Annotated in this window: 97 protein-coding genes, 2 tRNA genes and 1 pseudogene (1 of these 100 running past the window's edge); 65 read left to right on the top strand and 35 right to left on the bottom strand. The window is 69.7% G+C overall.

The genetic code is table 11. The features are described from left to right. A protein-coding gene (locus FHR72_RS19040; protein WP_183470973.1) for an aldo/keto reductase crosses the window boundary here: on the bottom strand, positions 1 to 67 show its start. Its footprint begins 938 nt before the window's first position; 67 of the gene's 1,005 nt are visible here — the first part of the coding sequence; its start codon is at positions 65 to 67; the stop codon falls past the left edge of the window. 123 nt (positions 68 to 190) lie between these two features. Here FHR72_RS19040 and FHR72_RS19035 point away from each other — a divergent pair, with 123 nt between their 5' ends. Beyond that, a complete protein-coding gene (locus FHR72_RS19035; RefSeq protein ID WP_183470972.1) occupies positions 191 to 619 on the top strand; it encodes a CBS domain-containing protein in 429 nt (142 codons plus the stop codon). A 7-nt stretch (positions 620 to 626) separates the two neighbouring features. Continuing rightward, positions 627 to 1,235, top strand: coding sequence for a GNAT family N-acetyltransferase (locus FHR72_RS19030; protein WP_183470971.1), 609 nt, complete (start codon positions 627 to 629; stop codon positions 1,233 to 1,235). Between the two features lie 38 nt (positions 1,236 to 1,273). On the opposite strand, the gene FHR72_RS19025 is transcribed toward FHR72_RS19030, so the two are convergent. After that, the gene (locus FHR72_RS19025) at positions 1,274 to 1,885 is read right to left on the bottom strand and encodes a type II toxin-antitoxin system PemK/MazF family toxin (RefSeq protein ID WP_183470970.1); all 612 of its coding nucleotides are present in this window, start codon (positions 1,883 to 1,885) and stop codon (positions 1,274 to 1,276) included. Here FHR72_RS19025 and lepA point away from each other — a divergent pair. The 8 genes from lepA (at position 1,870) to FHR72_RS18990 (ending at position 10,307) form a co-directional block, all read left to right on the top strand. Continuing rightward, positions 1,870 to 3,855, top strand: a complete 1,986-nt coding sequence (gene lepA / locus FHR72_RS19020) for a translation elongation factor 4 (protein WP_396888483.1) — start codon at positions 1,870 to 1,872, stop codon at positions 3,853 to 3,855. The genes FHR72_RS19025 and lepA overlap by 16 nt on opposite strands. Before the next feature lie 20 nt (positions 3,856 to 3,875). After that, a complete protein-coding gene (locus tag FHR72_RS19015) occupies positions 3,876 to 4,568 on the top strand; it encodes a sensor domain-containing protein (RefSeq protein ID WP_183470969.1) in 693 nt (230 codons plus the stop codon). Between the two features lie 118 nt (positions 4,569 to 4,686). After that, positions 4,687 to 4,821 (top strand): hypothetical protein, encoded by a 135-nt coding sequence (locus FHR72_RS26590; protein ID WP_260156108.1) that lies wholly within the window; start codon positions 4,687 to 4,689, stop codon positions 4,819 to 4,821. A 91-nt stretch (positions 4,822 to 4,912) separates the two neighbouring features. Then, positions 4,913 to 5,209: a WhiB family transcriptional regulator gene (locus tag FHR72_RS19010; RefSeq protein WP_183470968.1), complete on the top strand. Its 297-nt coding sequence runs from the start codon at positions 4,913 to 4,915 to the stop codon at positions 5,207 to 5,209. Between the two features lie 91 nt (positions 5,210 to 5,300). Beyond that, entirely contained in the window at positions 5,301 to 6,743 is a 1,443-nt protein-coding gene (locus tag FHR72_RS19005; protein WP_183470967.1) for an APC family permease, read from the top strand. Continuing rightward, positions 6,740 to 8,077 (top strand): glutamine synthetase family protein, encoded by a 1,338-nt coding sequence (locus FHR72_RS19000; protein WP_183470966.1) that lies wholly within the window; start codon positions 6,740 to 6,742, stop codon positions 8,075 to 8,077. The genes FHR72_RS19005 and FHR72_RS19000 overlap by 4 nt, the downstream gene beginning before the upstream one ends. Further along, a complete protein-coding gene (locus FHR72_RS18995) occupies positions 8,074 to 9,099 on the top strand; it encodes an LLM class flavin-dependent oxidoreductase (protein WP_183470965.1) in 1,026 nt (341 codons plus the stop codon). Before FHR72_RS19000 ends, FHR72_RS18995 begins: the two co-directional genes overlap by 4 nt. A gap of 2 nt (positions 9,100 to 9,101) precedes the next feature. After that, a complete protein-coding gene (locus FHR72_RS18990; RefSeq protein WP_183470964.1) occupies positions 9,102 to 10,307 on the top strand; it encodes an acyl-CoA dehydrogenase family protein in 1,206 nt (401 codons plus the stop codon). Positions 10,308 to 10,331: 24 nt separating this feature from the next. On the opposite strand, the gene FHR72_RS18985 is transcribed toward FHR72_RS18990, so the two are convergent. The 6 genes from FHR72_RS18985 to FHR72_RS18960 are packed head-to-tail and all read right to left on the bottom strand — an operon-like array spanning position 10,332 to position 17,068. Continuing rightward, positions 10,332 to 13,043 (bottom strand): fumarate reductase/succinate dehydrogenase flavoprotein subunit, encoded by a 2,712-nt coding sequence (locus FHR72_RS18985; protein ID WP_183470963.1) that lies wholly within the window; start codon positions 13,041 to 13,043, stop codon positions 10,332 to 10,334. Continuing rightward, positions 13,043 to 13,777 (bottom strand): ABC transporter ATP-binding protein, encoded by a 735-nt coding sequence (locus FHR72_RS18980; protein ID WP_396888484.1) that lies wholly within the window; start codon positions 13,775 to 13,777, stop codon positions 13,043 to 13,045. The genes FHR72_RS18985 and FHR72_RS18980 overlap by 1 nt, the downstream gene beginning before the upstream one ends. A gap of 11 nt (positions 13,778 to 13,788) precedes the next feature. Beyond that, a complete protein-coding gene (locus FHR72_RS18975) occupies positions 13,789 to 14,652 on the bottom strand; it encodes an ABC transporter permease (protein WP_183470961.1) in 864 nt (287 codons plus the stop codon). Then, entirely contained in the window at positions 14,649 to 16,070 is a 1,422-nt protein-coding gene (locus FHR72_RS18970) for an ABC transporter substrate-binding protein (protein ID WP_183470960.1), read from the bottom strand. Before FHR72_RS18970 ends, FHR72_RS18975 begins: the two co-directional genes overlap by 4 nt. Before the next feature lie 24 nt (positions 16,071 to 16,094). Then, a complete protein-coding gene (locus tag FHR72_RS18965; RefSeq protein ID WP_183471137.1) occupies positions 16,095 to 16,322 on the bottom strand; it encodes a 4Fe-4S dicluster domain-containing protein in 228 nt (75 codons plus the stop codon). 2 nt (positions 16,323 to 16,324) lie between these two features. Continuing rightward, the gene (locus FHR72_RS18960) at positions 16,325 to 17,068 is read right to left on the bottom strand and encodes a GntR family transcriptional regulator (RefSeq protein WP_396888482.1); all 744 of its coding nucleotides are present in this window, start codon (positions 17,066 to 17,068) and stop codon (positions 16,325 to 16,327) included. 287 nt (positions 17,069 to 17,355) lie between these two features. Between FHR72_RS18960 and FHR72_RS18955 the strand changes: the two genes are divergently transcribed. Then, positions 17,356 to 18,099 (top strand): sensor domain-containing protein, encoded by a 744-nt coding sequence (locus tag FHR72_RS18955; protein WP_183470959.1) that lies wholly within the window; start codon positions 17,356 to 17,358, stop codon positions 18,097 to 18,099. A gap of 29 nt (positions 18,100 to 18,128) precedes the next feature. After that, a complete protein-coding gene (locus FHR72_RS18950; protein ID WP_183470958.1) occupies positions 18,129 to 18,851 on the top strand; it encodes a sensor domain-containing protein in 723 nt (240 codons plus the stop codon). Between the two features lie 9 nt (positions 18,852 to 18,860). On the opposite strand, the gene FHR72_RS18945 is transcribed toward FHR72_RS18950, so the two are convergent. Then, a complete protein-coding gene (locus FHR72_RS18945) occupies positions 18,861 to 19,130 on the bottom strand; it encodes an ANTAR domain-containing protein (protein WP_183470957.1) in 270 nt (89 codons plus the stop codon). A gap of 75 nt (positions 19,131 to 19,205) precedes the next feature. Beyond that, positions 19,206 to 21,212: a glycoside hydrolase family 15 protein gene (locus tag FHR72_RS18940; RefSeq protein WP_183470956.1), complete on the bottom strand. Its 2,007-nt coding sequence runs from the start codon at positions 21,210 to 21,212 to the stop codon at positions 19,206 to 19,208. A gap of 85 nt (positions 21,213 to 21,297) precedes the next feature. Here FHR72_RS18940 and FHR72_RS18935 point away from each other — a divergent pair, with 85 nt between their 5' ends. The 6 genes and pseudogenes from FHR72_RS18935 to FHR72_RS26870 all read left to right on the top strand — a co-directional run bounded on the left by FHR72_RS18935 (position 21,298) and on the right by FHR72_RS26870 (position 25,626). Then, positions 21,298 to 21,501 carry a hypothetical protein gene (locus FHR72_RS18935; RefSeq protein WP_183470955.1) on the top strand — a complete coding sequence of 68 codons (204 nt, stop codon included), beginning with the start codon at positions 21,298 to 21,300 and terminating at the stop codon, positions 21,499 to 21,501. Positions 21,502 to 21,826: 325 nt separating this feature from the next. Further along, positions 21,827 to 22,852: a sulfate ABC transporter substrate-binding protein gene (locus tag FHR72_RS18930; protein WP_183470954.1), complete on the top strand. Its 1,026-nt coding sequence runs from the start codon at positions 21,827 to 21,829 to the stop codon at positions 22,850 to 22,852. Further along, entirely contained in the window at positions 22,849 to 23,730 is an 882-nt protein-coding gene (gene cysT / locus FHR72_RS18925; RefSeq protein WP_260156107.1) for a sulfate ABC transporter permease subunit CysT, read from the top strand. The genes FHR72_RS18930 and cysT overlap by 4 nt, the downstream gene beginning before the upstream one ends. Positions 23,731 to 23,737: 7 nt before the next feature. Continuing rightward, positions 23,738 to 24,556, top strand: a complete 819-nt coding sequence (cysW, locus tag FHR72_RS18920; RefSeq protein ID WP_183470953.1) for a sulfate ABC transporter permease subunit CysW — start codon at positions 23,738 to 23,740, stop codon at positions 24,554 to 24,556. A 14-nt stretch (positions 24,557 to 24,570) separates the two neighbouring features. After that, a pseudogene (locus tag FHR72_RS26875) lies at positions 24,571 to 25,236 on the top strand (sulfate/molybdate ABC transporter ATP-binding protein); the annotation flags it as partial. Positions 25,237 to 25,266: 30 nt separating this feature from the next. Beyond that, on the top strand, positions 25,267 to 25,626 hold the full coding sequence (locus tag FHR72_RS26870; protein WP_472670857.1) for a TOBE-like domain-containing protein: 360 nt from the start codon (positions 25,267 to 25,269) through the stop codon (positions 25,624 to 25,626). Here FHR72_RS26870 and FHR72_RS18910 read toward each other — a convergent pair. From FHR72_RS18910 to FHR72_RS18885, 6 genes are all read right to left on the bottom strand, one after another. Then, complete coding sequence (locus FHR72_RS18910) at positions 25,596 to 26,594, bottom strand: hemolysin family protein (protein ID WP_183470950.1); 999 nt, start codon at positions 26,592 to 26,594, stop codon at positions 25,596 to 25,598. The two genes, FHR72_RS26870 and FHR72_RS18910, sit on opposite strands and share 31 nt — an antisense overlap. After that, a complete protein-coding gene (locus FHR72_RS18905) occupies positions 26,587 to 27,954 on the bottom strand; it encodes a hemolysin family protein (protein WP_183470948.1) in 1,368 nt (455 codons plus the stop codon). The genes FHR72_RS18910 and FHR72_RS18905 overlap by 8 nt, the downstream gene beginning before the upstream one ends. A gap of 109 nt (positions 27,955 to 28,063) precedes the next feature. Then, positions 28,064 to 29,533, bottom strand: a complete 1,470-nt coding sequence (locus FHR72_RS18900; RefSeq protein ID WP_183470946.1) for an amidase — start codon at positions 29,531 to 29,533, stop codon at positions 28,064 to 28,066. A gap of 40 nt (positions 29,534 to 29,573) precedes the next feature. Further along, entirely contained in the window at positions 29,574 to 30,302 is a 729-nt protein-coding gene (locus FHR72_RS18895; protein WP_183470944.1) for a sirohydrochlorin chelatase, read from the bottom strand. After that, a complete protein-coding gene (locus FHR72_RS18890) occupies positions 30,281 to 31,012 on the bottom strand; it encodes a phosphoadenylyl-sulfate reductase (RefSeq protein WP_183470942.1) in 732 nt (243 codons plus the stop codon). Before FHR72_RS18890 ends, FHR72_RS18895 begins: the two co-directional genes overlap by 22 nt. Before the next feature lie 3 nt (positions 31,013 to 31,015). Beyond that, positions 31,016 to 32,689, bottom strand: coding sequence for a nitrite/sulfite reductase (locus FHR72_RS18885; RefSeq protein ID WP_183470940.1), 1,674 nt, complete (start codon positions 32,687 to 32,689; stop codon positions 31,016 to 31,018). 309 nt (positions 32,690 to 32,998) lie between these two features. Between FHR72_RS18885 and hemW the strand changes: the two genes are divergently transcribed. After that, positions 32,999 to 34,171, top strand: coding sequence for a radical SAM family heme chaperone HemW (hemW, locus tag FHR72_RS18880; protein ID WP_183471133.1), 1,173 nt, complete (start codon positions 32,999 to 33,001; stop codon positions 34,169 to 34,171). A gap of 18 nt (positions 34,172 to 34,189) precedes the next feature. On the opposite strand, the gene FHR72_RS18875 is transcribed toward hemW, so the two are convergent. Then, positions 34,190 to 35,050 carry an LLM class F420-dependent oxidoreductase gene (locus FHR72_RS18875; RefSeq protein ID WP_183470938.1) on the bottom strand — a complete coding sequence of 287 codons (861 nt, stop codon included), beginning with the start codon at positions 35,048 to 35,050 and terminating at the stop codon, positions 34,190 to 34,192. A 48-nt stretch (positions 35,051 to 35,098) separates the two neighbouring features. Here FHR72_RS18875 and FHR72_RS18870 point away from each other — a divergent pair, with 48 nt between their 5' ends. Further along, positions 35,099 to 35,482, top strand: a complete 384-nt coding sequence (locus FHR72_RS18870) for a nuclear transport factor 2 family protein (protein ID WP_183470936.1) — start codon at positions 35,099 to 35,101, stop codon at positions 35,480 to 35,482. 132 nt (positions 35,483 to 35,614) lie between these two features. Continuing rightward, on the top strand, positions 35,615 to 40,801 hold the full coding sequence (locus tag FHR72_RS18865) for a type I polyketide synthase (RefSeq protein ID WP_311736196.1): 5,187 nt from the start codon (positions 35,615 to 35,617) through the stop codon (positions 40,799 to 40,801). 2 nt (positions 40,802 to 40,803) lie between these two features. Here the strand turns inward: FHR72_RS18865 and FHR72_RS18860 are convergent, their stop codons facing one another. Then, positions 40,804 to 42,192 (bottom strand): HNH endonuclease signature motif containing protein, encoded by a 1,389-nt coding sequence (locus FHR72_RS18860; RefSeq protein ID WP_183470931.1) that lies wholly within the window; start codon positions 42,190 to 42,192, stop codon positions 40,804 to 40,806. A 151-nt stretch (positions 42,193 to 42,343) separates the two neighbouring features. Continuing rightward, positions 42,344 to 44,035: a (2,3-dihydroxybenzoyl)adenylate synthase gene (locus FHR72_RS18855; RefSeq protein WP_183470929.1), complete on the bottom strand. Its 1,692-nt coding sequence runs from the start codon at positions 44,033 to 44,035 to the stop codon at positions 42,344 to 42,346. 112 nt (positions 44,036 to 44,147) lie between these two features. On the opposite strand from FHR72_RS18855, the gene FHR72_RS18850 reads away from it, so the two are divergent. The 8 genes from FHR72_RS18850 to FHR72_RS18815 are packed head-to-tail and all read left to right on the top strand — an operon-like array spanning position 44,148 to position 63,784. Then, positions 44,148 to 47,600 (top strand): non-ribosomal peptide synthetase, encoded by a 3,453-nt coding sequence (locus tag FHR72_RS18850; protein ID WP_183470927.1) that lies wholly within the window; start codon positions 44,148 to 44,150, stop codon positions 47,598 to 47,600. Beyond that, positions 47,597 to 48,340, top strand: coding sequence for a thioesterase II family protein (locus FHR72_RS18845; RefSeq protein WP_183470925.1), 744 nt, complete (start codon positions 47,597 to 47,599; stop codon positions 48,338 to 48,340). The genes FHR72_RS18850 and FHR72_RS18845 overlap by 4 nt, the downstream gene beginning before the upstream one ends. After that, positions 48,337 to 49,686 carry a beta-ketoacyl [acyl carrier protein] synthase domain-containing protein gene (locus tag FHR72_RS18840; RefSeq protein WP_183470923.1) on the top strand — a complete coding sequence of 450 codons (1,350 nt, stop codon included), beginning with the start codon at positions 48,337 to 48,339 and terminating at the stop codon, positions 49,684 to 49,686. Before FHR72_RS18845 ends, FHR72_RS18840 begins: the two co-directional genes overlap by 4 nt. Further along, on the top strand, positions 49,686 to 52,601 hold the full coding sequence (gene mbtD / locus FHR72_RS18835; protein ID WP_183470921.1) for a mycobactin polyketide synthase MbtD: 2,916 nt from the start codon (positions 49,686 to 49,688) through the stop codon (positions 52,599 to 52,601). The genes FHR72_RS18840 and mbtD overlap by 1 nt, the downstream gene beginning before the upstream one ends. Beyond that, the gene (locus FHR72_RS18830; protein WP_183470918.1) at positions 52,594 to 57,717 is read left to right on the top strand and encodes a non-ribosomal peptide synthetase; all 5,124 of its coding nucleotides are present in this window, start codon (positions 52,594 to 52,596) and stop codon (positions 57,715 to 57,717) included. Before mbtD ends, FHR72_RS18830 begins: the two co-directional genes overlap by 8 nt. Before the next feature lie 10 nt (positions 57,718 to 57,727). After that, positions 57,728 to 62,281 carry a non-ribosomal peptide synthetase gene (locus FHR72_RS18825; protein ID WP_311736195.1) on the top strand — a complete coding sequence of 1,518 codons (4,554 nt, stop codon included), beginning with the start codon at positions 57,728 to 57,730 and terminating at the stop codon, positions 62,279 to 62,281. Continuing rightward, entirely contained in the window at positions 62,278 to 63,591 is a 1,314-nt protein-coding gene (mbtG, locus tag FHR72_RS18820) for an NADPH-dependent L-lysine N(6)-monooxygenase MbtG (RefSeq protein WP_183470914.1), read from the top strand. The genes FHR72_RS18825 and mbtG overlap by 4 nt, the downstream gene beginning before the upstream one ends. Further along, positions 63,569 to 63,784, top strand: coding sequence for an MbtH family protein (locus FHR72_RS18815; protein ID WP_183470912.1), 216 nt, complete (start codon positions 63,569 to 63,571; stop codon positions 63,782 to 63,784). The genes mbtG and FHR72_RS18815 overlap by 23 nt, the downstream gene beginning before the upstream one ends. A gap of 10 nt (positions 63,785 to 63,794) precedes the next feature. Here the strand turns inward: FHR72_RS18815 and FHR72_RS18810 are convergent, their stop codons facing one another. Continuing rightward, a complete protein-coding gene (locus FHR72_RS18810; protein ID WP_183470910.1) occupies positions 63,795 to 64,109 on the bottom strand; it encodes a type II toxin-antitoxin system VapB family antitoxin in 315 nt (104 codons plus the stop codon). Positions 64,110 to 64,278: 169 nt separating this feature from the next. Here FHR72_RS18810 and hrcA point away from each other — a divergent pair, with 169 nt between their 5' ends. The 10 genes from hrcA (at position 64,279) to era (ending at position 74,937) form a co-directional block, all read left to right on the top strand. Next, complete coding sequence (gene hrcA, locus FHR72_RS18805; protein ID WP_183470908.1) at positions 64,279 to 65,310, top strand: heat-inducible transcriptional repressor HrcA; 1,032 nt, start codon at positions 64,279 to 64,281, stop codon at positions 65,308 to 65,310. 52 nt (positions 65,311 to 65,362) lie between these two features. Continuing rightward, on the top strand, positions 65,363 to 66,511 hold the full coding sequence (dnaJ, locus tag FHR72_RS18800) for a molecular chaperone DnaJ (protein ID WP_183470906.1): 1,149 nt from the start codon (positions 65,363 to 65,365) through the stop codon (positions 66,509 to 66,511). A gap of 15 nt (positions 66,512 to 66,526) precedes the next feature. After that, positions 66,527 to 67,267, top strand: a complete 741-nt coding sequence (locus FHR72_RS18795) for a 16S rRNA (uracil(1498)-N(3))-methyltransferase (RefSeq protein WP_183470904.1) — start codon at positions 66,527 to 66,529, stop codon at positions 67,265 to 67,267. Positions 67,268 to 67,369: 102 nt separating this feature from the next. Continuing rightward, the gene (locus FHR72_RS18790) at positions 67,370 to 67,789 is read left to right on the top strand and encodes an MmpS family transport accessory protein (protein ID WP_183471131.1); all 420 of its coding nucleotides are present in this window, start codon (positions 67,370 to 67,372) and stop codon (positions 67,787 to 67,789) included. Beyond that, positions 67,786 to 70,680, top strand: coding sequence for an MMPL/RND family transporter (locus FHR72_RS18785; RefSeq protein ID WP_183470902.1), 2,895 nt, complete (start codon positions 67,786 to 67,788; stop codon positions 70,678 to 70,680). Before FHR72_RS18790 ends, FHR72_RS18785 begins: the two co-directional genes overlap by 4 nt. Before the next feature lie 86 nt (positions 70,681 to 70,766). Beyond that, the gene (locus tag FHR72_RS18780) at positions 70,767 to 71,831 is read left to right on the top strand and encodes a PhoH family protein (RefSeq protein ID WP_183470900.1); all 1,065 of its coding nucleotides are present in this window, start codon (positions 70,767 to 70,769) and stop codon (positions 71,829 to 71,831) included. A 31-nt stretch (positions 71,832 to 71,862) separates the two neighbouring features. Next, entirely contained in the window at positions 71,863 to 72,399 is a 537-nt protein-coding gene (gene ybeY / locus FHR72_RS18775; RefSeq protein ID WP_183470898.1) for an rRNA maturation RNase YbeY, read from the top strand. Further along, entirely contained in the window at positions 72,396 to 73,694 is a 1,299-nt protein-coding gene (locus tag FHR72_RS18770) for a hemolysin family protein (RefSeq protein ID WP_183470896.1), read from the top strand. Before ybeY ends, FHR72_RS18770 begins: the two co-directional genes overlap by 4 nt. Further along, the gene (locus tag FHR72_RS18765; RefSeq protein ID WP_183470894.1) at positions 73,691 to 74,026 is read left to right on the top strand and encodes a cytidine deaminase-like protein; all 336 of its coding nucleotides are present in this window, start codon (positions 73,691 to 73,693) and stop codon (positions 74,024 to 74,026) included. Before FHR72_RS18770 ends, FHR72_RS18765 begins: the two co-directional genes overlap by 4 nt. Continuing rightward, on the top strand, positions 74,023 to 74,937 hold the full coding sequence (gene era, locus FHR72_RS18760; RefSeq protein ID WP_183470892.1) for a GTPase Era: 915 nt from the start codon (positions 74,023 to 74,025) through the stop codon (positions 74,935 to 74,937). The genes FHR72_RS18765 and era overlap by 4 nt, the downstream gene beginning before the upstream one ends. A gap of 30 nt (positions 74,938 to 74,967) precedes the next feature. Here the strand turns inward: era and FHR72_RS18755 are convergent, their stop codons facing one another. Beyond that, positions 74,968 to 76,488: an amidase gene (locus tag FHR72_RS18755; protein WP_183470890.1), complete on the bottom strand. Its 1,521-nt coding sequence runs from the start codon at positions 76,486 to 76,488 to the stop codon at positions 74,968 to 74,970. Positions 76,489 to 76,550: 62 nt separating this feature from the next. On the opposite strand from FHR72_RS18755, the gene recO reads away from it, so the two are divergent. The 4 genes from recO to FHR72_RS18735 are packed head-to-tail and all read left to right on the top strand — an operon-like array spanning position 76,551 to position 78,816. Next, on the top strand, positions 76,551 to 77,372 hold the full coding sequence (recO, locus tag FHR72_RS18750) for a DNA repair protein RecO (protein WP_183470888.1): 822 nt from the start codon (positions 76,551 to 76,553) through the stop codon (positions 77,370 to 77,372). Further along, positions 77,323 to 78,201, top strand: a complete 879-nt coding sequence (locus FHR72_RS18745; protein WP_183470886.1) for a decaprenyl diphosphate synthase — start codon at positions 77,323 to 77,325, stop codon at positions 78,199 to 78,201. The genes recO and FHR72_RS18745 overlap by 50 nt, the downstream gene beginning before the upstream one ends. 8 nt (positions 78,202 to 78,209) lie before the next feature. After that, on the top strand, positions 78,210 to 78,626 hold the full coding sequence (locus FHR72_RS18740; protein WP_183470884.1) for a hypothetical protein: 417 nt from the start codon (positions 78,210 to 78,212) through the stop codon (positions 78,624 to 78,626). Between the two features lie 4 nt (positions 78,627 to 78,630). After that, entirely contained in the window at positions 78,631 to 78,816 is a 186-nt protein-coding gene (locus FHR72_RS18735; protein WP_183470882.1) for a hypothetical protein, read from the top strand. A 10-nt stretch (positions 78,817 to 78,826) separates the two neighbouring features. On the opposite strand, the gene FHR72_RS18730 is transcribed toward FHR72_RS18735, so the two are convergent. Beyond that, positions 78,827 to 79,219 carry a Fur family transcriptional regulator gene (locus FHR72_RS18730; RefSeq protein ID WP_183470880.1) on the bottom strand — a complete coding sequence of 131 codons (393 nt, stop codon included), beginning with the start codon at positions 79,217 to 79,219 and terminating at the stop codon, positions 78,827 to 78,829. Further along, entirely contained in the window at positions 79,216 to 79,584 is a 369-nt protein-coding gene (locus tag FHR72_RS18725) for an ArsR/SmtB family transcription factor (RefSeq protein WP_183470878.1), read from the bottom strand. The genes FHR72_RS18730 and FHR72_RS18725 overlap by 4 nt, the downstream gene beginning before the upstream one ends. Positions 79,585 to 79,670: 86 nt before the next feature. Between FHR72_RS18725 and FHR72_RS18720 the strand changes: the two genes are divergently transcribed. Next, the gene (locus FHR72_RS18720) at positions 79,671 to 81,077 is read left to right on the top strand and encodes a glycine--tRNA ligase (protein WP_183470876.1); all 1,407 of its coding nucleotides are present in this window, start codon (positions 79,671 to 79,673) and stop codon (positions 81,075 to 81,077) included. A 104-nt stretch (positions 81,078 to 81,181) separates the two neighbouring features. Here the strand turns inward: FHR72_RS18720 and FHR72_RS18715 are convergent, their stop codons facing one another. Both FHR72_RS18715 and FHR72_RS18710 read right to left on the bottom strand, forming a co-directional pair. Next, positions 81,182 to 82,078 (bottom strand): type IV toxin-antitoxin system AbiEi family antitoxin, encoded by an 897-nt coding sequence (locus tag FHR72_RS18715; protein ID WP_183470875.1) that lies wholly within the window; start codon positions 82,076 to 82,078, stop codon positions 81,182 to 81,184. A 173-nt stretch (positions 82,079 to 82,251) separates the two neighbouring features. Then, positions 82,252 to 84,240: a TPM domain-containing protein gene (locus FHR72_RS18710; RefSeq protein WP_183470873.1), complete on the bottom strand. Its 1,989-nt coding sequence runs from the start codon at positions 84,238 to 84,240 to the stop codon at positions 82,252 to 82,254. A 79-nt stretch (positions 84,241 to 84,319) separates the two neighbouring features. Here FHR72_RS18710 and FHR72_RS18705 point away from each other — a divergent pair, with 79 nt between their 5' ends. The 3 genes from FHR72_RS18705 to FHR72_RS18695 are packed head-to-tail and all read left to right on the top strand — an operon-like array spanning position 84,320 to position 87,915. Continuing rightward, positions 84,320 to 85,594 (top strand): deoxyguanosinetriphosphate triphosphohydrolase, encoded by a 1,275-nt coding sequence (locus FHR72_RS18705; protein ID WP_183471129.1) that lies wholly within the window; start codon positions 84,320 to 84,322, stop codon positions 85,592 to 85,594. 4 nt (positions 85,595 to 85,598) lie between these two features. After that, positions 85,599 to 87,557, top strand: coding sequence for a DNA primase (gene dnaG, locus FHR72_RS18700; protein ID WP_183470871.1), 1,959 nt, complete (start codon positions 85,599 to 85,601; stop codon positions 87,555 to 87,557). A 22-nt stretch (positions 87,558 to 87,579) separates the two neighbouring features. After that, complete coding sequence (locus FHR72_RS18695) at positions 87,580 to 87,915, top strand: DUF7155 family protein (RefSeq protein WP_183470869.1); 336 nt, start codon at positions 87,580 to 87,582, stop codon at positions 87,913 to 87,915. Here FHR72_RS18695 and FHR72_RS18690 read toward each other — a convergent pair. After that, complete coding sequence (locus FHR72_RS18690; protein ID WP_183470867.1) at positions 87,912 to 88,202, bottom strand: hypothetical protein; 291 nt, start codon at positions 88,200 to 88,202, stop codon at positions 87,912 to 87,914. The genes FHR72_RS18695 and FHR72_RS18690 overlap by 4 nt on opposite strands. 126 nt (positions 88,203 to 88,328) lie before the next feature. Here FHR72_RS18690 and FHR72_RS18685 point away from each other — a divergent pair. The 3 genes from FHR72_RS18685 (at position 88,329) to FHR72_RS18675 (ending at position 89,365) form a co-directional block, all read left to right on the top strand. Beyond that, a tRNA-Asn gene (locus FHR72_RS18685) sits at positions 88,329 to 88,404 on the top strand. Between the two features lie 193 nt (positions 88,405 to 88,597). Further along, entirely contained in the window at positions 88,598 to 88,843 is a 246-nt protein-coding gene (locus tag FHR72_RS18680; protein ID WP_183470865.1) for a hypothetical protein, read from the top strand. Positions 88,844 to 88,873: 30 nt separating this feature from the next. Beyond that, positions 88,874 to 89,365, top strand: a complete 492-nt coding sequence (locus FHR72_RS18675) for an LppP/LprE family lipoprotein (RefSeq protein WP_183470863.1) — start codon at positions 88,874 to 88,876, stop codon at positions 89,363 to 89,365. Positions 89,366 to 89,371: 6 nt separating this feature from the next. On the opposite strand, the gene FHR72_RS18670 is transcribed toward FHR72_RS18675, so the two are convergent. Next, positions 89,372 to 91,333, bottom strand: coding sequence for an acyl-CoA dehydrogenase family protein (locus FHR72_RS18670; protein WP_183470861.1), 1,962 nt, complete (start codon positions 91,331 to 91,333; stop codon positions 89,372 to 89,374). Between the two features lie 101 nt (positions 91,334 to 91,434). Between FHR72_RS18670 and FHR72_RS18665 the strand changes: the two genes are divergently transcribed. After that, positions 91,435 to 92,160 (top strand): VIT1/CCC1 transporter family protein, encoded by a 726-nt coding sequence (locus tag FHR72_RS18665; RefSeq protein WP_183470859.1) that lies wholly within the window; start codon positions 91,435 to 91,437, stop codon positions 92,158 to 92,160. Between the two features lie 12 nt (positions 92,161 to 92,172). Here the strand turns inward: FHR72_RS18665 and FHR72_RS18660 are convergent, their stop codons facing one another. Both FHR72_RS18660 and FHR72_RS18655 read right to left on the bottom strand, forming a co-directional pair. Beyond that, a complete protein-coding gene (locus FHR72_RS18660) occupies positions 92,173 to 93,387 on the bottom strand; it encodes an MFS transporter (RefSeq protein WP_183470857.1) in 1,215 nt (404 codons plus the stop codon). 49 nt (positions 93,388 to 93,436) lie between these two features. Beyond that, positions 93,437 to 93,877, bottom strand: coding sequence for a MarR family winged helix-turn-helix transcriptional regulator (locus FHR72_RS18655; RefSeq protein ID WP_183470855.1), 441 nt, complete (start codon positions 93,875 to 93,877; stop codon positions 93,437 to 93,439). A 108-nt stretch (positions 93,878 to 93,985) separates the two neighbouring features. Here FHR72_RS18655 and FHR72_RS18650 point away from each other — a divergent pair, with 108 nt between their 5' ends. The 6 genes from FHR72_RS18650 to FHR72_RS18625 all read left to right on the top strand — a co-directional run bounded on the left by FHR72_RS18650 (position 93,986) and on the right by FHR72_RS18625 (position 100,744). Further along, positions 93,986 to 96,034 (top strand): ABC transporter ATP-binding protein, encoded by a 2,049-nt coding sequence (locus FHR72_RS18650; protein WP_183470853.1) that lies wholly within the window; start codon positions 93,986 to 93,988, stop codon positions 96,032 to 96,034. Positions 96,035 to 96,102: 68 nt separating this feature from the next. Beyond that, positions 96,103 to 96,876: a CbiQ family ECF transporter T component gene (locus FHR72_RS18645; protein ID WP_183471128.1), complete on the top strand. Its 774-nt coding sequence runs from the start codon at positions 96,103 to 96,105 to the stop codon at positions 96,874 to 96,876. Between the two features lie 16 nt (positions 96,877 to 96,892). Next, positions 96,893 to 98,407, top strand: coding sequence for a TldD/PmbA family protein (locus FHR72_RS18640; protein WP_183470851.1), 1,515 nt, complete (start codon positions 96,893 to 96,895; stop codon positions 98,405 to 98,407). 3 nt (positions 98,408 to 98,410) lie between these two features. Continuing rightward, a complete protein-coding gene (locus FHR72_RS18635) occupies positions 98,411 to 99,784 on the top strand; it encodes a metallopeptidase TldD-related protein (RefSeq protein WP_183470849.1) in 1,374 nt (457 codons plus the stop codon). A gap of 7 nt (positions 99,785 to 99,791) precedes the next feature. Next, a complete protein-coding gene (locus FHR72_RS18630) occupies positions 99,792 to 100,631 on the top strand; it encodes a carboxymuconolactone decarboxylase family protein (RefSeq protein WP_183470847.1) in 840 nt (279 codons plus the stop codon). A 39-nt stretch (positions 100,632 to 100,670) separates the two neighbouring features. After that, positions 100,671 to 100,744 (top strand) — tRNA-Ile (locus tag FHR72_RS18625). A 68-nt stretch (positions 100,745 to 100,812) separates the two neighbouring features. On the opposite strand, the gene FHR72_RS18620 is transcribed toward FHR72_RS18625, so the two are convergent. Continuing rightward, positions 100,813 to 101,649 carry an adenylate/guanylate cyclase domain-containing protein gene (locus FHR72_RS18620; protein ID WP_183470845.1) on the bottom strand — a complete coding sequence of 279 codons (837 nt, stop codon included), beginning with the start codon at positions 101,647 to 101,649 and terminating at the stop codon, positions 100,813 to 100,815. A 157-nt stretch (positions 101,650 to 101,806) separates the two neighbouring features. Between FHR72_RS18620 and FHR72_RS18615 the strand changes: the two genes are divergently transcribed. After that, on the top strand, positions 101,807 to 102,778 hold the full coding sequence (locus FHR72_RS18615) for a tripartite tricarboxylate transporter substrate binding protein (protein ID WP_183470843.1): 972 nt from the start codon (positions 101,807 to 101,809) through the stop codon (positions 102,776 to 102,778). 177 nt (positions 102,779 to 102,955) lie between these two features. Beyond that, positions 102,956 to 104,293, top strand: a complete 1,338-nt coding sequence (locus tag FHR72_RS18610; RefSeq protein ID WP_311736194.1) for a PP2C family protein-serine/threonine phosphatase — start codon at positions 102,956 to 102,958, stop codon at positions 104,291 to 104,293. Here FHR72_RS18610 and FHR72_RS18605 read toward each other — a convergent pair. Then, positions 104,286 to 104,981, bottom strand: coding sequence for an Ntn hydrolase family protein (locus tag FHR72_RS18605; protein ID WP_183470841.1), 696 nt, complete (start codon positions 104,979 to 104,981; stop codon positions 104,286 to 104,288). The genes FHR72_RS18610 and FHR72_RS18605 overlap by 8 nt on opposite strands. An 89-nt stretch (positions 104,982 to 105,070) precedes the next feature. Between FHR72_RS18605 and FHR72_RS18600 the strand changes: the two genes are divergently transcribed. Beyond that, the gene (locus FHR72_RS18600; protein ID WP_183470839.1) at positions 105,071 to 106,024 is read left to right on the top strand and encodes a mechanosensitive ion channel family protein; all 954 of its coding nucleotides are present in this window, start codon (positions 105,071 to 105,073) and stop codon (positions 106,022 to 106,024) included. Between the two features lie 4 nt (positions 106,025 to 106,028). Here FHR72_RS18600 and FHR72_RS18595 read toward each other — a convergent pair whose 3' ends face one another. Continuing rightward, positions 106,029 to 106,520: a DUF427 domain-containing protein gene (locus tag FHR72_RS18595; RefSeq protein WP_183470837.1), complete on the bottom strand. Its 492-nt coding sequence runs from the start codon at positions 106,518 to 106,520 to the stop codon at positions 106,029 to 106,031. Positions 106,521 to 106,601: 81 nt separating this feature from the next. Between FHR72_RS18595 and FHR72_RS18590 the strand changes: the two genes are divergently transcribed. After that, positions 106,602 to 108,050: a peptide MFS transporter gene (locus FHR72_RS18590; protein ID WP_183470835.1), complete on the top strand. Its 1,449-nt coding sequence runs from the start codon at positions 106,602 to 106,604 to the stop codon at positions 108,048 to 108,050. 9 nt (positions 108,051 to 108,059) lie between these two features. Here the strand turns inward: FHR72_RS18590 and FHR72_RS18585 are convergent, their stop codons facing one another. Further along, a complete protein-coding gene (locus FHR72_RS18585; RefSeq protein WP_183470833.1) occupies positions 108,060 to 109,679 on the bottom strand; it encodes an alkaline phosphatase D family protein in 1,620 nt (539 codons plus the stop codon). Between the two features lie 17 nt (positions 109,680 to 109,696). Beyond that, positions 109,697 to 110,203 (bottom strand): NUDIX domain-containing protein, encoded by a 507-nt coding sequence (locus FHR72_RS18580; protein ID WP_183470831.1) that lies wholly within the window; start codon positions 110,201 to 110,203, stop codon positions 109,697 to 109,699. Positions 110,204 to 110,283: 80 nt separating this feature from the next. On the opposite strand from FHR72_RS18580, the gene FHR72_RS18575 reads away from it, so the two are divergent. After that, a complete protein-coding gene (locus tag FHR72_RS18575) occupies positions 110,284 to 110,583 on the top strand; it encodes a putative quinol monooxygenase (RefSeq protein WP_183470829.1) in 300 nt (99 codons plus the stop codon). A gap of 4 nt (positions 110,584 to 110,587) precedes the next feature. On the opposite strand, the gene FHR72_RS18570 is transcribed toward FHR72_RS18575, so the two are convergent. Then, positions 110,588 to 111,559, bottom strand: coding sequence for an aldo/keto reductase (locus FHR72_RS18570; protein ID WP_183470827.1), 972 nt, complete (start codon positions 111,557 to 111,559; stop codon positions 110,588 to 110,590). 120 nt (positions 111,560 to 111,679) lie between these two features. Here FHR72_RS18570 and FHR72_RS18565 point away from each other — a divergent pair, with 120 nt between their 5' ends. The 3 genes from FHR72_RS18565 to FHR72_RS18555 are packed head-to-tail and all read left to right on the top strand — an operon-like array spanning position 111,680 to position 115,247. Beyond that, positions 111,680 to 114,187, top strand: a complete 2,508-nt coding sequence (locus FHR72_RS18565; RefSeq protein WP_311736193.1) for a M4 family metallopeptidase — start codon at positions 111,680 to 111,682, stop codon at positions 114,185 to 114,187. 30 nt (positions 114,188 to 114,217) lie between these two features. After that, positions 114,218 to 114,928, top strand: a complete 711-nt coding sequence (locus FHR72_RS18560) for an AzlC family ABC transporter permease (protein ID WP_183470825.1) — start codon at positions 114,218 to 114,220, stop codon at positions 114,926 to 114,928. Continuing rightward, positions 114,921 to 115,247, top strand: coding sequence for a branched-chain amino acid transport AzlD family protein (locus FHR72_RS18555; protein WP_183470823.1), 327 nt, complete (start codon positions 114,921 to 114,923; stop codon positions 115,245 to 115,247). The genes FHR72_RS18560 and FHR72_RS18555 overlap by 8 nt, the downstream gene beginning before the upstream one ends. Positions 115,248 to 115,343 lie beyond the last annotated feature (96 nt).

Here is a 115,343-nt window from a genome sequence, read left to right as displayed (position 1 = left end):
GCGCCATGCCGCCGAAACCCAGTGCGCTGACCGTCAATCCGTCACCGAGAGTGGTCGAGGCAGTCATGGCCGTCCTTTCGTTCGGGGTGGGGGACACTTGTCGGTGCAACCCTGTCCGTCTGTGATCTGTTCCGCTGGGAAGCCGCGCAGTAGTAGCCTGGTGTGAGCTACGTCACCAGGGGAGATGTCGATGCGGATTTCCGACGTGCTGCGCAACAAGGGGGCGACGGTCGCCACGATCACGCCCGAGACCTCGGTCGCGGCGCTGCTGACCGAGCTGGCGAGGCTGAACATCGGGGCGATGGTGGTCGTCTCACCCGACGGGCTCCTCGGCATCGTCTCCGAACGCGACGTCGTGCGTAAGCTCCACGCCATGGGTGCCGAGCTTCTCCACCGACCGGTGTCGGAGATCATGACCACGCTGGTCGCGACGTGTTCGCCGGATGATTCGGTCGACAGCCTCAGCGTGCTGATGACCACCAACAGGGTCCGGCACGTCCCGGTCGTGGTCGACGGCCGGCTCGCCGGCATCGTCAGCATCGGCGACGTCGTAAAGACCCGCATGGAGGAGCTCGAACGCGAACACGAGCATCTCCAGGCCTACATCACGCAGGGCTGATCCCGCGGTGACCGACGTGGATGTCCGCTTCGCTGCGAAGCGGGATGTGAAACAGCTGTCGCGGGTCCTCGGGCGGGCGTTCTTCGACGACCCGGTGATGATGTGGATGGTGCCGGACCCTGCCAAGCGGGTGCGCGCCCTCCCGCGGATCTTCGGGGCGATGACGCGGCACCACTTCCTGGGGACCGGGGCGGCGCAGACCGCGTCGCGGGCCGGGGTCCTCGGGGCCGCGGCGCTGTGGGACCCGCCCGGACGCTGGAAGCAGTCCCAGCGCGAGGAGTTCCGGATGATGCCGAGCTTCCTGTGGGCGATGGGCCGGACCGTGGGGCGTGGCATGGCGATCGAAGAGTTGATGAAGGAGCACCACCCCGAGGAACCGCACTGGTATCTCGCGGTGATCGGCAGCGACCCCGACGTGCGCGGGGGCGGGTTCGGCAACGCGCTGATGCGTTCGCGGCTGGACCGCTGCGACGCCGAGGGCGCCCCGGCCTATCTGGAGTCCAGCAAGGAGTCCAACGTGCCCTACTACCTGCGCTTCGGGTTCGAGGTCACCGGCGAGATCACGGTTCCCGACGGCGGTCCGACGCTGTGGCAGATGTGGCGCAGCCCCGCATAGACCTCCGGGTGGTCAGGACACCCCGCCGGAGGCGGGAATCAGGACCACGAATACTGGGCGCGCAGCCGCGCGGCGACCACGTCGAACACCTCGCGTTCCAGGATCGCCCCCTCACGCCGGATGCTCTCCTCGGGCACATCCAGCACCCGGTCCAGCCGCACCCAGCTCGCGCGGCCCTCGTAGTCCCAGGTGCCGGTACCGATGCCGATCCAGTTCGGGTCGTCGCGGTGGTGGTCCCGGCTGGACAGCATGAGCCCGAGCAGGATGCTCCTGTCACGGCCGACGACGAGCACCGGACGGTCCTTGCCACGCGTCGGGTCGTCCTCGAACACCACCCAGGTCCAGACGATCTCACCGGGGTCGGCGCGGCCGTCGAGGTCCGGGGCGTAGGACACCCGGCGCGCGCGGTGGGCAGTGGGAACGAAGCTGCTGGACACCGGTCGTCCGGCGGGGAGCGCCGGTGCGCTGGTCTCCGGGGGCCCGGCCAGGACGTCGAGCCCGATGCGGATGCCCTGCTGGATTCCCCGCTGCAGGGTCTCCGACTTCTGCAATTGGCGCACCAGTTTGGGCGCCTCGTTGAAGACGAGGTTCTCGGTGCCCTTGACCAGGAAGCGCTGAAAGGCCTTCATATTCCATGACGATGACGCCATACCCGCCAAGCATAGGGTGTGCGCGCAGGGCTCGATTGGGCCGCAGGGGGCTGCGCTCGATACTCTGGACGGGCCTGATCAGGCCGCCAGACCCCGCTCACCAGGAGATTCCCATCAGCAGCTTCGCCGACAAGACGTTCACTGCGCCGGCGCAGATTCGGAACTTCTGCATCATCGCCCACATCGACCACGGCAAATCGACCCTGGCGGATCGCATGCTGGGGATCACCGGGGTCGTGGCCGACCGCGATATGCGCGCGCAGTACCTGGACCGGATGGACATCGAGCGTGAACGCGGCATCACCATCAAGGCGCAGAACGTCCGGCTCCCGTGGACCGTCCGCGGCGAGGACGGGACCGAGGAACAGTTCGTCCTGCACCTGATCGACACCCCCGGCCACGTCGACTTCACCTACGAGGTGTCCCGCGCCCTGGAGGCCTGTGAGGGCGCGGTGCTGCTGGTCGACGCCGCGCAGGGCATCGAGGCGCAGACGCTGGCCAACCTGTACCTGGCGCTGGATCGCGACCTGACCATCATCCCGGTGCTGAACAAGATCGACCTGCCGGCCGCCGACCCGGACCGCTACGCCGGGGAGATCGCCCACATCATCGGTTGCGAGCCCGAGGACGTGTTGCGGGTCTCGGGCAAGACCGGTGCCGGCGTCCGGGAACTGCTCGACGAGGTCGTCCGGCTGATCCCGGCCCCGGTCGGTGACGCCGACGCGCCCGCGCGCGCGATGATCTTCGACTCCGTCTACGACATCTACCGCGGCGTGGTGACCTACGTTCGGGTGGTCGACGGCACGCTCAACCCGCGCGAGAAGATCAAGATGATGTCCACCGGCGCGACCCACGAGTTGCTGGAGGTCGGCATCGTCTCCCCGGAGCCCAAGGCCTCGGACGGGTTGGGCGTCGGCGAGGTCGGCTACCTGATCACCGGCGTGAAGGACGTCCGCCAGTCCAAGGTCGGCGACACCGTGACGACAGCGCGCCACGGCGCCACCGAGGCGCTGACCGGCTACCGCGAGCCCAGGCCGATGGTCTACTCCGGGCTCTACCCGGTCGACGGGTCCGACTACCCGGTGCTGCGCGAGGCGCTGGACAAGCTGCAGCTCAACGACGCGGCGCTGACCTACGAGCCGGAGACGTCGGTGGCGCTGGGCTTCGGTTTCCGGTGTGGGTTCCTCGGCCTGCTGCACATGGAGATCACCCGCGAGCGCCTCGAGCGCGAATTCAACCTCGACCTGATCTCGACCGCACCGAACGTCGTGTACCGGGTGATCAAAGAGGACAACACCGAGCTGACCGTGACCAATCCGTCGGACTGGCCCGAGGGCAAGGTCCGGCAGGTGTTCGAACCGGTGGTCAAGACCACGGTCATCGCGCCGAGCGAGTTCATCGGCACGATCATGGAGCTGTGTCAGTCACGGCGCGGTGAGCTCGGCGGCATGGACTATCTGTCGCCCGAGCGCGTCGAGCTGCGCTACACGATGCCGCTGGGCGAGATCATCTTCGACTTCTTCGACTCACTGAAATCGCGCACCCGCGGTTACGCCAGCCTCGACTACGAGGAAGCCGGCGAGCAGGAAGCCGATCTGGTGAAGGTCGACATCCTGTTGCAGGGCGAGGCGGTCGACGCCTTCAGCGCGATCGTGCACAAGGACGGCGCCTCGGCCTACGGCAACAAGATGACGACCAAGCTCAAGGAACTCATCCCACGCCAGCAGTTCGAGGTGCCCGTGCAGGCCGCGATCGGGTCGAGAATCATTGCGCGCGAGAATATCCGGGCGATTCGCAAGGACGTGCTGTCGAAGTGCTACGGCGGCGACATCACCCGTAAGCGCAAACTTCTGGAAAAGCAGAAGGAAGGCAAGAAGCGGATGAAGACCATCGGCCGCGTCGAGGTCCCGCAGGAGGCGTTCGTCGCCGCGCTGTCGACAGAGTCCGCCGCAGACAAACCGAAGAAGTAGGGCGTCCAGTGAGGTCGGGGATGCGTGTCGGGTCGGCGATAGGCGTGCTGGCGGCGGCGTTGGTCACGGCCTCCTGCACCAGCGTCGTCGACGGCGCGGCGGTGCGCGGCGACGACGTGGTGCCTCGGCCCACGACGGTGCTGGGGGAGCGCGACCTCGACGAGATCCTGCTCGACGACGACGAACTGGGCGATGTACTGGGCAGCCCGGACATCGAGATCACCGGCGAGGTCGAGGAGATGACCGACGATTCCGACGGGGTCTCCGACACCGACTGCCTCGGCGCGCTGTACAGCGCGGAAGAACCCGTCTACGCCGGAACCGGCTACACGGCCGTCCTGACCCGCCTGGCCAGTGAACCCGGCGACGACTACGACCACTGGGTGGAGGAGACCGCCGTGGTCTTGCCGTCGGTGGAGGCGGCCGACCAGTTCATCGTGGAATCGGCTCGGCAGTGGGAGGACTGCGCCGGCCGCACCGTGTCGATCAGCGACGGTGAGGACTTCTACGACTGGGACCTGGGCGACGTGACGCGCAGCGACGGTGTGCTCGCCCAGAAGTCGACCGCCGTGGACTCGATCGACTGGCAGTGTCAGCACACCCTGGCCGCCGCGGCGAACCTGATTCTGGAAGCGTCGGTGTGCGCCGAGCGGGTCGACGACCAGGGGGCCGAGGTGCTGGCCGAGATGCTCGCCAAGGCCGCGCAGCGGTAGTTCTGCGCGCCGGGATTCCAATCCCGCAGTGTTCGAATGAACTGTCTTACAGGGGATTTCGTGGTCGGCCGGAACCGGCCGCCGTCGGGGCACCCCGGCCCGGCCTAGCGTGGCCCCCATGGAAGAGACGCCCACGCCCTGGCTGATCGCCGACGCGATGGCCTCGTCGGCGTTCCCGGCGCTGTGGGCCTGGGCGGGTGTGCTGCTCGGGTCTGCTGTCGTGCTGCTCGGCGCCCTGCTCGTCTGCTGGTGAGGCGCGACCCCCGATTGCGTGCGATCGCGACGAAAAGCTCACGGCGAGCCGATCTCTGGGCGAACCCGGCTTTGTGAGCGAGCATCACGTCATGACAGCGGTCTGGCCGGCGGAGCACCTCGACGACAGCGACTACTGGAGTTGGCAGCTGTCCGGACGCTGCCTGGAGTTTCCGGCCGAACTGTTCTTCCCCGAGAACGACCGGCGCGCGGACCGACGCACGCGTGAAGAGCAGGCCAAGAACATCTGCCGCGGATGCCCGGTGCTGCTCCGCTGCCGGGAGCACGCGTTGAGCGTGCCCGAGCGCTACGGCATCTGGGGGGCCACTACACCCCGCGAGCGCGGGATCCCGCCGAGTCATCCCCGGGGGGAGAAGAACTCACGCTGACTCCAACGATTGAGCACCACCGGCGACGACCCTACGGTCCCCTCAACGCTGTGCCTCACAGCCACGACCCCTCACGAGAAGGACGGCCCGCATGTCTGAGACAACCCTGCCCGGGAAGGAGTCGCCGGCGGACGCAGCCGGCCCTGACGTCACCCCCGGGCCTGGATCCCGCCGTCTGAGTGGAAATCTCGGCGCGGCGTCCATCGTCTTCATGGTCGTCGCCGCGGCCGCACCCCTCGGGGTGGTCGGCGGCGTCGTGCCGCTGGGTCTCGCCAACGGCAACGGTGCCGGGTTTCCGGCCACGTTCCTCGTCGCGACCGTGATCCTGCTTCTCTTCTCCGTGGGCTTCACCGCCATGACGCCGCATGTCGAGGAGGCGGGGGCGTTCTTCTCCTACGTCCGCCGGTCACTAGGGCTGCCGGTGGGCATCGGGATCGCCTTCGTGGCGATCGTCAGCTACGTGGCCCTCGAAGCCGGGGTGTACGGCCTTCTCGGCCCGGCGGGTGCCGGCGTCCTCGCACAGTTCGGCGGACCCACGCTGCCGTGGTGGGCGTTCGCGGCGGTCGCGTTCGCGGTGACGACCTATCTCGGCTACCGCAACATCGAACTGTCCAGCCGCGTGCTCGGGGTGCTGCTGACCGCCGAGATCGCGATCGTGGTGATCCTGGACCTCGTGATCGTCGTCCGGGGCGGCGACCACGGGCTGTCGTCGGGCATCATCGACCCGCAGGCCGTCTTCTCGGGATCCCTGGGCATCGGACTGCTTTTCGCGATCATCAGCTACGTCGGGTTCGAAGCGACCGCGATCTTCCGCGACGAGGCCCGCACCCCGGAGCGCACCATCCCGCGCGCCACCTATGCCTCGCTGCTGCTGATCGGCCTCTTCTACGCGGCGACGAGCTGGGCGCTGATCTCGGGCTGGGGCGACGAGGAGGCCGTCGCGCAGGCCACGGCCAACGGTGGCACGTTCCTGGGTGACACCGCGGCCCGCTACCTCGGAGCCGTCGGTGCCGACGTCATCGCCGTGCTTTACTTCACCAGCCTGTTCGCCTGCATCCTGGCCTTCCACAACGTCGCATCGCGATACCTGTTCGCGCTCGCGCAGAAGGACGTGCTGCCGGCCTCCCTGAGCCGTCCGCACGCCGAACACGGTTCGCCCCACCGGGCCTCGCTGTGGATCTCGGGTGTCGTCGCGGTGAGCGTGGTGCTCGCCGTCGCGTTCGGTCTCGACCCGGCGGCACAGTTCTACACGTGGTTCGCCGGGGCCACGACCGTGGGTGTCGTCCTCCTGCTCATCGCGACCAGCGTGGCGGTGCTGGTGTTCTTCGCCAAAGACCGTCGCGGGCAGTCGCCGTGGCGGGTGCGGGTCGCCCCGGCGCTCGGCCTGGTCGGGCTGCTCGGCTCTCTGGTGTTGATCCTGGCCAACCTCAGCGACCTGGTCGGTGGCTCCGCCGTGCTGGCGTGGGTGATCGTCGGTCTGCTCGCCGGCGCCTTCACGGTGGGTGCGGTGATCGGACGACGGGCCCCGCGATGACTCAGCTCTCCGAACCGGCCGTGAGCCCGGCCGCCGACGAACTCCGCAGCGGCATCGCCGACGGCAGTCTCACCGAGATCGAGGTGGCGTGGAGCGACCCGTTCGGTCACGCCGCGGGCAAGCGCATCCCGGCCGGGCAATTCCTGGACCGCGCCACCGGCGCCGGGTTCGCGTTCTGTGAGGCCGCCCTGGGGTGGAACACCGACGGCACCGTGATCGACTCGCTACGCCTCACCAACTGGGAGGGCGGATACCCGGACGTCTATGCGGTTCCTGACTTCTCGACGTTCACGCCGGTGCCGTGGCGCCGGGGAGTCGGCCATGTCATCTCCGACATCGTCACCCACCACCGGACGCCGTCGCTGCTGGATCCGCGCGGTGTGCTGCGCCGGGTGCTGACGCGGCTGGAGGGCCTGGGGTACACCGCGAAGGTGGGTGTCGAATTCGAGTTCTACCTGCTCGAGAACGACGGTTCGCCGATCATCGACAGGATCCAGGCGTACTCGCTGGAGAACGCCAACGCGCTGGACCCGCTCATCGCCGACCTGTACGAGACCCTCGGGGCGTTCACCCGCCTGGAAGGGATCCAGACCGAATACGGGCCGGGACAGGTCGAGACCAACCTGGTGTACACCGATGCGCTGGCGGCCGCCGACGACAGCGCCCGGCTCAAGTACGCGGCCAAGGAGGTGGCGCGACGGCACGGCAAGCTCGCCAGCTTCATGCCCAAACCCTTTTCCGAACACTCGGGAAGCTCTGCGCACCTCCACATCTCGTTGTGGAAGGACGGGCAGCCCGCGTTCGCCGCGGTGGACGGCGCCGAGAGCCGCGACGCGCGGTACGCCATCGCCGGGCTGTTCGAACACCTGCCCTCGATCACGCTGTTCGGCGCGCACTCGGTCAACGCCTACCGGCGCTTCGCGCCCGACACCTTCGCCCCTGACACCGTGAACTGGAGCAGGGACAATCGCAGCGCAGCGATCCGTTCGCTGATCGAGGACAGACCGGAGGCCTCGCGCATCGAATTGCGTTCCGGAGCCTCGGATTCGAACCCGTACTGGCTGATCGCGTCGGCTCTGGCCGGGGTCATCGCCGGTCTGGAGGCACGCCGGGAGCCGCCGCGGGCCGCGACGGGAAATCTCTACGGGAAGGGACAGCCGCTGCCTGATTCGCTCGGCACCGCGGTGGCGCTGGCCATCCAGGACGACACCATCCTCGACATCCTGGGCGAGCAGTCCGTGCTCGACTTCGCGACCCTCGCGCGCAGCGAATGGGACCGGTACGTCAGCCACGTCAGCGACTGGGAACGTGACCGCTACCTGACCACCTCATGACGGGGCCCCGGTTCGGCGTCTGGGCGCCGGTTTACGGAAACCACGGCGCACGCCACCACCCCCGGGATGCCCCCGACGCGAGCTACCGGCGGACCCGGGACCTGATCGTGGCTGCCGAACGGGCCGGGTTCGACGCGACGCTGATCGCCCAGCACGTCATTCACCCCAGCGATGTCGAAGACGACGTCCTCGAAACCTGGTCGACCGTGGCGGGTCTGGCCGAGGCCACCGAGCGGATCGAGCTCATCGGGGCGATCAAGCCGCTGCTCCTGAACCCGCTGGTGTTCGCGAAGATGGCGGCGAACATCGCCGACATCTCCGGGGGCCGCCTGTCGATCAACGTCGTCAGCGGCTGGTTTCTCCCCGAGTTGGACGCACTCGGGGTGGGATTGCTCGACCACGACGACCGCTACGCCCACACCCGGGAATGGCTCGATGTCGTCACCGCGCTGTGGGACGGCAAGCAGGTCGACACGGGTGGGCGGCAGGCGGCACTGATCCGCCCGATCCCGCGCCGCGCGCCTGCGGTGTACGTCGGAGGGGAGTCCGAACCCGGACGGGCACTGGCCGCCGCGACCGCCGATGTGTTCTTCATCAACGGCAGGCCGTTGCGCGACACCCGCGACGTCATCGCCGACCTCCGATCCCGGCGAACCGCAGGCCCGCCGCTGCGCTTCGGTCTGTCGGCGTTCGTGATCGCGCGTGACACCGACGCCGAGGCGCAGGCCGAGGCGCGATACCTGCAGGCGTTGGTCGACGCCGAGACTCGGCCCGAGATCTCCGGCGGCACCGATCCGAAGACGCAGATGTACCGGGTGCTCGCCGGCGCCAGCCGCGTCGGATCCAACGGCGGCACCCTTGCCGGTCTGGTCGGCAGCTATGACACTGTCGCCGAACGGATCTCGGAGTTCCATGCCGCAGGGATCGAACTGTTCATGCTGCAGTTCCAACCGATCGACGCCGAGCTCGCGCGCTTCGCCGAACACCTCATCCCCCGATTCCGTCGACCTTCCGAGGACTGACCATGACCCTCACCGATCTGGGTGAAACGACCTCCGACGCGGCCGTGCGCCTGGCCCGCCTGGAGCCGATCGTGGACGCCCTGCGCGCCGCGGATCCGTCCGCCGAGCGGGAACGGGTGCTCCAGCACGACGCCGTCGCCGAGCTGCGGCGCGCAGGCATCCTCTCCCTGCGCGTTCCCCGGCGCTACGGCGGTCCCGGTGGCAGCGTTCGTGACGTGCTCGCGGCGGTGATCCACCTCGCGTCCGGCAGCTCGAACGTGGCGCAGGCGCTGCGGGCGCACTTCGGGTTCGCGGAGCGTCTGATGAGCAACCGCGCCACCGACGCCGAACGCGCGGAATGGTTTCCGAGGATCAACGCGGGCCTCGTTCTCGGCAATGCGATCACGGACGCGAAGGGACGGGCGCCGGGCAGTACCGACACCACGGTGCTGCCCGACGCCGACGGCGTGCTGCGGCTGAACGGGCGCAAGTTCTATTCGACCGGAACGCTCTACGCCGACGCGATCGCGGTGTCGGCGGTCGATGCCGACGGCAGGGACGTCCAGGTCATCGTGCCGACCGATCGGGCCGGCGTCGAACTGTTCGATGACTGGGACGGTTTCGGGCAGCGCATGACGGCCAGCGGTGCCACACACTTCACCGACGTACAGATCGCGCCGCAGGAGGTCACGACGGTGTCCGACGGCAGCCATCTGGCGCACGGCACGACGTTCCTGCAGTTGTATCTGGCGGCGGTGGCCGCGGGGATCGCGGCGGCGGTCCGGCGTGATGCGGTCGAGTACGTGCAGACGCGCGCCAGGCCCGCGTCGCACTCACTGGCCGGCCGTGCCGCCGACGATCCGTTCGTGCTGCACGCCGTCGGCGAGATCGGTGCCGCGGCCGCGGCCGCGAAAGCGCTGGTGCTGGCCGCGGCAGACGCTCTGGACACGCTGGTGGACAGCGGATCTGCGCGCGACCCGGAGGCGCTGGCACAGGTCGCGATCGTGGTCGCTCAGGCCCAGTTGGTCGCCGAGCGGTTGACGCTGCAGTCGGCGCAACGGCTGTTCGACACCGGGGGAGCGTCGGCCACGTCCCGGGCGCTGAACCTCGACCGGCATTGGCGCAATGCGAGGACGGTCGCCAGCCACAACCCGCTGGACTACAAGGCCCATGCCGTGGGCAGCTACCTGGTCAAAGGCACGGCGCCGCCTGCCAACGGCTACTTCTGACGAAATGCCGACGCCGCCGTCGGATCAGGGGGCGGCCTCCAGTGCGCGCCGGGCATAGGCGCGCACATCGGCGTCGCCGTCGTCGAGCGCACCGGTCAGTGCCTCGCGCGCCGCATCCTCCGACGAGGCCCACCGGGTGAGGCTGAGAACGGCGGCCTTGCGGACGTCGAGGTGCGGATCCGCCAGCGCCTGCGACAGCGGCGGCACCGCCGCCGACGGCGACGGTGCCCCGGCCAGGGCTCGCGCCGCACCCTGCCGGATCTGCCACGCCCCCGCTGCCAGCGCCTTCTCGACGGTCGCCACGTCCGCCTCGCCCCACCCGATCATGCCGATCGCCGCGAGCGCGGCGGCCCGCACCAGTGGGTCGGTGTCGTCGATGAGCATGCGCACCGTCGCCGCCCCGGCCCCCAGGGTGCCGAGACCGTTGGCGACGGCGATGCGGACCTCACGGTTCGGGTCGGCGTGCGCGGCGGCGACCCCGTCGATGTCGTCGACGGACACCAGCGCACGCACCGCCTCGATCCGGGCCCGGTGGTCCGGGTCGGCGACCAGGCGCCGGTAGTCGGCCGGGTCTGCGGCACGGCGCGAAGCCAGCACGTAGATGGCGGCGCCGCGGACCACGGGGTCCGTGGAATCGAGGTAGTGCCGCAGGGTTTGTAGGTCGGGCAGCACTTCGACGAGCTCCCGGATGCCGTCGGCGGCCACCTGGCGCACGTCGACGTCGTCGTCGCCCAGCGCCGCGATGAGGGGCTCGGAGTATCCGTCGCAGAGGTGCTCGGTGAGGGCGTCGACCGCGGTGCGGCGGACGCCGGCGTCGGTGTCGCGCAGATACGGCATCAGGTCGCCGACCGAGGGTTCGTCGAGCGCCAGCACCGCGGCGATCCGCGGCGACGGCGGCGCGACGGGGACGGCCGCGATCCGGGACACCTCCGAGGTCGGCGCCCGGCTACCCTGCAGGTCGGGCTCGCTGACGGGCACGGGTTCGGTTTCCCCACTGGGTAATCCGTCCAGCCCCGGCACCGGCACGAAGTACGGCGCGACCGGCCGCTTGAGGAACTCCATGTCCCCCTCGCCGGTCTTGCGCAGGTTGAGGTGGTAGCGCCACCGGGTGTCGTCGCGGTCGGGCAGATCGCTGCGGTCGTGATAGAGCCCCCACCGTGATTCGGTGCGCGTCAGCGAGGACCGCGCGGCCATCTCCGCGCAGTCGCGGATGAACGACACCTCGACCGCGCGCATCAGTTCGTGGGGTGTCCGCGCGCCGATCCCCGCGACCTCGTCGCGCATCCGCTGGAACGTCTCGACGGCCAGCGACAGCTTCGTCGCGGTCTTCGGCGGGGCGACGTAGTCGTTGACGAACCGCCGCAGCTTGTATTCCACCTGGGGTTGCGGCGGGCCGTCCGGGTTGCGCAGCGGACGGTAGATCAGCTCGTGGGCCGCCGCGACCTGGTCGGCCGGAAGGTCCTGCGGGGCAGGGACATCGGCCAGCGAGGAGGCGGCGTGTGCCCCCGCGAGGTCGCCGTAGACGAACGCGCCGATCATGTAGTTGTGGGGCACGCAGGCGAGATCACCGGCGGCGTAGAGCCCCGGGACGGTCGTGCGCGCGTTCTCGTCGACCCACACCCCGGACGCGGAATGGCCACTGCACAAACCGATCTCCGAGATGTGCATCTCGATGTCATGGGTCCGGTAGTCGTGTCCGCGGTTGGCGTGGAAGGTGCCGCGGGTCGGCCGTTCGGTGGTGTGCAGGATGCCTTCGAGCGCGGTCAGGGTTTCGTCGGGCAGGTGGCTGACCTTGAGGTAGATGGGTCCGCGCGCGGACTCGATCTCACTCTTCACCTCGGCCATCATCTGCCCCGACCAGTAGTCGGAATCGACGAACCGCTCTCCATGGGCGTTCACCTGATACCCGCCGAAGGGGTTGGCGACGTAGGCGCAGGCGGGGCCGTTGTAGTCCTTGATGAGCGGGTTGATCTGGAAGCATTCGATGCCGGAGAGCTCGGCGCCGGCGTGGAAGGCCATCGAGTAACCGTCTCCGGCGTTGGTGGGGTTCTCGTAGGTTCCGTACAGGTAGCCCGATGCCGGCAGGCCGAGCCGCCCGCACGCGCCGGTGGCGAGGATGACGGCCTTCGCCGCGACGACGACGAATTCGCCGGTGCGGCTGTTCAGCGCGGCCGCACCGACAGCCCGCCGGGTCCCGTCGTCTCCGTCCGACGTCAGCACACGCACCGGGACGAGCCGGTTCTCGATCTGGATCCGCTCGCGCATCGACCGCTGCCGCAGCACGCGGTAGAGCGCCTTCTTGACGTCCTTGCCCTCGGGCATCGGCAGCACATAGGACCCGGAGCGGTGCACGCGGCGCACCGCGTACTCGCCGTGTTCGTCCTTCTCGAATTTCACGCCGTAGCGTTCCAGCCGCTGCACCATCGCGAACCCGCGGGTGGCCGTCTGATAGATGGTGCGCTGGTTGACGATTCCGTCGTTGGCGCGGGTGATCTCGGCGACGTAGTCCTCCGGCGTCGCCTTGCCGGGAATGACCGCGTTGTTCACCCCGTCCATCCCCATCGCCAGCGCGCCGGAGTGCCGGACGTGGGCCTTCTCGAGCAGCAGCACCCGGGCGCCGTTCTCGGCTGCGGTGAGGGCGGCCATCGTCCCCGCGGTGCCGCCGCCGATGACCAGGACATCGCAGTCGAGGCGGACGGCTCCTTCGAGACCGGGGCCGAGTGTGGGTATCTGCATCAGGAAAACAGCTCCGAATAGTTCAGTGCGGCAATCACTTCGGTGCGCAGTGTGGCGCGGGACGCGGAGGGATCGCGCGGGGAGGGGACGTCGATCAGGGTGCGCAGTGGCTTGCCGGCCCGCCCCAGCACCGCGATCCGGTCACCGATCAGCAGGGCCTCGTCCACGTCGTGGGTGACGAAGACGACCGTGGTGGGGTGTGCCCGCCAGGTGTCGATCAGCAGTCGCTGCATGGTGGCGCGGGTCTGGGTGTCCAGCGCGCCGAACGGCTCATCCATCATGACCGCGCGGGGGGCGCCGGCCAGACCGCGGGCCAACTGCACCCGCTGGCGCATACCTCCGGAGAGACTCTTCGGCAGGTACGACTCGAAACCGGACAACCCCACGTCGGCGATCCACTTCGTGGCGTCCTCCCGCCGTCCCGGGCGCGGATGACCGGCAAGCTTGAGGGCGAGCTCGACATTGGACCGCACGGTTCGCCACGGGAGCAATGCGTTGTCCTGGAACACCATCGCCCGGTCCCGCGACGTGCCCGTCACGCGCACGCCGTCTGCCAGGACGTCACCGCGGTCGGGGGAGAGCAGGCCTGCGAGCGCCCGCAGCACCGTCGACTTCCCGCAGCCCGACGGCCCGGTGAGGACCAGGATCTCCCCGGGCCGCACGTCGAGATCCAGCCCGTCCACCACCGGTGCCCCGCCGTAGCTCAGTACGAGATCGCGCAGCGTCAGCGTCATCCCGGCGGCGCTCATCGCCCATTCCCCTCGCCCCGCGGGAGCCACCGCGTCACCCGCCTGCCGATCAATTCGACGGCGGCGGAGGTGACGAAGCCGAGCACGCCGATCGTGAGGATCCCGACGAACACGTCGGGATAGGCGAGCACGGTGTAGGCCTGCCACGTGCGGTACCCGACGCCGAGCCGGCCCGAGATCATCTCCGCCGAGATCACACAGATCCAGGCCACGCCGATGCCGACCGACAGGCCGCCGAACACTCCGGGCAGGATGCCGGGCAACACCACCCGCACGATCACGTCCCAGCGGTTCCCGCCCAGGGTGCGCACCGAGTCCTCCCACAGAGTGGGCAGCGCGCGCACGGCGTGGCGGGTGCTGACCATGATCGGGAAGTAGGCGGCCAGGAACGTGATGAACACGATGCCCGCCTCGTCGGTCGGGAACAGCAGGATGGCGACGGGCACGATCGCGATCGCGGGGATCGGCCGCGCGAGCTCGGTCAGCGGCCCGAAGATGTTCGCGAACCTGCCGGAGCGCCCGAGCGCGATGCCGGTGACGACCCCCGCCACACCGGCGAGCGCGAAGCCGGTGAGGATGCGGATCAGCGACTGCCCCAGATCCAGCCAGTACTCCGGGGTTTCGATGCGGTTCAACAACGCGGTGAGAACCTCACCGACGGTGGGCAGCGTGTCGAACCGCAGCCACAGCCGGACGTCGTTGGCGGTCAACACCTGCCACAGCGCCACCGCAGTGGCGACCGAGACGAGGCGCACCAGCCACGACCCCCAGTGCGGCCGCCGCGCGGGTCGTTTCGCAGGTGCGACCGGCGGGACGACGACGGGTGCGTCGGTCGTCAGGACCGCGGGTGGGGTCGTCACACCGCACCCGCCAGGGCCTGCTGATAGTCGACGACCGTCGCGCCGGGGTGTGCCGCGGTGTAGCGTTCGGCGCCCGCGACGGTGTCGAACGGCAGGTGGCGTTGGCCGTCCCGGACCCAGAACGACCTGTCGGCGAACCAGCGGGTACCGAATTCGGTGTCGGAAACGTATGCGGCGCGGATGGTTCCGCCGCCGGCAGTGGCGTCCCGCACGGCACGCAGCAGGCAGTCGGGATTCGCGGCGGGTTGCGTCGATTCGGTCCCGTCGATCCACACTTCGCCGGCGAGCTTCGCATCGGTCACGGCGACGTCGCAGACGGGATCGTGCCCGCCGAGCGCCGACGGGTTGGTGGTGCTGCGCAGCGCGGCCTCGTAGTCCAGGCCACGGTCGGCGAAGGCTTTACGGATCGCGGTGTCGGACACGAAGTTCTCGACGTCCAGTGGTGAGAACTCGCCGATGGACTGGAGGTAGGGCACGTCGCCCTTCAGAGCCTGCACCAGCGAGGGCTTGAGCGTCGTGTCGAAACTCGTGCCGCCGGGGCCGTTGTACAGGTAGACGACCTCCTGCGGCAGCCCGCTGCCCTCGGCCACGAGTTGCGCCGATTTCAGAGGATTGTCGTTGAGGAATCCGGTGGCGTCGAGCTGGGCCTGCAGGAACGCGTCGAGCACCTCGGGATGGCGGCCCGCGTAGTCGCGCCGTACGACGACACCGTGGAACGTCGGATAATCACCCTCGGCGCCGTCGTAGAGCAGGGTGGCCTTGTCCTGGAAAGCGAGCAGGCCCGGCCACGCGACGAACTGCGACAGTGCCTGCACCTGACCGGATTCGAGCGCCGAGGCGCCGACCTGCGGCTGTTGGTTCAGCACCTCGACGCCGGTCTTGGGGTCGATGCCGGCGTTGTCGAGGGCCCGGACCAGCGTGCCGTGTCCCGCTGATCCGACGCTGGCCGAGACCTTCTGCCCCCTGAGGTCGGCGACGGTGCGGGCATCGGATCCGGGCGGAACCACGATCATGTTCAGCGCGCCGGTCGGGCTGTAGCCGGTGACCGACACCAGTTCGGTCCGTGACCGCTCGTTGGCCTGCGTCTTGGATCCGTTGATCAGCAGCGGATAGTCGCCCATGGACCCGATGTCGATCTTCTCGGCGACCATCTGGGCGGTGATGGGTGCCCCGGTGTCGTAGTCCTGCCATTCCACGACGTAGTCGGGGCCGCCTGCCTTCGTCAGGTCCCCGAGACGCTGTTCGAGGAAACCCTTGGCGCGCAGCAGCGTCCCTGCCGTCACGGTGTTGATCGTCTTGGACTGATAGCCGACGACGACGCGGACGGTGTCCTCGGACCGGGTCTGGGAGTCCAGCGAGCACCCGGCCACCGATGTGGCGGTGGCGACGGTGAGCAGCACGGCGGCAATGCGTTTCATGAGGGATCCTCGGGCATTCGGAAGCTAACGGATGAGGTAGGGCATGTTGACGGTGACGGCGCCGGTCGGACAGCGGGCGGCGCAGGGCCCGCAGTACCAGCACTCGTCCACGTGCATGAAGGCCTTGCCGTTCTCCGGGTTGATCGCCAACGAGTCGAGCGGACAGATCTCGACGCACAGCGTGCATCCCTCGATGCACAGCGATTCGTCGATGGTGACGGGCACGTCGACCCGCTGCGTGACCTGAGCCATGGTCATCTCCTGATCAGATTGCTGCGCATGGTGATCCGATCACCGCGCATCCGGATGTATTCGAGATCGACGGGGCGGCCGTCGTCGAGATGGGTCAGCCGCTCGAGCAGCAGCAGTGCCGCGTTGTCGGGCACCTGCAGGATCGCCGCCGAATGCGGATCCGCCGTAACGGCTTCGACGGCCACGGCAGCACGTCCCAGGCGTTGCCCGGTGACGAGTTCGATAAGGGAGAACACGTCGTTGTCCTCCAGCGCGTGTTCAGTGACGGCCTCGCCGACGTCGCAGGCCAGGTACGTCATGTCGAGGCTGAGCGGCAGACCGCCGAGGTAGCGCAGTCGTTCGATGAACACGACGGGCTCGCCCGGATCGAGTTCGAGCTTGCGGGCGACGGAGGGCGGCGCCGCCACCGTCAGGGTCGCCCGCACCTCGTTGCGGATCTCGCCGTAACCCTTGAACGTCTCCTGCAGACCGACCAGCGCGTCGAGACCGTGGTCGTACTTGCGGATCGCGACGTGGGTGCCTACCTTCGGCTCCCGGTCGATCAGGCCCTCGGCCTTGAGCACCGCGAGCGCCTCGCGTACCGCGTTGCGCGACACCAGGAACTCCGCGGCGAGGTCGGCTTCGGTCGGCAGCCCGTCCTGGTAGCCGCCGGCATGGATCTGGTGACGCACCACGTCGGCGACGAGTCGAGCCTGGTCGGCCCGCGGGCGGCGCAGCGGCGTGGGCGTGGGCAGGGGATCGGTCACCGGGTCACCTCGTCTCGGCTGCGAAGGGTGCTGAAAGTGCTGATGGCGACGCTAAATCGGTCGACGCCCTCCGCCGAACGCACCGCGTCGCCGCGGCCGCCGGCGGTGGGTCATTGCGCCGCCGCGACGGTGAGCTGACCAGCGCCGACCGCGGCCTGCGACGGTATTGCGCCACCACAGCGGCCGCCGCGGAGGTTGTGATCGCGGTGAGCCGAAATCCTTGGCAGCGGACTGAGGGTTCGCCGAACCGGGCTGCGCGCCGCGCTCCGGCGTGCTACTCAAGGGGTATGTCGAGGAGGGTCGCGGGGGTGGTGGCTGCTGCCGTGTGCCTCGGAGGTGCGGTGTCGGCCTGTGCGGACGGCCCTGCCGAGGACCGTCCCGTCGTCCGGATCGCCGAGGCCGCCCAGCCGTCGCCCGCCATACCGCTGGGCCGGTTCCTGCCGACGGCACCCGAGCTGGCCGGCGTTCTCGGCACGGGTCCGACCGGCCTGATCGGTGACCCGGTGGAGGGCGATGCCGACATGCTGCTGCGCAGTGTCGCCGAGGCGCAGGCGTCGCCCGCGGAATGCGTCAGCGCCGCCTACCGCCTGCAGAGCGTCGTCTACCAGGCCAGCCCCGTCCGCTCCGTGGCGAGCGTCACCTGGGCCGGAGGCGGGTTCGACGGTCCGCCGGTGTCGGTGTTCTCCGCCGTGGTGCAGATGGCCGGCAGCGCTGCGGCACAGGAGTTCTTCGCCTCGGTCAGCGAACAGTGGCGGCGGTGCAACGGCGAGACCGTCGCCGTCCAGATCCCCGGCAACGGCGCCGGCGAGATGAGCAGGGTCACCGACGTCGCCTTCGACGAACGGGTGGTGTCGGCGAGCGTGCTGCACGCCTCGGGCGGCAGCGGGTCGCCGACGGGCCTGCGCGCGATCGGTCTGGCGGGTGACTGCATCGTCGAGATCGAGCTCACCGACCCCCGTCCCGCCGGGAGTCCCCGGGGTGCGGTCGCCGTCGCCGGCGTGATTCTCGACAAGATCGCCGCCGTGCGCTGACGTCGAGGCCCCCGCGTCGGTGGGGGACGATGACGGACAATGACGCGGTGAGCAACAGTGTCGCGGTGCAGCGTGCCCGCCTCGGCGGTGCGATGTTCGCGGTCTGCGCGGTGATCGCCGGGTGCTCCAGCACCGTGGAGGGAACGGCGGTGCGCGCCCACGGCGTCGGCCGGCTCGATGTTCCACCCCTGGACGAGACGAAGCTGGACCGGGTCCTGCTGAACATCGAGGAGATCAACACCATCGTCGGGTCGACGCGGATGAAGGTCACCAGCGAGCTCGACGAGATGACCGACCATTCCGCCGACGTGTCGGACCCCGCCTGTCTCGGGGCGGTGTACGGCGCCGAAGCGCCGGTCTACGAGGGGACTTCCTGGACGGCGCTGCGCGACCAGGTCGCACGCGAACCCGACGTCGACAGCGATCACTGGGTCGAACAGACGGCGGTCCTGTACCCGGCACCGCGGAATGCGCAGGACTTCCTCGCCGAGTCCGAGGCGACGTGGCAGGACTGCGCGAACGACGCGATCCTCGTCGGCGAGGGGGAGTACCTCTGGAGACTCGACGACGTCAAAGTCGGTGACTCGCTCATCACCCAGGTCACCACGCAGGAGGGCGCCGACGGGTGGGCCTGCCAACACGCCCTCTCCCAGGTGTCGAACGTGACCGTGGAGGCGTGGGCCTGCGGTTACGACATCACCGACGAGGCCGCCGAGATGGCCGACGCGATGGTGGAGAACGCCGCCCGCTGAGGAAAGCCGTCAGGAGGCGCTGACGAGCGACGCCGGCCGTGCCCCCCGGATCAGTTCGCCCCAGGCGGTGAACGCCTCGGCGTGGTCGACAGACGACGTTCCGGTGGCCAGCGCCACCAGACCCGATGCGACGCTGCCGAGGCCGATACCGGTCTGGTGGACGACGCGCACCAGCTCGTCGAAGGCCTCACTGCGCGAGCACCCGCGCAGCCCGATGAGAATGCCGACAGCGATGTCGATGGCTTGGCGAGACGTCTCGCCGGTCCCGGAGAATCCCATGGCGCCGATGGTCGCAACTGCGCCGCCGGCGCACGAGGGTTCTGCGCGGGCAGACGCAAAATTGCGACGGTCTCGTTACACCGGCGCGTTCGCCGGCTGGAAGCCGCCGGAGCTGTCGGCCTCTTCCTCGGCGCGGATCACGTGAACCACCGCGTTGATCAGCGCCAGGTGGGTGAACGCCTGCGGGAAGTTGCCCAGGTGCCTGCCGGTGCGCGGCTCGATCTCCTCGGCGTAGAGGTGCAGGGGGCTGGCGAAGGACAGCAGGCGTTCACACAGGTGACGCGCGCGGTGGATCTCGCCGATCTCGACGAGCGCCGACACGAGCCAGAACGAGCAGATGGTGAACGTGCCTTCCTCCCCGGCCAAGCCGTCGTCGGTCTCCTCGGTCCGGTAGCGCAGCACCAGACCTTCCTCGGTGAGCTCCTCGGCGATCGCCATCACCGTGGCCCGGATGCGGGGGTCGTCCGGCGGCAGGAACCGGGTCAGCACCGCCAACAGCAGCGAGGCGTCCAGCGCGGGGTCCCCGTAACGCTGCGTCAGCACGCCGCGCTCGTCGACCCCGTGCTCCAGGATGTCGGCCTTGATCTCCTCGGCGATCGCGCGCCACTGCTGGGCGTAGGACTTCTCGCCCTCGAGGTCGGCGAGCTTGGCGCCGCGGTCGAGGGCCACCCAGCACATGATCTTGCTGGAGGTGAAGTGCTGCGGTTCGCCGCGCACCTCCCAGATGCCGCGGTCGGGCTGCCGCCAGTGTTTGATGGCCTCCTCGACCTGCTCCTTGAGCACCGGCCACAGCGTCTCGGGGATCTGCTCCCGCGACTTGGTGTGCAGGTACACCGAATCCAGCATCGTGCCCCAGATGTCGTGCTGCATCTGGTTGTAGGCGCCGTTGCCGATGCGCACCGGGCGGGCGTTGTCGTAGCCGGAGAGGTGGTTGAGTTCCTCTTCGACGAGGCTGCGTTCCCCGCCGACGCCGTACATCACCTGCAGCGGATGCCGGTCGCCGTTGTTGGCGCCGGACACGTCGGCGATGAACGCGAAGAAGTCGTCGGCCTCCCGATCCAGACCCAGGGTGTAGAGCCCCCACAGCGCGAACGTCGAGTCACGCACCCACGCATAGCGGTAGTCCCAGTTGCGTTCGCCCTGAGGCGTTTCCGGGAGCGACGTGGTGGGCGCCGCGAGCAGCGCGCCGGTCGGGGAGTAGGTGAGGCCCTTCAGCGTCAGCGCACTGCGTTGCAGATAGGCCCGCCACGGGTGGTCGGGGAAGTCGCCGACGTTGATCCACTGGCGCCAGCATTCGCTGGTCTTCCACATCTTCTCCGAGGCTTCTTCGAACGTCTGCGGCGCCGGATGCTTCGACCAGCTCAGCGCGACGAACACATTGTCGCCCTCGCTCAGGCGGGTGCGGGCCCGGGCCTCGCGGCCCTCCAGGCCGATCCGCAGATTGGTGGTCAGCCGCAGCGTGGGGTGCGAATCGGGATCCTTCGTCGCCCGCGCGATCGCCTCGCCGTACGCCTGCGCGGAGTACTCCCAGTGCGCACTGGTGCGGTGGTAGTCGAACGACGGCTCGCAGCTCATCACCAACTCGACCGTGCCGCTCACGCAGCGCACGGTGCGCAGCAGGATGTGCTCGGCGTCCCAGTCCATCGGCGTCCGCCGGTGGGTGCGCGACCGGGTCTCCAGGTCGTGCCACGGGCCCATCACCAGCGCATCCCGCACGATCACCCAGCCGGTGTGGGTCTGCCATGTCGTCTCAAGGATCAGGCTTCCGGGCAGGTAGCGGCGCGCGGCGGGTACGGACACCCCGTAGGGGCCCAGCCGGAAGTGACCGGCGCCGCGGTCCAGGATCGCGCCGAACACGCTGGGTGAATCGGGGCGCGGCACACACAGCCACTCCACCGATCCCGCGGACGAGATCAGGCACTGCGTCTCGCAGTCCGACAGGAACGCGTAGTCCGCGATCGGCGGGAACGGGTTCCGCAGCGGCCCGGCGGTGCTGTACGCACCGGGGCTGGTCAGGGCGAACGCCGCGGATTCCCCGTTCGACGAGACCCCGCCGGCGGCTTCGGACTGCTGCACAACCATTTGCTCATCATCGACTGCCGGGCGCCTCGGCGTCTACTCGAACACCCGGTGTTTCGCAGGGTTGCCGGACGCATAGTCTGGCCGGGTGGGCAGCTTCCTCAACTGGTGGGACGGGGTGGAGCTGTGGCTGTCGGGATTGCCGTTCATCGTGCAGACGGTGGTGGTGATGCCCGTGGTGCTGGCGCTGGCCTACGGTGCGGCACTGGTGCTCGACGGGCTGCTCGGCAACGGCATCAGGATCCTGCACCGCATCCGGCACACCGACGACGACGAGGGAGGCGACCTGTGAGCGGCATGCCACGGTCCCGCGTGACGCTGGCCCTGATCGCGCTGATCGTGCTCGTCCTTGTGATGTGGCTGCTCACGCGCTGAAGTTCTCGGCGACTCTGTTATTGTTCGCGCCATGCGAACGGCGTCCGGCAACAAGAGCGGCCACATCGTGGCCCTCATTGCCGTGGGTTTTGCCGCCGTCGCTGATGTCTGTTGTTGTCGCTGATTCCGTACCCGTTCGCGGTCTGGTGTCGGTGACGGTTGCGGCGTGAGTGCGCCGAAGCAACAACCTCGCCTTCCGTGAGCGGTGTTCCCCGAAAACATCCCACCCGGAAAGGTCCTCGATGCACACCCTCCTGAAATCCGCGTCCCGTTGGCGCACGGCCGCGGCGATCGCGGCGACCGCGACGGTCCTGGCCGCGTGCGGCGGCGGCGCCAGCGATGTCGCCGGCGACGGCGGCGGGAATTCGACCGCCGAGACCACGCTCACCCTGGTCGCGTTCGCTGTTCCCGAACCGGGATGGTCGAAGGTGAGCCCGGCGTTCGCCGCGACCGAGGAGGGCAAGGGTGTCGAGGTCACCGGCTCCTACGGCGCATCCGGCGACCAGTCGCGCAGCGTCGAGTCGGGCAAACCGGCCGACGTCGTGAACTTCTCGGTCGAGCCGGACGTCACCCGGCTGGTGAAGGCCGGCAAGGTCGACGAGAACTGGGCCGCGGGCCCCAACAAGGGAATCCCGTTCGGCTCCGTGGTGAGCTTTGCCGTGCGGCCCGGCAACCCGAAGAACATCCGCACCTGGGACGACCTGCTCAAGCCCGGCATCGAGGTCATCACGCCCAGCCCGCTGAGCTCGGGATCGGCGAAGTGGAACCTGCTGGCGCCCTACGCCTACGCCAGCAACGGCGGTCAGAATGCGCAGGCCGGCATCGATTTCGTCAACAAGCTCGTCACCGAACACGTCAAACTGCGTCCCGGCTCCGGCCGCGAGGCCACCGACGTGTTCCGGCAGGGCAGCGGCGACGTGCTGCTGGCCTACGAGAACGAGGCGCTCAACTTCGACCTCGAATACGTCAACCCGGCACAGACGTTCAAGATCGAGAACCCGGTCGCCGTGGTGAACACCAGCCAGCACCAGGAGAAGGCGCAGGCGTTCGTCGACTTCCAGTTCACCCCCGAGGCCCAGAAGCTGTGGGCCGAAGCCGGATTCCGTCCGGTCGACCCGGGTGTGCTCGCCGAGTTCGCCGAAAAGTTCCCCGCACCGGAGAAGCTCTGGACGGTCGCCGACCTGGGAGGCTGGTCGAAGGTCGACAGCGAACTCTTCGACAAGGACAACGGCACGATCACCAAGATCTACAAGCAGGCCACTGGATGACGTCTCCGCTCGGCGGGGTCGACTCCGTACCCGAGACCGTGCGCCCGGAGCTCACCGAGGCTCCGGGCGGCGGACGGGCGCTGCGCCGGCCCGGGGGATCGACCCTGCAGGTCGGGGTCGCGGTGGTGTGGCTGTCCGTGATCGTGCTGCTTCCGCTGGCCGCGATCCTGTGGATCTCGGCCAAGGGCGGCTGGGACGCATTCGTCTCCGCGGTCACGTCGCCGTCGGCACTCGCGTCGTTCCAGGTCACGCTGACCATCTCCGTTGTGGTGACGGTGGTCAATCTCGTGTTCGGTCTGCTGATCGCGTGGGTTCTCGTGCGCGACGATTTCCCCTTGAAGAGATTCGTCGACGCCATCATCGACCTTCCGTTCGCGCTGCCGACGATCGTCGCCAGCCTCGTGCTGCTCGCGCTCTACGGCCCCGCCAGCCCGGTCGGGATCCATCTGCAGCACACCGCCTGGGGTGTGGGGCTCGCGTTGGCGTTCGTGACGTTGCCGTTCGTCGTCCGCGCGGTACAGCCGGTGCTGCTGGAGCTGGACAGGGAGGTCGAGGAGGCCGCAGCGTCGCTGGGGGCCAACAACGCGACGATCTTCTTCTCGGTCATCCTGCCGGCGCTGGCGCCGGCGCTGCTGTCCGGCGCCGGGCTGGCGTTCTCCCGGGCGATCGGGGAGTTCGGATCGATCGTGCTGATCGGCGGCGCGATCCCCGGTGAGACCGAGGTGTCGTCGCAGTGGATCAGAACGCTCATCGAGAACGACGATCCGGCCGGAGCGGCCGCGATCTCGATCGTGCTGCTGCTCATCTCCTTCGTCGTGTTGTTCGTTCTGCGGTATTTCGGAGCCAAGGCCGCCAAGAGGGAGGCAGCAGCGCGATGACCGTGCCGTGACACTGTCGCTACCCACGAAGCTGATCCTGCGGTGCGTCGCGCTGTTCTACATCGTGGCCCTGCTGGTCGTTCCTCTCGGCGCCATCCTGTGGCGGACGTTCGAGCCGGGTCTCGTCGCCTTCTGGGCGTCCATCACCACACCGGCCGCGCAAGCGGCTCTCTCACTGTCGCTGCTCGTCGTCGCGATCGTGGTGCCGCTCAACGTGGTCTTCGGTGTGTCGACCGCACTGGTGTTGGCGCGCAGGAACTTCCGTGGCAAGAACGCCCTGCAGGCGGCGATCGACCTGCCGTTCGCGGTGTCGCCCGTCGTCGTCGGTGTCGCGTTGATCGCACTGTGGGGTACCGCCGGACTGTTCGGCTTCGTCCAGAACGATTTCGGCGCCACGATCATCTTCGGGTTCCCCGGCATCGTGCTCGCGAGTATCTTCGTGACGCTGCCCTTCGTGATCCGCGAGGTCGAGCCCGTGCTGCACGAGATCGGCACCGACCAGGAGGAGGCGTCGGCGACGCTGGGCGCCAGTGCCTGGCAGACGTTCTGGCGGGTGACGCTGCCCTCGATCCGGTGGGGTCTGACCTACGGCGTGGTGCTGACCGTCGCGCGCACACTCGGCGAGTTCGGCGCCGTGCTGGTGGTGTCGTCGAACCTTCCGGGTCAGTCGCAGACGCTCACGCTGCTGGTGCACGACCGCTACACCCGCGGTGACGACTACGGCGCGTACACCATCTCGACGGTGCTGATGGCGGTGGCCGTCACCGTGCTGATCGCTCAGATCGTGTTCGACGCACAACGCAAACGCACGAGAACCGAAGACTAGCGGGGAGATTCGCCATGACTGACTTTGCGATCGAGGTCAAGGGTGCCAACAAGCACTTCGGTGACTTCGCGGCGCTGGACAACGTCGACTTCACCGTGCCGAGGGGCTCGCTGACCTCGCTGCTGGGTCCGAGCGGCTCCGGCAAGTCCACGCTGTTGCGGGCGATCGCCGGCCTCGACAATCCCGACACCGGGACGGTCGTCATCAACGGTCGCGACGTCACCCGCGTCCCACCGCAGCGTCGCGGCATCGGATTCGTCTTTCAGCACTACGCCGCGTTCAAGCACCTGACCGTCCGCGACAACGTCGCGTTCGGGCTCAAGATCAGGAAGAAGCCCAAGACCGAGGTCAACGAGAAGGTCGACAACCTGCTGGAGGTGGTCGGGCTCGCGGGTTTCCAGAACCGCTATCCCAATCAGCTCTCGGGCGGCCAGCGGCAGCGGATGGCTTTGGCGCGGGCACTGGCCGTCGACCCGGAGGTGTTGTTGCTCGACGAGCCCTTCGGTGCGCTCGACGCGAAGGTTCGCGAGGACCTGCGGGCCTGGCTTCGTCGACTCCACGAGGAGGTTCACGTCACGACCGTGCTGGTCACCCACGACCAGTCCGAAGCGCTCGACATCTCCGACCGGATCGCCGTGCTCAACAAGGGACGGATCGAACAGGTCGGTTCTCCGAGCACGGTGTACGACGCACCGGCCAACGCCTTCGTGATGTCGTTCCTCGGCGCGGTGTCGTCCCTCAACGGAGTCCTGGTGCGCCCGCACGACATTCGGGTGGGCCGCAACCCCGACATGGCGATCGCGACCAGTGACGACTCGATCCAGGCGACCGGTGTGACGCGGGCGGTGATCGAACGGGTCGTGATGCTGGGCTTCGAGGTCCGCGTCGAGTTGTTGAACGCGGCGACCCAGACGCCGTTCACTGCGCAGATCACCCGCGGCGACGCCGAGGCCCTCGGTCTGAAGGAAGGCGACACGGTCTACGTGCGGGCCACCCGCGTGCCGGCCCTACCCTCCGACCAACCGCTGCCCGCGCACGATCACGCCGCCTCGGTGGGCAGCAGCCGGTAGAGCAGGTCGGTCAGCGTCAGCAGTCCCGGTCCCGACGGGCCGTCGACGACCACCAGGTGGTTGCGGGTCTCGCGCATGACGCGCAGCGCCTCGTAGACCGGGGTGTCCTCGGGCAGGGTGAAGACCGGCCGCATCAGCTCCCGCGCGGGGGAGTCGGTGGCGAGGCTGTCACGCACGTGCACCACGCCGACGGTCGCCGCACCGTCGCGCACCAGGAGCCGCAGATGGCCGGTGGCCTTCGCGGCGTCCTGGATCTGCGCCGGGGTGGCGTCGACCGGCACGTCGCTGTACCGGGCGTCGTGGTGCGCCACCTGCCCGACCGTGAGCGCCTCGAGCTCCAGCGCGCTGGCGAGGTTCGCGTGGTAACGCTCGTCGAGCGTCCCCACGGTCGCCGAGTGTTCGACGAGCTGGCGCAGCGCATCGGGATCCTGGGAATCGGCGAGCTCGTCGACCGGCGTCACGCCGACGCGCCGCAGACACCAGTTGGCGGCGTGGTTGAGCGCCCGCAGCAGCGGCCTGGTCACGAACATGAACGCGCGCATCGGGATCGCGAGCAGGGTCGCCGACCGCTCCGGATGGGCGATCGCCCACGACTTGGGCGCCATCTCGCCGATCACCAGGTGCAGGAAGGTCACGATCAGCAGTGCCAGCACGAAGCCGCCGACGTCGGCCGCCCACTGAGGGGCGCCGAGGTCGCTGATCCAGGGCGTGAGGGCGTAGTGCACAGCGGGTTTGGTGATGGCGCCGAGCAGCAGCGTGCACGCCGTGATACCCAGCTGCGCCCCGGCGAGCAGCAGGGAGAGTTCGCCGGCGCTGCGCAGCGCGGCACGGGCGGCCGCGCTGGTGGCCGCCGCATCTTCGAGCCGGTTGCGCCGAGCCGCGATCAACGCGAACTCGACCGCGACGAAGAACGCGCTGAGACCGATGAGAGCGGTGGTGACGGCGACGATCACCCAGGGGTTACCCATCGGTGTCCTCCTGGGTGACCTCGACGGTGACGAACACCGTTGCCGGAACCCGGCGTTCGATCGAGCGCACCTGCGCCGTCAGCCGTCGCGTGGGCGGCGTCCCGTCGTCGACGAGGTCGGCCGGGTCGGCCGGGAGTTCCACGACGACCTCGTCACCGACCTCGGGCAACCCCATCCCGTGGGCGATGACCATGCCGGCCACCGTTTCGTAGTCACCCGGCGGGAGGGTCAGGTCCAGGGTGCGTTCGGCTTCGTCCAGCGGCAGGTCGCCGGAGAGCAGCCAACCGTCCCCGTCGACGAGAACGTCGGCCTCGGTGGCGGTGTCGTGTTCGTCGTCGATCTCGCCCACCAGTTCCTCGGCGAGATCCTCGATGGTCACGATGCCCGCGAAGCCGCCGTATTCGTCGATCACCACGGCCATCTCGTCGCTGCCCTGCTCCAGTTCGCGGACCACGTTGGGCAGCGGCAACGTCTCGGGGACGACGACGGCGGGCCGGCAGTGCGTCCGCGCGGTGCCGGACGGGGACGGCACACCCAGCAGGTCGTGCAGATGGATGACGCCGATGATGTCCTCGGCGGTCGCCCCGGTCACCGGATAGCGGGTGTGCCCGGTCGACATCCGTTGCAGCACTGCGGCAATCGGCTCGTCGCCGGCCACGGCGTCGACGCGCGACCGGGGGATCATCGCGTGCTCGGCGGTGCTGGTCGGGAAATCCAGGATGCGATCGAGCAGCGCCGAGAGTTCGCGGGGGATCTCACCGGCGTCGCGGGAGGCGGCGACGATGTGCTCGAGGTCGCGCGGCGTCGCGGAGTGCTCGACATCATGGACGGGCTCGATACGGAGAACTCGCAGAAGCAGGTTCGACGACTGGTCGAAGAGCCAGATGAGCCAACCGAACAGCTTCAGATACAGCGTCGTCGACAGCGCCAGCCACCGGGCCAGGGGTTCGGGCCGCGCGATCGCGAGGTTCTTCGGGAACAACTCACCGAAGAGCATCTGCACGATCGTCGATATCCCGATCGCGGCGAGGCCGCCGAGTGCCACCGCCACGGCGGTCGGTATCCCGCTGCCGCCGAGCAGGGTTTCGAAGCCCCGCCCGATCAACGGTTCGGCGACGTAACCGACCAGCAGGCCCGTGACGGTGATGCCGAGCTGGGCGCCCGAGAGCATGAACGAGGTGCGGCGGGTGACGGTCAGCGCCCGCCCGGCGGCGGCGTCACCGGCTTCGGCGCGTGCCTTGAGGCGGGAGCGGTCGACCGCCATGTAGGCGAATTCCTGAGCCACGAAGTAACCGGTGAGCGCGGTGATGGCCAGGACGACGAGAAAGCCGAGAAGAATTCCGAGAACGGCGGTCAGCATGAGACCGCCTCGGGTCTATGAGGTTGCATCGAGTCCTTGCTCGTGAGTGGGCCCGCAGCGGGCCGGGGTGGGCAACGAGAACCACAGTACCGAACCTGGGAGGGTGCTGTCAGAGCGGAGCCACCCGGTCCGCCCACGGCAGTGCCTCCTCCAGTTGGGCGGCCAGCGTGATCAGCAGCGCCTCGCCCGTCAACGGCGCGACGAACTGGACACCGAGAGGCAGACCGTCGGCGGTCCAGTGCAGGGGGAGTGAAATCGCCGGTCGCCCAGTGAGATTCGCCAACTGCGTGTACGGCACCCAGCCCAGGTTCTTGTCGACCATGTCGTCGACGATCTTGGTGAAGCGCAGGAACCTCGCCGTCCTGGTCTTGAGCAGAACGTCCGACGCCCGCTGCAGCGCCACGGGGAGATCGAACTCACCGATCGACGGGGGCGGGGTGGCCAGCGTGGGCGTCAGCAGAAGGTCGTAGTCCTCGAAGAATGTCGTGAGCCGGCGGGTGTGCTCGTGGCGGCGGGCGACGGCATCGACGTAGTCGACGCTGCTCGTCGCGCGCCCGAGCGCGGCCATGATCAGGGTGTCGCGCTCGAACGCGTCGTCGCCGGCACCGGAGACGCGTTTGGCCTCGTCGATCTGCCAGGCGACGTAGACGAACCACGTCAGCAGGAAGTCGCGCGCCAGTGCTGCGTCGTCGAACGGCGCCTGCGGGAGCTCCTCGACGTGGTGGCCGAGATCGGTCAGCGCGCGCACGGTGGCCTCGACCGCCTCGACCGCTTCCCGGTGCGGCTGCGGTGTGATGGCCGAAGGCACCCGCACCCCGATCCGGAGCCGGCCCGGATCCGCGCCGACGCACGAGGCCAGGGGTGACTCGGGCATGTGCGGCGAGTAGGGGCCCCAGGTCTCGCCGCCGGCAATCACGTCGAACATCGCGGCGGTGTCGCGCACGGTCCGCGACACCACGCCCTGCACCGCGGCGCCGTGCATCGACTCGCCGGTGAGCGGCCCGGTCGGGGTCAGACCGCGGCTGGGTTTCAGGCCCACGAGGCCGCAGCACGCGGCCGGTATGCGGATCGAGCCGCCGCCGTCGTTGGCGCCTGCACACGGCACGATCCCGGCCGCCACGGCTGCGGCCGACCCGCCCGACGATCCGCCCGGCGTGCGGTCGGTGTTCCACGGGTTGCGCGCCGGTCCCCACAGCTCGGGCTCGGAGATGCCTTTCGCGCCGAACTCGGGCAGGTTGGTCTTGCCGAAGATCACCAGCCCCGCGTCGAGCCAGCGTCGGACGACGGTCGAGTGCTCGGCGACCGGGGTGGACGCCAGCGAGCGGGAGCCGTTCGAAGACGGAAGGCCGGCATAGTCCTGAGCGAGGTCCTTGATCAGGAACGGCACCCCCGCGAACGGCCCCGTGAGATCCGGGGACGGCGAGGCCGGGATGTCGCGGACGATGGCGTTGATGCGGGGGTTCACCTCGGCGGCCCGTTCGCGGGCCACAGCGAGCAGTTCGGACGCCGACACCTCGTTGTCGGCGACCAGCTTGGCCAGTCCGGTCGCGTCGTGGCTGCGGTACTCGTCGAATCTCATCGCCCCACCGTATTCGTGTGGGTGCCGCAGCAGGTGCCGGTCAGGCCGCGGCGCGCAGCGCGAGTGCGGCGTCGAACCGGTCGAGGACGGTTTCGGCGACCTGTCGGTGCGCGCCCAGCGGTGCGGACATCGCGATGCCCTGGGTCTCGGCGAAAGCTTTCACCCGGTCGGTGATGCGGCCGTGCGCGAGGAACCACGGCGCGATGACCAGCCGCGTCGCGCCGCCGGCACGCAGCCGGTCGGCCGCCTCGGCGAGCGTCGGTTGCGGGCCGGTCGCGAACGCGGTGGCCGCGGCCCAGCGTGTGGTCAGCGTGAGTTCGTGGGCCACCGTCGCCGTGCGTTCATTGGCCGTGGGCCGCGACGAGCCGACCGCGGTGACGAGCACCCCGACCCGCGGGTCGAGCCGCGACACGCCCGCGTGTTCCAGCCGCTGCCGCAGCACGTGGATCAGCCGGTCGTCCTCGCCCAGCACCTCGGCGCGGCAGGCGTCGGTGCCGGAGTTGGCGATCATGGCCGGAATGTCGACCCGGGCGTGGTACGCGTCGGCCAGCAGCAGCGGCACCACCACGGCGCGCCCGCCCCGCACTGCGGCGAGCACGTCGCGGAGGTTCGGAGCATTCTGCTCGCAGAACGCGATCCGGGCGTCCAGGCCCGGGCGGAGCCGGCGGATGCAGGCGACGATCTCCCGCGCCGTCGCCGCGGACCGCGGGTCGGCGCTGCCGTGTGCCGTCAGGACGAGCGTCGGGGTCACGACGCGTGCAGACCGCATTCGGTCTTCGCCTGGCCCGCCCAGCGACCGCTGCGCGGATCGGCGCCCTCGACGGGCTTGTTGGTGCACGGTGCGCAGCCGATCGACGGGTAACCCTCGTCGACCAGGGGGTTGACCAGGATGCCGTGGGCGTCGATGTAGTCCTGCATCTCGTCGTCGGTCCACGCCGCCAGCGGGTTAATCTTGACGAGTCCGAAAGCCTTGTCCCAGCTGATCAGCGGGGCGTTGGCACGGGTCGGCGCCTCGACCCGCCGGATTCCGGTCACCCACGCCGAGTACCCGCGCAGCGCCTTCGACAGCGGTTCGACCTTGCGCATACGGCAGCACTCGTTGGCACTGCGCTCGAACAGGTTCTTGCCGAAGAGCGCATCCTGCTCGGCGACGGTCTTCTCGGGACGGACGTTGACGACGTTCACGTCGTACACCGCCTCGACCGCGTCGCGGGTGCCGATCGTCTCGACGAAGTGGTAGCCCGTGTCCAGGAACAACACGTCCACGCCCGGGCGAACCTTCGCCGCCAGATCCACCAGCACCGCGTCCTGCATGTTCGACGCCACGATGTAACCGGATCGATCAGCCGACCCGCCGGCGCCGCCGAAATTCTCGTCGGTCCAGCGCAGGAGCTCGTCGGCTGTGGCGTGCGGGCCCAGTTCGGCGGCCCCGCGCTCGGCGAGCTGCTGCAGGTCGATCTCACTCATCGTGTCGGTCATGCGTTACCTCAAATCCGCGTCGTCTGCTCGAAGAGCCCACGTAGCGAAACGCTCACCCTGCTCCCGTTGTTTCACGAAGTTGCGAACAACCCGCTCGATGTAGTCACCGAGTTCGGTGGAGAGCACCTTGTGCTGGCGCAGCTTGCGGCCGAAACCGCTGTCCAGGCCCAGGCTTCCCCCGAGATGGACCTGGAAACCCTCCTCGGGCCCGTCCCCGTCGTCGATCATCTGGCCCTTGAACCCGATGTCGGCGACCTGGATACGGGCGCACGAGTTCGGGCAGCCGTTGATGTTGATCGTGACCGGCACGTCGAGCTGGGCGTTGATGTCCTCGAGGCGCTTCTCCAGCTCCGGCACCAGCACCTGCGACCGGCTGCGCGTCTCGGCGAAGCTGAGCTTGCAGTACTCGATGCCGGTGCAGGCCATCAGATTGCGGCGCCAGTGTGACGGGCTCGACGGCAGGCCGAGGGCGTCGAGGCCGGCACGCAGCTCCTCGAGCTTCTCGTCGGGCACGTCGAGCACGATCAGCTTCTGGTACGGCGTGAAGCGCACCCGGTTGCTGCCGACGGACTCGGCCAGGTCGGCGACCTTCGTCAGGATGGTGCCGGACACGCGCCCGGCGATGGGTGCGACACCCACGGCGTTGAGGCCGTTCTTGAGCTTCTGGACGCCGACGTGGTCGATCGGTCGGGTCACCGGATCAGGTGCGGGACCGTCGATCAGCCGCCGCTTCAGGTACTCGGTCTCCAGAACTTCCCGGAATTTCTCCACGCCCCAGTCCTTGATCAGGAACTTCAGGCGCGCCTTGGAGCGCAGGCGACGGTAGCCGTAGTCCCGGAAGACGCTGACCACGCCCTCCCACACGTCGGGGACCTCGTCGAGCGGCACCCACGCGCCGACCCGCTGCCCCAGCATCGGATTCGTGGACAGACCGCCGCCGACCCACAGGTCGAAGCCCGGGCCGTGTTCGGGGTGCACGACGCCGATGAAGGCGACGTCGTTGGTCTCGTGGACGACGTCCTGCAGGCCGGAGATCGCGGTCTTGAACTTGCGCGGCAGGTTGGAGTACTCGGGCTTGCCGATGTAGCGCTTGACGATCTCGTTGACCGCCGGGGTGCCGTCGATGACCTCGTCGAGCGAGTCGCCGGCCAGGGGCGAGCCGAGCACGACGCGGGGGCAGTCGCCGCATGCCTCGGTGGTCTGCAGGCCGACCTCGTCCAGCCGCCGCCAGATCTCCGGCATGTCCTCGACGCGGATCCAGTGGTACTGCACGTTCTGCCGGTCCGAGATGTCGGCGGTGTCGCGGGCGAACTCGGTCGAGATGGTGCCCAGGGTGCGCAGCGCCGCGGTGGTGAGGGATCCGCCGTCGCTGCGCACACGCAGCATGAAGAACGAGTCCTCGAGCATGTCGGTGTTCTCGTCGCCGGTCCAGGTGCCGTCGTAACCCTGCTTGCGCTGGGTGTAGAGGCCCCACCAGCGGAAACGGCCGCGCAGGTCACCCTTGTCGATGCTGTCGAAGCCGTTCTTGGCGTAGATGTCCTCGATGCGCGCCCGCACGTTGAGCGGGTTGTCGTCGCGCTTGGACTGTTCGTTGGGGTTGAGCGGCTCGCGGTAGCCGAGCGCCCACTGGCCCTCGCCGCGGGGGCGCTTCACGGGCTTGTTCTGTGCTGTGGTCATGAAGGGGCTCCTGGTCGGAGCCGGCGTTCAGATCGCGCTCGTCACCGGAGGGCTGTCCGGCGGCGCAGATCCGGCGGCCAGCTGTGGGCTGATGGCAGGTCTACGAAGTCAACGAAGACAGCAACAGGTACAGACGCGCTTGAAGTCGACATGACGCCGCACCACCAGGGAGACCCGGCGGGGGAAGCTGTGGGCAGCAGTCACGCCACCGATTGTGCCACGGACACCCGCACCAGCCCTAACCGGCCGATTTTTCCGCTCACGCTGAGCGAAACGCCGTTCTGGGAGACTGGGACGGTGACAGCGCACGTGGAGGCCGGGCAGCGAACGCAGCTGCCCCCGGTCAGGGCCCACCGGGACCGGCCGTTCGGCATCTACATCCATGTGCCGTTCTGCGCGGTTCGCTGCGGGTACTGCGACTTCAACACCTACACCCCGGCCGAACTCGGCGGAGCCAACCCGGACGGGTGGCTCGCGGCGCTGCGCACCGAGTTGCGCCTCGCCGCCGAACGCCTGGGCGCGCCACCCGAGGTGCAGACGGTCTTCGTCGGAGGCGGGACGCCCTCGCTGCTCGGTGCCGTCGGCCTCGGCGCCGTGCTCGACGGGATCCGCGACCACTTCGTGCTGGCGCCCGGCGCGGAGGTCACCACGGAGTCGAATCCGGAATCGACGTCGCCGCGTTTCTTCGCGGGCGTGCGCGCCGCGGGCTATACGCGGATCTCGCTGGGCATGCAGTCCACGGCGTCGCACGTGCTGGCCGCCCTGGACCGGGTGCACGCGCCCGGCCGCGCGGTCGCCGCCGCGCGGGAGGCCCGCGCCGAGGGCTTCGACCACGTCAACCTCGACCTCATCTACGGCACGCCGGGGGAGAGCGACGAAGACCTGCTGCGGTCGGCGGATGCGGCCATCGAGGCCGGAGTCGACCACGTCTCCGGGTACGCGCTGATCGTCGAAGACGGGACGGCGCTGGCCCGGCGGGTGCGCCGCGGCGAGATCCCGGCCCCGGACGACGACGTCCACGCCCGCCGCTACGAACTGCTCGACCGCCGCCTCGGCGACGCCGGGTTCGACTGGTACGAGGTGTCGAACTGGAGCCGCGCCGGCGGGGAGTGCCGGCACAACATCGGCTACTGGAACGGCGGCCAGTGGTGGGGCGCCGGGCCGGGTGCGCACAGCCACCTCGACGCCACGCGGTGGTGGAATGTCAAGCACCCCAACGCCTATGCCTCCGTGCTGGACGCCGGCGAACTGCCCGTCGCCGACTTCGAGGTGCTCGACGCCGACACCGCACACGTCGAGGACGTGATGCTCGGCGTGCGGCTGCGCACGGGCCTGCCCGCCGCGACGCTCTCCGACCAGGAGCGCGACCGCGCCGCGCAGGCCGTCCGCGACGGACTGCTGCGCGCCGAGGGCCCGCACCTGGTGCTGACCGACCGGGGCCGGCTGCTCGCCGACGCGGTGGTGCGGGATCTGCTGACCTGAGCCGCTACCGGGGGGAGGTCACAGCAGCGCGTCGGCCAGCCGGCGCCACTGCTCGCGCGGGAACTCCCGCGGGTCGGCGGTGAGCACCTGCACGCACACGTGGTCGGCCCCGGCGTCGAGGTGTTCGGTGACGCGGCTCTTCACGGCGTCCTCGTCACCCCACGCGATCAGCGCGTCGAAGACCCGGTCGCTCACCGAGGACAGGTCGTCCTCGGTGAACCCGAGCCGCAGCAGGTTGTTCGCATAGTTCGGCAGCGCGAGATAGGAACGCAGCCAATCCGTTCCGATCTGACGGGCCTCGTCGCGGTCGTCGGTCAGCAGGACCGTCTGTTCGGGCAGCAGCAGCGGGCCCTGGCCGAGTACCTCGCGGGCCTGCGCGGTGTGCGTCGGCGTGCTCAGGTACGGGTGCGCGCCGCCGGCCTTGGTGGCCGACAACTGCAGCATCTTGGGGCCGAGTGCGGCCAGCACCCGGTTGGCCGTGGGCACCGGCTGGGGTGAGGCGTCGATGGCGTCGAGGAACTTCTCGGTCGCGGCCAGCGGCTTGCGGTAGAGGCCCGGCTCCTTCGAGTCGATCAGCGGGGCGTGGCTGACGCCGATGCCGAGCAGGAACCGCTCCCCGTGTGCGTCGGTCAGCGCCGCGTAGCGGGTCGCGACCTCGGCGGGCTCGTGCATCCAGAGGTTCAGGATGCCGGTCGCGATGACCGTCTTCTCGGTGGCCGACAGCAGGCTCTCGACCGAGTCCAGCACTGGGCCGCCGACGTCGGGAATCCAGAGCGCGGTGAACCCCAGCCCGTCGAGTTCGGCGGCCGCGTCGGCTGCCTCCTCCGGATTTCCGTATCGCAGTTGCGAACTCCACAGACCGACACCCGACAGTTTCATAGGTCTACTCATACCGTGCCGCGCGCCCGGGACGCTACGGTCGTGCCCATGGCATTCGATTCCGGCGCCGTGGCCCGCGCGTTCTCCGAACATCGCTTCGACGACGCGCTGGGTCATCTCGCCAGGAACGTGAAGTGGACGATCGTCGGGGGCATGGTGCTCGAGGGCGCCGACGCGGTGCGCACCACCTGTCAGGACACCCTGGAGAGCCTGAAGGGGACCTCGGTGGAGTTCGACCGGTGCGTGACCGCGGCCGGAGGCGACGTCGTCGCCGTGGACACGGTCGTCCGCTACGTGCGCCCGGACGGGGTGACGGCCGTGGCCAGTTGCGCGGTGTACGAGTTCGACGGCGAGGAGATCACGACGATCACGTCGTATGCCGTCGAGGTCGATCCCGAGGACCCGGGGGCGCAGCCGCCGCCGCGGATGTGACCGAGACCGCTCACGGCGCTCGCACAGAACCGGCCGGGTAGGTCACTGCGAGCAAAGTCGTTGTGCCAGGATGTCCGGCATGCCGCAGCCAGGGTTAGGGAAGGCTATCCACACGTCATCGGCACGGCCGACGTGGAGCTGAACGGCATCCCCCCCACGGCCCCGATCGCCATCGTCGGCATCGGCTGCCGGCTTGCGGGGGACATCACCACCCCCGAGCAGTTCTTCTCCTTCCTGCTCGCCGGGGGCAGCGCCGTCTCGCAGGTGCCCGAGGAACGGTGGGCGCCCTACCTGCACCGAGACCCGCGCAATGCCGCGGTGCTGCGCGAGACCACGCCGTGGGGCACGTTCCTCGACGACCTGCCCGGCTTCGATGCGGAGTTCTTCGGGGTGTCACCGCGCGAAGCCGAGCTGATGGATCCGCAGCAGCGCCTCGCGCTCGAAGTCTCCTGGGAGGCGCTGGAGCATGCGGGTATCTCGCCCCGCTCGCTGGCCGGCACCGACACCGCGGTGCTGATGGGCGTGAATTCCGACGACTACGGCAAGTTGCTGATGGAGGACCTCGCCGGCATCGAGGCATGGACGGGCATCGGCACCTCGCTGTGCGGTGTGGCGAACCGGGTGTCGCATCTGCTCGACCTGCGCGGACCGAGTGTCGCGCTCGATGCCGCGTGCGCAGCCTCGCTGGTCGCGGTGCACCAGGCCTGCCAGCTGCTGCGGGACGGCGAGACCTCGCTGGCGCTGGCCGGCGGGGTCAGCGCCCTCATCGGCCCGGGACTGACCCGGGTCCTGGATGTGGCGGGTGCGACGGCTCCCGACGGTCGCTGCAAGACCTTCGACGACAGTGCCGACGGCTACGGGCGTGGCGAGGGCGCGGGCGTGGTGGTGCTCAAGCGCCTAGCCGACGCCGTGCGCGACGGTGACCGTGTCCTCGCGGTGGTGCGCGGCGGAGCCGTCGCCCAGGACGGCAGGACCGTCGGCATCATGTCGCCCAACGGCGACGCCCAGGCCGACCTGTTCCGGCTCGCCTGCCGCGCCGCCGACATCGACCCGGCCACCGTCGACTACCTCGAAGCCCACGGAACCGGAACTCCCACAGGCGATCCCGTCGAGGTCGGAGCGCTCGCCCAGGTCTACGGCGCGGGCCGCGAGACCTATCCCTGCGCGATCGGTTCGGTGAAACCCAACGTCGGGCACCTCGAGGGTGGCGCCGGGGTGGTCGGCCTGATCAAGGCCGCCCTGGCCCTGCATCACGAGACGCTGCCCCCCACTGCGGGGGTGCGCACGCTGACCACCGCCGTCGACTGGGCCCGCAGCGGCCTGCGGGTGCCCACCGAGGTCGAGCCCTGGCCGCGCGGTGACGCGCCGCGCCGGGCAGCGGTCTGCAGCTACGGCTACGGCGGCACGATCGCCCACGTTCTGCTCGAAGAGGCGCCCACCGACCCCGAGTCGCCCCCGGCCGCCTCGGTCGCCGAGACACCCTCGGCGGCAGCCACATTCCTGCCGCTCTCGGCACGCTCGGAGGCGCGGCTCGCTGCACAGGCGGGTGCGCTGGCAGACGCGCTGCGCGACAGAGACTTCGAAGTCGACGACGTGGCCGCGACGCTGTGGACGCGCCGCGCGCACGAGCCCGTCAGGGGCGCCGTCGTCACCGACGGGCTGACGGACGCGCAGGCGCCGGCGGCGACGGTCGATGCGCTGGACGCGATGGCCGCCCAGGTCCGCGACCCGCGCGTGGTCTTCGGATCGGTCGTTCCCCATGCGGAATCCGGTGCGGTGTGGGTCTTCTCGGGGCACGGATCGCACTGGGCGGGGATGGGGCGCGAGTTGCTGGCCACCGAACCCGTCTTCGCGGCGACGATCGACGAGGTCGACACCGTCTTCGCCCGGGAGCTCGGCTTCTCGGCGCGGGAGGCGATGACCACCGAACAGCTCGGCGGTACCGATCAGGTGCAGGCGCTGACCTTCGCGATGCAGGTCGGACTGGCCGCGGTGCTGAGGCAGCGGGGTGTGACACCCGCAGCCGTGATCGGCCACTCCGTCGGCGAGGTCGCCGCGTGCGTGGTGGCCGGCGTCTTCGACCTGGCCCACGGCGCGGCGGTCGCGTGCTACCGGGCCCGAGGTTTCCGCTCCGTCATGGGTGACGGTGCAATGGCGCTCGTGCGACTGCCGTTCGACGACGCCGATCGGCTCCTCGGCGGACGCACGGACGTGGTCGCGGCAATCAGCGCGTCCACCGAATCCACCGTGGTTTCCGGCACGTCCGCCGCGGTCGACGAGGTCGTGGCAGCGTGGACCGCCGACGGCATGACCGTGCGCCGCGTGAACACCGACGTCGCCTTCCACAGCCCGGCGATGGACGCGCTCACCGGCGAGTTGGCCAGGCTGGTCGGTGAACTCCCGGCCCCGGGTTCGGCGGTGATCCCGCTGTACACGACCGCGATGGACGACCCCCGCTCGGAGACCCTGCGCGGACCCGGGTACTGGGTGGTCAACCTGCGCGGGCGCGTGCGCTTCGCCGAAGCCGTCCGCGCCGCGGCCGAGGACGGACACCGACTGTTCCTCGAAGTGTCGCCGCACCCGGTGGTGTCGCACTCGATCGTCGAGACACTGCTGGCGCTCGGCATCGATGAGCACGCGGTGGTTCCCGTGCTGAGACGCGACCAGCCGGAGCGACGCTCGATCGGGGCCGCCGTCGCCGGCCTCTACTGCCATGGGGCGCAGGTGCGGCACGGCTTCACCGGCTCGACACGGTGGGCGGCCGATTTGCCCGGCACCCAGTGGCAGCATCGCAGATTCTGGCGCACGCCGACGCCACCGCCGGGCACCCGCGCACTGCACGATCCGGCGTCGCACACACTTCTCGGCGGCGTCGTCGACGTGACGGGTGAAGTGCCCGCCCGGGTCTGGCAGACCAGACTCGGCATGGACAACCGTCCGTACCCGGGTGAACATCCGGTCCAGCAGACCGAGATCGTGCCCGCGGCAGTACTTCTCAACACCTTTCTGCAAGCCGCCGGCTGCGGCCTGACCGACGTTCGGCTGCGCACCCCGGTGCCGCCGGGACGGACCCGGGACATCCAGGTCGTCCTGCAGGACCGCTCGCTGCGCCTCTCGTCGAGGCTGGCCGACACCGACGGCGCGGACCAGGGGACCGACCAGGGCGGCGGCTGGCTCACCCACAGCAGCGCCGTCGTCGCCGCCGACGAGGACTTCGGCGGTGAACTCGGCTCGCTGTCGGGCGGCGGTGTGGACGAACGCATCTGGGCTCGATGCGCCGAACGGCTTCCGGCCGGGCACGTCGTCGACACGCTGGCCGGGGTGGGTGTGGCCGCGATGGGTTTCGGCTGGCAGGTGCTCGACATGTTCCGCGGCGACGGCGAACTGCTGCTCCGGGTGTCGGCAGAGGCGGACGGATCCGCACCGACGACGTGGGCCGGCCTGTTCGACGCGGCGACGTCGGCGGCGTCCACGGTCTTCGACGGGCCTGCGCGGCTGCGTATGCCGGCCCGGATCGACCGCGTGCACGTGTGCGGCGAACCACCCGCGATCGCCCTGATCCATGTGCTGCGGCGGGAGGGCACCGCGACCGACGTGGTCATCGCCGACGAGTCCGGCGCGGTGCGGGCCTCGATCACCGCGATGACGTTCGAAGAACTGGAGAACCCGGCGGGCAACGACCTGTCGCGCATGCTGCACCACGTCGCGTGGCACGAGACCTCCTATGCCGCAGAGGCGCGTCCGACCGCGGTCGCGGTGGTCGGCGACGACGACCACGACATCCGTTCCGTGCTCGGTGATCTCGATGTCTCGGGCGTACCGAACCAGGTGTACGCCGACGCCGGACACCTGCCCGCCGACCTCGACGCGGGGTCGGTGGTACTCCTGCTGCCCCGAACCGACGCCACGCCCGAGGCGAGTGCCGGGCAGGTGCTGCGCACACTGAAACTGCTGCACGACAATGGCTCTCGGTCCCGCCTCTGGGTGCTGACGCGGCGGGTCCACGAAGGCGCCAACATGGCCCATGCCCCGCTGTGGGGTATGGCACGCGTCGCGGCCGCGGAACACCCACAGCTGTGGGGCGGTGTCCTGGACATCGGCGACGGAGCGCTGCCGGTCGGCGCCCTCGCCTCGCTGGCCGGGCACGGCGTCGTGGTGGTCCGTGAAGGCCGGGCGCTGACCGCGCGGCTGGCGCACGCCCGGCCCGCGAGCGGGGCGCCGATGAGGTGCACGCCCGGCGGCACCTACCTGGTGACCGGTGGCACCGGCGCGCTGGGCTTGCGGATCGCCCAGCGCCTGGCCGATCTCGGCGCCCGCCGCCTGGTGCTGCTGTCGCGGTCGGGGATGCCGCATCGGGACCGATGGGCTGAGGCCGAGGGCAGTGAGGTCGTCCGCGCCGTCTCGGCGCTGGAGGAGCGCGGCGTCACCGTGCACGTCGCGGCGATCGACATCGGCGCGGCGGATGCCGCCGACCGGCTCGGGGCGGTGCTGCGGGACATGCCCGCGGTGCGCGGTGTCGTGCATGCGGCGGGCGTGGAAGCCGGTGCGCTGCTGCTCGCCACGTCGGACGCCGACCTGCACACCGCGATGGCGCCGAAGGTCGCCGGCACGCTGACACTGCACGAGATGTTCCCGCCCGAGCAGCTGGACTGGATGGTGCTGTTCTCGTCCTGCGGCTATCTCGCCGGTTTCCCCGGCCAGGGCGCGTATGCGTGTGCGAACGCGTTCCTCGACGCGACGGCCCGGCACCGGTGGAGTCTCGGCGACCGGACGGTCAGTGTGGCGTGGACGGCGTGGCGCGGCCTCGGCATGGGATCGACGTCGGGATTCGTCACCGCTCAGCTCGAAGCGCTGGGCATGGGTACGGTCGGAGCCGACGACGCGATGCGGGCCCTGGACTCCGCGATGCGCGGTGACGAACCGAATGTCGTTGTGCTGCCAGTTCTTCCGGATGCTGCTGCCGTTCCGATGCTGGCCGACGTCGCGCCGTCGGGGGAGTCGGGTGACGACACTGACTCCGCTCCGACGGGGCCCGGCGACGCGGATCTCGACGACTGGGTGGCACAGCAGGTCACCGAGGCGGTCGCGGCCGAACTCGGTCTCTCGCACGGCGACGTCGACCCGCGGGTGCCGCTGGTGGAGACCGGAGTCGACTCGATCATGACGGTCGCGCTGCGACGCGCTCTGGAGAAGCGGACGGGCCTCGCGCTGCCGCCCACTCTGCTGTGGGAACACCCCACCGCCGCGGCCGTCACCGACCGCATCGTCGAACTGCTCACTCCTCGCACAGCGGACGCCACGGAGAAAGCCGAGGTGTGAACTCACGGGTCCTCCCCGTCTTCCCAAACGTCGTCCTCCGAAACGCCGTCTTCCGAGACGTCGTCCGCGAGGAGGTATCTCTCGGGGTGGTGGTAGCTGTTGGTGCGGCGTTGGCCCCAGTCGAGGTCGGGTGGGGGGATCCATTCGGTCTGGTTTGTGGTGTTTTTGGCGGTGGTCCAGCCGGTGGTGTCGGGGAGGCGGTGATCGGCCGGGCAGGCGAAGGCGAGGTCGTCGATGTTGGTTTCCCCGCCGGCGGTCCAGTCGGTGACGGCGTGGTGGGCCTGGCTCCAGTAGCCCGGTGCGGTGCAGCCCGGGCGGGTGCAGCCCCGATCACGGGCATGCAGCACGAGGCGCTGCGCGGCGTTGGCCAGGCGTTTGGCTCGGCCCAGGTACAGCGATTGACCGGTGTGGCCGTCGTAGACGTACAGGTAGTGATGAGCCCGGGCGGCCATGCGGATCAGGTCGGGCATCGGCAGCAGGGAGCCGCCGCCGGTCACCCCGACCCCGGCGCCGTTCTGCAGCTCTTGCAGTGTGGTGGACACGATCACCGTCACCGGGAGGCCGTTATGGGAGCCCAGCATCCCTGATTCCAGGGCCGACTGACACAGCATCTGGAACGCATCGTGGTAGCGCTGGCCCGCGGTCCGGGCATCAGGCTCATGGCCAGGTTCAGGGCCAGAGGCGTCAGCGTCGGGGCGGTAGGTGCCGGGGGCGGCTTGTTTGGCGGCGATCGCGTCCCACATCGCGCGTGCTTCGGGGGTGAGCCACCCCGACAGCCGGGAGTAGCCATCGCGTTGTTGGGGGCCGACGGTGAGGCTGCGCTTGCGCAGCCGCTCGGATTCGGAGGGTTCGGGCCCGTCCTGATCGATCATCGCCCCCAACCGCTGCGCCGCCGCGCGCAACGCCTCGGGTCCCAGACCTGCGCCGAGTTCGGCGAGCTGGCGATCGGCCTGGGCGCGGGTATCGACATCGACCCAGGACGGTAGGGCGGCATGAAACGCTGCGATCACCGTCACGTGCTCTTCACCGAGGGCCCCGGCGGCTTGGGCGGCCGCGGTGGCTTCCCACACCGCCGCCAAGGGTTCCCCGGTGATCGCTTGGCGTGGGCCGAGCGTCTCGGCGCGGTCCAGGCGGCGCCGGGCCTCGCGGTCGCTGCAGCGCAGCGCGGTGGTCAGTACCCGTTTCCACGAGGATTCGCCGAGGCGATGGGGTTCGGTCTCGGCCTGCAGCCGCGCCAGGATCTGATGTTCCAGCGCCGGAACCGACCGCAGCACCGTCGTCAGCTCGGCCAGCAGCCCGATCAGCTCCCGATGCGACAGCTCCGCAGACGCCTTGCCCAACACCGCGAGCTGCTCGCCGATCACAGCGACCGCCTCTGACACCAACTCCATGCATCGAACACTAGTTCGAACCACCGACAAGTCGGCTCGTCTGTCCTTTCGGGAGTTCACTCGCTCGCGGGGGCGGCTTCGGCTGTGGCGGCCCCTGAGCGTTCAGGTGAAACCGTCACGGATAGTGCGGCAGCGCACCGCCGCCGCAGAGTCACTGCGAGAGTTGAGCGACCAACCTCTTCTTGTCGACCTTGCCCACCGCGGTCGTCGGCAGTGACGGCACCGGCGAGAGCACGTCGGGGCGGGCATGCGTCGAGGCGCCCCGCTCGTCGAGGAACGCGTTCAGCTCGGCCAGGGAGATCGGCTTGCCGCGGAAAACCACTGCCGCGCAGATCTTCTCGCCGAGGTACTCGTCCGGTAGGGCAACCGCGGCCGCGGCGTAGATCGCCGGATGGGTGTGCAGGTGGTCCTCGAGATCGGTCGCCGACACCGTCTCACCGCCGCGGTGGATGACGTCCTTGATGCGGCCGACCACCTCGACGTACCCGGCCCGCGGCCCCTCGGTGAAGATCCGGACCCGGTCTCCGGTGCGGTAGAAACCGTCGGGCGAGAACGACCGCGCGTTCGCGTCCTCGGCCCGGTAGTACCCGTTCAGTGTGTAGGGACCCCGCACGAGCAGCTCGCCTTCCTCACCCGGGGCGACCTCGACGCCGTTCTCGTCGACGACGCGCATCTCGTCGTGCGGTGACATCGGGCAGCCCTGCGTGTGCACCACGACGTCCCGCGGGTCGCCCGGCCGGGTGAAGTTCAGCATCCCCTCGGCCATTCCGAAGATCTGCGACATGCCCGGTGTCAGCCGGTCGAGGATGAACTGCGCATCGTCGGGGCTCATGCGCGAGCCGCCCACCTGGACGAAGCGCAGCGAGGTCGGCAGCACCGGCTCCCACTCACACGCCTGCGCCCACAGCTTGGCCAGTGCGTTCACCAGCCCCGTCACCGTGATCCGGTACTTGTCGATCAAGGCGAACGCGTTCTCCGGGCTGGGGTCCGCGGTGAACACCGTGGGCGCGCCGACGGTCATCGAGCCCAGCAGGCCGGGGCACGCCAGCGGGAAGTTGTGCCCTGCGGGCAGCGCCACGAGGTACGTGTCCTGCGCGGTCATCTCGCAGGTCGCAGCGCAGGCCACCGCGTTGTACACGTAGTCGTCGTGGGTGCGCGCGATCAGCTTGGGCAGTCCGGTGGTACCGCCCGACACCAGCAGGAGCGCCGGCAGGGACGTGTCGACGGGCCCTCGGTCCACGGGTGGGCCGTCGAACCCGGCGACGGCGGACCAGGAGACGAACGGTCCGTTGTCGCCGTCGACGATGACGTGGCGCAGGGACGAATGCTCCGCGAGCAGAGCACCGGCCATCGCGCGATAGTCGAACCCGCCTGCGCTGTCGGGCACGATGAGCGCCACCGCACCACTGACCTGCGCGAAGTGACCGAGTTCGGCGGCGCGGTGTCCAGGCAGGCACATCACCGGGACCGCCCCGGCCCGCAGCAGGCCGAACAGGGCGATCGCGAACTGGCACGAGTTGGGCAATTGCAGCAGGACCCGATCGCCGGCTGCGATGCCGAGGTCGGCGAGTCCGGCGGCTGCTCGATCGGCGAGGGCATCGAGTTCGGCGAAGGTGTAGGTGTTCTGGGCGTCGACGATCGCCGGCTTCGACGGCCACATCGCTGCTGCGTCGCTCAGGATCGAGTCCAGGGGACGGCCCGTCCAGTAGCCCACGCGCCGGTATTCCGCAGCCCGGTCGGCTGGAAAGGGGACGAACCCTCGCGTCACGTCCGCATGGTCCGGTCCGTCGCCCGTCACGGGCTCTTGGTCATTGCCCTGCTCGGGCAGGAATGCCGTGCTCATCAGTCAAAATCGCCGCTCTGGGTAGGAGTTTTCGGTGACCCGAATATAGGGTAGCCTCCTCGAAGTTAGGACAGCCTGCACTTAATCCGGCCGTTCGAGGAGGTAGGTAGGTGTGACGTCGACGACTGCACAGTCCGTGCGCGAAGAGGTTGCTGAGCTTCTCGGCGTGAGTGCGACCGACCTCGACCCGCAGGCCGACCTGATCGCCTCGGGCCTGGACTCCATCCGCATGATGTCGCTGTCCGGGCGGTGGCGCCGCCAGGGCATCGACGTCGGTTTCGCGGCGCTGGCCGCGAATCCGACAGTGGCGGCGTGGACGGAACTCGTCGGCGAGTTCACCGGGCCCGGTCCGGACGTCGCGGTCCCTGCAGTGCCGGCCGCGGACGGCGACACCTTTCCGCTGGCGCCGATCCAGCACGCACTGTGGGTGGGACGCAACGACGATCAGCAACTCGGCGGCGTCGCGGCGCACCTGTACATCGAACTGGACGGCGAGGGTGTCGATCCGGAGCGCCTGTCCGCGGCGGCAGCGAAACTGGCTGACCGCCACCCGATGCTGCGCGTGGAGATCCTGCCCGACGGGACGCAGCGCATCAGTGACCGCGGGCTGCCCGTCACCGTTCACGACTTTCGCAATCTCGACCTGGCTTCGGCAGAACTGCGTCTCGAAGAGATCCGCGACGCCAAATCGCACCAGATCATGCACGGTGAGGTCCTGCAGATCTCGCTGTCACTGCTGCCCGACGGCCGCACCCGCCTGCACGTCGATCTGGACATGCAGGCCGCCGACGCCGTCAGCTACCGCAACTTCATGTCCGATCTCGCCGAACTCTACGGCGGCGCAACGCTTCCCGAACTCGGCTACACCTACCGGGAGTACCGAGCCGCGCTGACGGCCACCACCGCCGAGACCGACGAGGACCGGCAGTGGTGGGCCGAGCGAATTCCCGAACTGCCGGAGGGGCCGGCGTTGCCGCTCGTTCCGCGCTCGGAGCAGGCCGATCCGCGGCGCGGCACCCGTCGCTGGCACATCTTCGACGTCGCCACCCGCGACGCGCTGTTCGCGGCGGCGCACCGGCGGGGGATCACGCCGGCGATGGCAGTCGCGGCGTCCTACGCCGGAACGCTGGCGCGGTGGTCGACGAATCGCCGATTCCTGTTGAATCTGCCGATGTTCGGTCGCGAACAGTTCCACCCCGACGTCGACAAGCTCGTCGGGGACTTCACCTCGTCGCTCATGCTCGACGTCGACCTCACCGGCGCCGACACCCCGATCGCACGTGCCCGTGTGCTGCAGGAGACGCTGCATGCCACCGCGCGGCATTCGAGCTACTCGGGACTCTCGGTGCTGCGGGACCTGACCCGGCATCACGGCACCCCGATTCTCGCGCCGATCGTCTACACCAGCGCGCTGGGCCTCGGAGACCTGTTCGCCGACAGGGTCGCCGAGTATTTCGGGCGGCCGGTGTGGACCATCTCCCAGGGGCCGCAGGTGCTCCTCGACGCCCAGGCCACTCCTGTCGCCGACGGCCTGATGATCAACTGGGACACCCGGGAGGACGCGTTCCGGCCGGGTGTCGCCGACGCGATGTTCGCCTACCACCTTGCCGAACTGGAGAGGCTCGCCACCGACGAGTCCGCCTGGGAGAGGCCGGATGTGGCGGCGGTGACCGCCCAGCAGCAGGCCGAACGCGACGTGGTCAACGCCGTCACCGACGTGCCCAGCGGCGACGCACTGCACGACGGCTTCTTCCGCCGAGCCGAGGCACACCCCGAGGCGCCCGCGGTGTTCAGCAGCGCAGGCACGCTGACGTACGGCGAGCTGCGGGAACAGGTTCTCGCCGTCGCTGCCGCACTCGACGTGGCCGGTGTCCGCCGAGCCGACACCGTGGCCGTGATGGGGCCCAAGAACCGTGAGCAGGTCATCGCGCTGCTCGCGATCGCGTCCCTCGGTGCGGCGTATGTGCCTGTCGGCGTGGACCATCCGGCAGAGCGGGCTGCCCGCATGCTGGCCAACGGCGGTGTGCGGATGGCGCTGGTCTGCGGCGACGAGCCGCCCACCACCCTGCCCGCACTTACCGTCGCCGAAGCGATCAGGGTCGGCAGCCGCGCGAGTGGATTCACCCCGCCCGCGGTCGAGCCCACGGAGTTGGCGTACATCCTGTTCACCTCCGGGAGCACCGGGGAGCCCAAGGGTGTCGAGATGACCCACGACGCCGCGATGAACACCGTCGAATTCATCAACGGCCACTTCGGCATCGGCGCCGACGACCGGTGCCTGGCGCTGTCCACGCTCGAATGCGATCTCTCCGTGCTCGACGTGTTCGGGATGCTGCGCGCGGGCGGCTCGATCGTCGTCGTCGACGAACAGGACCGTCGCGATCCCGACGCCTGGGCCCGGCTCATCGAACAGCATGCCGTGACGGTGCTGCACTTCATGCCCGGCTGGCTGGAGATGCTCGCCGAGGTCGACGGTGACCTGTCGTCGGTGCGGGTCGTCCCGACGGGCGGTGACTGGGTACGTCCCGAACTGGTCCGCACGCTGCGCAAGCGCGCGCCGCACATGCGGTTCGCCGGACTTGGCGGCGCCACCGAGACCGCCACCCACAACACCATCTGCGAAGTCGCGGACATCCCCGACGACTGGACGTCGGTGCCGCTCGGCGTGCCCCTACCCAACAACGTGTGCCGCGTCGTCGGTGCCGACGGGCGCGACTGCCCCGACTGGGTGCCCGGCGAACTGTGGGTGGGCGGACGGGGGATCGCGCGCGGCTACTGCGCCCGTCCCGACCTGACGGCCGAGCGTTTCGTCGAGCACGATGGCCTGCGCTGGTATCGCACGGGCGATCTGGTGCGCTATCGGCCTGGCGGTGTCATCGAGTTCGTGGGCCGGCTCGATCACCGCATCAAGATCAGCGGCTACCGCGTCGAACTCGGTGACGTCGAGGCGGCCCTGCGTGCACTGCCCGGGGTCGATTCGGCGGTGGCCTCGGTGGTGTCGGTGGACGGCGGCCGGCCCGTCCTGGCCGCACTGGTCAGCGCCGACGCCGGCGCCGCGGGGCTGGAACCACGCAAACTCGCCGTGGCCATGGCCGAAGTCGTTGCGCCGCATATGATCCCGCAGATCATCGTCACCACGGACGCGATCCCGTACACCGTCGGCGGAAAGATCGACCGCGCGGCTGTCGCAGCGCTGCTCGACGACGCGGAGATCCTGTCCGGCATCGGCTATCGCGCCCCGGCCACCGCGCTCGAATCGGCGCTCAGTGCGATCGTGGGTTCGGTGCTGGGCCGTGACCGGGTCGGCGCCGACGACGACTTCTTCGCCATCGGCGGCGATTCCGTGCTGGCCACCCAGGTCGTCGCGCGGATCCGCACCTGGCTCGACACACCGACCGTGGCCGTCGCCGACATCTTCGCCGCCCGCACCGTCGCATCCCTGGCCGCCCGGTTGACCGCGAACGAAGCGGACGGGTCGCGGCTGGCCGAAGTCGCCGAGCTCTACCTGGAGGTCACGGGCATGGACGGCGCGGAGGTCATGTCCGCGCTGGAAACCGCGCCATGATCGGCGAACAGCGTGCGCCCGAGCTCGCCCCGTGGATCAAGCGGTTCCCGGGTGCTCCCGGCACGGCCACGCTCGTGTTCCCCCATGCCGGAGGCGCGGCCGCGGCGTACCGCACGTTCGCTCAGACGCTGTCCGACAGGGGAATCGACACCTACGTCGTGCAGTACCCCCAGCGGGGCGAACGGCTCGCGCACCCGGCGCCGGACACCGTCGCCGAGCTCGCCTCGGAAATGCTCGCCGCCGCCGACTGGAATCAACTGGGGCCGGTGCGCCTCTTCGGGCACTGCATGGGGGCCCTGGTCGGCTTCGAGTTCTCCCGGCTGTCCGCGCAACGCGGAGTCACCGTGCGCGAACTGTGGGCGTCGGCCAGTCAGGCGCCGTCGACTGTCGCGGGCTCACGGCCCGCACCCACCGGCGATCGCGAGATCCTGGCCGACATCGTCGACATGGGCGGAACCGATGCCCGGCTGCTGGAGGACGAGGACTTCCTCGAACTCCTCCTGCCCGCGGTCCGCGCCGACTATCAGGCCTTCAACCGCTACACCTGCGACCGCGCCGTGCGCATCGACCCCGACATCCACGTCCTTGGCGGCCTGCATGACCACCGGGTCGCCCCGGACTTGTTGCGGCAGTGGCAGTACCACACCAACGGCGCATTCACCTTCACGCAGTTCGACGGCGGCCACTTCTTTCTCGACGACCACCTCGACGAGGTCGCCGAGCTGGTGAGCTGCACATGACCGACGAGGTTCCTCCCGTCGGTGCGCTGCGTTCCGATCGCGAAGACCCCGTCGTCGTCGTCGGGATGGCGGTGGAAGCGCCGGGCGGTGTGAGTGATGTCGACGACTACTGGACTCTGCTCACCGAGCAGCGCGAGGCCCTGACGCCGTTCCCGGAGGACCGCGGGTGGTCGCTGCGCACTCTGTTCGACGGGTCGCAGCGCGACGGCTTCGCGAAGATCCACAACCTGGGCGGATTCCTCACCGACGCCGGCTCGTTCGACCCGGAGTTCTTCGGGATCTCGCGGCGCGAGGCGATCGCGATGGACCCCCAGCAGCGTGTCGCGCTGCGGGTGTCCTGGCGCGCCCTGGAGAGCGCGCACATCAACCCCGACGATCTCGCCGGGCACGACGTCGGGTGTTACGTCGGCGCGTCGGACATGCGGTACGGCCCGAACATGGACGAGTTCTCGCACCACAGCGGGCATCTGATCACCGGCACGTCGCTCGGCGTCATCTCCGGCCGGATCGCGTACACGCTCGGGCTGGCCGGTCCTGCGATGACCGTGGACACGTCGTGCTCCTCGGCGCTGTCGGCGTTCCATGTCGCCGTCCAGGCGCTGCGTTCCGGGGACAGCGATCTCGCGCTCGCCGGTGGCGTATGCGTCATGGGCTCGCCGGGGTATTTCGTCGAGTTCTCCAAGCAGCACGCGCTGTCGGAGGACGGCCACTGCCGGGCCTACAGTGCCGACGCCAGCGGGACGGTGTGGGCCGAAGGTGCGGGAATGTTCGTCCTGCAACGCAAGTCGGCCGCCCTCCGGGACGGCCGCCGGATCCTCGCCGAGGTCCTCGCCAGCTGCGTGAACTCCGACGGCAGGTCTGTCGGTCTGACCGCACCCAGCGAGGGGGCGCAGGCGCGGCTGTTCCAGCGTGCCATCACGGCCGCCGGGGTCCGCGTGGACGACGTCGGCATGGTGGAGGGGCACGGCACCGGTACGCGACTCGGGGACCGCACCGAGCTGAACTCCCTCACCGCCACCTACGGCGCGGGGACACCCGGTGAGGGTCCGCTGCTGGGGTCGGTCAAGTCGAACGTGGGGCACACCCAGGCGGCGGCCGGAGCGCTGGGTCTGGCCAAGGTGCTCCTGGCCGGCGAACACGGCGCGATCCCTGCGACGCTGCACGTGGACGCCCGCAGCCGGGAGATCGACTGGGACACCACCGGTCTGCGGCTGGCGACCACGCTGACGCCCTGGCCCGCCGCGGACGGCGCACGGCTCGGGGCGGTCTCGGCGTTCGGGATGAGCGGAACGAACACCCACGTCGTCGTCGCCGTGCCGGAGGCCGCCGCGGGCAGGGCGGCGTGATGTCCTGCGCACGACTGCCCGACGGACGGGTGCCCGTCGTCCTCACCTCGCACGCCGACGATCTCCTCGCTGAGGAGGCCCGGGCGATCCTCGGCTACGTCGAAAGGCGCCGTTGCGAGCCCGCGCAGGTCGCCGCCGAACTGGCCGCCACACGGCGGGTGCGCCGCCATCGCGCGGTGCTGCGGGCCCGTGACGCCGCCGAACTCGCCGACGCCCTGCGCGCCGTCGCCACCGGACAACCCCATCCCCTGGTGGAGCGGTCGTCGCGACGCAGTGCCGGTCGTACCGCATTCGTGTTCCCGGGGCAGGGGGGCCAATGGCCGTCGATGGGGGCCGAGTCCTACCGCAGGCTCCCGGCCTACCGCGACGAGGCGGACCGGCTCGACGCCGCTTTCCGCGTGGCCGGTCTGCCGTCCCCGCTGCGCTTCCTGACCACCGCCGCCGCGTCGGACCCGGTGTCCCAGTTCGAGCTGCAGGGTGCGCAATTCGTGCATTCCTTGGCGCTGGCCGCGGTGTGGCGCGCGCACCGGATCTCGCCCGACCTGACCATCGGCCACAGCCTGGGGGAGGTCGCCGCGGCCTACGTGGCCGGCGCCATCACGCTCGCCGATTCGATCGCCGTCCTTGCGGCCCGGGCCCGCGCCATCGAGTCCATCCCGGGTGACCACGGGGTGGCGGTGCTCGGCCTCGAGGCGGGCCAGGCCGAGCAGCTGCTCACCGAGGTCGACGGCTGGCTGGAACTGTCCGCGGTCAACGCCACGGCGTCCGTGGCGGTTTCGGGGGAGCGGCAGGCGATCGAGAACCTGGTCGCCGCGGTGCAGGCCCGCGGCCAGTTCGCGCGGGCGCTCGCGATGAGCTTCCCGGCGCACACCACGGCGATGGAGTCGCGCCGCGAGGACCTGCTGCGTGCTCTGCCCCCGTCGCGTTTCGCCGACTCGCCCGTGCAGTTCGTCGGGTCGGCGTCCGGGTCGGTGGTCGCACCGGGCACCGAATTCGGGTCTTACTGGTATGCCAACCTGCGCAACACCATCCGGTTCGACAAGGCGGTGCGGTCCGCACTCGACATGCACGCGGACAGCTTCATCGAGATGTCGGCGCACCCGTCGCTGCTCTTCGCCATCGAGGACGGCGTCGAGCGGACCGGACGTGACGAGCCGATCGTGCTCGTCGGGTCGGGCCGTCGCGATCGCCCGGTCGTGGACACTCTCTCGGCGAACATCGTCACCGCGGCGGCCGCCGACACCGGCTATCGGTGGGCCGACTGGCTGGGCGCCGAGCGGACGTCGCTGCACGGCTTCCCGGGCGCGGCGATGCGCAGGGAGCACCTGTGGGCCGCGCCCGAACCCCTGCCGCCCATCCAGGGCCTGACCGTGACCGCCGAGGTCTGGAAACCGGTCGTTCCGGACGGGAGCCGCACCGCCACCCGCCGTATCGCCGTCGTCGATGTCGGCGGCCCGTCACCCACCTCGGCGGCGGTGCACGACGCCGTGGCCCGCCATCCGGGTGCCACACCGGCCACCGTGTCCGACGCCGACCTCGTGATCGCCGTCGCCCCGGCCGCCGCCCGGGACGGCGTCGCCGACGCGATCGCAGGGCTGGCCGACGGGATCGACTCCGGATTCCTCGATTACGCCTGCGGTTTCGGGCCCCGATGCCGGGACGTGTGGCTGCTCACCACCGATGCCGAACAGGTCAGCCCCGGTGACCCGGTTCCCGGGCTCGCGCACGCCGCGCTCGCGGCGATGCACCGCAGCCTCGGATTCGAGCACCCTGACCAGAACTTCCACCACCTCGACCTGGCCGCAGACGCCACACCGGACGAGGTCACCGCGGCCCTGGAGGTGATCGTCGGCGGCGCCGGCGAGTACGCGGTCCGCGCCGGCGGCTTCTACGAACGCACCCTCGGTGACGAGCCGGCCTTCGCCTCGCCGTGGCAGCTCGCCTCCGGTGTCCTGGACAACGTCGTGATCACCGGCGGGTCGGGCGCCATCGGCAGAAGCTACGCACGGTTCCTGGCCGCCAGGGGGGCCAAACGTATCGTGCTCCTGAGCCGACGGGCTGGCGAACCTCTGCACCTCGACGGCTCCCGTACCGAGATCCTCTCCACCGCTTGTGATCTCACCGACGACGCGCAGCTCGCCGAGGCCGCGGCCATGCATGGGGGCGACGGAGCCACGCTGGTGGTGCACGCGGCGGGAACGGCGACGTTCGCCGACCGCGAGAACATCACCGGGCTCCACCTGAAGGACATGGCGGCCGCCAAGATCAGCGGCCTGGAATCCCTGATTCGGGTCTGGCCCCTGCGCGACACGACGCCGATTCTGCTGTGCTCCTCGGTCACCGGGGTGTGGGGCGGCAAAGGGGTGGCCGCCTACGCGGCCGCGAACAGGATGCTCGACGTCATGGCGGCCCGCCTCAGGGCAGAGGGGCGCACCTGCACCGCGATCCGGTGGGGTCTGTGGGAGGGCAGCGGGATCGTCGACGCCGCCGAGATCGCCAGGGTCGAGCGCACCGGATTGCGTCAGATGAACCCCGCACTCGCGGTGGAGGCCAGTCTGCGCACCTTCGCGTACGACCCTCTGGTGCTCGCGGCAGACCCCGACCGGATCCGGGTGTTCTTCGGCAACCAGAAGCCCGTCGCCGCTGCCGCACAACAGGACAGCGATGAGCCGATGGACGCGCCTGCCGCGGTCCGCAGCCAGCTCGCCGTCGTCCTCGACGTGGACGCGCACGAACTCGACCTGGACTCGTCGCTGTTCGACCTGGGCGTCGACTCGCTGCTCGCCCTGGACCTGCGCAAGAGGCTCAAACGGGTCACCGGCCGCACCGTCGGGCTGGCGAGACTGCTGGGCGGCATCACCGGAACAGACCTGATTGCTGAACTTTCAGAGAGAGTGGAATCTCCGAGTGACTGACATCGACACGCTGGACGACCGGCGACTCGAGCTGCTGCGCCGCCGGCTGCAGGAGCGCGGGCTCGCCGCCGGGGCCGAGGACACCGTCGACGACACCGCGCTGACCGAGGGCCAGCTACGCATGTGGTTCGTCCACGCGACCGACCCCAGCGGTGCCCTGCTCAACGTCTGCCTGTCCTACCGCATCACGGGCGAGGTCGACGTGGCGAGACTCCACGACGCCGTCGACGCCGTCGCGCGGCGCCACAGCATCCTGCGCACGACCTACACCCAGCAGTCCGACGACTCGGGCGAGCCTGGCATGCCCGTCCCCACCGTGCACCCCGACCTGACACCCGGGTGGGCCGACCACGACCTCTCCGACCTGTCCGAACGCGCCCGCCAACTCCGGCTCGAAGTGCTGGCCCAGCGCGAATTCGCCAAACCCTTCGACCTCGGCTCGGAGTCCCCGCTGCGGATCACGGTGATCCGAACGGGCGCAACCGAACTCGTCCTGCTCCTGGTCGCCCACCACATCGCCTGGGACGACGGATCCTGGGAGGTGTTCTTCGGCGACCTCACCCGGGCCTACACCGGGCAGGAGCTGACACCCGCCCCCCGCGCGGCCGCGCCCGTCCAGGGGTCTGACGACGACGACGTGACGTACTGGCGTTCGGTGATGAAAGACCCGCCCGAGCCGCTCGAGCTCCCGGGCCCCACCGGGTCGGCCATCCCGACGAGTTGGCGCTCGCAGCGCGCCACACTGCGTCTGGACGCCACCGCGGCCGCAAGGGTCGCGGCGACGGCCGGGGATGCCGGAGCCACCCCGTACGCGCTGCTGCTGGCGGTCTTCGGCGTGCTGGTGCACCGCTACAGCCACGTCGACGACTTCCTCGTCGCGACACCGGTGCTCAACCGCACCGGTGCCACCGAGGACGTCATCGGGTACTTCGGCAACACCGTGGCGATGCGCCTGCGGCCCCGGCCGGAGATGACCTTCCGCGAGCTGCTGACCCAGACCCGCGACACGGCCCTCGGCGCGTTCGCCCACCAGCGCGTGGGACTCGACCGCATGGTGCGCGAGATCAACCCGGACCGCCGCCACGGCGCAGAGCGGATGACCCGCGTGAGCTTCGGCTTCCGGGGCCCCGACCGCTTCGGGTTCACGCCGCCCGGGGTCAGCTGCGAACGTGCCGATCTGCGTTCACATCTGACCCACCTCCCGCTGGGAGTCATGGTGGAATTCGACGAGACGGGAATCCTCGTCGAGCTCGAATACCTCGTCGAGATCATCGAACCGCGCCTTGCCGGGCAGCTTCTCGACCACTACGCCGTGTTGCTGGGCGGTGCACTCGACGCGCCCGACGCCACGCTGAGCGCGCTTCCGATGATGGGCCCCGAGGACAGCGCGTGGCTGCGGGACATGTCCTGCGGGCCGCGGTTCGACACCCCGGACGCGACGATCACCGACCTGGTCGAGGCCCAGGTCGAACGCACCCCCGACGGCACCGCCGTGGTCTACGAGGGACGTCACTTCACCTACCGCGAGCTCAACGAGGCCGCCAACCGAGTAGCGCACTGGCTGATCGGCCAGGGCGTCGGCGCCGAGGACCGCGTCGCCGTGCTGCTCGACAAGTCCCCCGATCTGGTGATCACCGCCCTCGGGGTACTGAAGGCCGGCGCCGTCTACGTGCCCGTCGACCCGACTTATCCGCAGGACCGTCTCGACTTCATCCTCGGCGACTGCGATGCGAAACTGGTGGTGCGCGAGCCGATCACCGGCACCCACGACAAGCCCGCGCACAACCCGTCCGATGCCGATCGGGTCCGCCCGCTGCGCCCCGGCAACACCGCGTATCTGATCTACACCTCGGGGTCCACCGGCCTGCCCAAAGGGGTACCGGTGCCGCACCGGCCCGTCGCGGAGTACTTCGTATGGTTCAAGGACGACTACCAGGTCGACGCCGACGACCGGCTCCTGCAGGTCGCCTCACCCAGCTTCGACGTGTCGATCGCCGAGGTGTTCGGCACCCTCGCCTGCGGGGCCCGCCTGGTGATCCACCGTCCGGGCGGCCTGAACGACATCGGTTACCTGACCGACCTGCTGCGCGACGAAGGCATCACCGCAATGCATTTCGTGCCGTCGCTGCTGGGGTTGTTCCTGTCCCTGCCGGGGGTCAACCAGTGGCGCACGCTGCAACGGGTACCGATCGGTGGCGAGGCGCTGCCCGGTGAGGTGGCCGACAAGTTCCACGCCACGTTCGACGCGCTGCTGCACAACTTCTACGGTCCGACCGAGACCGTCATCAACGCCACCCGGTTCAAGGTCGAAGGTCGCCAGGGCACCCGCATCGTCCCGATCGGCAAACCCAAGATCAACACCCAGATCCACATCCTCGACGCCGCGCTGCAACCGGTGCCGGTGGGTTCGATCGGCGAGATCTACATCGGCGGCACGCACGTCGCCCACGGCTACCACCGCAGGCCGGGGCTGACCGCAGAACGGTTCGTCGCCGACCCGTTCACGCCCGGGGCACGCATGTACCGGTCCGGGGACCTGGCCCGCCGAAACGCCGACGGCGACGTCGAATTCGTCGGGCGCGCCGACGAGCAGGTCAAGATCCGTGGATTCCGTATCGAACTCGGCGATGTCGCCGCGGCCATCACCGTGGACCCCAGCGTCGGTCAGGCCGTGGTCGTGGTCAGCGACCTGCCCACGCTCGGCAAGAGCCTCGTCGGGTACCTGACCCCGGCCGACGGAGCCGGCGTCGACGTCGACCGCATCCGGGCCAGGGTCGCCGCGGCGCTGCCGGAGTACATGACCCCCGCCGCATACGTGGTGGTCGACCACATCCCCATCACCGCGCACGGCAAGATCGACCGCGCCGCGCTGCCCGAACCGGAGATCACCGCGGTCAACGCGTTCCGCGAACCCACGACCGGCACCGAACACCAACTCGCGGAGGTGTTCTCCGAGCTGCTCGGCCACGATCGCGTCGGCGCCGACGACTCGTTCTTCGACCTGGGCGGGCACTCCCTGCTCGCGACCAAGCTGGTCGCAGAACTGCGCCCGCGCTTCGGCGTCGAGGTCGGGGTCCGCGACATCTTCGAGCATCCGACCGTGGCCAGGTTGGCCGCCCACCTCGACACCCTCACCACCGGAGAGGCGGGGAACCGGCGACCGCGCCTGGTGGCCGCGGCACAGGACGGCCCCGCGCCGCTGTCGTCCTCACAGCTGCGGTCGTGGTTCGGATATCGCATCGAGGGGCGCAGCCCCATCAACAACATCCCGTTCGCGGCGCGCCTGTCCGGACCCTGCGACGTCGACGCGTTCGTCGCGGCGATCCGCGACGTCGTGGAGCGGCACGCCATCCTGCGCACCACCTACCGCGAGATCGACGGCGTGCCCTACCAGATCGTGAACCCCGCCGCCGATGTGCCGGTACGGCGGGCCCGCGGCAATGGCGGGGACTGGCTGCGGGCCGAGCTGGACCGCGAGCGCAAGCACACCTTCGACCTCGAAGAGGACTGGCCGATCCGTGCCGCGGTGCTCGGCGTGGGCGACGACCATGTGCTCTCCGTGGTGATCCACCACATCGCCGGCGACCACTGGTCCGGTGGCGTCCTGTTCACCGACCTGGTGACCGCCTACCGCGCCAGGAAGACCGGGGAACGTCCGGGCTGGGGACCACTTCCCGTGCAGTACACCGACTACGGTGCGTGGCAGGCCGAGCTCCTGAGCGACGACACCGGCATCGCCGCACCGCAACGGGAGTACTGGACCCGCCAGCTGGCCGGCGCACCCGCCGAAGCGGGGCTGCCGCTGGACTTCCCGCGTCCCCGCATCCCCAGCGGCAGCGGTGACGCCGTGCAGTTCAGCATCGACGCGCGCACCCGTGACACGCTGGCGGCCCTGTGTCGGGAGCTCGGCATCACCGAGTTCATGCTGCTGCAGGCCGCGGTGGCCGTGGTGCTCTACAAAGCCGGTGGCGGCGTGGACATTCCGCTCGGCACCCCCGTCGCAGGCCGGACCGAGCCGGAACTCCAACAGCTGGTCGGCTTCTTCGTCAACTTCGTGGTCCTGCGCAACGACTTGAGCGGCAACCCGACGCTGCGGGAGGTGCTCAGCCGCGCCCGCGACATGGCGCTGTCGGCGTATTCGAACCAGGACGTGCCGTTCGAGCAGATCGTCGAGGCGGTGAATCCGCCGCGGACCCTGGCCCGCAACCCGCTGTTCCAGGTGGTCGTGCATGTGCGCGAGCAACTTCCACAGCGTCAGAGGATCGACACCGACACCGAGTTCACCGCGATCGAGCCGACGTTCGACATCGCCCAGGCCGACCTGTCGCTGAACTTCCTGGCGGGCGACGGAGCCGAGGAGTCCGGTGCCGGTGAGGGCGGATACCGCGGCTACCTGATCTACCGGCCCGAGCTCTACGCCCGCCGCACGATCGAGCGGCTGGCCGGGTGGCTGAACCTGGTCGTGACGGCCTTCGCCGAGAACCCCGACCGCACGCTGCGCGACGTCGAGATCCTCACTCCCGAGGAGAAGCAGCGGATCTCGGGGGAATGGAGCAGCGGCACGCAGGTCCGGGTGCTCGACGAGGACCTCGCGCCGGTGCCCGTCGGCGTGTTCGGCGACCTGTACCTCACCGGTGGGCCTTTCCCGGGATCGCAGCCCTACCGCACCGGGGACCGGGCTAGATGGGGCGACGACGGGCGGCTGGAGATCATCGCCGGGAAGCCCGTCGTGATGCAGGCCGCCCCAGCGGCCGTCCCGCGCGACTACGCGGCCCCCGAGACCGACACCGAGCGGGCGCTGGCCACGCTGCTCGTCGACCTGCTCGGCGCCGAGGAGGTCGGCCGGTACGACGACTTCTTCGGCCTCGGCGGCGACAGCGTGCTCGCCGTGCAACTGGCCGCTCGGGCGCGCGACGCGGGTCTGGAGCTGACCGCGCGGATGGTGTTCGAACATCCCGAACTCGCCGCACTGGCAACGGCTCTCGACGCCGAGGACCAGACCGGCCGACAGCGGGAGGACACCCACCACGCGCCGATGTCGGCCTCCGGACTGTCCGAAGACGAGCTCGCCGCGCTGACCGCGTCCTGGAGCAACGTCGGAGACGATGCCCGATGAAGGACGTCCCGTGACGCGCGTCGAGCCGGCGCCGGCCGCACCGACCATCGAAGACGTCCTGGCGCTGAGCCCGCTTCAGCAGGGGCTCTACTCGATGGCGACGCTCACCGGTGACGAGGATGGAGCGTCGGACCCGTACGTCATCGCGATGGCCGCCGACGCGTTCGGGGCCCTGGACGCCGGCCTGCTGCGCGAGTGCGCGGCAAGACTTCTGGACCGCCACGCCAACCTGCGGGCCAGCTTCGTCCGCGGCAACCTCAGCCGGGCGGTGCAGGTGGTCCCGACCCGTGTCGAGCTGCCGTGGCGTCATGTCGTGGTCGCCTCGGAGGCCGAACTCCGGGACGCCGAGACCGCCGAGCGCATACGAGCTTTCGATCTGGCCAACGGCCCGGTCATCCGGTTCCTGCTCATCGAGGCGCCGCAGCGCCGGCGGTTCGTGGTCACCGCGCACCACATCCTGATCGACGGCTGGTCGCTGCCGCTGTTCATGGGCGAGCTGCTGACGCTGTACCGCGCCGAGGGGGACCTCGACGCCCTGCCGGAACCGCCCCGGCCCTACCGCGACTACATCGGCTGGCTCGCCGGGGTCGATCACGACGCCAGCCGTGACGTCTGGCGGCGACACCTCCTCGGGGTCGACGCCCCCACGTTGTTGACGCCCGCCCTGACGTCCAGCGCGCCCGGGGGCAGGCCGCAGCTGACCGAGGTGACGCTGGACGCGACGCGGACGCTGGCGCTCGTCGAGGCCGCCCGGTCCCGTGGCGTCACGGTGAACACGCTCATCCAGATGGCCTGGGCGAACATCCTTTCCGTGATCACCGATCGCCGCGATGTGACGTTCGGTGTCACGGTCTCCGGGCGCCCGGGTGAGCTCGCGGGCGTCGAACGGATGGTCGGGTTGTTCATCAACACCGTGCCGCTGCGGGTCCGGCTCGACCCGGTCGCCACCACCGGCGAGCAGTGCCGCGCCCTCCAGCGCGAGGCCGCGATACTGCGCGATCACGGCTATCTCAGCCACTCCGAGATGCGTGCGGTCGCCGGTGTCGGCGAACTGTTCGACACCCTTCTGGTCTACGAGAACTTCCCGCCGGGGGGACTGGTCGGTCAGACCGAATTCCACGCCAACGGGGCCACGTTCGTCCCGTCGGCGCTGGAGAGCCTGTCGCACTTCCCGGTCACCATCGCCGCGCACCTGGCCGGTGACGTGCTCACCGTGTTCGTCGAAGTGATCGACGGCGCGCTGGGGCAGCTTCGGGCCGACGCACTCGGGAGGCGTGTGTTGGACACCGCGCTGCGGCTCATCGACTGCTGGGACCGTCCGCTGCGCGAGGTCGGTGTCCTGCTGCCCGACGAGACCGCCGTGCCCGAGGCCGCGGTGTCCGAGCCGCCGACCGCTCGCAGTATCCATGCCCGCTTCACCGAGGTGGCCGGGAGCAGGCTGGGCTCGGTGGCGCTGACCTGGAACACCGGCGACGGTGCCGGGTCCATGACCTACCGGGAACTCGACGAGGCGGCCGACCGGGTGGCCGCCGCGCTGCTCGACGGGGGAGTGGCCGCAGAAACGCCTGTGGCGGTATGCCTTTCGCGGGGCCCGAACTACGTGGTGGCGATGCTCGGCGTGCTCAAGGCGGGCGGGGCGATCGTGCCGCTCGATCCCGGCATGCCCACCGAGCGCATCGACGACATCCTGGAGCAGGCCGGGGCGCGCGTGCTGATCGACGACGCCTACCTGGCCGGCCTGCCCGCCGAACCCGCACCGTCGTACCGGCCCGCCGAGACCGGCCTGGACCAGGCCGCCTACATCGTGTTCACCTCGGGCACCACGGGCCGGCCCAAAGGCGTCGTCGGCACGCACGGCGCTGTCCTGGCGTACGCCGAAGACCATGCAGCACACGTGCTGCGGCCCGCGGCGGCGCGCACCGGCGCCCCGCTGCGCGTCGGGCATGCGTGGTCGTTCACCTTCGATGCCGCGTGGCAGCCGCTGGCCGCGCTGCTCGACGGCCATTCGGTGCACCTCGTGGGCGACGAATCCCAGCGCGACGCCGAAGCTCTCGTGCACACCGTCGGACGGTTCGGCATCGACCTGCTCGACACCACGCCCTCGATGTTCGCCCAGCTCCACGACGTCGGCCTGCTCAGCACCGTGCCGCTGGCGGTGCTCGCGCTGGGCGGCGAGGCGGTCAGCGCGTCGACGTGGCGCCTGATCGGCGAGGAGTGCGCCCGCACGGGGATGGCGGCTTTCAACTGCTACGGGCCCACGGAGACCACGGTGGAGGCGGTGGTGGCCGCGATCGACGCCCACGCCCGGCCGTCGATCGGACACCCGACCCAGACCATGCGGGCCTATGTGCTCGATGCCTGGTTGCGCCCGGTGCCGGCCGGTGTCGCGGGGGAGCTGTACCTGTCGGGGCAGCAGCTGACGCGAGGCTATCTGGGCCGGTTCGCCGAGACCGCAGCGCGATTCGTCGCCGACCCGTTCTCCGCGGGCGGCCGCATGTACCGCACCGGCGACGTGGTGCGCCGCGGGGCCGACGGTGGCCTGCAGTTCCTCGGCCGCGCAGACGATCAGGTCAAGATCCGGGGGTTCCGCGTCGAACCCGGCGAGATCGCCGCCGTCCTGTGTGAACACCCCGGTGTCGCCGATGCGTATGTCGCTGTCCGGCAACGCGATCGCGCCGCCCGTCTGACGGCCTACGTCGCGGGAGGGGCGTCACCGCCCGAGGTCGCCGATCTGCGCGCCGTGCTGGCCACGCGGCTGCCGCACTACATGGTCCCTCAGCGCATCGTCGTCCTCGACGAGTTGCCCCTGACCTCCCACGGCAAGATCGACGAAGCCGCGCTGGCGGCCGTCGTCACCGAGGACGCGCCGTCCGTCGCGCCCGAGACCGCGACGGAGGCCGCGCTCGTCGAGCTGCTGGCCGAGGTGCTCGACGGAGGCGACACCGGCGATATCGGCGTCACCACCGATTTCCTGGAGATGGGCCTCGACAGCATCGTCGCCCTGGCGCTGGTCCAGGCGGCGCGTCGTCGCGGCATCGATATGCGTGCTCGACTGATGCTGGAGTGCAACAACATTCGTGAGCTGGCCACGGCGATGGACGCCGGCGGGCAGGACCGGCAGCCCACACCGGTGACCGCGGACCGGTTCGGTGAGGTGGCGCCCGCGCCCATCATGGAGTGGATGTACGAGCACGGCAATTTCCGTCGCTTCACCCAGAACGTGTTGATCGCACTGCCCCCGGACATCACCGAGGCCCGGCTCGAGTCGGTCCTGCAGGTACTGCTGGACCGCCACGACATGTTGCGCTCCGTCCTCCGGAGCGACGCCGGCCACCACATCGTGTCGACCCGCCCGCCGGGCGCGGTGTCGGCACGCGACGTGCTGACGGTCGTCGATGCGCCCGCCACCGATGCCCTACCCGCGGAAGTGGTTGCGGCGCTGGACCGCATCGATCCCTGCGCCGGATCCATGGTGGCGGCGGTGTTCTTCCGGCAGGGGCCGCCGGTGCTCATGCTCAGCGTGCACCACCTCGCCACCGACGTGGTGTCCTGGTATGTGATCCTCGGCGCCCTGTCGGACATCGACGCCGAGCTCTCGGCCGGGCGCACCCCGGACCTGGCCGCCGAGTTCACCACCTACCGGGAGTGGACCCTTGTGCTGCATCAACGCAGCGCCAGCCCGGAGGTCGCCGCGCAGCGTGACTTCTGGGTCACGCAGCTTTCGGCACCCGACCCCGAACTCGGTGCGCGCCTGCCCGACCCGCAGCGCGACACCTGGGGGTCGTTGCAGCTGACCGACGTCGTCACCGACGCCCGGACCACCCGTGCGATCCTCGACCGTCTCGACGGCACCGGGATCGAGATGCGCGACTTCCTGCTCACCGCACTGGCGTTGACGCTCGCGTCGTGGCGCATCGAGCGTGGCCAGCCTGCGCACCACGGCGCGCTGATCGCGCTGGAGGGGCATGGCCGCGAGGATGGGCTCGTCGAGACGGCGGCTCCCGTCGACACGTCGGCTCCTATCGACACGGCGGCTCCTATCGACACGTCGGCGACCGTCGGATGGTTCACCTCGGTGTTCCCGGTGCGCCTCGGCGCCGGGGAGGCGGCCGTCGACGTCGACACCGTCAGGCGCAACCCGGCCGCGGCACGCGCCCTGCTGCGGGCGGTCGCCGAACAGGTCGCCGCGGTGCCCAACCGGGGACTGGACTACGGTCTGCTGCGCTACACGTGCGCCGACGATGCGCTGCGCGCGCTGCCGCATCCCCAGGTCGAGTTCAACTACGTGGGCCGTCACGACCTCAGCGGCGATCGGGGCGCGGGTCCCTGGTCGCTGATCACCGACTCCGCCCTCAACGCCCACATGCCCGCCGCCGCGGAACCCGAACTCCCGCTGCGGTACACCTTCGACGTCATCTCGGTGGTCGCCGCGGGTGAGAACGACGACCGCCCCCGCCTGCGGACCAGCTGGCGCTGGAGTCCACTGCTGTCGACCGCCGAGGATGTGGAGCGGCTCACCGAGCTCTGGCATCAGGCGGTCATCGTCCTGGGAGAAGCGCTATGACCACCCGGCCACGACCCACCCTCGCCGTCGTCGGCGCCGGGCCCAAAGCGATCGCGGTCGCGGCGAAGGCCGCTGAACTGCGCGCCATGGGCGCCGACGCGCCCGACGTGGTGGCGATCGAACGCAGTGTGGTGGGTGCCAACTGGCAGGCGGTCGGCGGCTGGACCGACGGCCAGCACCGGCTCGGCACCAGCCCCGAGAAGGACGTCGGCTTCCCGTACCGCTCGTCGCTGGTGCCTCGCCGCAACGCCGAACTCGACAGCCGCATGATGCGGCACAGCTGGCAGTCCTACCTGATCTCCAGCGCCCAGTTCGCCGAATGGGTGGACCGTGGCCGTCCCTCACCGACCCACTCGGGGTGGAGCAGGTACCTGCGGTGGGTCGCCGACAGCGTCGGCATGTCGGTCATCCACGGTGACGTGCAACGGATCTCGATCGACGGCCAGCGGTGGGCGCTGTCCACGCCGGAGCAGACCGTGCACGCCGACGGTGTGATGATCACCGGCCCGGGACAGGCGCAGCGCTCCCTCCTGCCCCACGACCCGCGGGTGCTCTCGATCGCGCAGTTCTGGGCGCGGGCCGCGCGGCAGGACCTGATCGTCGCCGACCGGGTGGCGGTGATCGGCGGCGGGGAGACCGCGGCCTCGATGCTCAACGAGCTGTTCCGGCACCGTGTTTCGACGATCACGGTGATCTCGCCGCAGGTCACACTGTTCACCCGCGGGGAGAGCTTTTTCGAGAACACCCTGTTCTCCGATCCGACGGACTGGTCGAGCCTGACGATGGCCGAACGCCGCGACGCGCTGGCCCGCACCGACCGCGGCGTGTTCTCGGCGCGCGTGCAGGACGCGCTGCTGGCCGACGACCGCATCCGGCACCTCCGCGGGCGGGTCGCCCACGCCGTGGCGCGGGATCAGCGAATCCGCCTGACGCTGAACTCCAATCGCGGCGGTGAGGCGCTCGAGACCGTGCACGGTTTCGATCTCGTGATCGACGGTTCCGGCGCCGACTCGATGTGGTTCGAGTCGCTGTTCAGCCAGGACGCCCGCGATGTCATCGAGCTGGCACTGCGGGCACCGCTGACCGGTGAATCGCTGCAGGAGTCGATCACCCACGACCTGTCCGTGGGCGGCGTGACACCGAAGCTGTTCCTGCCGGGGCTCTCGGGTCTGACCCAGGGGCCCGGCTTCCCGAACCTGAGCTGTCTCGGGTTGCTGTCCGACCGCGTGCTGGGCGCCCGGTACCCGGGAACCGGTCCGGCGCATGACCCTTCGACGAGGAGAAGCGATGAGCACGAACCCGTTCGATGACGAGAACGGCACCTTCTACGTTTTGGTCAACGACGAGGAGCAGTACAGCCTGTGGCCGACGTTCGCCGATGTCCCCGCCGGGTGGCGCGTGGTGTTCGGCGAGAGCACCCGGGCCGACTGTCTCGCCTACGTCGAGGAGACGTGGACGGACTTGCGACCGCGCAGCCTGCGTGAGGCCATGAGCGCGGACTGACCCGCGCCGGCTAGCCGGGGTGGGGGGCCGGCATGTCCATGTCGAAGACACGGGCGTGCAGCACGGTGCGGTTGCGCAGCGCCGCGCGCACCGCGCGGTGCAGCCCGTCCTCCAGATAGACATTGCCGCGCCACTTCACCGCGTGCGGGAACAGGTCGCCGTAGAACGTCGAGTCCTCGGACAGCAGCCGGTCGAGGGCGAGCACGGTCGTCGTCATCACCAACTCGTCGAGCCGGATCTGACGCGGCGGTATCTGGGCCCACTGCCGGTGCGACAGACCGTGGTCAGGGTAGGGCCTGCCATCGCGAACCCCTTTGAAGATCATCGACGCGCCTTCGCTGCCCGTTGCCCCCGCAATATGTGTCTGTTCCGGTCAGGTTAACCTGCCTGCGCCGACCCTGCTTTGCCACTGTCGGGTCGCTCGGTCGAAGCAGCCCGATGACCACCCGTAAAATGAACGCGACCGGGTCGCGTCTACGTCAGGTGGGTGAACAATGGGCAGCGCAGACGATCGTCGTTTCGAGGTGTTGCGTGCCATCGTCGCCGATTTCGTCGCCACCAAGGAACCGATCGGATCCAAGACGCTCGTCGAGCGACACAACCTCGGGGTGTCCAGCGCCACGGTGCGCAACGACATGGCCGTCCTGGAAGCCGAGGGCTACATCACCCAGCCGCACACCAGCTCGGGCCGGGTGCCGACCGAGAAGGGCTACCGGGAGTTCGTCGACCGGCTCGACGACATCAAGCCGATGTCGGGTGCGGAGCGCCGCGCGATCCTGTCCTTCCTGGAGTCCGGTGTCGATCTCGACGACGTGCTGCGCCGCGCGGTGCGGCTGCTGGCGCAACTGACGCGACAGGTGGCGGTCGTGCAGTACCCGACGCTGTCCACCTCGTCGGTGCGGCGGCTGGAGGTGGTCGCGCTGACCCCGGCGCGACTGCTGCTGGTGGTGATCACCGATTCGGGCCGGGTCGACCAGCGCATCGTCGAACTCGGCGACGGCCTCGACGAGACGCAGCTCGGCCAGTTGCGCGACCTGCTGGGCCAGGCGCTGGAGGGCAAGCCGTTGACGGCCGCCTCGATCGCCGTCTCCGATCTCGCGTCGCACCTCAACGGTCAGGGCGGGCTCGCCGACGCGGTCGGCAGGTCGGCCACCGTACTGGTGGAGACTCTCGTCGAGCACACCGAGGAACGGCTCCTGCTCGGCGGTACGGCGAACCTGACGCGCAACACCGCCGACTTCGGCGGCTCGCTGCGCTCGGTGCTGGAGGCGCTCGAGGAGCAGGTGGTGGTGCTGCGCCTGCTGGCCAAGCAACAGGAAGCGGGCAAGGTGACCGTGCGGATCGGTCACGAGACCGAGGCCGAACAGATGGCGGGCACCTCGGTGATCAGCACCGCGTACGGCAGCTCGGGCAAGGTTTTCGGCGGCATGGGAGTGTTGGGTCCCACACGGATGGACTATCCGGGAACTATCGCCAATGTCGCCGCGGTTGCTCTCTATATTGGCGAAGTCTTAGGTAACCGCTGATCCGCGCCCCTGTCGGGGTTTAGGCGGATCGGTCGGGTGGGAAAGGTTGAGCGTGGCACGCGACTATTACGGGCTGCTCGGAGTGAGCAAGGGTGCGAGTGATTCGGAGATCAAGCGCGCCTACCGCAAGCTCGCTCGCGAGCTGCACCCCGACGTCAATCCCGACGAGGGCGCCCAGGCGCGCTTCCAGGAGATCAGCGCCGCCTACGAGGTGCTCAGCGATCCGGAGAAGCGCCGCATCGTCGACCTCGGCGGCGATCCGCTGGAATCCGCGGCCGGTGGCGGCGGCGGGTTCTCCGGGTTCGGTGGGCTCGGCGACGTGTTCGAGGCGTTCTTCGGCGGCGGCACGGCCTCGCGTGGACCCATCGGCCGCGTCCGGCCCGGGTCGGACTCGCTGCTGCGGATGCGGCTCGACCTCGAAGAGTGCGCGACCGGGGTGACCAAGCAGGTCACCGTCGACACCGCGGTGCTCTGCGACCTCTGCCACGGCAAGGGCACCCACGGCGACTCCACGCCGGTGGCCTGCGACACGTGCGGCGGACGAGGCGAGATCCAGACGGTTCAGCGCTCACTGCTCGGACAGGTGATGACGTCGCGTCCCTGCCCGGTCTGCGGCGGGGTCGGCGAGGTGATCCCCAACCCGTGCAACCGCTGCGCCGGGGACGGGCGCGTGCGCGCCCGCCGCGAGATCAGCGTCAAGATCCCCGCCGGCGTCGGCGACGGCATGCGTGTCCGGCTGGCCGCCCAGGGCGAGGTCGGCCCCGGCGGTGGACCCGCCGGCGACCTCTACGTCGAGGTCCACGAGAAGCCGCACCCGGTGTTCGTCCGCGAAGGGGACGACCTGCACTGCACGATCTCCGTGCCGATGGTCGACGCCGCGCTGGGCACCACCGTGTCGGTCGACGCGATCCTCGACGGACCCACCGAGATCACCATCGCCGCAGGCACCCAGCCGGGCTCGGTGACCACGCTGCGCGGCCACGGCATGCCGCACCTGCGATCGGGGGTGCGCGGCGACCTGCACGCCCACATCGACGTCGTCATTCCCTCACGACTGGACCACGACGACGTCGAACTGCTGCGCACGTTCAAGGAGCGCAGCCGTGCGACCGCCGAAGTGCGTTCCGCAGACGGCAATTCGGGCGGCTCCCACGGCGGCGGCCTGTTCTCCCGGTTGCGCGAGACGTTCACCGGGCGCTGACCGGGCAGAGGGCCCGTGCGCAGTCTCTTCTACGTCGACGCGCTGCCGGCGGTCGGTGAGCTCGCCGTCGTCGACGGCGACGAAGGCCATCACGCGGCCACCGTGTGCCGGACGCGGCCCGGCGAACACCTCGACCTCGCCGACGGCGCGGGGACGATCGGGCACTGCGTGGTCGACGACGTCACCAAGGGCCGGCTGACCGCCCGCGTGCAGGAACGTCGCTACGTCGCGCCGCCCACGCCGACGGTCACCGTCGTGCAGGCCCTCCCCAAATCCGAGCGGTCGGAACTGGCGATCGAACTCGCCACCGAGGCCGGCGCCGACGCATTCGTCGCGTGGCAGGCGTCACGGTGCGTCGCCCGGTGGGACGGTGCGGCGAAGACGGACAAGGGGCTGCGGCGGTGGACCGCGGTCGCCAGGGCCGCCGCGCGCCAATCGCGCCGGCCTTACATCCCGGCCGTCGACGGTGTCGTCGGCACCCGCCGGCTGGTCGAGACGACGCGCTCGGCGCCCCCGGGAAGCGTGCTGATGCTGCACGAGTCGGCCACCCGCCCCCTCGCCGCAGCCGTGACCGGCGCCCACGACCGGCTGACTCTGATCGTCGGCCCGGAGGGCGGCATCGCCGACGACGAGCTGGAGGCCCTCACCGCGGCCGGGGCCGTGGCCGTGCGTCTCGGGCCCACCGTGCTGCGGACCTCGACGGCGGCGGCGGTCGCGCTCGGAGCGCTCGGAATTCTTACGTCTCGCTGGTCGTAGGCACACCCCCCGGGGGTAGCCTGCCCGGCACAATTTAGATAGGTTAGCCTTCCCTCCTGACCGACTTTCTGCAGGACCGAAGGATTCCCCATTCTCACCCGTCTGACCCGAGCGTGGATACCGCTCGTCTTGGTGATCGTGCTGATCGTCGGCGGCTTCTCGGTCTGGCGGATCCGCAACATCTTCGGCTCGCACCAACTGCCGACCTACGCGGGGAACATGACCGAGGGCTCCGACTTGACCGACCCGAAGGTCGTGCGCTACGAGATCTTCGGTGACCCCGGCGCCACCGCGGACATCAACTACATCGACGACGACGGGGACCCGAACCAGATCGTCGGCGCCACCCTGCCCTGGTCGATCGAGGTCGAGACGAACTCCCCGGCGATGGTGGGCAACGTCGTGGCCCAGGGCGACGGTGACTTCATCGGCTGCCGCATCACCGCCGACGACGTCGTGAAAGACGAACGCACCGCCTACAACGTCACCGCCTACGTCTACTGCTTCACGAAGTCCGCATGAGGCTCTCGACGCACACCGGCCAGTCCCTGCGGGAGCCGACGTTCCTGGCGCGCTGGATCCGCCGTCTGGCCGTCCCGATCATCCTGGGCTGGGTCCTGGTGGTGGCCGCGCTGAACCTGCTCGTGCCCCAGCTGGAGATCGTCGCTGCGCAGAACGCGGTGTCGATGAGCCCCAGCGACGCCCCGTCGATGCAGGCGATGTCCGACATGGGCAGGCTGTTCGGGGAGTCCGAATCGGACTCGATCGCGCTGATCGTCCTGGAGAGCGACGAACCCCTCGGTGACGACGCGCACGCCTACTACGACCAGCTTCTGGACAAGCTGCGGGCCGACCCCCAGCACATCCGCGACATCCAGGACACCTGGGGCGACCCGCTGACACAGGCCGCCGCACAGAGTTCCGACGGCCGCGCCGCCTACGTGACGCTGTACCTCGCCGGGAACATGGGCGAGACGGACTCCAACGAATCGGTCGCGGCGGTCCGCGAGATCGTCGACGGTGTCGCGCCCCCGCCGGACGTCCGGGTGCACGTGACCGGGCCCGCCGCGCTGACCGCCGACGTCAACATCGCCGGCGAGAGCAGCATGGCGCTGATCCTGATGGTCACGTTCGCGGTCATCATCGTGCTGCTGCTGTTCTTCTACCGCTCGATCACCACCGTCGTGCTGCTGCTGCTCATGGTCGGCGTCCAGATGTCGGTGGCGCGGGGCGTCGTCGCCGCGCTGGGTCACCACCAGGTGATCGGATTGTCGACGTTCGCGGTGAACCTGCTCGTGTCGCTGGCTGTCGCGGCGGGCACCGACTACGCCATCTTCCTCGTCGGCCGCTACCAGGAGGCACGCTCCTCGGGCGCCACCCACGAGGAGGCGTACTACGAGATGTTCCACGGCACCGCCCACGTGGTACTCGGCTCCGGCCTGACCATCGCCGGCGCGATGTACTGCCTCTCCTTCACCCGGATGCCCTACTTCCAGAGCATGGGCATCCCGTGCGCGGTCGGCATCGTCGCCGGTGTGGCCGTGGCGTTGACGCTCGGTCCGGCGATCGTGACTCTGGGCAGCCGGTTCGGGCTGCTGGAACCCAAGCGCGCCCTGCGCATCCGCGCGTGGCGGCGCATCGGCACCATGGTCGTCCGCTGGCCCGGACCCATCCTGGTCGCGTCGCTGGCGCTGGCCCTGATCGGCCTCGCCGCCCTTCCCGGGTACCAGACCAGCTACGACGACACCCGCTACATCCCGGCCGACATCCCGGCCAACGCCGGACTGCAGGCCGCCACCGAGCACTTCTCGCTGTCGCGGATGAGCCCGGAGGTGCTGCTCGTCGAAGCCGACCGGGACCTGCGCAACCCGTCGGACTTCCTCATCCTCGACCGCCTCGCCAAACGCGTCTTCGGCGTCGAGGGCGTCGCGCGGGTCCAGGCCCCGAGCCGCCCGGACGGCGCCCCCATCGCGCACACCTCGATCCCGTTCCTGATCAGCATGCAGGGGGTGGGCCAGCAGCAGAACATGAAGCTGATGAAGGACCGCATCGCCGACATGCGGACCCAGGCCGACGACATCGCCGAGACCATCGCCACGATGAAGACGATGCAGGCGCTGATGACGAAGTTCTCCGGCATCACCACCGACATGATCGACGACATGACCGAGATGCGCGACACCGTGCATCAGCTGCGGGACATGGTCGCCACCTTCGACGACCAGTTCCGGCCGATCCGCAACTACTTCTACTGGGAACCGCACTGCTACAACATCCCGCTGTGCTGGTCGTTCCGGTCTCTGTTCGACTCCATGGACGGCATCAGCACGATGACCGACACCTTCGACAAGGCCGTGGTGAACATGGACGAGATGAAGGTGCTGCTGCCCGAGATGCTGGCGACCTTCCCGCCCATGATCGAGACCATGGAGAGCATGCGTCAGATGATGCTGACGACCTATGCCACGATGGGCGGCTTCTACGACCAAATGGACGAGCTGACCCGCGATTCCACCGAGATGGGCAAGGCGTTCGACGCCGCCAAGAACGACGATTCCTTCTACCTGCCGCCCGAGGTCTTCGAGAACGAGGACTTCAAGAACGCGATGGAGAGCTTCTTCTCGCCCGACGGCAAGACCGTGCGCATGCTCATCGCCCACCGCGGCAACCCGACCACCGAGGAAGCGCTGCAGCGGGTCGAACCGATCAAGATCGCCGCGATCGAGGCGCTCAAGGGCACCCCGCTGGAGAACGCGAACATCCAGCTCGGTGGCACCGCGGCCACGTTCAAGGACATGTCCGACGGATCCCGCTACGACCTGCTGATCGCGGTGATCTCGGCCTTGTGCCTGGTCCTGATGATCATGCTGGTGCTGACGCGCAGTCTGGTCGCGGCGCTGGTCATCGTCGGGACCGTCACGCTGTCGTTGGGCGCGTCGTTCGGGATCTCGATCCTGATCTGGCAGCACGTCGTGGGCATCGAACTGCACTGGATGGTGCTGGCGCTGTCGATCATCGCGCTGATCGCGGTCGGTTCGGACTACAACCTGTTGCTGGTGTCGCGGTTCAAGGAGGAGATCCCGGCCGGAATCAAGACCGGCATCATCCGCGCGATCGGTGGGACGGGCAGCGTGGTGACGGTCGCGGGGGTGGTGTTCGCGCTGACCATGGGCTCGATGGTGGTCAGCGATCTGCGGATCATGGCGCAGGTGGGGACCACGATCGGGCTGGGCCTGCTGTTCGACACGTTCATCGTGCGCGCCTTCATGATGCCGTCGATCGCGACCCTGCTGGGCCGCTGGTTCTGGTGGCCGCTGGTGGTGCGCTCGCGGCCGCTGCGCCCCCCGCCGCCGCGCACGCAGCCGGCCGAGACGACACAGCCGATCCCGGTGGGACCGGGTCCGGGGGCATAAGCATTGGGCCGTGACGGCGGGCCGGGCTAAACTGGGCATTTGTTGGCACACCGTCTCGGAACCAGAAAGCAGGCAGAAAACCACACGTGGCGCCCCGCGAGAACGCAGGCTCGGACGCATCCGCCGGCCCCTCTGGATCCCCGGTCCGCAGCAGCATCACAGTTCCGCCCGAGTACGTCATGGGCCTCCTGGGGTCCTCCGACGAGAACCTGCGCGCTCTGGAGCGCCTGCTGGCCGCCGACATCCACGCCCGGGGCAATGCGCTGACGATCTCCGGTGAGCCCGCCGACGTCGCCCTGGCCGAGCGCGCCGTGTCCGAGCTGATCGAGGTCGTCGCGAACGGTCAGACCCTCACGCCCGACGCGGTGCGCCACAGCGTGGCCATCCTGACCGGCGCCGTCGAGGAGTCCCCGGCCGAGGTGCTGACGCTCGACATCCTGTCGCGGCGCGGCAAGACGATCAGGCCCAAGACGCTCAACCAGAAGCGCTATGTCGACGCCATCGACGCGAACACCATCGTCTTCGGCATCGGCCCGGCGGGCACCGGCAAGACCTACCTGGCAATGGCCAAGGCCGTCAACGCCCTGCAGACCAAGCAGGTCAGCCGCATCATCCTGACCCGGCCCGCGGTGGAAGCCGGTGAGCGCCTGGGCTTTCTGCCCGGCACGCTGAGTGAGAAGATCGACCCGTACCTGCGGCCGCTCTACGACGCGCTGCACGACATGATGGATCCCGAGCTCATCCCGAAGCTGATGAGCGCCGGTGTCATCGAGGTCGCACCGCTGGCCTACATGCGCGGGCGCACGCTGTCCAACGCGTTCATCATTCTCGACGAAGCCCAGAACACCACGGCCGAACAGATGAAGATGTTCCTCACGCGGCTGGGTTTCGACTCGAAAATCGTTGTGACAGGCGATATCACGCAGGTCGACCTGCCCGGGGGAGCGGCGTCGGGTCTGCAGGCGGCGATGCGCATCCTCCACGGCATCAACGACATCCACTTCTCCGAGCTCACCAGCGCCGACGTCGTCCGGCACCGGTTGGTCGCCGACATCGTGGACGCCTACGAACGCGACGGCGTGAAATTCGGCGATTCGGCGATGAACCGGGCGCAACGCCGCGCCTCGGGCCCCGGCCGTCCGCGCCGCTGACAGGACTGAGACACATGAACGCCGGAGAACGATGAGCATCGAGGTGTCCAACGAGTCGGGCATCGACGTGTCCGAGCAGGAACTCGTCAGCGTCGCGCGGTTCGTCATCCAGAAGATGGACGTCAACCCCGCCGCCGAACTGTCGATGGTGCTGCTCGACACGGCCGCGATGGCCGACCTGCACATGCGTTGGATGGATCTGCCCGGCCCGACCGACGTCATGAGCTTCCCGATGGACGAGCTGGAGCCCGGCGGGCGTCCCGACGCCCCCGAGCCCGGCCCGTCGATGCTCGGCGACATCGTGCTGTGCCCGGAGTTCGCCGCCACCCAGGCCGCCGACGCGGGCCACACCCTCGGCCAGGAGCTGGCACTGCTCACGGTGCACGGCGTGCTGCACCTGCTCGGCTACGACCACGCCGAACCGGACGAGGAAAAAGAGATGTTCGCGCTGCAACGCCAGCTGCTCGAGGAGTGGGTGGCCGACCAGGTCGAGGCTTACCACCTGGACCGGCAGGTCGAGAAGGACCGCCGGTTGCTCGACCGGTCACGAGATTTCGACGCGCCGTGACCAATCTCGGGCAGCTGATCGGCGCCATCGTGCTCGTCGCGTTCGGCGGTCTGTTCGCCGCGACCGACGCCGCATTGAGCACCGTGTCCATCGCACGCGTCGAGGAACTCGTGCGCGACGAGCGGCCGGGCGCGGTGCGCCTGATCCAGGTCATGGTCGACCGGCCCCGCTACATCAACCTGATCGTGCTGCTGCGCATGGCGTGCGAGGTCAGCGCCACCGTCCTGATGGCCGCATATCTCGACGACTACCTGGGTGTCAGCCGGGGTCTGATGGCGGCCGCGGGCGTGATGACGGTGGTCAGCTTCGTGGTGGTCGGTGTCGGGCCCCGCACGCTGGGCAGGCAGAACGCCTACCAGATCGCGCTGGTGACCGCCCTTCCGCTGCAGGCGATCTCGGTGGTCCTGACGCCGATCAGCCGCCTGCTGGTGTTGATCGGCAACGCGCTCACGCCCGGCCGCGGCTTCCGCAACGGGCCGTTCGCCTCGGAGATCGAACTGCGCGAGGTCGTCGACCTGGCTCAGCAGCGGGGTGTGGTCGCCGACGACGAACGCCGGATGATCCAGTCGGTGTTCGAGCTCGGTGACACCCCGGCCCGTGAGGTCATGGTGCCCCGCACCGAGATGGTGTGGATCGAGAGCGAGAAGACCGCGGGCCAGGCCACCTCGCTCGCGGTGCGCAGCGGGCACTCCCGGATCCCGGTGATCGGCGAGAACGTCGACGACATCATCGGCGTGGTCTACCTCAAGGACCTGGTGCAGCGGACGTACTACTCCAACAACGGTGGCCGCGACACCGCGGTCACCGAGGTGATGCGCGACGCCGCGTTCGTGCCCGACTCCAAACCGCTCGACGCGCTGCTGCGTGAGATGCAGCGCGACCGCGTGCACATGGTGCTGCTCGTCGACGAGTACGGCGCCATCGCCGGCCTCGTGACGATCGAGGACGTGCTCGAAGAGATCGTCGGGGAGATCGCCGACGAATACGACACCGACGAGGTCGCGCCGGTCGAAGAGCTGGGCGACCAGCAGTACCGGGTGTCGGCCCGGCTGCCGATCGAAGATCTCGGCGAGCTCTACGACCGCCAGTTCGACGAGGACCTCGACGTCGACACCGTCGGCGGGCTCGTCGCGCTGGAGCTCGGCCGCGTGCCGCTGCCCGGCGCCGAGGTCGAATGGGACGGACTGCGGCTCCGCGCCGAGGGCGGGCCCGACCCGCGGGGCCGGGTCAGGATCGGCACCGTGCTGGTCAGCCCGGTGGAGCCGGTGCACACCGACGGGGAAGGACCCGAATGAGCGAGCTGGACGCCCTGAGTGACGAGGACGCGAAGCTGGTCGTGCTGGCCCGCGGCGCGATGGGCCGGGCCGAGGCCGGCAGCGGTGCCGCGGTGCGCGACCTGGACGGCCGCACCTACGCCGGGGCGCCCGTCGCGCTCGACGCGCTGCCTCTCACCGCTCTGCAGGCCGCCGTCGCCGCGGCGGTCTCCAGCGGCGCCGCGGGGCTCGAAGCGGCCGTCCTCGTGGGCGGGACGGCCGAGGACGCCGGCGTCGCGGCGGTGCGGGAACTGTCGGCCGGCGCCGCGGTCATCGTGACCGACCGGGCCGGCACGCCGAGAGAGACGCTGTGACGGACGCCGAGTTCCGTTCCGGCTTCGTCTGTTTCGTGGGCAGGCCGAACACCGGCAAGTCCACGCTGACCAACGCGCTCGTCGGCACCAAGGTGGCGATCACGTCGAACCGGCCGCAGACCACCCGCCACACCATCCGCGGCATCGTGCACCGTGACGACTTCCAGATCGTGCTGGTCGACACCCCGGGGCTGCACCGTCCGCGCACCCTTCTCGGGCAGCGGCTCAACGAGCTGGTCAAGGACACCTATTCCGAGGTCGACGTCATCGGCATGTGCATCCCGGCCGACGAGAAGATCGGGCCGGGGGACCGCTGGATCTACGAACAGATCCGCGCGGTCGCACCGCGCACGACACTGATCGCGATCGTCACGAAGATCGACAAGGTGTCCAAGGACCGGGTGGGCGAACAGCTCATCGCGGTCAGCGAACTCTTCGGACCCGAGGCCGAGATCGTTCCCGTCTCGGCGACCTCGGGCACCCAGCTCGACGTGCTGATCGACGTTCTCGTGCAACAACTTCCGCCCGGACCCGCGTTCTACCCCGACGGCGAACTGACCGACGAGCCCGAAGAGGTGCTCATGGCCGAGCTGATCCGCGAGGCCGCGCTCGAGGGCGTCCGCGACGAGCTGCCGCACTCGCTGGCCGTCGTCATCGACGAGGTCGAGGAACGGCCGGGCCGGCCCGACGACGACCCGCTCATCGATGTGCACGCCATCCTGTACGTCGAACGGGACTCGCAGAAGGGCATCGTGATCGGCAAAGGCGGGGCCCGCCTGCGCGAGGTCGGTACCACGGCGCGCCTTCAGATCGAGAAGCTGCTGGGCACCAAGGTGTTCCTGGATCTGCGGGTCAAGATCGCCAAGAACTGGCAGCGCGATCCCAAACAGCTCGGGCGCCTGGGCTTCTAGGCCCGCCGGCCGGCGCCCGGTCGGGGCTGACTACGCGACCTGGTTGGTCATCGACTCCGGTGCGGACAGATCCGGCGTGAAGCCCGGCTTCGGGTCGGGCACGGTCGGCGGCTGCGGCGCCCACCACGGGTCGGGCTGCCGGATCGCCCAGCCGTTCATGGCTTCCAGGGCGGCGGCCAGGGAGACGAGCAGTGGCTCGCTGTCGGCCGGGCCCATCAGCTGCACGCCGATCGGGAGACCGTCGGAGGTGAACCCGGCGGGCACGTTGATCGACGGCCAGCCCAGCAGGTTCCACGGCCAGGTCACGGGGCAGGCCCGGATCATCATGCGGTCGGTGGCGAGGCCGCCCAACCGGTCGAAGGCGTCGACCTTCGGTGGGGGCAGTGCGGTCGTCGGGGCGAGCACCACGTCGGCCAGGTTGAAGATCCACCCCATCCGCTGCTGCGTCCGGGCCTCCTGGGCGCGCGCCTTGCGCAGCGTGTTCTGCGACAGCAACCATCCCATCCGGGCGTTGGACTGCGTGCGCTTGTCCCAGGTCACTCCGCGGCCGAGCCGGTCCATCCACGCCGGGATCCCCGATGTGGACCGCGCCAGGAAGTTCCACGACATGCGCAGGTTGTAGTCCGGGTCGGCCTTGACGATGCTGTGCCCGAGCTCGGTGAGCTGCGCGGCGACGTCCTCCAGCGCGGACCGGATCTCCGGGTGCAGCGTGGCGCGGAACCCCGTGAACGGGAACTTCGTCGACATCGCGATCCGCAGCGGCCCCGGGGCGCGCGACACGTAGTCCGAGACCTGCACGGGCGGCGGCGTGTGCAGATCGCCCGGGGCGTTCCCCGACGCGGCGTCGAGCACCAGCGCCGCATCGGAGACGGTGCGGGCCAGCACGCCGTTGACGGTGATGCCGTTGAAGGCCTCGGGCAGCGGCGAGGTCGAGATGCGGCCGCGTTGCGGCTTGATCCCGACCAGGTGAGTCCAGGCCGCCGGGATGCGGACGCTGCCCGCGCCGTCGGAGCCGATGGCGGCGGCCACCAGGCCGGCCGCGACCGCGGCCGCGCTGCCGCCCGACGAACCGCCGGGGGTGTGCTCCCGGGACCAGGGGTTGCGGGTGTGGCCGAACGCGGGTCCGCTGGTGAACGGCCACTGGCCCAGCTCGCACGTATTGGTCTTGCCGACGATGACGGCCCCGGCGGCGCGCAGCCGTCGCACCACCTCGGAGTCGGCCTCGGCGTCGCGGACCTCGCCGGTGGCGCCGAAGCGCGTGGGCACCCCGGCGACGTCCACGTCGTCCTTGACCGCGATCGGAATTCCGAGCAGGGGCCGCTTCGAGGTGTCGCCGCCGGCCGCGCGCACACGGTCGGCCTCGGCGGCGTCGGCCAGGGCCTGCTCGGTCAGCACCACCCGGAACGCGTTGAGAGTGGGCTGACTGGCCTCGATGGCCTGCAGGGAGCGGCGCACCAGGTCGACGGAGGTCGCGGTACCGCTGGCGAGCTGGAACAACTGGTTGCCGACCGTGGGGAGCCGGCGGGGGCGGGAGCGGGGAGAGTCGACCATCACTTACGAGAGTATCGGCGCTGCGGATCGGAAACGTCCCCCGGCAGTGGGAGACTGGTCCGATGCGTCTGTACCGGGACCGGGCGGTGGTGCTGCGGCAGCACAAGCTCGGCGAAGCCGACCGGATCGTGAGTCTGCTGACCCGCGATCACGGCCTGGTCCGGGCGGTGGCCAAGGGCGTGCGGCGTACCCGCAGTAAGTTCGGCGCACGGTTGGAACCGTTCGCGCACATCGACGTTCAGCTGCATCCGGGCCGCAACCTCGACATCGTCACCCAGGTGCAGGCCATCGACGCGTTCGCCTCGGACATCGTCAGCGACTACGGCCGCTACACCTGCGCGTGCGCGATGCTGGAGACCGCGGAGCGGATCGCCGGCGAAGAGCGGGCCCCGGCGCCCGCCCTGCACAAGCTGACCGTCGCCGCGCTGCGTGCGGTGGCCGACGGCACCCGTCCCCGCGAACTCCTCCTGGACGCCTACCTGCTGCGCGCGATGGGGGTGGCGGGCTGGGCGCCCGCGCTGACCGCCTGCGCCCGGTGCGCCGCCGTGGGGCCCCACCGCGCCTTCCACGTCGCCGCGGGCGGCAGCGTGTGCGTGCACTGCAGGCCGTCGGGGTCGGTGACGCCGCCCCAGGGTGTGCTGGATCTGATGGCCGCTCTGTACGAGGGCGACTGGGAGCACGCCGAGATCTCCACCTCCTCGCATCGCAGCCAGGCCAGCGGGTTGGTGGCCGCCCATCTGCAATGGCATCTGGAACGCCAGCTGCGGACCCTGCCGCTCGTCGAGCGGCCGGGTGGAGCAGAGGTTGCCAGGGACATCAGGCAGGATGTTGCGCATGGCATCCAAGCGGAAGAACAGCTACCCACAGCTGCCTCCGGCGCCTGAGGACTATCCCACTTTCCCGGACAAGTCGACCTGGCCCGTCGTCTTCCCCGAGATCCCGGCCGGCACCAACGGAAAATTCGCCCGCCCGCCCCAGCACACTTCCAAAGAGGCCGCCCCCCAGATCCCCGCCGACCAGGTACCCCACCACGTCGCCGTGGTGATGGACGGCAACGGCCGCTGGGCCACGCAGCGCGGCCTCGGCCGCACAGAGGGCCACAAGATGGGCGAGGCGGTGCTGATCGACATCACCTGCGGGGCCATCGAGCTCGGGATCAAGCATCTGACGGTGTACGCGTTCTCGACGGAGAACTGGAAGCGCAGCACCGAGGAGGTCCGCTTCCTGATGGGCTTCAATCGCGAGGTCGTGCGGCGGCGCCGCGAGAACCTCAACGACATGGGCGTGCGGATGCGCTGGGTCGGCTCCCGGCCGCGGATGTGGAGCAGCGTCATCAAGGAGTTCGACATCGCCGAGCAGATGACCGTCGACAACGACGTCATCACGATCAACTACTGCGTGAACTACGGCGGCCGCACCGAGATCATCGAGGCCACACGCGAACTCGCCCAGCAGGCGGTCGACGGCAAGATCAAGCCCGGCCGTATCACCGAGGCGGCGTTCGCCAAGCACCTGCACCGGGCCGACATCCCCGACGTGGACCTGTTCATCCGGACTTCGGGGGAGCAGCGGGCCAGCAACTTCCTGCTGTGGCAGGCCGCCTACGCCGAGTACGTGTTCCAGGACAAGCTGTGGCCGGACTACGACCGTCGCGACCTGTGGGCGGCTTGCGAGGAATACGTCCAGCGCAACCGGCGCTTCGGCCGCGCGTAGGCCCGCGCATGGAACTGTCGGAACGTCTCGGGGTGGTCCTCGAGGAGATCCTGCCCGTCACGCGGGAGGACGACGGCGCGCTGACCGTGCAGCACGACGACACGTTCGCCTCGCTGCGGGTGGTGGCGATCGCCGAGGATCTCGAGCTGGTGTCGCTGACGCAGGTGCTGGCGTGGGATCTGCCGCTGGACAGCAAGATTCGCGCCACGGTCGCCAAGCACGCCCACGACACGCTGCTCGGCACCGTGTCGCTGGTGGAGAAGATCGGTGCTGCGCCGAAAGGGTCGGGCAGCGCGAAGAAGACCGGCGACGTCCTGCTTCGTTACAACTTCCCGGCCGCCGGTCTGACTGACGACGCGTTGCGCACCCTGGTGCTGATGGTGCTGGCCACCGGTACCGACATCCGCCGCTCCATGATTGGCTGACCCCATGCGCATCGCAATGGTCATCGGCGGCGTGGTGATCGCGCTCTTCGGTCTGCTCTTCGCGCTTCAGGGTTTCGGCGCGGTTCAGGGCAGCCCGATGAGCAGCACCACCACATGGTCGGTGCTCGGCCCTGTCATCGCCCTCGCCGGGGTGATCCTGGCCATCGCCGGGCTGCGCCGACGGCACTGAGGTCCAGCGGTCAGGCGGAGACGCACTTGCTGCAGATGCCGAAGATCTCGATCGTGTGGCTGACGTCGGTGAATCCGTGGTCGCGGGCGACCTCGGCGGCCCACGACTCGACCTGACCGCCCTGGATCTCGACCGTCGATCCGCAGGCCCGGCAGACGAGATGGTGGTGGTGGTGTTCCGAACAGCGTCGGTACACCGACTCGCCGGTGTCGGTGCGCAGGGTGTCGACCAACCCGCCCGCGGCCATCTGCTGCAGGGTCCGGTACACCGTCGTCAGGCCGATGCCCTCCCCGCGGCGGCGCAGTTCGTCGTGGAGTTCCTGTGCCGAGCGGAAGTCGTCGATGTTCTCCAGCAGCGCCGAGATCGCCGCGCGCTGACGCGTCGCCCGCACCGCGCCCGTCACGCCGGATCCCCGTCTTCGGCGGAATGTGTGACGGCGGCGACCACGATGTCGGCCAGGTGATGATCGACCAGGCGGTACATCACTTCCCGGCCCGACCGGGACCCTTCGACGACACCGGCCGACTTCAGGATGCGCAGATGCTGGCTGACCAGAGGCTGCGGGACGTCGAGGGCGTCGACGAGCTCGTGCACGCAGCGCGCCTGCTCACGCAGCTGCAGGACGATGGCGATGCGCACCGGAGCGGCCAGCGCGCGCAGCAGGTCGCCCGCGGTGTCGAGGACGGCGCGCGGCGGCATGTCGGCCGCAGGAGTGCCGCCGTGGTCGTGGACGTCCGACGCCCCCGCCATACTGGAAACGGTTTTCATTAGTTGTCACGATACATGCGTCCTTGTGCATGTCAACCGGGGATGTGACGCGGACTGCGCGGCGGGCCTCGCTACGCTGTCAACCCGTGGCGTCTACCTCGATCATCGACACCGTTGCGAACCTCGCCAAGCGGCGCGGGCTGGTGTTCCAGTCCGGCGAGATCTACGGCGGGACGAAATCCGCCTGGGACTACGGCCCCCTCGGCGTCGAGTTCAAGGAGAACATCAAGCGCCAGTGGTGGCGCTCGGTCGTCACCGGCCGCGACGACGTCGTGGGTCTGGACAGCGCCATCATCCTGCCGCGCCAGGTGTGGGTGGCCTCCGGCCACGTCGAGGTCTTCAACGACCCGCTGGTGGAGTGCCTGAACTGCCACAAGCGGCACCGGCAGGACCACATGCAGGAGGCCTACGCGGAGAAGCAGTCGAAAAAGGGCGGCGTCACCGTCGACCCCGATTCGGTGGCGATGACCGAGATCGTGTGCCCGGACTGCGGCACCAAGGGCCAGTGGACCGAGCCGCGCGACTTCAACATGATGCTCAAGACCTACCTCGGTCCGATCGAGACCGAGGAGGGCCTGCACTACCTTCGGCCCGAGACCGCGCAGGGCATCTTCGTCAACTTCGCCAACGTCGTGACGACCGCGCGCAAGAAGCCGCCGTTCGGTATCGGCCAGATCGGCAAGAGCTTCCGCAACGAGATCACCCCGGGCAACTTCATCTTCCGCACGCGCGAGTTCGAACAGATGGAGATGGAGTTTTTCGTCGAGCCCGACTCGGCCCCCGAGTGGCACCAGTACTGGATCGACACCCGGCTGCAGTGGTACGTCGACCTCGGCATCGACCGCGACAACCTGCGGCTCTACGAGCACCCGAAGGAAAAGCTGTCGCACTACTCCGACCGCACGGTCGACATCGAGTACAAGTTCGGCTTCGCGGGCAGCGCCTGGGGTGAGCTCGAAGGCATCGCCAACCGCACCAACTTCGACTTGGCTACGCACTCAAAGCATTCCGGTGTCGACCTGTCGTTCTACGACCAGGCCAGCGACACCCGCTACGTGCCGTACGTGATCGAACCCGCAGCCGGCCTCACACGGTCGCTGATGGCGTTCCTCGTCGACGCCTACCACGAGGACGAGGCCCCCAACGCCAAGGGCGGCGTCGACAAGCGCACGGTGCTGCGGCTCGATCCCCGGCTGGCGCCGGTCAAGGCCGCAGTGTTGCCGCTGTCCCGCCACGCGGACCTGTCGCCCAAGGCACGTGACCTGGCTGCCGAGCTGCGCCGGTCCTGGAACGTCGAATTCGACGACGCCGGTGCGATCGGACGCCGCTACCGCCGGCAGGACGAGATCGGCACGCCGTACTGCATCACGGTGGATTTCGACTCCCTCGACGACCAGGCCGTCACGATCCGCGAACGCGACGCGATGACCCAGGAGCGCGTGGCCCTCGACGCGGTGAGCGACTACCTCGCGGTCCGCCTCAAGGGCGCCTAACCCCCCGGCGCCTGGCCCCTTACCCCCTTGGCCCCTTGCCCCCTTGGCGCGAGCGTGCGTGTCTGCGGCCGACACGCCGCGGAAAAACCGAACTTCACGCACGCTCACGCCGCACTCCGCCGCCGTTCCATCTCCCGCTCGATGCGCCGCACCATGTCGTCGGGGTGTTGTCGGACGTCATCGGCCACGATCGAGATCAGCGACCAGTCGACCTCGAAGAGTGCGGCACGCTTGAGGCGGTCCTTGGCGAAATGCTCCCGGCTGCTGTGCCAGTCGAAGCCGTCGTACTCCACGGCGATCCGCCACTGAGGCCAGGCGAAGTCGAGGCGCCATGTGCGCCAATTCCTGTCGACGATGGTGTGCTGCAGCAGCGGCGGCGGTAGGCCCCGGTCGAGCATCGCCAGGCGTGCTTCGCTCTCCATCGGCGACTCGGCCAGCGCGTCGGCCAGCGGCACGAGGCCCCGCACCGCGACGATGCCCCGCCGGCCGGATTGTCTGTCCGCTGCGAGCATCAACTCGCGACGGTCGCAGGTCCCGCTGCGCAACGCGGCGTCCAATGTCGCCAGCGCCCGCGGCCGGCGCAACGAACGCGCGACCTCGATGGCCGTCCACGCGGCCGCGGTGGCCGGCCGCCCGTCGGCGACACCCAGAGGTGCGCCCTCGCGCCGATGCACGATCAGGCCGTCGGAATTGCGCAGTTGGTGACGCACGGGATTGAGGGCATGGATGTCGCGGGTGTCTTCGGTGTCGAAGCCGTACGCCGCGGCTGCAGTTCCCAGGCAGATCGCCACGGTTTCGCCTGCCCGCAGGTCCAGACCGCGCAGCCGCAGCGGGATGTCGGGAATGTCGCGGCTGTACACGCCGGGCCACACCTTGAGCAGCCTGCCGTCGCGGATCTCGATGTCCAGCCGGCTGCGGGTGTGGAAGGTCAGCAACTGCGCGGTGGTGAGGACGCCGCCCTGTGCGAGGAACAGTGCGTCGAGCGCCTCGAGATCGGTCATGCAGACGATCGTCGATGTCAGTCGTGAGACCGGCCTGCGTCATCGCGGGCGTCTGTGGACGAAGTCCGGGTTGGGGATGGACGGGCCGCGGCGAGCGTGCGTGAAGTTTGGGATTTGCGCGGCGAGTCGCCCGCAGACACGCACGCTCGCGCGCAAGGAGGGGGCGCGCTCTCTTAGAAGCGGCCGCCGCCTCCGCTCCAGCCGCCGCCTCCGCCGCCACCGAAACCGCCACCGCCGCCGCCGAAACCGCCACCGAAGCCGCCGCCGCCGAAGCCGCCGCGCAGCACCCCCGAGAGCACGTTGCCGATCAGGATGCCGCCGATGACCGCGCCCATCTGGCCGCCTCCGCCGCCACCCCCGTACGGCCCGTTGAAATGTTGTTGTGCCGCAGCGACATCGGAGTTGGCCAGCGACTGCGCCTGCGCGGCCAGGGTCGCCGCGCCGTTGGCGTGGGCGATGGCCTCGGTCAGATTCGTCGCGCGCTTGTCCTGGGCGGCCTGCAGCTGACGGACCGCCTCGGCCAGCCGGGTCCGCGCCTCGGGGCCGATCGCACCGCGGCGGGTGTCGATGTAGTCCGAGACCGCACGCACCCGGGACTGCGCATTGAACAGCGCCTGGTCGAAGGTGCGCGACAGCCGCGCGGCGGTCTCGCGCTCCTGCGCGACGTCGGCGAGCAGCAGGTCCAGCTCGGCGTCGGCGTGGGTCAGGCGGGTGAACGCACCCAGCGGATCGGTGCTGCCCGCGCTCTGGGCGTGCGAGACCGCCTGCACCGCAGCATCTCTGGCGTCGCTGAGCTCGGTTGCGACCGCGACGTTGCCCTGGGCCAGCTGGGCTCCGGCCAGGTTGATGCCGTTCTGGGTGTCGGCGATCACCGCGGACAGGCTGGTGACCGCGCGGTTGATGTCGGTGGACGCGCTGTCGACGGCGTCGAGCAGTGTGCGGGCCTGTCCGAGCGCGGCCTCGGCGGAGTGTATGGCGTCGACCAGCCCACCCTGCCGGTCGGCGGGCCGCGACACCAGGGTGCGGGCCGTGCTGATGCTCTGTTCGGCGAAGGTCAGCCGCTGCCGTGCCTCCTCGATGTTGTCCGCGACCGACACCAGCGCCGTCTCGGCGAACTGCGCCTTGAGCTGCTGGAGCGTCTGTTCGGCCGGCGTGATCCGGGTGGTCAGGTCGATCATCTGCTGGGTCAGCGTGTCCAGCCGGCTGGGGGCGTTGATCACCAGATCGCGCAGCGACGCGAACGCCTCCCGCTGTGCCTCGAGCTCCTTGTCGGCGTTGGCGGCCGACACGATCACGCGGGTGAGCAGGTCGCGGCGCTGCTGCGGCGTCTCGGGCACCGCGTCGTCGAGGATGTGCCGGACGTTGAGCGCCTGGGCCAGCGTGGCCTTGGCGGCCGCGACCGCACGCGTGAAGGCCGCGGTGTCCCTCTCGCCGAACTCCTCGACGGCGATCGCGAGTTCGCTTTCGCTGGTGCGCACTTCGTTGTCGACGTCGACGACGATCTTGCGCGACAGGTCGTCGAGCGCGTCGAGCGGGACTGAGGCGAGTGCGTTGGGGTCCGACGGGTCGACGCGCTGCGCGGCGGCGAACGCGGCCTCCCGGCGCTTGCGCCTGCGGCGGCGCTGCCAGAGCACCAGGATGGCCAGCGCCAGCGCGATGAACCCGAGGATCGCGATCAGCCCCAGCCAGCTCACCGAGCTGCCGGAGCTCGACAGGCCGTCCGCGGCCGCGACGGCGGCCCCGGCCCAGTTGCCGTCGCGCAGGAGCGGCTCGACCTGGTCGTGGCGGACCTTGTCGATGTCCACGCCGTCGAGCGCCTCGGTGCGGGCCAGCAGCGCATAGGCACGGTCCACCGTCGCCACCGCGAGAATCGCGTCCCGGTCGCCGAGGTCGCTGCGCTGGATCGTGGTCTGCGCCCAGGTCTGGGCGCTCTGGCCGGAGAAGCTCTCGACGAAGACCACCCACAGCCTGATGCGCTTCTCGCTGTACAGCCGGTCGATCGCCCCCTGCACCTCGCTCCGGCCCGCCGCGTCGAGGGCGCCGGCGTTGTCGGTGAGGTAGGTGGGCAGCCGCAGGGGCGGCTCGGCGGAGGCTCCCGGCGCGACGAGCAGTCCGACGGTCAGGACGGCGAGCAGCATGCTGAGGAGGCGGGCGACGCGCATGACCGCCAATCTAGTGCGGCGCACCAGCATGGCTGCGGTGACCAGGCCATCAGCCCTGGCAGACTGTGCGTCGGTGTCCATCGATCTCACGCAACGTGATCCCTACAGCGAGTTCGACCGCGAGCGTGCGGTGGTCGAATCGCCGAAGGCTGCCTCGTTGCCCGGGACCGACTCCGAGCACCGTTCCGACTTCGCCCGGGACAGGGCGCGCGTCCTGCATTGCGCCGCGCTGCGTCGGCTTGCCGACAAGACGCAGGTGGTGGGTCCGCGGGACGGCGAGACGCCGCGGACCCGGCTGACGCATTCGCTGGAGGTGGCCCAGATCGGGCGCGGGATGGCGATCGGCCTGGGTTGCGATCCGGACCTCGTCGATCTGGCGGGTCTGGCGCACGACATCGGGCATCCGCCCTACGGCCACAACGGGGAACGCGCGCTCGACGAGATCATCAAGGCCTTCGGCGGTTTCGAGGGCAACGCACAGAACTTCCGCATCCTGACCCGCCTCGAACCCAAGGTGCTCGACGAGCACGGCCGCAGCGCGGGGCTGAACCTGACCCGGGCATCGCTGGACGCGGTGGCGAAGTATCCGTGGCCGCGGGCCGAGGGGCGGCGCAAGTTCGGGTTCTACGGCGACGACGTTTCTGCGGCCCAGTGGGTGCGCGACGGTGCTCCCGAGGGGCGGCCGTGCCTGGAGGCGCAGGTGATGGACTGGGCCGACGACGTGGCCTATTCGGTCCACGACGTCGAGGACGGGGTGATCTCGGGCCGCATCGATCTGCGGGTGCTGGCCGACGCCGACGCCGCGGCCTCCCTCGCCCGGGTCGGGGCCCGGTCGTTCCCGTCGCTGACGCCCGACGATCTGGTGGAGGCCGCCGAGCGGCTGTCCCAGGTGCCCGTGGTGGCCGCGGTCGGGAAGTTCGACGGCACCTTGGCCGCGTCGGTGGCACTCAAGACGTTGACCAGCGAGCTGGTCGGGCGGTTCGCCAACGCCGCGCTCAGCGCCACCCGCGACGTCGCCGGGCCCGGACCGCTGAGCCGGTTCGCGGCCGACCTCAGGGTGCCGAGCCTGGTCCGTGCCGAGGTGGTGCTGCTCAAGACGCTCGCTCTGGAGTTCATCATGTCCGACCACCGACACCTGCAGATCCAGACCGACCAGCGCCACCGGATCCAGGAGGTCGCACTGACCCTGTGGGGACAGGCGCCGGGCAGCCTCGATCCCCAGTTCGCGGCCGAGTTCGCGCAGGCGTCCGACGACGGCGAGCGGCTGCGGGTCGTGATCGACCAGATCGCCTCCTACACCGAGAGCAGACTGGAACGAGTGCACGAGGCGCGCTCCCCCCGGCCTCTAGACTGACCGGGTGGCAGCGGATGTGACTCGAGGACGGGGCAGGATCCCGGACCGGGACATCGCCGCCATCCGCGAACGGGTCAGCATCGACGACGTCGTCGGCGACTACGTCCAACTGCGCCGCGCCGGTGCGGACTCCCTCAAGGGGCTGTGCCCGTTCCACGACGAGAAGTCGCCGTCGTTCCACGTCCGGCCGAACCACGGCCACTTCCATTGCTTCGGGTGCGGGGAGGGCGGCGACGTCTACGCCTTCCTGCAGAAGATCGAGCACGTCAGCTTCGTCGAGGCCGTCGAACTGCTCGCCGATCGCGTCGGCTACACCGTCACCTACACAGGTGCGTCGACCACCAACGTCCAGCGCGACCGGGGCAGCCGCAGCAGGCTGCTCGCCGCCAACTCCGCGGCCCAGGAGTTCTACGCCGAGCAGCTGCAGGGCGACGAGGCGGCCCCCGCCCGCCAGTACCTCATCGAACGCAACTTCGACGGCACGGCGGCCGCCAAGTTCGGCTGCGGCTTCGCCCCGTCGGGGTGGGACACGCTGACAAAGCACCTGCTGCGCAAGGGTTTCGAGTTCAAGGAGCTGGAGGCTGCTGGTCTGTCCCGGGAAGGCCGTCGCGGCCCGATGGACCGGTTCCACCGTCGGCTGTTGTGGCCCATCCGGGCCAGCGGCGGCGAGGTCATCGGCTTCGGCGCCCGCCGGATCTTCGACGACGACCCAATGGAAGCCAAGTACGTCAACACCCCCGAGACCGTGCTCTACAAGAAATCGTCGGTGCTGTTCGGCCTCGACATGGCCAAGCGGGACATCGCCAAGGCCCACCGTGCCGTCGTCGTAGAGGGCTACACCGACGTGATGGCGATGCATCTGGCCGGGGAGACGACGGCGGTGGCGTCGTGCGGCACCGCGTTCGGCGACTCCCACCTGGCGCTGCTGCGCCGGCTGATGATGGACGACAACTGGTACCGCGGCGAGCTGATCTTCGTCTTCGACGGTGACGCGGCAGGCCAGGCCGCGGCGCTGAAGGCGTTCGACGGCGACCAGCAGGTCGCGGGCAAGTCGTTCGTCGCCATCGCCGCGGACGGCATGGATCCCTGCGACTTGCGGCTCAAGTCGGGAGACGGCTCGCTGCGCGATCTGGTCGCCCGCCGGATCCCGATGTTCGAGTTCGCGGTGCGCAGCCTGATCCCCAGCGGCGACGTCCTCGACAACGATCCCCAGGCACAGGTCGACGCGCTGCGGCAGTGTGTGCCGCTGGTCGCCCGGATCCGCGACTACGCACTGCGCGACGAGTACGCGCGCCGGCTCGCCGGGTGGACCGGGTGGCGCGACGAGGGCCAGGTGCTGACGCGGGTCCGGGAGGAGGCGACCAAGCGGGGGATGCCCGACAAGACCCGCCGGCGCGCCGCGGCAGCCGAGCCCACCCGTGGGCAGGCCCAGCGCGGCGCCGCGGCGCCCGCCGAACCGGCGATCGCGCGTCCCGACCCCGCCGACCCCACCTTGTGGCCGCAGCGCGAGGCGCTGAAGTCGGCGCTGCAGTTCCCCGCCCTGGCCGGGCCGGTGTTCGACTCGCTCACCGCCGAAAGCTTCACCCATCCCGGCTATGCGTCGGTACGGGCCTCGATCGAGGCGGCCGGCGGGACCTCGTCGGGCATGACGGGGGCGCAGTGGATCGAGGCCGTGCGTGACCAGACGGCCTCGGCACAGGCGGCGAGCCTGGTCAACGAGCTCGGCGTCGAGGCCATCAACGCCGACGACGAGCGGCTGCCGCGCTACATCGGCGGAGTCTTGGCCCGCCTGCAGGAGGTGTGGATCGGCAGGCAGATCGCCGAGGTCAAGTCCAAGCTGCAACGGATGTCGCCGGTGGAGCAGGGCGACGAATACCACGCGCTGTTCGGCGACCTCGTCGCGATGGAGGCCTACCGGCGCAGCCTGCTGGAGCAGGCCAGCGGTAACGACCTGACTGCGTGACAGCGATAGGCGGGTTATGGTTATGGCTGCTGTGATCCGTCGGGGAGAAGGTGAGCGTCCAGTGCTGGTGAAGATCCAGACGAACAAGGCTCGGGTGATCGCCGGGGCCATTGCGGCCGCCGCCGTCGCCCTGCCGCTCTACGCATCCCTGGCCACGGCCACCCCGGCTGCCGAGACCACCGCGGCTCCGCGCTGCCTGGCCTGGTTCGGCAACATGGAGGACGGCAACTGCCTGTCCTACTCCAACGGCAGCGGCGCGACCATCGGCACGCCCCAGGTCGGCCTGGGCGAGGGTGGTGTCTACTTCCAGACCCCGCCGCTGCTGCCCGGCACGACCATCAGCCGCGGAATCGGCTAGCGGTCCTTCTTCACCATCTGCTCCGGCTCGAGAACCTCGGTGCCGGAGTCGATGCGCGTCAGCTTCACCATCGCCGGGTCGGGGGACACCGTCTCGGCGATCTTGCGTCGCCCCGCCTCGATCACGGCTTTGGCCGCCGGGCTGGCGGTGACGGCGCGGTAGGTGCCCGAGATCTGCTCGAAGCGCCGCCTACCGGCCTTCGTACCCAGCACGTAGCCGACAGCAGCTGCGGCGACATAGCCGATCACAGGGGCCCTCCAGAGGTCTCGATTGGTCGATGACGTCATCGACGAGGTCTGGCTCCATCCTGCCTCAATCCGGCGCCGGCGACCCACCCGGCAACGCATTGGCACGGGCCAGCCGACGTAGGCTAGAGTGCTCTCTGGCCCGCGGCGCAGACCGCGGGAGGGCAATCCCCTGTAGCTCAATTGGCAGAGCATTCGGCTGTTAACCGAAGGGTTGCTGGTTCGAGTCCAGCCGGGGGAGCCACCTCGACCACAGTGACGATGTCCTGTGGTTTTCGTGGGAGACCGCTGTCGTGGCGGTACTTCCGGACTGCCCCCTCGTTAGGCTCGTGGAACGCCGCGCAGCCCTCATTCTCCTTTCACGTCAGGGGTTTTCGCGTCGCGCGCCCGTCTGTGTTCATCGCCGAACCAGCTCGTGACCGAGGACAGGAAGTGCAATGCCGTTCAAACTCAGGCTGATTGCCGGTTTCGTCGGTGCCGCGGCCCTGCTGGGGGCCGTCGGCGTGGACGTCGCCCAGGCGGGCACCTACCCCAAGGGTGGCTCGTTCCACGACGGGGGAGAGGGCGCCACGATCGAACCCGCGCCGGCGGCGACGTCGCTGGAGACCGCGTCCTTCGCCCCTGACGTCCACTCTCCGGGCTTCTGCGTCGACGCGGTATGGGACGGCGGCGGCTGCGGCTGAGCCGCGGACCGGCCGCCCTATCCTGAGGGCATGCGAGTCTCGCGCACCCGTCCTCGCCACGTGGCGGCGGTCCTGCTCCTCGTCGGGGCGACGGCCGGCTGCGGCTGGAGCCCGCCCGCCCCGGCGCCGACGAGCTCGGCTGCGGCCGCCGACTGCGGCCCAGGACCGGCCGCGCAGGACGTCGAGGCCGAGTTCTCGCTGCTGCCCCCGGGTCCCTGGCGCGAGTCGTCACGTGGCCGGGCCGCGGACTGCCGCCTGCAGTGGGTCGTCGTCACCTCCGGCGACCAGCCCGACAGTCTGCAGCAGGTGCTGTTCTTCGACGGCGCATCCGCGGTGGGGTCCCCGACCATCGAGCCCCGGCCGTACATCACGGTCACCGCGCAGGGTGAGCACGACGCCGTCGTGCAGTACCAGTGGCGCCAGGGCGCCGATCAGCCCTGCTGCCCGACCGGGATCGGCACCGCGCGGGTGACCCTCGAAGAGGGCCGGCTCACCGTGCTGGACCCGATACCGAACTCCTGACCGGCGTCAGATCACGCCCGCGCTCGTCGCGTTCTGCGGGATGTGCTCGTCGGCGTCCGGAATGTGCTCCGGGTGCAGCATCTCGGCGTAGCGCAGCTGCTCGGGGATGCCGAAGCCGTCGACGAGCAGTTCGGCGTACGGCCGCAGCCGGCGGCACCGGTCGTTGATGGCACGGGTGACGGCCTTGGCGCGTTCGGTCGACAGGAACCGGTGCTCGACGAACCAGGCCTTGTCGTCCTCGATCACCGACAGGGCGTACAGGTCGCACACCATGCCGAGGATCTCGCGGGCGAGCCGGTCCTCGCATGCGGCGATGCCGGCCACGAAGGCCTCGAGGGTGACGCGCTCGATGTGGGCCTGCGCCACGTGCAGCACGTGGTCCTGCACGGAGTTGAACGCCTCGAACGCGCTCATCTCCTTGGACTTGCTCTGCAGCCGGCGGGCGACGGAGGCGAGCATGTACTCCTCGCGGTCCTCCAGCATCTTCACCTGGGTGCCTCGGTTGAAGAGGCTGCCCTCCTCCTCGTTGTCCTCGCGAGTGTCGAGGATCGTCTGCATGATCGTCTGCGCCGCAGTACGTTTCATCACGCGCTCACCGGCGAAGCTGGCCGCGAAGCGGACCCATTCGACGGGGCTCATGCCCTTGATGTCGTCGGCGTAGGCCGTCAGGAGCTCCTTGGCCACCAGCTGGAACAGGACGTGGTTGTCGCCCTCGAACGTGGTGAACACGTCGGTGTCGGCCTTGAGCGCGATCAACCGGTTCTCCGCGAGATAGCCTGCGCCACCGCATGCTTCGCGCGCCTCCTGGATCGCCCTGGTGGCGTGCCAGGTGTTGGCGGCCTTCAGCCCGGCGGCCCGCGATTCCAGTTCCCGCTGCTCCTCGGGATCGGGGTCGTCGGCGGTCTGCAGCTCGTGGCACTTGGCGACGAGCTCGTTCTGCGCGAACTGCAGCGCGTAGGACCGTGCGATCAGCGGGAACAGCCGGCGCTGGTGGACGAGGTAGTCCATCAGCAGCACCTCGCCGCCGTCGGGGTCGGAGAACTGCCTGCGTTCCAGGGCGTAACGCGTGGCGATGTCGAGCGCGACCCGCGCCGCGGCGCCGGCGCTGCCGCCCACGGTGACGCGTCCGCGGATCAGGGTGCCCAGCATGGTGAAGAAGCGGCGGTTCGGATTCTCGATCGGCGACGTGTAGGTGCCGTCCGGGGCGACGTCGGCGTACTTGTTGAGCAGGTTCAGCCGCGGCACGCGCACCTGGTCGAACTGGATGCGCCCGTTGTCGACCCCGGGCAGCCCGCCCTTGTAGTGACAGTCCGAGGTCGTGACCCCGGGCAGGTCGTTGCCGTCGTCGTCACGGATCGGCACGACGAAGCAGTGCACGCCGTGGACGGTGCCGTCCGGGGTGATGAGCTGCGCGAAAACCGCTGCGACACGGGCGGTTTGCGCCGCGCCGCCGATGTAGTCCTTGCGTGAGGACGGCGTCGGGGAGTCGATCACGAACTCCTCGGTCGCCGGATCGTAGGTCGCGGTGGTCTCCAGGGACTGCACGTCGCTACCGTGACCGGTCTCGGTCATCGCGAAGCAGCCGGGCAGCTCCAGGTCGATGAGCTTCTTGACGTAGGCCTCGTGATGGCGTTCGGTGCCGAGGTTCTCGATGGCACCGCCGAAGAGGCCCCACTGCACACCGGCCTTGACCATGAGCGACAGATCGCTCATGGCGAGCATCTCGATCTGTGTGACGGCGGCGCCGACATCGCCGTTGCCGCCGTGCTCCTTCTTGAATCCGTCCTCGGCCGCACCGCGGGCGGCCATGATCTTCATCTGCTCACCCACTTTCGTGCGGGCGATGACGGTGTTCGGCGTGTAGTGCGGCCGGAAGATCTCGTGGCTGAGCTCGCGGCGCATCCGGTTCTTCACGTCCCGGAATCGGCCGTCAAGCGAGTTGCGCAGATGCTCGGCGGTGGTGGTCATATCTCACGGTAGCCCTCGGACACGTCTTGCAAACTGTGATGTCGCAAACCCAGGACATCCTCAGTTCCGGGGCCGCGCGGCCCGGGTGTTCAATCAGCATCATGACGCAGCCAGTCGAGGGTCCCTTCTCGCCCACCGGCAGGCCCCACGTCGCCGACCACACGCATGCCGACGTGACCGGAGGATGGTTGCGCGCTGCGACATTCGGGGCGATGGACGGCCTGGTGAGCAACACCGCGCTGATCGCCGGTGTGGCCGCCACGGCCAGCGCCCACACCGTCGTCATCAGCGGTATCGCCGGTCTGCTCGCGGGCGCGTTCTCGATGGCGCTGGGGGAGTACACGTCGGTGACGACGGCCAACGAGCAGATCGAGTCCGAGGTCCGGGTCGAGCGGCGCTCGTTCCGCAAACATCCGCAGGCCGAGAGGGCCGAGCTGGTGGCGATGCTCACCGACATGGGGATGACGCCGGAGACGGCCACCAGGGCCACCGAGGAGATCCACCGCGACGAGGTCAAGGCGATGAACTTCCACCTCGTCCAGGAACTCGGCGTCGACCCGCGCGAGAAACCGTCGCCGTGGGTGGCCGCCATCTCGTCGTTCCTGATGTTCGCCACCGGCGCGGTGATCCCGTTGATCCCTTACCTTCTCGCGTTCGAGTCGCTGGCCGCGGGTCTGGCGTGCGGGGCCGTCGGTCTGCTGCTGGCCGGCGGGGCGGCGGCCAGGTTCACCCGCCAGCCGGTCCTGTGGGCGGCGTTGCGGCAGTTGTTCCTCGGGGCCGCCGCCGTCGCCGCGACCTATCTGGTGGGACACCTCATAGGCGGCTGACCGGCCGGCGGCTCAGCTGTCGCTGCCGACGGTGACCGCCCGCGCCTCGTCGGTGAGTCCGTCGAGGCCGGCCTCGTCGTCGTCGATGTGGCGCAGGTGTTTCCGCGTCGCGGCCAGGGCGACCGCGGCCAGCAGCACAGCGCCCGCGCCCACCCAGAACGGCAGGTGCATGCTCACCTGCTCGCCGAGGACGCCGGCCAGCCACGGCGCCACCGCGGCCCCGCCGAACCTCATGAAGCTGTACGCGGCCGACGCGACGCCGCGATCGACCGGCGCGGCCTTCATGACGGTCTCGGTGATCAGCGTGTTGTTGATGCCGATCCACAGCCCGGCCACCACCACGCAGGTGGCCAGCACCGCCTTGTCGGCGGTGCCGAGCGCCATCACGACGAGGGTGGCGGTCATCGCGAGCAGGTTCACCAGCAGGGTGGGCACGGTGCCGAAGCGGTGCTGCAGCCGAGGTGCGACGACCACCGACGTGAACGCCAGTGCCACACCCCATCCGAAGAAGATGAACCCGATCTCGCGGGCGCCCATGTCGAGGGGGAAGGGGGTGAACGCCAGCAGGGTGAAGAACCCGAAGTTGTACAGCAGTGCGGTGACGCCGACCCCGAACAGCCCGCGGTGCCGCAAGGCGCGGAACGGGTCGGCCAGGGTGGTGGCGCGCTCGGCGCGTGGGGTGGACGGCAGCAGGACGGCGGTGACGATCAGCGCGACGGCCATCAGCGCCGAGACACCGAAGAACGGCCCGCGCCACGAGATCGAGCCGAGGACGCCGCCCACCAGCGGACCGACGGCGATGCCGAGACCGAGCGCCGCCTCGTAGAGGATGATCGCCTGGGCCACCGAGCCGCGGGCCGAGCTGACGATCGTGGCCAGCGCGGTGGCGATGAACAGGGCGTTGCCCAGGCCCCAGAGGGCGCGCCAGCCCACGATGCCCATCACGCTGTCGCTGAGGCCGGCCAGGCCCGCGCCGGCGATGATGATGACGAGACCGACGAGCAGGGTGCGCTTGGGTCCGATGCGGCTGGCCACGACGCCGGTTATTAGCATCGCGACACCCATGACCGCCATGTAGCTGGTGAACAGCAGTGAGACCTGCGACGGCGAGGCGTTCAGATTGTCGGCGATCGGTTTGAGGATCGGATCGACCAGACCGATTCCCATGAAAGCGACGACGGAGGCGAACGCGACGGCCCAGACGGCCTTGGGTTGGGAACGAAGCATAGGAGAACTATATAGAAGGACTATGGAAGATCTCAAACGCCGGGGCGGGTCAGCGGCCCACGGGACTCGGAGTGGTGGCGTCCTCGACGATGCGCCGCATGATCACCACCGCGTGGGTGAGGCACTCCCGGTCGGCCTCGGAAAGCCGCTCGAGATACGGGTCGACGGCCGCGCCGCGATCGGCCCGCGCCTGGCGCAGGGCCGCGACGCCGTCGGGGGTGATGCGGATCAGCACCGCGCGCGCGTCGTGCGGGTCGGCGGTCCGGGTGACCATTCCGGCGTCCTCGAGACGGCGTACCTGCGTCGTCATCGTGGGCTGCGAGCAATGGTCCAACGCGGCCAGATCCGAGATCCTGGCCTCACCCTTGTCCTCGATGGTGGACAATAGACGGGCCTGCGCGAACGGGACCGGCATCCGCAGCCGTTGGTTGGCGAGCCGATTGATCCGGGCCACCACGGAGAGCAGGTCAGAACCGAGCGTCGACGACATCCGCCCATGGTTACATAGCTTTACTATGTATTCCAAATGTGGCACGCCGTGGCGCCGGTCACAGCCCGGCCGGGCCGCCGGTTCCCAGGCGGCTGGCAGAATCGTGAAATGACCTCGGCCGGCCCGGAGAGCGCCCCTCGACGGACTGGACCCCTTAGACCGGTCGAGCTTGCCCACGCCGCCGTCATGGCCGCTTTGTGCGCCGCCATCGCCATCATCGCGGTGGTCGTGCCGTTCGCCGCGGGTCTGTCACTGCTGGGCACCGTGCCGATGGGCCTGCTCGCCTACCGCTACCGGCTGCGAGTCCTGCTCGCCGCGCTCGTCGCCGGCGGCCTGATCGCGTTTCTGATCGCGGGCATGGGCGGTTTCATGACCGTCCTCAACTGCGCCTACATCGGCGGCCTGACCGGGATCGTCAAGCGCCGCGGACGCGGAACGCCGACGGTCATCGCGTGCGCCCTCGTCGCCGGCGCGCTCTTCGGCCTCGTGATCGTCGCCGCCCTGGCCGTTCTGAGCAGGCTGCGGCACCTCATCTTCGAGTCGATGACCGCGAACATCACCGGCCTGGCCGCCATCATCGAACGCGTCCCCGGCATGGAACCGCTGGCCGACCGGCTCACCCACTACTTCGGCCTCGCCCTGCAGTACTGGCCGTTCCTGTTCTTCGCCTCCGGCGTCTTCAGCATCACGTTCGTCAGCCTCGTCGGCTGGTGGGCCCTGTCCCGGGTGATGAAGCGCCTCGTCGGCGTCCCCGACGTGCACAAGCTGGAGGCCTCCACCGACGCCGGCCACGTCGCCCCGATCCCGCTGCAGCTGCACGACGTGCGCTTCCGGTACCCGAACACCACCCAGGACGCGCTGGGCCCGGTGTCGATGACCGTCGAGCCGGGGGAACACGTCGCGGTCACGGGCGCCAATGGGTCCGGCAAGACGACGCTGATGCTGGTGCTCTCGGGCCGCGAACCCACCGGCGGGACGGTCGAACGCCCGGGTGCGGTCGGGCTCGGCAAGCTCGGTGGCACCGCCGTCGTGATGCAGCACCCCGAGAGCCAGGTGCTCGGCACCCGGGTCGCCGACGACGTCGTGTGGGGCCTTCCGCCGGGCACCGCGATCGACGTCGAGCAGCTTCTCGCCGAGGTGGGTCTCGAGGGCCTCGCCGAACGCGACACCGGCGGACTGTCCGGTGGTGAACTGCAACGGCTCGCGGTCGCCGGCACCCTCGCGCGGGAACCCTCGCTGCTGATCGCCGACGAGGTCACCAGCATGGTCGACCAGGAGGGTCGCGACGGGCTCATGACGGTGCTGTCCGGACTGACCAAGCGTCACCGCACCGCACTGGTGCACATCACGCACTACAACAACGAAGCCGACGCCGCCGATCGTGCCGTCACCCTGGCGGGCAACGGGGCGGCCGCCGACAACACGGAGATGGTCGAACAGGCCGAGGTGCCGACCCCGGCCGCTGCGGCCGACAGCCCCGACGGCGCGCCGGTGCTGGAGCTGCGCGGGGTGGCGCACGAGTACGGCAGCGGAACTCCCTGGGCGAAAACAGCTCTCAGCGGCCTCGATTTCACCGTCCACGAGGGCGACGGGGTCCTGATCCACGGCCTCAACGGCTCGGGCAAGTCCACGCTGGCATGGATCATGGCCGGGTTGACGGTCCCCACGGTCGGCGAGTGCCTGCTCGACGGGAAGCCCGTGTCGGATCAGGTCGGTGCGGTCGCGATCTCGTTCCAGGCGGCCCGCCTGCAGCTGATGCGCAGCCACGTGGCCCACGAGATCGCTTCGGCCGCCGGCTTTTCCGTGCGTGACCGGGACCGCGTGGTCGCCGCGCTCGGCAGCGTCGGCCTCGACCCCGGGCTGGCGACGCGGCGTATCGACCAGCTCAGTGGCGGCCAGATGAGACGGGTCGTCCTGGCAGGCCTGCTGGCCCGCAAGCCGCGCGCGCTGATCCTCGACGAGCCGCTGGCCGGGCTCGACGCCGCCTCCCAGCGCGGACTGCTGCGGCTGTTGGAGGACCTGCGCCGCAACACCCGGCTCACCGTGGTCGTCATCTCGCACGACTTCGCCGGTCTGGAAGAGCTGTGCCCGCGCACGCTGCATCTGGAGAACGGGGTCCTCGCCAGCGCCCCCACCGCGGCCGGGGGTGTGTCGTGACATCGGCTGCCCCGCGCAAGCCTCGCCGGCAGGTCGTGCTCCTGCGCCCGGTTCCCGGGCGGACGGTGATGCACGAGCTGTGGGCGGGCTCGAAGCTGATCATCGTCGCCGGAATCGGGGTGCTGCTGACGTTCTACCCCGGCTGGGTGCCGATCGCCGCGGTGGCGATCCTGGTGGTCGTGGCCGCGAAGATCGCGCACATCCCGCGGGGCGTGCTGCCCAGCATCCCGGTGTGGCTGTGGTTCCTGCTCCTGCTGGGCGGGGTCACCGCGACCTTCGCCGGCGGCAGCCCCGAATTCGCCGTCGGTTCGGTGCATGTCGGCCTCGGTGGACTCCTCAACTTCCTGCGCATCACGGCGCTGTCGATCGTGCTGCTGGGTCTCGGCGCCATGGTGTCGTGGACGACCAACGTGGCCGAGGTCGCCCCCGCCGTCGCCAAACTCGGCCGTCCGCTGCGGCGGCTGCGGATTCCCGTCGACGACTGGGCCGTCGCGGTCGCGTTGGCGCTCAGGGCATTTCCGATGCTGATCGACGAGTTCACCGTGCTCTACGCCGCACGCAGGCTGCGGCCCCGCGACGTGGACCGCAACCGCCGGGCGCGGGGGCGCCAGTGGGCGTCGGAGATGATCGACCTGCTGGCCGCGGCGATCACCGTCGCTCTTCGGCGTGCCGACGAGATGGGCGACGCCATCACCGCGCGCGGCGGAACGGGTCAGATCTCGGCGGTGCCGTCCGGCCCGAAGCGGCGCGACTGGGTGACCTTCGCGGTCGTCATCCTGGTCTGCGGCATCGCACTGGCCCTGGAGCTGACGATCCTGGGCACGAGCGCAATTCAACGCTGATCTACGGTGTGAAGGCGTGACGACCCGAACCGTCGAGGACGATTTCCTCGCCCTCCCGCGCCATGCACTCGCCGATGCGGCGCTGGCCGCGGCCACGCAGGCCGGCGCGAGCTATGCCGACCTCCGCCTCCACGCCATCACCACCGAGACCGTGCAGATGCGCGACGGTGCGCTGGAGACCGCGGTCACCGACTACGAGATCGGCCTGGCGGTCCGGGTCATCGTCGACGGCACCTGGGGCTTCGCGTCCCATGCCGAACTCGACACCGCGGCGGCCGCCGACACCGCGCGCCGCGCCGTGCGGGTGGCGACCACCCTGGCCCCGCTCAACGCCGAGCGCATCGAGCTGGCTCCCGAACCGGTCTACCGCGACGTGTCGTGGGTGTCGGACTACGGCATCGACCCGTTCGGCATCGCGACGCAGGACAAGATCGCGGTCCTGGACGACTATTCGGGCCGGCTGCTGGCTGCCGACGGTGTCGACCATGTGTCGGCCTGGCTGAACATGGCCAAGGAGCAGACGTTCTATGCCGACACGTTCGGGTCCTCCATCACCCAGCAGCGGGTGCGGGTGCTGCCGAGGCTGGACGCGGTCAGCGTGGACCCGGCGGCGGGAACCTTCGAGAGCATGAGCACGCTGGCCCCGCCGATGGGCCGGGGATGGGAGGCGGTCGCCGGCGACGAGGTGTGGGACTGGTCGGGCGAACTCGCCGAGCTGCCCACCCTGCTCGCCGAGAAGGCGAAGGCCCCCAGCGTCGTCGCGGGCCCCACCGATCTGGTCATCGACCCCACCAACCTGTGGCTCACCATCCACGAGTCCATCGGTCACGCCACCGAATACGACCGTGCCATCGGTTACGAAGCCGCATATGCCGGAACGTCGTTCGCGACCCCGGACAAGCTGGGCCGGATGACCTACGGCTCGCCGGTGATGAACGTGACCGCCGACCGGACCGTCCAGCACGGTCTGGCCAGCGTCGGCTTCGACGACGAAGGGGTGCGGGCTCAGAGCTGGGATCTGGTGCGCGACGGCCTGTTCGTGGGATACCAGCTCGATCGCGTGTTCGCGCCGCGGCTCGGGGTGGCCCGGTCCAACGGCTGCTCCTACGCCGACTCCGCCCACCACGTGCCCATTCAGCGGATGGCCAACGTGTCGCTGCAGCCGGGTCCCGAGGACATCAGCACCGACGAGCTGATCGCCCGGGTGTCCGACGGGCTGTACATCGTCGGCGACAAGAGCTGGTCGATCGACATGCAGCGGTACAACTTCCAGTTCACCGGCCAGCGTTTCTACCGGATCAAGGACGGCAGACTCGACGGCCAGGTGCGCGACGTGGCCTATCAGGCGACCACCACCGACTTCTGGGGGGCGCTCGAAGCCGTTGGCGGACAATCGACCTGGCGGCTCGGCGGTGCGTTCAACTGTGGCAAGGCCCAGCCGGGACAGATCGCCGCGGTCAGCCACGGCTGCCCGTCGGCGCTGTTCCGGAAGATCACCGTGCTGAACACGCGAGAAGAAGGCGGACGGTAGACCATGATCAGCGCGCAGAAGGTGATCGACACCGCGCTGGCCGAAGCGCGGCGGCTGGGCGGGGCCGACGAGACGGTCGTCATCGTCACCGATCGCAGGGACACCGCGCTGCGGTGGGCCAACAACACGATGACCACCAACGGGGAATCGACCAGTCGCACGACGACCGTGATATCGATTGCGCGACAGGGTGATACCGCACACGTCGGCTCGGTGCGGTCCAGCTCGGTGGAACCCACCGTCCTCACCGACCTGGTGGCCGCATCGCAGGATGCCGCCGCGGCCGCACCCGCCGCGCGTGACGATGCGCCGATCCTGTCCGGCGACGGCGCCCCGGCGGACTGGGACGCCCCGGTTCCGGCGACCGGGGCCGACGTTTTCAGCGGGGTCGCCCGGTCGCTGGCGCGGGGTTTCCAGGGTCGCGACACGTTGTTCGGCTACGCGCGCCATGTCCTGGAGACCACGTTCGTGGCCACGTCGTCGGGCCTGCGCCGGCGCTACACGCAGCCGACGGGTTCGGTCGAGATCAACGCCAAACGCGACGGCGCCAGCGCATGGCGCGGGGTCAGCACCCCCGATTTCGTTGACGTGCCCATGGATTCGATGCTCGAGGACCTCGCCACCCGGCTGTCCTGGGCCGACCGCACCGTGGACCTACCTGCCGGCCGGTACGAGACGATCATGCCGCCCTCCACGGTGGCCGACATGATGATCTACCTGGCGTGGACGATGGGCGGTCGCGGCGCCCAGGAAGGGCGCAGCGCGCTGTCGGCGCCCGGCGGTGGCACCCGGGTGGGGGAGAAGCTCACGGCCCTGCCGCTGACGCTGTACTCCGACCCGGCTGCGCCCGGCCTGGAATGCACGCCGTTCGTGACCGCCGCCAGCTCGTCGGAACGGTCGTCGGTGTTCGACAACGGGTTACCGATCGAACGGGTCGACTGGATCCGCGACGGGACGGTGAACGCTCTCGCCTATCCGAGGGCGGCGGCCGCCGAGTTCGGCGCCCCGGTCGCGGTGGGCGCTGACAACCTGCTCATGACCGGCGGCACGGCAAGCCTGGAGGACATGATCGCCGACACCGAGCGCGGGCTGTTGCTCTCGACGCTGTGGTACATCCGCGAGGTCGATCCGTCGGTGCTGCTGCTGACCGGGCTGACCCGCGACGGCGTGTACCTGATCGAGGACGGCCGGGTGACGGCCGCGGTGAACAACTTCCGCTTCAACGAGAGCCCGCTGGATCTGCTGCGCCGGGCGTCCGAGGCCGGTATCAGCGAGGTGACCTTGCCGCGGGAGTGGGGCGATTGGGCCACTCGGGCGAAGATGCCGTCGCTGCGGATCCCCGACTTCCACATGTCCTCGGTCAGTCAGGCGCAATAATCGGCGCATGACCAATGGGCTACCCGAGCGGCTGGCACGGCTGGTTGCGCTGTCCTCGGGCGACGACAGGGCCGACACGCTGATCCGGCTGACGTGCGGGCGGGCGCTGTCGCTGCCGCCGCTGCCGCCGCCGGTCGATGTCCCCGACGGGCGTTCCGAGCAGGAGGCTGTCCTGGTCGCGTTCGCCGAGCAGTTCACGGTCGACGTGACGGGAATCGGCGACAATCAGCGCTCGCACTTCGTGGATGCGTACGGGGACAACGCCTTCCGTGTCGTGGTTGCGATCTTCATCGCGGACTTCGTGCCGCGCGTGTGGGCAGGTTGTGACGCGTTGGGCCTGGGCAAGCCGGGCTGGAACGCCGAGGTCGAGATGGACCGGGAGACCGACCCGGTGGGCACACTGCTGGGCGGCTTCGTGCCCGCGGTGGCGCGGTTGCGCGATCTGGATCCGGTGACGACCGAGGTGGTGCGGCTACGCGGGGCCGAGGCGCACAACTGCCGGCTGTGCAAGTCGCTGCGCGAAACCCACGCTCTCGACGCGGGCGGGTCGGAGGACATGTATCGGCAGATCGCCGATTACGAGGCTTCCAGCAGTCTCACGGACGCGCACAAAGCGGCGCTGAGGTACGTCGACGCCCTCGTCTGGTCGCCTTCGCGGATCGATGCCGGGATCGCCGACGGCATGCGTCGGCACTTCTCGGAGAAGCAGATGTTCGAGTTGACGCTCGACGTGATGCGCAACGCCGCCAACAAGATCGCGGTCGCCATGGCCGCCGACGCGCCGCGGGTGGCCGAGGGCACCGAGCGCTACGAGGTCGACGAGCAGGGGCAGACGATCTTCGCCTGACCGGGCGTGTGCGACCATGATGGCCGCGTATCGCGCGCTGGGGCGGTAGCTCAGTTGGTTAGAGCCGGGGACTCATAATCCCTTGGTCGCGGGTTCGAGCCCCGCCCGCCCCACACCTCCGCACCTGCCGCGGAATAGCATTCCGGGCTGCGATCGAGCAGCGATCCACAGCCCAGACTTCTCACTCGTGACGCACCTCGACCCCGTATACCGTCTGTGCGCCGCGAAGACCCTTCAGCTCCAGCTCGACCGGGCTCGCAAGCCTGATCCCGGGATCGGTCAGCGACTCCCGCAGCTCGCCGCTGACCAGGATCTCTCCACCGCCGGCCTGGTCGGCGATGCGCGCCGCCATCGCGACGTTGCGGCCGAACAGGTCATCGCCGCGCCGTACCGACGAGCCCGCGTGGGCCCCGATCCGAACTCGGACCCCTGAGTAGCGGTCGGGGTCGGCCGTCAACGCCTGCTGGACCGCGATGCTGCACCGCACGGCGTCGTCGGGATCGGCGAACGCGATCATGAATCCGTCGCCCTGATTCTTCACGACGTACCCGTGGTGCTCGGCGACCTTCTTCTTGATCAGCGCGTTGTGCCGTTCGAGAACCTTGACCCACGCGTCGTCGCCGAGCGACTCGTTGCGTGCGGTGGAGCCCTCGATGTCGGAGAAGACCAGGACGACCCTGCCGTCACTGGTGATGCGGGCGAGGTCCGGCTTCTCCACCCTGGCCCACGCGGCGAGTTCGTCGACAGAGCTGCGCATCGGGGCGACGATCCCGTGGCGGATGAGGGAGTCGGCATTCTTGAGCGTCTGCGTCACCGTTTTCACGGCCAGCGGCGCCACCGCGGCCACCCCGGCGGGTTTGCGCCGGCTCTCACGCAGCTGCCCGCCGTCCTCACGGTGACGGCGCTGCAACTGTTTTCGCGCCCCGGCGAGCCTGCGCCGCGTCACGATCAACAACACGCCCAGGGCGATCAGTCCCGCGGACTTGAGCACGACGACGACCCCGAGGGCGATGTTCACCCGCTCAGTATCCCCGGGGCCGCGGTCTGGCCGGCGCCGGTGCGTGACGGTGCGATTTGCCGTAACCCGCGGACAGCGGCCGGCAATGCGTGTACAGCTTTCTTGCGGCAGATTCGTACGACCGCAGAATCGAAGGACTCAGGAGCGCGCCCTCGTCATGATCAAATTCGTCCTCGGCGCCCTGGTGGCGGCGTCCCTGCTGCTGACCGGCTGCCAGCATTCCGAGCCGAGCGCGCAGGCGGCGAACTATCCGACCGGGCCGGTCACCATGACTGCGGGCGCCAACCCGGGCAGCGGTTTCGACATCACCCTCCGCGCCGTCGTCGACGCGTTGCAGAAGGAGAACATCGTCGCAGTGCCGCTGCCGGTGGAGAACAGGCCGGGCAACATCGGCGCGGACTTCCTGGCGACCATGGTCGAGCAGTACCGGGGCCGCGACGACCAGGTGTCGGTCACCTCGCTGTCGATGATGATGAACCAGCTGCGCGGACTGTCGCCCTACGGGTACGGCGACGTCACGATGATCGCGCGACTGATCACTGAGTACTACGTCGTGGTCACCGATTCGGGCTCGCGCTATCAGACCCTCGCCGATGTGATGACGGCGATCAAGGCCGACCCGCGCAGCGTCGAGATCGCGGCCGCCACCGACGACCAGGCCCCGTTCGACCTGCTGGTGTCCGCCGCCGGCGGCGATCCCGCAGCGCTGAACTACGTGCCGTTCGAAGGCGGCGGCGACCAGACGGACGCGCTGCTGAACAGCCAGATCAGCGTGGCGATCGGCGGTGTCAGCGAATTCCAGGACCTGATCGCCCAGGGCGAGCTCCGGGCCCTCGGCGTCCTCTCGGAGAACCGGCTGCCCGGCCTCGAGATCCCGACCGCCAGGGAGCAGGGTCTCGACGTCACCCTGTCGAACTGGCGTGGGCTCTACGGCCCGCCCGGCATGCCCGATGTCGCGGTGGCGTACTGGCAGAACGCCCTCGGCAGGATGGTCCAGACGCCGACCTGGCGGCAGATCGCCGAGCGCAATCAGTTCACCACGACGTTCATGGTCGGCGGGGAGTTCCAGACGTTCCTGGCCGACACCCAGGCAGACCTCAAAGCTGCGCTGGCAGAAGCGAACCCGTAGAGGGGAAGTCTGACGAAGTTCTGACGTCACCGGTTGCTTCGCTGAGCGCGTTGCCCCGGTGGCAGCCCACTGACAGAATTTCGGGCCGGAGTCGCTCGTCAGGAGCGATCTGACCGAGGACAGCGCGACATTCCGAACAACCGACACACCAACCCCGAAGAGGCCCGGCTCGCCGCGGTGCAGCGCTACCGCGTCGAGGATTCGGCGCCGGGCTCGGTGCTGCTCCGAATGGCCGACGTGGCGGCGCGTTCCGTCGGCGCCCCCATGGCCGTGGTGGCGATCGTCGACCACGACCAGGTGCGACTGATCGCCACGCACGGACTCGGCGAGGCGGCGCGTGCGGTGTCGCGCGACGACCCGGTCCTGGCATCCGTCGCCGTCGGCGGCGTCGAGGTGCTCACCGAAGCGGAGATAGCCGGCAGCGCCGTGCTCGCGGAGCACGCCGTGCGGTTCTACGCGGCCGCGCCCATCGTGACCTTCGACGGGCACCGCCTGGGGTCGCTCGCCGTCATGGACACCGAACCCCGGCAGGTCGTCGGCGAACACCTGCTGATCCTCGAAGACCTCGCCGCCGTCCTGATGGAACAGCTCGAATTGCGGCTGTCCTCGCTTGACGCGGTGTCGCTGGAACGCCGCCTGCGCGGCGATGCGGAGACCGCCCGCGACGTCGCCCGCCGCGACCGCGCCAGCGCCGAGACGGAACGGGGCGAGGCCGAGCGCGACCGGGACGAGGCGCGTCGCGAACGGGACCAGGCCCAGGTCGACCGCGGGGTCGCCGAGCGCGACCGCGACTCGATCGAGGAGTACGCCGCTGCCCTGCAACGCACCCTGCTGCCGCCGTCGCTGCCGCGGATCGACGGCCTCGAGGTGGCGGCGTACTTCCGCCCCATCTCGTCCCACCAGATCGGGGGCGACTTCTACGACGTGTTCAGCCTCGGGGGCCGGCGGTGGGCATTCTTCATCGGCGACGTCCTCGGTCACGGCGTCGATGCGGCCGTGGTCACCTCGCTCATCCGCTACACGCTGCGCTCGGCCGCGCTGCACTACTCCGACCCGACCAACGGCCTCGCCGAGCTGAACTCCGTGCTGCTGCGCGAAGTCGCGCCGAGGCGGTTCTGCACCGTGTTGTTCGGCACCGTCGAGCCCGCCGAGGCCGGCGACGGCTTCGTCGTGACCATGGCCACCGGCGGCCACCCGCCGGCGCTCCTCATCCACGGGACCGGCCGGGTGGAGGCGGTCCGGCCCCGCGACGGGATGCTGGTGGGCGCGCTACCGACCGCGGTCTTCGATCAGTGCACCGTCACGCTGGCTCCCGGTCAGACCCTGTTGTTCTACACCGACGGCCTGATCGAGGCCCGGCTCGGGGGAGTGGCGTTCGACGAGAGCGCGCTGTCGGACTTCGTCGCCGAGCGGGCCGGGGGCGGCTTCGATGCGTTGATGCACGAGATCACCACGTTGGCTCCCAAGCTCGACCAGCGCGACGACATCGCCGTGCTGGCCGTGCACGTCAGCTGAACAGGTCGTCGAGGGCGCGCCGCTCCAGCTCGACCCAGCGGGTCACGTGCTGCCGGGCCTCGTCCACCTCCTCGGCGCTCAGGTGATGAGCGCCCTCGGGGGTGATCCGGCAGAAATCCATCGGGCCGCCGACGCTGGGAGACGACGCGTCGAGCGCGTCGAGCACGCGCAGCGCCGCCACGACGCCGTAATCGACGTCACGTTCGGACATGCCGAAATGGGCGAGCAGGGCGTGGGCCTGCTGCGCCATCGCCGCGCCGCTGCCGACGGCTTGGAAGCCGGTCTCTTCGTGATGGCCGATCAACCCGTTCGGATCGATGTCGATGATGAAGGGCGCGTCGCCGACGTACCCGGCTGCCAGGACGTAGGTGGCCGGGGTCCCGCCGGTCTCCTGACCGGGCACGTCGCCGATGAAGTTGGCGTAGTGGTGTTTGAGGATCGGCAGCACCCGTTCCTGGATCGCATGCCCGACGTTCGCGGCCTCCAGCACCGCGTCGGGTTGAGCGGTGAAGACCTGCTCGACGTCGTAGAGCACCGCGCGTGACCCGCTGCCACCCCAGGCCGCATGCCGCCCCAGTGTGTGCAGTTTCTGTGCCGGGTAGGTCAGGCCGCGGCCCGGATCCGTGATCTGCGAATCCGATGCCAGAACAACCCCGTTTGCGCACCGCAGCGCCAAGACGACCGTCACCCGACGATCGTCGCACGCCTCCCGTCGGGGCCCCGGGTGCACACGGCCGCGGTCAGGGACGGCCGCCGGCGGCCGTATGGTGGGAACACATGGATGTCTCCCTCTTGGCTTTCGAATGGACGGACACCAGCCGGCATTGGCTCATCGAGGTCCCGATCAGGATCGTCGCCTACATCGCCGTCGCCCTCGTCATCCGCTACCTCCTGCACCGGATGATCGACCGGGCGACCACCGCCAAAACGAAGTCCCGCAAAGGCGCCGTGTCGTCCGAGGACGGGCGCGTGACCAAGACGCCGCCGCTGGTGCGCAGGCTCCGCGACCGGGTGCCGTCGTCGGCGACCAGCGAACAGGTGGTCGCACGCCGCCAGCAGCGGGCGCAGACCATCGGCTCGGTGCTGAAGTCGACGGCGTCGATCGTGCTGCTGGTCTGGGTCGTCCTGACCGTGCTCAACGTTCTCGGCGTCAACATCGCGCCGTTCATCGCCTCGGCCGGCGTCGTCGGCCTGGCCATCGGCTTCGGGGCGCAGAACCTGGTGCGCGACTTCGTGACGGGGGTCTTCATGCTGCTCGAAGACCAGTACGGCGTGGGGGACACCGTCGACCTCGGTGACGCCGTCGGCGAAGTGGAGAGCGTGGGTCTGCGGATCACCACCGTCCGCGACATCGACGGCACCCTCTGGTACGTGCGCAACGGCGAGATCGCCCGCGTGGGCAACATGAGCCAGGAATACGCCGTCGCCCGGATCGAGGTGCCGGTCTCGTTGACCGCGGACGTCGACCGTGCCGAACAGGTCGCCGTCGAGGCCGCCGAGGATGCGGTCTCCGACCCGGCTCTGGCCGGGAAGGTGCTGGGTGAGCCGGAGATGCTCGGTGTCCAGGAACTCTCCCCGGATCTGATCAAGCTCCGGATGACGGTGAAGGTGCGCCCGAACGCGCAGTGGGCGGTGCAACGGCGGCTGCGGCGCGCGATCCTGCGCGCCTACGACGAGAACGGCATCGACCTGCCCTACCCCAACGGCCGGATGCAGGTCGTCGGCGAATAGGCCGCTACCACCCCATCGAGCCGGGCACACCCTTGAACGGTCCGGCGATCCAGCTGGTGATCCACCCGCCGTAGAAGCCGCCCGGCTGCGGGATCACCTCCTCGCCGTTGACGGTGCAGCGGTCGACCAGCGACGCCATCACCGCGACGGCGCCGGTGATGTCGACGAACGGCGGGGTCGGCGCGGGATAGGCCCAGGCCGCCCGCGTTGCGACCGCGGCGGGGGTGACCAGGTCGAAATAGCTGGCCCGGCCCTTCCATTCGCACCACGACGAGCCCGCCGCGGGCCGCAGCGCGCCGTCGGCGAAGCACCCGGGCGGCAAATAGTAGGTGGGCGGGTGACTGGTTTCGAGCACGCGCCAGGCCTTGTCGGTGGAGGCGACGGTCTGACCGCCCAGCTCGACGGTGATCGACCCGCGGAACTCCTCGAGCCGAGGGGGACGCGGGTAGTCCCATACCGATTCCTGACCGGGGCGGATCTTGTCGGGCACAGGCATGGTCCCGAGTCTAGGAGAGCCCGGACTCCAGCTGAGCCTAGGAACTCGCTGTGAGGGGTGCGCACAGGGCAGGGTAGCCCCATGACCCTTCACCAGCGGGATGCTGCGCGTACGTTCTTCGGTCACCCGATCGGCCTGACGAACCTGTTCGGCGTGGAGCTCTGGGAGCGGTTCTCGTTCTACGGGATGCTCACGATCCTGGGGTATTACCTCTACTACTCGGTGACCGACGGCGGCCTCGAACTGCCGCAGAGCACCGCGACAGGAATCGTGGGCGCCTACGGCGGGCTCGTGTACCTGTCGACGGTCCTGGGCGGCTGGATCGCCGACCGGCTGCTCGGCATGGAACGCACCGTGTTCTACGGCGGCGTGGTCGTGATGATCGGCCACATCGCGCTGGCCGTCCTTCCCGGGCTCGCCGGCGTCGGGGTCGGCCTGGTGTTCGTCGCGCTGGGTTCGGGCGCGTTGAAGGCGAACGCCTCCTCGCTGCTGGGCACGCTCTACGCCAAGGGCGACGCCCGGGCCGACGGCGGGTTCACGTTGTTCTACCTCGGGATCAACCTCGGCGCGTTCGTGGGCCCGCTGATCACCGGCCTGCTGCAAACCCGCGTCGGATTCCACTACGGGTTCGGTGCGGCCGCGATCGGCATGGCGCTGGGGCTGATCCAGTATCTGGTGTTCCGCCGCAACCTGGGTGAACACGGCCGCGATGTGCCGAACCCGTTGCCGCGCAACGCTTTGGGCAAGGTGGCCGCCGCGCTGGTCGTCCTGATCGCACTGGTCGCGGCCGCCGTTGGGCTCAAACTGGTCACCCTGGCCAATTTGTCGCAGGTCACCACGGGCGTGATCGTGCTCGCCGCGATCGCCTACTTCGCCGTGATGCTGCGCAGTGCCAAGGTCACCGCGCCCGAGCGGGTGCGCGTGCGGGCGTTCATCCCGCTGTTCGTCGCCAACGCCGTGTTCTGGTCGCTGTTCCAGCAAATCTTCACGGTGCTTGCCGTGTACTCCGACGAGCGGATGAACTGGTCGATCTTCGGCTGGACGGCTCCGTCGAGCTGGATCGGATCCATCGAACCGATCTGGATCATTGCGCTGTCACCGCTGTTCGCCCTGCTGTGGACCCGCCTGGGCAACCGCGCACCCTCGACTCCCCGCAAGTTCGCCTACGGCGTCATCGGCATGGGGGTGGCGTTCCTGTGTTTCGTCCCGCTGGCCGGCGTCAGCGGCGTGCCGGCCCTGGCCGTGCTGGTGATCCTCGGGGTGTTCGCGGTCTCGGAGCTGCTGCTCTCGCCGATCGGATTGTCGGTCACCACGAAACTGGCGCCCGAGGCGTTCCGCGCGCAGATGATGGCCCTGTACTTCTTCTCCGTCGGGCTCGGAACGTCCATGTCGGGTGTCCTGGCGGGGTACTACGAGCCGTCCCGCGAGGTCGCGTACTTCGGCATCCTCGGTGCAGTGGCGATCGTCGCGGGCGTGGTGGTCTTCGCGATGGCGCCGTGGATCAGCCGCCACATGGAGGGCGTCCACTGAGCCGGGCCGTCAGTCGTTGAGGTCGACCCGGGCCACCGTCGACAGTTCGCCGTTGTCCTCGGGCTGTTCGAAGAACACCTCCGCCTCGCGGCCCCGTGCCTCGAAACTGGCGATGGTGTTGCCGAATTGGGGCCCGCTGCGGTTCTGCCAGGTCATCGGCAGGGCGGGCGAACCCGCATGCCGGGCCCAGCGCCGGGTCAGCCGCGCCACCCGCGGCGACCACGCGAACTTGAACGCCGGTTTGACCGGTGCGGGCACGTAGTTGTGGACGGGGGAGCACACCAGCTGGTGCACACGGGTGTCACCGGTGCCGTCGAACATCGCCCGGGCGGCGTAGCTGTGGTGCACATCGCCGGAGAGCACCGAGATGGTGGCCGGTGAGCCCTCCCGGGCGACCGACTCGATGAGTTTCGACAGCCGCATGAACGAGGCCATGAATGCCGGCCAGTGTTCGAGATCTGCTGCCTGGCGGATCTTCTCGGCGATCGTTCCGCGCAGCCCGGATCGGTCGGCGGCGATCTCGTTGATGATCTGCAGGTCACCGAGTGCCGGCGGGAGCAGCCAGGGAAGCGACGAACCGATGAGTATGTGGTCCACCGAGTCCAGCGAATCGCCGATCTGTTCCTCGACCCACTTGAACTCTTTGTCGCCCAGCATCTTTCGATCGCCGTTGTCGAGAATTCTGGCGTTCCGGGAGTCGACCATCACGAGCCGGCTGCGGCCGAGGTCCCAGCGGAAACTGAAGCGCAGACCCTTGTCCCCGTCGACCTCGTAGTCGGCGCGGTCGGCCAGCTCGACCAGGTGCGGCCAGCAGTCTCCCTCGGTGACGAGCACTTTCTGGTAGTCCTCGTCGGCGGCGAGCTCGTCGGGGCTCAGATTCCCGAGATGCTGGTACACCCAATACGATCCGAGCCCGGCGTGGATGCGGTCGCGCCACCACGGCATCTTGTTCACCTCGGCACGCCACGGCGCCGAGGTGTTCCAGTCGTCGCGGATGTCGTGGTCGTCGAAAATCATCGCGGTGGGCACCGTGGACATGATCCACCGGATCTCGGGGTCGCCCCACGTGTGCCGGTAGAGCCGCTCGTACTCGGTGAAGGTGACGACCTCGTCGGGCGGGCGGCGCTTGGACTTCGACCGGTGGCCGGACAGGTTCTGGCGTGCCTCGGGGGTCAGCTCGTCGGCGTACACCTGATCGCCCAGCAGCAGCAGCGCATCGGGCCAGTCCTGCACCGGGGTCGACTCCAGCCTGGTGGCGAAGCAGTCGAGTGCGTCGAGGCCGAGCTTGTCGTCGATCTTGGCGTCACCGGTCTTCGGGTACCGGCACGACCCGAAGATCACCTTCAGCTGGTCGGCACTCTCGGGTCCCCGGGTTCTGATCACGCTCGGCGGGAACGACGAATCCGGCTCGGGCCACACCGTGGTGCCGTCGACGCGCACCTGGTATTCGGTCACCGAGTCCGGGGTCAGTCCGTCGATGACGACGAGCGCATAGTGACGTTCCTGAACCTCGAACGTCTTCGCCGAGCAGCCGAGGATCTCCACCTCGGCCGACGCCTCGGTCTGCACCCACACGATGGCGGTTGTTTCGCTGACGTGGCGCAGAACCGGGCCGAGAACGAGGGTCACCGAACCAGCCTAGGGCACTACAGACCCAGTGCCAGTGGGACGGCAGGCGGCCCCTCGGCCAACAGACTGCGCAGCAGGTTCGGCAGGGCCCGCGGGGAGAACAGCACGCCGTCGCCACGGGCGGCGTCGATCTCCGGCAGCGCCCACCACCGCAGTCGGAGGATCCCCTCGGCGTCCGGGTGGCCGGCCGTCCCCGGGCTCACACCGCTGCACGGCTCGAAGCGTGCCACCGGAACGAGGAAGTAGTGGTTGACGATGCCGGTGAACCCCTGGGGCCGCATCCAGGCCATCTCGGCGGTCTGGATCCACACCAGGGGAGGTGCGTGGTCGGCCGTCAGGGCCAAGCCGGTCTCCTCGTGCACTTCCCGCCTCAGTGCGCCGAGCAGCGTCTCGCCGTCCTCGACCCCACCGCCGGGGCTGGCCCACACGGTGTAGCCGTCCTCGATGCGATGCTGCGCGAGCAGGATACGGTCGCCGTCGACGAGCAGGGCCCGACACGAATGACGCCACGGCAGCGCGGTCACGGTGGTGACGGTAACCGATGAATCCGGACGCTCGGCGCGGTCTACAGGCAGGACTGCCGACACAGAGGAAGGAACGGCCGATGGTGATCGTCTCGGGGCATGTGAGCGTCGAACCGCATTCGCGTGCGGCGTATCTGGCGGGTTGCCGGCCCGTCGTCGAGCAGGCGCGCCGCGCGCCGGGCTGCCTGGATTTCGCCATCGGCGCCGACCTGATCGACGAGGGCCGGATCAACGTCTTCGAACGGTGGGAATCGCAGGCCGCCGTCGACGAGTTCCGCGGCGCCGGACCCGGCGAGGATCAGCAGCTCGCGCTGGTGTCGGCCGCGGTGAGCGAGTACGACATCTCGGGCGTGCGGGTGTTGACCGCGGAAACGCCGTAGTCGCTCAGGCGCGGCCGAGTCGTTCTCTGACGAGGTCGGTGAGCACGCGCCGCGTCGACACCGGGCGGAAGGCGCGCGCCGCGGCGGTCAAGGCGTCGCGCGCAGAGGTGTCGAGCTCGATGTCGGCCGCGGCCACGTTGAACTCGAGCTGTTCGACGGTGGAGGCGCCCGGGATCGCGACGACGCCGGGCAGCGCGATCAGCCACGCCAGCGCCACCTGGGCCGGCTCTGCCCGCACGTCGGCGGCCACCGTCCTGAGCGTCTGCAGCAGCGGTTCCACCCGGCGCAGATTCTCGACGTTGAACAGCGGGTTGACCGACCGGATGCCGCCGGGCCGGTTGTCGACCCCGTACTTCCCGCCCAGCAGGCCCTGCGCGAGCGGGCTGTAGGCGATCACCACGCGGTTCTCGCGCTCGGCGAACGGAACGAGGTCGTCGAGCGCCCCCGGGTGGGCGAGCGAGAAGTGCACCTGGTTGCTGATCACCGGCCGTCCGAGCGCGGTGTCGGCTTTGCGCCAGCGGTCCAGCGAATAGTTCGAGACGCCCGCGGCGCCGATCAGGCCCTCGTCGAGCAGAGCCCGCATGCCGGGCATGATCACCGAATCCGGCACCACCGGGTTGGCCTGGTGGATCTGGTAGAGCGGAATGCGGTCGAGCCGGAGCCGGCTCGCGCTGGCACGGGCGCGCTGCTTGACCACCGCCGGGAACGGAGCCACCGGGAACACCTTGCTGGCGACCGCGACGTCGGCGCGGTCCTCCCCGAGTGCCTCGCCCAGAATGCGTTCGCTCTTGCCGAAACCGTAGATCTCAGCGGTGTCGAACAGCGTGACCCCCAATGCCAAGGCGCGGGTCACGATCTCCCTGGCCGGCCCTGCGGCGTAGTCGTCTCCGTAGCCCCATTCGCGGGAGCCGAACTGCCAGGTGCCGAGTCCGATACGGCTGACGCGGCCCACGCCGTCGACGTCGAGGAATTTCATATGTCAAAGGTATAGCGGCGTCCGCGGCCCGGGGCCGGCCGGAAACTCGGGGGAGTTTGCTGAGCGGTGGTAGGTTCTGCCCAGCGTTGGCTGCAGGGGGAGGCACAGGGGGAGGCAATTGTGGAGTGGGTCGGTGATGCGCGCGCGGCGTCCGGCGCACGACGCGGGATGTATTCGGGGATCGTCCTGGTCGGCATCGGGCTCGGCATGGTCGTCGGTCAGGGCGTCGCTGCCGCCGGCCCCGCCGACGACACGGCGGCCTCGCAGTCCGACGACTCGCCGGGCACCGTCGACGCAGGCCCGGCGACGAGTGAGGACGCCCCCGAGCCCGACGCCGACGAGAACGAAGAGGCCGAGGCCGCAGCAGCCGACGAGAACGAAGAGGCCGACGCCGCAGCAGCCGAGGACGACGCGGCCGAGGACGCAGCAGCCCAAGCCGACGAGGTAACCGACGCCGTCGAGCCCGCCGCCACCGTGCGGGACGTCGTCCGCGCGCGTCCGGTCACCGCACGGACGATGGTCTCGGACGTCATGACCTGGGTGGGGTTGCGCCGCCCGACCGCCCCGGACGTGCCCGAGCCCGCCGCCCCGGTCGGCGCCCTCGTCGAGTCACTGTGGCTGGCAGTCCGGCAGACCCAATACACGTGGAACAACCAGCGTCCCGTCGCCGACGTCACGGTGGACGGCCCGGGGCCCGGCGGCGCGATCTCGGGGAATCTGAACGCGGTCGACTACGACGACAGGTCGCTGACCTACCACCTGTCGACCGGCCCCGCGTTCGGGCGCGTGGTGTTCGACGACCGGGGCGGCTTCACCTACACGCCGGGGGCCGCGGCGGCCGGCCGGGCCGACGAGTTCCGGGTCCGCATCGACGACACCTCGGGCAACCCGTTCCACGTCCACGGCCTGCTCGGCCTGCTCGGCGTCACGCGGCCCACCGAGGTGACGGTGAGGATCCCGGCGACGGCGGCCGGTGCCGGGGGTGCGCCGCAGCTTCTCGACCTCCACGACCTGACGACGCGGAAAGTGCCGGTGACCCTCGCGCCGTCCGGGGCGGCCGCCGTCATCGCCGGACCGTTCACCGACCGAGTGGTCGTCAACGCCGCGGACGCCGCAGCCGTGCTGAACATGCTGGCCCCCGCACTCGGTGCCCCGGCGGGGTTCGCCGACGGCGCGGCCGTCACCGCATCGACGGCGGGAATCGGCGCCGACGCCGAACATTTCTACCGCTACACCGAGACGGTGGGCGACGTGACGGTCATGGGCAGCGAGATCATCCTGGTGACGAACGCAGTCGGCGACGTCACCAGCGTCTTCAACTACTACCGCGGCCTGGGCGACTCGTTCGACGTCACCCCGGACTCCTCGGTCGACGACGACGCCGAGGTCCGGCTGATCGCGAGCAGGGCCTACCTCAGGTCCGCCGACGATCCTGCATCGATCGAGAAGTTCTTCGCGACAAGCAGTTTCACGAAAGAGCTGGTGGTGTACACCCTCGCCGAGGGTAGGGATCCGCAGCTCGCGTGGCGCGCGATCATCCATGTCCTCGACACGGGCGACCCGGCGCCGTCGGGCGCGACGTATGTGATCGACGCCGACGGGGAGGATGCCGGCGCCATCATCGTCACCGTCTCCAACGCGCACGACGTCGCGACGATGACCACCGCCAAGGACTGGTCCGGTGACTCGCGGTCCATCACCGTCGACACGCGCAAGTCACTGTGGTTCCGCACCACCGAGATGTTCGACAGCACCCGCAACATCACCACCTACAAGACGTCCTACGGATTCTTCGGGTCGGGGGAGCCGGTGCTGCCGGGCAAGGTGGTCACACGGAGCCTGTTCGGGTGGGACACGGGCGCGGTCTCGGCACACGCCAACACCGCGGTCGTCTACGACTACTTCAAGAACGTTCTCGGCCGGGTCTCCTATGACGACGCCGGCGCCCCGATCGTCGTCAGTATCCGGTACCGGCCCGGTACCTCACCGCAGGGCTATTCGAACGCGTTCTGGGATCCGACGATCAGCCAGTTCGCGTTCGGCGACAAGGGTTACCTGCAGGCCGCGGTGGACATCGTCGCCCACGAATACACCCACGCGGTGATCACCAGCATCGTCGGCAACGGCGGCTCGGCGCTGGACACCGGCGAGCCCGGTGCGCTCAACGAGGCCTATGCCGACATCTTCGGTGTGCTGGTCGAAGCCGACACGGGATCGGGCCGCTGGCTGATGGCCGAGGACTCCGACTACGGCATCGTCCGCAACCTCGCCGATCCGGGCGCGGTCAGCACGTCCTACGGTCCGCACCGCGACCGGTACACCGAGCGCTACACGGGCAAGGGTGACGACGGCGGTGAGCACGTCAACAGCACGATCTTCAGCCATGCGGCCTATCTGATGATGACCGACTCCGCCACCGCGGAGGTCTCGGCCGCGACGTGGGCCAAGGTGTTCTACGGCTCGCTGGGGCGGCTGAGCTCGACCGCGAAGTTCGTCGACGGTCGTGCCGCGGTGCTCAGCTCGGCGCTGGAGCAGGGTCTCACCTCTGCGCAGCGCGTCGCGATCGCCCGCGCCTTCGATGCCGTCGAGATCTACGGCGCCGCACCGTCGTCCGCGATCGCCCTCTGAGGCAACCACCGGAGCCGCTACGTTCTGGGGGTGTCTTCTCCACCGCCCGGCCCTGAGCCCGGCCATTCCGTGCGGCAGGTCGTCGCCCTGTCGGCGCCGATAGGACTCGCGTTCATCCCGCTCGGAATGGCGCTGGGGTTCCTGGTCGTGCATGCCGGGCTGGCGTGGTGGTGGGCGCCGGTGTTCGCCGCGGTCATCTACGCCGGGTCGCTGGAGTTCCTGATGGTGCACCTGGCGGCCACGGCTGCCCCGGTCGCCGCCGTCGCGCTGACGACGTTCGTGGTGAACTCGCGGCACGTGTTCTACGCGCTGTCCTTCCCGCTGCATCGCGTGCGCGGTCTGCTCGCCAAGACCTACAGCACCTACACGCTCTCCGACGAGGCGTACGCGGTGGGCGTGAGCCCGGAGGCCGCGAGGTGGACCACCCGGCCGATTCTGCTGATGCAGTTGCTGTTTCACCTGCTGTGGGTGGCCGGTGCGCTGCTGGGTGGACTCGTCGGGGAAGCGCTGCCGATCGACCGTCTCGTCGGGTTGGACTTCGCTCTGACCGCGCTGTTCATCGTGCTCGGGATCGACGCGTTCCGCCAGCGCCCGGACCGCCTGACCGCCGCGGCAGCGGCCGCGTGCGCGGTCGTCGCATGGCTGCTGGTGCCGGGGCAGATGCTGGTCTGCGCGTTCGCGGCCTTCACCGGCGTCCTGGCTGTGCGAATGATGCTGCAGCGCAGGGCCGAACGTGAGTGACAACGCCTACATCGCCCTGCTCGTCGCCGTCAGCGCCGCGGTCACCTGGGCGTTGCGGGCGCTGCCGTTCGCCGCGCTGGCGCCGTTGCGCACCAGCCGGATCGTCCGCTACCTGAGCGTCCACATGCCGGTGGGGGTCATGGTCATCCTGGCGATCTACACCCTGCACACGATGACCACCGAGACGCCGGCGCAGATCCTGTGGCTGGCGCTCGCGGTGGCCGTCACCGCGGGCCTGCATCTGTGGCGCGGTCAGGCGCTGCTGAGCATCCTGGTCGGCACCGCGGGCTACGTGACCCTGATGTCGCTGTGGGGCTAGTTGTACTGACCTGACATGTTAGGTACACGGCTGGCTGGTGGTTGACCGCCGAGTGCTGTGTGGCCGCGATGGAGATTGTAGGTGTGCAGCCAGAGC

The sequence above is a fragment of the Mycolicibacterium iranicum genome, assembly GCF_014190915.1.
GTDB lineage: Bacteria > Actinomycetota > Actinomycetes > Mycobacteriales > Mycobacteriaceae > Mycobacterium > Mycobacterium iranicum_B.
This window is presented reverse-complemented; position numbering and strand designations above follow the sequence as displayed.

Excerpts from the sequence above, each read along its gene's own strand:
- FHR72_RS18905 (WP_183470948.1), bottom strand. The coding sequence starts at position 27,954 with ATGCTGACCGCCGTTCTCGGAATTCTTCTCGGCTTTCTCGTCGTCCTG.
- lepA (WP_396888483.1), top strand. The coding sequence starts at position 1,870 with ATGACGATGACGCCATACCCGCCAAGCATAGGGTGTGCGCGCAGGGCT.
- FHR72_RS18945 (WP_183470957.1), bottom strand. The coding sequence starts at position 19,130 with ATGGGATTCTCCGGGACCGGCGAGACGTCTCGCCAAGCCATCGACATC.
- FHR72_RS18940 (WP_183470956.1), bottom strand. The coding sequence starts at position 21,212 with ATGGTTGTGCAGCAGTCCGAAGCCGCCGGCGGGGTCTCGTCGAACGGG.
- FHR72_RS19025 (WP_183470970.1), bottom strand. The coding sequence starts at position 1,885 with ATGGCGTCATCGTCATGGAATATGAAGGCCTTTCAGCGCTTCCTGGTC.
- FHR72_RS18900 (WP_183470946.1), bottom strand. The coding sequence starts at position 29,533 with ATGAGATTCGACGAGTACCGCAGCCACGACGCGACCGGACTGGCCAAG.
- FHR72_RS18735 (WP_183470882.1), top strand. The coding sequence starts at position 78,631 with ATGCGCATCGCAATGGTCATCGGCGGCGTGGTGATCGCGCTCTTCGGT.
- FHR72_RS26870 (WP_472670857.1), top strand. The coding sequence starts at position 25,267 with ATGTCGTTCCTCGGCGCGGTGTCGTCCCTCAACGGAGTCCTGGTGCGC.
- mbtD (WP_183470921.1), top strand. The coding sequence starts at position 49,686 with ATGTCCTGCGCACGACTGCCCGACGGACGGGTGCCCGTCGTCCTCACC.
- FHR72_RS18855 (WP_183470929.1), bottom strand. The coding sequence starts at position 44,035 with ATGAGCACGGCATTCCTGCCCGAGCAGGGCAATGACCAAGAGCCCGTG.
- FHR72_RS18575 (WP_183470829.1), top strand. The coding sequence starts at position 110,284 with ATGGTGATCGTCTCGGGGCATGTGAGCGTCGAACCGCATTCGCGTGCG.
- ybeY (WP_183470898.1), top strand. The coding sequence starts at position 71,863 with ATGAGCATCGAGGTGTCCAACGAGTCGGGCATCGACGTGTCCGAGCAG.
- FHR72_RS18810 (WP_183470910.1), bottom strand. The coding sequence starts at position 64,109 with ATGATCTTCAAAGGGGTTCGCGATGGCAGGCCCTACCCTGACCACGGT.
- FHR72_RS18890 (WP_183470942.1), bottom strand. The coding sequence starts at position 31,012 with ATGACCGACACGATGAGTGAGATCGACCTGCAGCAGCTCGCCGAGCGC.
- FHR72_RS18695 (WP_183470869.1), top strand. The coding sequence starts at position 87,580 with ATGGCTGCTGTGATCCGTCGGGGAGAAGGTGAGCGTCCAGTGCTGGTG.
- FHR72_RS18590 (WP_183470835.1), top strand. The coding sequence starts at position 106,602 with ATGACCCTTCACCAGCGGGATGCTGCGCGTACGTTCTTCGGTCACCCG.
- FHR72_RS18690 (WP_183470867.1), bottom strand. The coding sequence starts at position 88,202 with ATGACGTCATCGACCAATCGAGACCTCTGGAGGGCCCCTGTGATCGGC.
- FHR72_RS19015 (WP_183470969.1), top strand. The coding sequence starts at position 3,876 with ATGCGTGTCGGGTCGGCGATAGGCGTGCTGGCGGCGGCGTTGGTCACG.
- recO (WP_183470888.1), top strand. The coding sequence starts at position 76,551 with ATGCGTCTGTACCGGGACCGGGCGGTGGTGCTGCGGCAGCACAAGCTC.
- FHR72_RS18965 (WP_183471137.1), bottom strand. The coding sequence starts at position 16,322 with ATGGCTCAGGTCACGCAGCGGGTCGACGTGCCCGTCACCATCGACGAA.
- cysT (WP_260156107.1), top strand. The coding sequence starts at position 22,849 with ATGACGTCTCCGCTCGGCGGGGTCGACTCCGTACCCGAGACCGTGCGC.
- FHR72_RS19035 (WP_183470972.1), top strand. The coding sequence starts at position 191 with ATGCGGATTTCCGACGTGCTGCGCAACAAGGGGGCGACGGTCGCCACG.
- FHR72_RS18745 (WP_183470886.1), top strand. The coding sequence starts at position 77,323 with ATGGCATCCAAGCGGAAGAACAGCTACCCACAGCTGCCTCCGGCGCCT.
- FHR72_RS18785 (WP_183470902.1), top strand. The coding sequence starts at position 67,786 with ATGAGGCTCTCGACGCACACCGGCCAGTCCCTGCGGGAGCCGACGTTC.
- FHR72_RS18870 (WP_183470936.1), top strand. The coding sequence starts at position 35,099 with ATGGCATTCGATTCCGGCGCCGTGGCCCGCGCGTTCTCCGAACATCGC.
- FHR72_RS19010 (WP_183470968.1), top strand. The coding sequence starts at position 4,913 with ATGACAGCGGTCTGGCCGGCGGAGCACCTCGACGACAGCGACTACTGG.
- FHR72_RS18755 (WP_183470890.1), bottom strand. The coding sequence starts at position 76,488 with ATGGTCGACTCTCCCCGCTCCCGCCCCCGCCGGCTCCCCACGGTCGGC.
- FHR72_RS18650 (WP_183470853.1), top strand. The coding sequence starts at position 93,986 with ATGACCTCGGCCGGCCCGGAGAGCGCCCCTCGACGGACTGGACCCCTT.
- FHR72_RS18595 (WP_183470837.1), bottom strand. The coding sequence starts at position 106,520 with ATGCCTGTGCCCGACAAGATCCGCCCCGGTCAGGAATCGGTATGGGAC.
- FHR72_RS18740 (WP_183470884.1), top strand. The coding sequence starts at position 78,210 with ATGGAACTGTCGGAACGTCTCGGGGTGGTCCTCGAGGAGATCCTGCCC.
- FHR72_RS18980 (WP_396888484.1), bottom strand. The coding sequence starts at position 13,777 with ATGACGCTGACGCTGCGCGATCTCGTACTGAGCTACGGCGGGGCACCG.
- FHR72_RS18995 (WP_183470965.1), top strand. The coding sequence starts at position 8,074 with ATGACGGGGCCCCGGTTCGGCGTCTGGGCGCCGGTTTACGGAAACCAC.
- FHR72_RS18665 (WP_183470859.1), top strand. The coding sequence starts at position 91,435 with ATGACGCAGCCAGTCGAGGGTCCCTTCTCGCCCACCGGCAGGCCCCAC.
- FHR72_RS18840 (WP_183470923.1), top strand. The coding sequence starts at position 48,337 with ATGACCGACGAGGTTCCTCCCGTCGGTGCGCTGCGTTCCGATCGCGAA.
- FHR72_RS18910 (WP_183470950.1), bottom strand. The coding sequence starts at position 26,594 with ATGGGTAACCCCTGGGTGATCGTCGCCGTCACCACCGCTCTCATCGGT.
- FHR72_RS18860 (WP_183470931.1), bottom strand. The coding sequence starts at position 42,192 with ATGGAGTTGGTGTCAGAGGCGGTCGCTGTGATCGGCGAGCAGCTCGCG.
- FHR72_RS18725 (WP_183470878.1), bottom strand. The coding sequence starts at position 79,584 with ATGAAAACCGTTTCCAGTATGGCGGGGGCGTCGGACGTCCACGACCAC.
- FHR72_RS18815 (WP_183470912.1), top strand. The coding sequence starts at position 63,569 with ATGAGCACGAACCCGTTCGATGACGAGAACGGCACCTTCTACGTTTTG.
- FHR72_RS19005 (WP_183470967.1), top strand. The coding sequence starts at position 5,301 with ATGTCTGAGACAACCCTGCCCGGGAAGGAGTCGCCGGCGGACGCAGCC.
- FHR72_RS18875 (WP_183470938.1), bottom strand. The coding sequence starts at position 35,050 with ATGAAACTGTCGGGTGTCGGTCTGTGGAGTTCGCAACTGCGATACGGA.
- FHR72_RS18655 (WP_183470855.1), bottom strand. The coding sequence starts at position 93,877 with ATGTCGTCGACGCTCGGTTCTGACCTGCTCTCCGTGGTGGCCCGGATC.
- FHR72_RS18970 (WP_183470960.1), bottom strand. The coding sequence starts at position 16,070 with ATGAAACGCATTGCCGCCGTGCTGCTCACCGTCGCCACCGCCACATCG.
- FHR72_RS18710 (WP_183470873.1), bottom strand. The coding sequence starts at position 84,240 with ATGCGCGTCGCCCGCCTCCTCAGCATGCTGCTCGCCGTCCTGACCGTC.
- FHR72_RS18630 (WP_183470847.1), top strand. The coding sequence starts at position 99,792 with ATGACCAATGGGCTACCCGAGCGGCTGGCACGGCTGGTTGCGCTGTCC.
- FHR72_RS18715 (WP_183470875.1), bottom strand. The coding sequence starts at position 82,078 with ATGACCGATCTCGAGGCGCTCGACGCACTGTTCCTCGCACAGGGCGGC.
- FHR72_RS18675 (WP_183470863.1), top strand. The coding sequence starts at position 88,874 with ATGCGAGTCTCGCGCACCCGTCCTCGCCACGTGGCGGCGGTCCTGCTC.
- hrcA (WP_183470908.1), top strand. The coding sequence starts at position 64,279 with ATGGGCAGCGCAGACGATCGTCGTTTCGAGGTGTTGCGTGCCATCGTC.
- FHR72_RS19000 (WP_183470966.1), top strand. The coding sequence starts at position 6,740 with ATGACTCAGCTCTCCGAACCGGCCGTGAGCCCGGCCGCCGACGAACTC.
- FHR72_RS18635 (WP_183470849.1), top strand. The coding sequence starts at position 98,411 with ATGATCAGCGCGCAGAAGGTGATCGACACCGCGCTGGCCGAAGCGCGG.
- FHR72_RS18985 (WP_183470963.1), bottom strand. The coding sequence starts at position 13,043 with ATGCAGATACCCACACTCGGCCCCGGTCTCGAAGGAGCCGTCCGCCTC.
- FHR72_RS18895 (WP_183470944.1), bottom strand. The coding sequence starts at position 30,302 with ATGCGGTCTGCACGCGTCGTGACCCCGACGCTCGTCCTGACGGCACAC.
- FHR72_RS18670 (WP_183470861.1), bottom strand. The coding sequence starts at position 91,333 with ATGACCACCACCGCCGAGCATCTGCGCAACTCGCTTGACGGCCGATTC.
- FHR72_RS18930 (WP_183470954.1), top strand. The coding sequence starts at position 21,827 with ATGCACACCCTCCTGAAATCCGCGTCCCGTTGGCGCACGGCCGCGGCG.
- FHR72_RS18570 (WP_183470827.1), bottom strand. The coding sequence starts at position 111,559 with ATGAAATTCCTCGACGTCGACGGCGTGGGCCGCGTCAGCCGTATCGGA.
- FHR72_RS18885 (WP_183470940.1), bottom strand. The coding sequence starts at position 32,689 with ATGACCACAGCACAGAACAAGCCCGTGAAGCGCCCCCGCGGCGAGGGC.
- FHR72_RS18660 (WP_183470857.1), bottom strand. The coding sequence starts at position 93,387 with ATGCTTCGTTCCCAACCCAAGGCCGTCTGGGCCGTCGCGTTCGCCTCC.
- FHR72_RS18645 (WP_183471128.1), top strand. The coding sequence starts at position 96,103 with ATGCACGAGCTGTGGGCGGGCTCGAAGCTGATCATCGTCGCCGGAATC.
- mbtG (WP_183470914.1), top strand. The coding sequence starts at position 62,278 with ATGACCACCCGGCCACGACCCACCCTCGCCGTCGTCGGCGCCGGGCCC.
- FHR72_RS18600 (WP_183470839.1), top strand. The coding sequence starts at position 105,071 with ATGGATGTCTCCCTCTTGGCTTTCGAATGGACGGACACCAGCCGGCAT.
- FHR72_RS18955 (WP_183470959.1), top strand. The coding sequence starts at position 17,356 with ATGTCGAGGAGGGTCGCGGGGGTGGTGGCTGCTGCCGTGTGCCTCGGA.
- FHR72_RS18845 (WP_183470925.1), top strand. The coding sequence starts at position 47,597 with ATGATCGGCGAACAGCGTGCGCCCGAGCTCGCCCCGTGGATCAAGCGG.
- FHR72_RS18765 (WP_183470894.1), top strand. The coding sequence starts at position 73,691 with ATGAGCGAGCTGGACGCCCTGAGTGACGAGGACGCGAAGCTGGTCGTG.
- FHR72_RS26590 (WP_260156108.1), top strand. The coding sequence starts at position 4,687 with ATGGAAGAGACGCCCACGCCCTGGCTGATCGCCGACGCGATGGCCTCG.
- FHR72_RS18615 (WP_183470843.1), top strand. The coding sequence starts at position 101,807 with ATGATCAAATTCGTCCTCGGCGCCCTGGTGGCGGCGTCCCTGCTGCTG.
- FHR72_RS18950 (WP_183470958.1), top strand. The coding sequence starts at position 18,129 with ATGACGGACAATGACGCGGTGAGCAACAGTGTCGCGGTGCAGCGTGCC.
- FHR72_RS18680 (WP_183470865.1), top strand. The coding sequence starts at position 88,598 with ATGCCGTTCAAACTCAGGCTGATTGCCGGTTTCGTCGGTGCCGCGGCC.
- FHR72_RS18990 (WP_183470964.1), top strand. The coding sequence starts at position 9,102 with ATGACCCTCACCGATCTGGGTGAAACGACCTCCGACGCGGCCGTGCGC.